This is a genomic window from Brevibacillus sp. MER 51 (assembly GCF_023714195.1).
Taxonomy (GTDB): domain Bacteria; phylum Bacillota; class Bacilli; order Brevibacillales; family Brevibacillaceae; genus Brevibacillus.
Window position 1 is genome coordinate 1 of record NZ_JAMAUS010000017.1, and the last position, 89,201, is coordinate 89,201.

Annotated in this window: 27 protein-coding genes and 2 pseudogenes; 23 read left to right on the plus strand and 6 right to left on the minus strand. The window is 46.7% G+C overall.

Going from position 1 to position 89,201, the window contains the following annotated elements; genetic code table 11:
- The 8 genes and pseudogenes from M3630_RS26015 to M3630_RS26050 form a co-directional block, all read left to right on the plus strand.
- Positions 1-127 (plus strand): annotated as a pseudogene (locus M3630_RS26015) (IS256 family transposase); the annotation flags it as partial.
- A 1,024-nt stretch (positions 128-1,151) separates the two neighbouring features.
- Positions 1,152-1,403 carry a hypothetical protein gene (locus M3630_RS26020; RefSeq protein ID WP_251254007.1) on the plus strand — a complete coding sequence of 84 codons (252 nt, stop codon included), beginning with the start codon at positions 1,152-1,154 and terminating at the stop codon, positions 1,401-1,403.
- Between the two features lie 270 nt (positions 1,404-1,673).
- Positions 1,674-2,090 (plus strand): annotated as a pseudogene (locus tag M3630_RS26025) (DUF4280 domain-containing protein); the annotation flags it as partial.
- A 9-nt stretch (positions 2,091-2,099) separates the two neighbouring features.
- Positions 2,100-2,840: a zincin-like metallopeptidase toxin domain-containing protein gene (locus tag M3630_RS31350; RefSeq protein ID WP_483298477.1), complete on the plus strand. Its 741-nt coding sequence runs from the start codon at positions 2,100-2,102 to the stop codon at positions 2,838-2,840.
- 132 nt (positions 2,841-2,972) lie between these two features.
- Complete coding sequence (locus tag M3630_RS26035) at positions 2,973-3,191, plus strand: hypothetical protein (protein WP_251254008.1); 219 nt, start codon at positions 2,973-2,975, stop codon at positions 3,189-3,191.
- Positions 3,192-3,787: 596 nt separating this feature from the next.
- On the plus strand, positions 3,788-4,444 hold the full coding sequence (locus M3630_RS26040; RefSeq protein WP_251254009.1) for a hypothetical protein: 657 nt from the start codon (positions 3,788-3,790) through the stop codon (positions 4,442-4,444).
- The gene (locus tag M3630_RS26045; protein WP_251254010.1) at positions 4,437-4,973 is read left to right on the plus strand and encodes an accessory gene regulator ArgB-like protein; all 537 of its coding nucleotides are present in this window, start codon (positions 4,437-4,439) and stop codon (positions 4,971-4,973) included. Before M3630_RS26040 ends, M3630_RS26045 begins: the two co-directional genes overlap by 8 nt.
- Positions 4,963-5,097: a cyclic lactone autoinducer peptide gene (locus M3630_RS26050; RefSeq protein WP_173608327.1), complete on the plus strand. Its 135-nt coding sequence runs from the start codon at positions 4,963-4,965 to the stop codon at positions 5,095-5,097. The genes M3630_RS26045 and M3630_RS26050 overlap by 11 nt, the downstream gene beginning before the upstream one ends.
- 306 nt (positions 5,098-5,403) lie before the next feature.
- Here M3630_RS26050 and M3630_RS26055 read toward each other — a convergent pair whose 3' ends face one another.
- From M3630_RS26055 to loaP, 4 genes are all read right to left on the minus strand, one after another.
- On the minus strand, positions 5,404-5,814 hold the full coding sequence (locus tag M3630_RS26055; RefSeq protein ID WP_251254011.1) for a hypothetical protein: 411 nt from the start codon (positions 5,812-5,814) through the stop codon (positions 5,404-5,406).
- Positions 5,815-5,975: 161 nt separating this feature from the next.
- Entirely contained in the window at positions 5,976-6,794 is an 819-nt protein-coding gene (locus M3630_RS26060; protein WP_251254012.1) for a lipase family protein, read from the minus strand.
- 38 nt (positions 6,795-6,832) lie between these two features.
- On the minus strand, positions 6,833-7,663 hold the full coding sequence (locus tag M3630_RS26065) for a lipase family protein (RefSeq protein ID WP_251254013.1): 831 nt from the start codon (positions 7,661-7,663) through the stop codon (positions 6,833-6,835).
- A gap of 229 nt (positions 7,664-7,892) precedes the next feature.
- Entirely contained in the window at positions 7,893-8,426 is a 534-nt protein-coding gene (gene loaP / locus M3630_RS26070; RefSeq protein WP_251254014.1) for an antiterminator LoaP, read from the minus strand.
- A 370-nt stretch (positions 8,427-8,796) separates the two neighbouring features.
- Between loaP and M3630_RS26075 the strand changes: the two genes are divergently transcribed.
- From M3630_RS26075 to M3630_RS26135, 13 genes are all read left to right on the plus strand, one after another.
- Positions 8,797-9,558 (plus strand): 4'-phosphopantetheinyl transferase family protein, encoded by a 762-nt coding sequence (locus M3630_RS26075; RefSeq protein WP_251254015.1) that lies wholly within the window; start codon positions 8,797-8,799, stop codon positions 9,556-9,558.
- A gap of 83 nt (positions 9,559-9,641) precedes the next feature.
- Positions 9,642-12,944 carry an ACP S-malonyltransferase gene (gene fabD / locus M3630_RS26080; protein WP_251254016.1) on the plus strand — a complete coding sequence of 1,101 codons (3,303 nt, stop codon included), beginning with the start codon at positions 9,642-9,644 and terminating at the stop codon, positions 12,942-12,944.
- Between the two features lie 38 nt (positions 12,945-12,982).
- The gene (locus M3630_RS26085) at positions 12,983-13,777 is read left to right on the plus strand and encodes an alpha/beta hydrolase (protein WP_221869037.1); all 795 of its coding nucleotides are present in this window, start codon (positions 12,983-12,985) and stop codon (positions 13,775-13,777) included.
- An 8-nt stretch (positions 13,778-13,785) separates the two neighbouring features.
- The gene (locus M3630_RS26090; protein WP_251254017.1) at positions 13,786-14,601 is read left to right on the plus strand and encodes a methyltransferase domain-containing protein; all 816 of its coding nucleotides are present in this window, start codon (positions 13,786-13,788) and stop codon (positions 14,599-14,601) included.
- Between the two features lie 20 nt (positions 14,602-14,621).
- Entirely contained in the window at positions 14,622-22,835 is an 8,214-nt protein-coding gene (locus tag M3630_RS26095) for an SDR family NAD(P)-dependent oxidoreductase (protein ID WP_251254018.1), read from the plus strand.
- On the plus strand, positions 22,832-34,789 hold the full coding sequence (locus M3630_RS26100; RefSeq protein ID WP_251254019.1) for an SDR family NAD(P)-dependent oxidoreductase: 11,958 nt from the start codon (positions 22,832-22,834) through the stop codon (positions 34,787-34,789). The genes M3630_RS26095 and M3630_RS26100 overlap by 4 nt, the downstream gene beginning before the upstream one ends.
- Positions 34,786-56,286 (plus strand): non-ribosomal peptide synthetase, encoded by a 21,501-nt coding sequence (locus tag M3630_RS26105; RefSeq protein WP_251254020.1) that lies wholly within the window; start codon positions 34,786-34,788, stop codon positions 56,284-56,286. The genes M3630_RS26100 and M3630_RS26105 overlap by 4 nt, the downstream gene beginning before the upstream one ends.
- 2 nt (positions 56,287-56,288) lie before the next feature.
- Positions 56,289-67,634 carry an SDR family NAD(P)-dependent oxidoreductase gene (locus M3630_RS26110; protein WP_251254021.1) on the plus strand — a complete coding sequence of 3,782 codons (11,346 nt, stop codon included), beginning with the start codon at positions 56,289-56,291 and terminating at the stop codon, positions 67,632-67,634.
- A gap of 18 nt (positions 67,635-67,652) precedes the next feature.
- Positions 67,653-74,999 carry a beta-ketoacyl synthase N-terminal-like domain-containing protein gene (locus tag M3630_RS26115; protein ID WP_251254022.1) on the plus strand — a complete coding sequence of 2,449 codons (7,347 nt, stop codon included), beginning with the start codon at positions 67,653-67,655 and terminating at the stop codon, positions 74,997-74,999.
- Between the two features lie 55 nt (positions 75,000-75,054).
- The gene (locus M3630_RS26120) at positions 75,055-81,066 is read left to right on the plus strand and encodes a non-ribosomal peptide synthetase (protein ID WP_251254023.1); all 6,012 of its coding nucleotides are present in this window, start codon (positions 75,055-75,057) and stop codon (positions 81,064-81,066) included.
- A gap of 26 nt (positions 81,067-81,092) precedes the next feature.
- A complete protein-coding gene (asnB, locus tag M3630_RS26125) occupies positions 81,093-82,910 on the plus strand; it encodes an asparagine synthase (glutamine-hydrolyzing) (protein WP_251254024.1) in 1,818 nt (605 codons plus the stop codon).
- Positions 82,911-83,002: 92 nt separating this feature from the next.
- Positions 83,003-84,319 carry a condensation domain-containing protein gene (locus M3630_RS26130; protein WP_251254025.1) on the plus strand — a complete coding sequence of 439 codons (1,317 nt, stop codon included), beginning with the start codon at positions 83,003-83,005 and terminating at the stop codon, positions 84,317-84,319.
- 46 nt (positions 84,320-84,365) lie between these two features.
- On the plus strand, positions 84,366-85,532 hold the full coding sequence (locus tag M3630_RS26135) for a cytochrome P450 (protein WP_251254026.1): 1,167 nt from the start codon (positions 84,366-84,368) through the stop codon (positions 85,530-85,532).
- A gap of 128 nt (positions 85,533-85,660) precedes the next feature.
- On the opposite strand, the gene M3630_RS26140 is transcribed toward M3630_RS26135, so the two are convergent.
- Together M3630_RS26140 and M3630_RS26145 are read right to left on the minus strand one after the other, a co-directional pair.
- Complete coding sequence (locus M3630_RS26140; RefSeq protein ID WP_251254030.1) at positions 85,661-85,822, minus strand: PLDc N-terminal domain-containing protein; 162 nt, start codon at positions 85,820-85,822, stop codon at positions 85,661-85,663.
- Positions 85,823-85,873: 51 nt separating this feature from the next.
- Positions 85,874-86,764 (minus strand): LysR family transcriptional regulator, encoded by an 891-nt coding sequence (locus M3630_RS26145; RefSeq protein ID WP_251254027.1) that lies wholly within the window; start codon positions 86,762-86,764, stop codon positions 85,874-85,876.
- A 110-nt stretch (positions 86,765-86,874) separates the two neighbouring features.
- Between M3630_RS26145 and hutG the strand changes: the two genes are divergently transcribed.
- Positions 86,875-87,843 carry a formimidoylglutamase gene (gene hutG, locus M3630_RS26150; RefSeq protein ID WP_251254028.1) on the plus strand — a complete coding sequence of 323 codons (969 nt, stop codon included), beginning with the start codon at positions 86,875-86,877 and terminating at the stop codon, positions 87,841-87,843.
- Positions 87,844-87,855: 12 nt separating this feature from the next.
- Positions 87,856-89,043 (plus strand): sodium/glutamate symporter, encoded by a 1,188-nt coding sequence (gene gltS / locus M3630_RS26155; protein WP_047068478.1) that lies wholly within the window; start codon positions 87,856-87,858, stop codon positions 89,041-89,043.
- Positions 89,044-89,201 lie beyond the last annotated feature (158 nt).

Here is an 89,201-nt window from a genome sequence, read left to right on the forward strand (position 1 = left end):
TAAAATGTTGTATCTGGTAACGATGGACGTCTTACGAAAATGGACGGGGCGAGTACAGAACTGGGGCCAGATTCTCTTGCAGCTATCCGTTTTCTTCGAGGAACGAGTTCAGCCGTACATCCGCTAATAAAGAAAGGCTCCATCCCCGAAGGGATTCTTCTTTCTCTCCACCAACGGAGTCAAGGGTTCGCTTCGCCTTACGCCCTTGACTCCATTGACCCGAGAAAGATGTCCCAATTAGGGGATGAAACCTTTTCATATAACGGTTGATTGAGTTTACACGAAATTCTTGACAGACCCTTCTCATGTAAAAGAAGTCGCAGGTATGTTGATACAGCAATTCATCTTACCTTCAACGGGGATACATTGTTGCATAAACATGTATTCGATACCGATCTTTGGGGCGACCTTTTATCCCTTGTGAGTCGATTTATCAAATTTAATTTTGCTAGTGTTCAATTCACTAGCACACAGAGTTATTTCTCACTAGTAGATTTTCCGAATAATACAATTCAATATTCAGTTAAAGCGTCTGACTCGGTTTTTGATTTTGAGATAGAAACGATTCTGCCTAAAAAGGAATTTGTCGAATTCATCCTAGTTGAAACCATAAAATTTAGTGAATTGATGATAAAGTCCAGCTTTAACAAAAAATATTATGAAGACAGGATTAAAAAGGCTACTCAGTGGTTGCATTGTGTTGATTTTTTGTAATTAGAAATGATTAGAGTCATTGAATCTAGGTTCACTATTCCACAAAAATGGTGCATGAGTAGATGACCGGATGCCTGTAATACAGCGGCATCAGGATGAAGCAATCTGGCTTGATCAGGGAGAACTTTGAAGCCAATCTTTTGCAGCCACTGCTCGTGCCATTTGACGACCATGATGAGATGGGTTCTGAGGATTCATTTTGATATATTCGGGGACTCTTTTTCCGGTCTATAATCAATAGCATAGAAAGCTAATCACCAGCCGCCTACGGGCGGTATTTTTGCATTTTCAGTCAGGCCTACTTTCGTGAAACGATTCCTGCTAAATGTCAGAATTGAAAATATACATCCCACAGGGGATTGGTTAATGAAACGATTCACAACTGTATTACATGAAGCTCTCATAACTTCTGTACTATTTAGCTTGCAGGGAGTCGCTTGGCACAGGAAAAGAATGGTGAAGCTATGGAAGAACAGCAGGAGATCGGGCTCATCGAAATCGGCATGGCCCAAGTGATTTACTTGGAAACGCCCTCAGGCTACTGGTATGTATTAAAGGAGGGAAAGCATGTCTACCTCGATTATGATAAAGTCTCCTTTCAGTATAAATTGGTGGCAGGATTGTCTAGGGGAACGGATTATCTGTATCAATATGACCAGAACGGAGTTTGCTCAAAACCATCAAAATAATTGTCAAATAAGCAGAGGGATGGCAATATTCGTTTACTTTAATCCATGATGAAGGTATATCGAGCAGGGCAGACTCAGAATCGAATAAGGTGGTTTTTGTACAAAAAGGTGTATTTGTAATTTTATACCTATTGCTCGTAACCATTCTACATCCGATACCTCAAAGTGTGGGTATTATTTCCTTTTTGCAATATAGATTGGATATCCAACATAACGATCACCATGAGTCTTCCATCTGTATGGAAACCTTTACAGAGAGGAGGAGACTGAATGCCCAATATTGAAGGTGTCAACATCCAGCAGTCAAGCACTGAACGCAAGAGCTACGTGGTTGTTGGAGCCATTCTATCATGCAGCAGCGGAAGTAAACAGAGTCGGCTGAAAATGCCGTTCAGCCATGGTGTTTTTGTAAAAGGAAAGCCGCAAATGAACATCATGGATTTTGTTCCCAACGTAAATATCATGCCCTTTGGAAAGTGCAGTAGCTTACAAAATCCCACAGTCGCTTCAGCCACGGCAGCTAACAACGGTGTACTTACGCCAATGCCGTGCATACCTCTGACGACAATGCCATGGATAGATGGGAAAGCGGACAAAATGGTCGGTCGCCATCCGGCATTGCTAAATAAATCAACAAATATGTGTTTCTATTGTGGGCAGATCAAGATTGAAGATGACGGGCAGGATTTGGGTGGTGTGACAATAGGAAATCAGTCGTCACCAAATAGCGGGCCGTCTGCTGCTGATTTTGGACAAGGACCAGCTTGCGAAAAGCCGCAGGAAAAACCTAGCATGTGGGATAGTTTCGTCAAAGGAATCTCGATGCTGGGAGACGTTCCTGCTGCGATGCAAAAAGCGGCAAGTGAGTTGCCAGGGGCTTTGGAGAAAGCTGCTAATGATTTGCCAAAAGGTTTGAAAAAGGCAGCAGAGGATTTACCAAAGGGTATTGAAGTGTTTGTAAAGGAAGCCTTTATTGAGCCAATGCAAGAAGACTTGGATAAGTTGCGAGATGGTAAAGTTGATCTTGCGGATGGAATTGCAATTGGTGGACTTGCCTTGAGTGCACTTACGCTGGGGAGAAGTAAAAACATTAAGGATTTAGTGGATGCGGCAAGGAAAGGAAAGAAGGCAACCGGTAAAATTGATTATGTAGAAGAGACAACTCGCTTTGGTGGAAAACTCTACAGTGAAAAAGATTTGAAGCTTTTAGGCAAATATCTTGAAAAAAGAGGAGTAACATTAAAGGTTGGGGACGAATTTTTACCACCTAATAAGGGAGGAGCGTTCAACGCTAACGACGGTGAACTATATCTAAGAAGTAATCCAACCCAATATGAAGTATGGCATGAACTCTCGCATTATATTCAATATAGAAATATTGGAAAGGAGGCCATATTTGAAATTACCACGTACTCAAGGAAGAGTTCCTTACAATGAGTTGACACAATTTAATGCACCTGAACAATTTGTGTTCGATATGCTGTCTAATTCAAGTAAGCGATGGAATATGTTAAATGAAAGAGAAAAACAACATGCGATTGATTACATTTTGGATTATGGAGGGATTCGATGACAGAGAATGAAGCAAAACGAATAGCATTTGAGTTAGTAGATAAACATCCATCAGAACATTACACGTTAAATTTCATTAGTATTAATAAGTCTCGAGCAAACCCGAATAATTGGGCTGTAGCTTTTGAAGTAAGAACAAAAACAGGTAGTCTATTAGAAGGACCAATGTTTGTAATGGTAGACGATAAAAGTGGCGAAGCTTGGTTCTTCGGTTAATAAAACCAGGTAATTATTACTACCTTGAATAGATTTGCTTTTTAAGGTTTTTTTGTGGGTTACTTAGAGTCCAATGAATATCTTCTTCTCATTCTTACTAACATAACCTTTGCTTTACCTGTATGACAGTTTTCACGAATGAAGATGTTCGTATAGAAAGTCTGAAAAAAGTATACGTATATATGCACCTGAAAAGTTGACATATCTGACATATCTGACGTTATTGACGGTTTTTGAAAGTCAATCGATAAACGCTCTATACTAAGGCTACACACGATGAATAAGCCGCTCGGGTAAATAACCGGGCGGTTTTTGTTTTGGGTTCACTAATGTTTGAAGGAGTTAGAGCTTTAGGAGCAGGTTTATACGTTCTGTTCAGATTTCGAGGAGACAATGCTGTCCCTAAGGTCGTAAAAACGCCAATGTTATCACTTTGATAATTTGTACCTCAAGCACTTCTTTACTTCAAAACTCATACTTCTAAGCTCAATGACACTCGAACGCTCTAAAATGTCAAATCTGGTAAATTAAAGAAGGAATCTGTCGTTTCTAGTAGAATATAACCCTCATATAAGTAATTGAGGTGAAAAAGTTCCATGCTGTTTGTCCTATTTTCAACATTGGAATACCTTGCAATATTTGCTCTTATGACTACGCTATTTAGGTTCGGTTTTTTTGTGCATATCAATCGGATTCTCTTTGTGAGTCTGGTATTAATGCTTTTCTCGTTTGGGCTGCGACAATTTACGCCATATGGAGACTTTGCAACCATAGCTCAAGTCGTCATAATCTTTGGGGCATTAATCCTGGTATGGAATGTGAATTGGGGACATGCTGCCTTAATGACCATTATAACAGCTGGAATCTACTTGGGGATTCAGATGATGGAAGTGTTCTTCCTGACCGTCATAGGAACCTTAGAGACAATTGAATCTTTAGAGGATCGAACCATCAACACGGGGTTCATATTCCAGACAATCTCCGCACTCCTTACCTTTGCATTATGCTATGGACTTAGGAAATTTGGACTGCAATTTACCTTTGTCAGAGACGGAGCGCCTTTCTTTATTTACCATAGAATCAACATGGTGATTTTGTCACTGATCATTGTAACAGGTGTATTGATAACGGTCTTGTTTAAATTAGCAAGTACATATGGAATTGCTTCCTTAGTGTGGATTTTCTTTGGGATGGCAATCGGAATCACGATACTGGCATGGCTGGCTATAAAAAGGGATGGGGAATATGATTGAAACTCTTGCTGAAAGAATAGCCATACAACTAAAGTCGATCAATCCACATGAAACGAAGTCAGTCCCTACCATGAAATTTGGGCTAATCCTCATCATAAACATGCTGCTCATCATTACGATTAGCCTCATCATTTCACTCGTGGTAGGGACCTTTCAGGGAACATTACTCACATTGGCCGGATTTTTAGTACTACGTCAATTTTCAGGAGGATTTCACTATTCATCGTCTGTCTACTGCACCATGACAAGTATAGTGGGAGCTGTATTCATCCCTCTTATTCCTCTTCCTAATGATTTTGTCACCCCGATTATTATCATCACATTAGTCCTGGTAGCACTTTTTGCTCCGCAAGATATGGAAATGCAATCACGACTATTCAAACAAAATCAGATTGTACTCCTCAAGATCATCTCAATTACCATCGTTAGTTCATTATTTTTCATAGAAAGCGAGACACTGGTTAAAACCTTTTTTGTGCAAGCACTGACGCTAATTCCACTGAAAGGAGGTGGAAAAGATGAGAAATAAAGCGATGATGTTCGTAGCGAAGCATGTTTCAGCAATTGCTTCATTCGTTGCAGTACTGGCAGTAACTACAGCATCCTTTGGATTCGTGGGGAAACCTGAAATTCCAGAAGAATTAAAGAAATAAGGAGCAATGAGCGACACAGACCATTTCCCACTCGACTTCATATCGAACGGGGAAAAATGGTTGCCCCATTTGTAAATTTTAACTTTATAAACGGATCATTCATGTATGATTGTAAGGTACTTATAGACTGCTTCTTTCAGAGCGGTACAATTTATCTCACCCCCTTGGTAGGCAAGGGGGTTTCTTGTCTTTGAGCCTATTTCCTTAGCGTCGACAACTTTGTTTTATGAATCAGTAATGAAAGCGGACTGTCTCTTAGTGGAAAAAGCGACTTTTGAGACAGCCCCTTACTATTTTTACATACGCCTAACGCTTAGAAAGTGAGAATTTAGCTGTAAAATTCATTTTCTTCATATAGGAAGAATTCGCTCCAGCTTGAAATTGTACAGAAATATTGCCGTCTTTTTCTGCTTGGAAGACGCGTCCGTATGGTGAATTAGCAGGGTATGTACCAATCACTTGATTATCCGCATCAAAGACTGTATAAGAGATCGGGAATCCTGAATTGTTTACAAATATCGTCAGTTCTTCTCCCTTTTTAAGCAAAAAAGATTCTTTTTGCGTCACTTCGTATGAACTCAGAGAATAGTATTTCGTAACCTCTTGCGTGTCTAAAGCCGTTGTTGCTGCGCTAGCTTTTGAGACTTCTAATCCAGGCAAATATCCACCAGTAAGTACAGCAATACCTAATGCCCCTGCTAAAATAGCTTTTTTCATAATCGTAATGCCTCCTTTTTTGCTCATTCAAGAGCGAAAGTAAATATTTGGAAATTATAACCATTATAGTCTTGTTGAAAATGATTATCAATAATTTTTTTAAGAGATTACTCCCCGGCGTGGATAAACAGGACATAAAAAAAGAGAGTGATTCAATGGAATCAACATCCCCCTAAAAACGGCACACACATCCCTGTATCCGGACAAAAACCCTCATTCTCCACGCACAGCCTCTCCGTAAACCCGGGCTCCTCCTGCGCCAGAAATTTAAAATAACAAACAATTTCATGATTCCTTACAGCTAAACTATTCAACTGAAAATCCAACAAATACTTCCGATCCACATGCTGGTAGTACAATCCTTTTTTCGTAAACGGAGGAGGGTACACCTTGGAAGGCAAAGTCGGAATAATATCATGAACATTCACGATCCGAATACTGTTCGCTACAGTCTCATTAAACCGGGAAGCAAAGACAGGATCTCCGACACGAGGGCTCCCATACGTATACACAAAAGGTCGCGTAAACCTCGTATTCACGGCAATATCCAAGCCAGCAAGTACGGCCAAACCTCCCCCTAAACTGTGCCCCGCAACAAATAGTCTTTTCGATCTAGAGAGCTTGCTCAACTCCCGAATTAATTCATCTCGTGCGGATTGATAAATGCAAGTAAACCCGCGGTGGGTCTTTCCTGCCTTTCTGACAAAACCATAAGGGACTTGATACAAATCTTGATCAGACTCATTGTCGTTAAACGTGCGTGTTCCCCGAAAAGCAACCACGATACTATCTGGTGACTCGGCTACAAAACCAAATACCTCTGGCTCCGGCGTCTCAACCCCAGCCAATGCTCGAATCGTCAAGCGCTGAAGGTACCCTTTTGGCAAGACAAGAGAATCTGCTTCAAAAAGCTGATAGGCCTGATGGACCATGGCCGCAAGTAAAATCGCATCTTTGCTGTTATACATACGATCGATCATTCATGTGTCTCCCTTTCTAGGTTTCAAGGTTGTGAAAGCTAGCATTTCCCTTGAAACGGAATACACGTATCGGTATCGGGACAAAACCCCGGATTTTCCACACAGAGCGTTTGGGCGTAATCAGGGTCAAACTGAGTGAGGCTTTGAAAATAGCAGGCGATACTATCGTTGCGAGGTGTATTATTCAGTTGAAACGAGAGAGGAAACTTGTTTTTTACATGTTGATAGTAGATGCCTTCCTGGGTAAAAGGAGGCGGATACTTTTGATCAGGGAAGGTAGGGAAAGAGTCGTGAACATTGACGATGCGCAGGCTATTTGGAACGACTTTATTGAAGCGAGAAGCGAAGTGGGGGTCACCAATACGCGGACTGCCATAGGTATAAACGATTGGGTGTCTAAACTGCGTGTTTACCGCAATATCTAAAGCTGCCAGTACAGCCAGTGCGCCACCGTAGTTGTGGCCAGTAATAAACAGCTTTTTTGATGTAGAAAACTGATTTATTTTTCTGAGTAACCGATCTCGTGTTGACTGATACAGGCATGTAAATCCACGTGAGGTTTTCCCTGCCTCTGTAACAAAAGGATAGGGAATTTGCAGGATGTCATAGGCTGCCAAAAGGTCTGCCGGATATGCTGCGTACCCTCTGAAGGCAATGATGATTTCATCTTTTGATTCGGCCACAAAACCATACATATGTTCAGTTGGATTCTCTACGTCAGCCGAAGCTCGAATGGTGTATCGGAGTTGAAAACCTTTGGGTAAGACAAGCTCCCCTTCAAAATATAGTAGATAAGTCTGATAGCAGATGGCTGCAAGGAAAATGGCAGCCTGACTAGTAAACATGTTGTCTTCGTCCGAGAAAACCATGTAGACAAATTCCTTTCCAAACAAGTATAAGGAACTAACACTTTTGATGGATCGTACATCGAACGTTTGTCTGCCCCTCCCGATTGAAAGCAGGGCAATCCTATTTGAATGACTCCTACCATGAGCCTATGTTTTTACGATGGAATGCGTGCTTGTATAAGGAAAATATATGACTGCTTGTCGGACAGGAGGAAGAAAAAGGAAAAGGGCGCGTATGCAACGCACCCCATTACAAAGGTTTTGAAAGGATTTCAATTCCCACATCAATTGTTTTCTCTACTCCCATGAAGGTTAAAAATATTTTAGCCCTGTTTTTGTGCTTGTCCACTTTTTTGATAATGCCTTCCAGTCCTTTGAGGGGGCCAGACTCTACGATCACTTTTGAATTTTCTACATAAACTTTTGAATAATCGACAACCTCACCGTTCCCCATGAGTTGGAGTATCGGGGTGATTTCTTTTTCGTCAATGCTCGAATAATAAGCGCCCTGATCTTGCGAATAGTAACTACCGTTATTGACCAAACGCAAGCTTCTAGGAATTTTTTTGATTTTGTGGAACATTTCGTTAGTCATTTCAGTCTTAATAAGTACATATCCAGGAAAAATATTCTTTAGGACATTATACACAATGCCTGACTTTTTCTCAGGAACCAATCTCTTCGGCACAACGGACTTTAAAGACTGCTCATTAAAATAGAGTTTGAGGTACTTTTGAACGACTTCTTCTTTACCGGATTCTACAAAGATGGCATACCATTTCAAGATGAGCAATCCTTTCATTATGAAGTAGATTCGTAAGTATCTGGAGTGCTTACTGCTTTACCAAAAATAGGAATGATTGAGTAGATAAATTATCAAATTTTGTGGTATTATACTAAATATATCCAATTCTTTCGCGTTATGCAATAAATGCGGTTGTTGTAACATTCTGTATAAATAGAAAGAATCAGCTACATAAGCTTCTTTTCGAAAGTAAAATCTCTTAGGGAATTTAATCGATGTTTCGGCACGTTAAAGGAACGAGGGAGGTCATACGGAGAAACGGTAGTGTGTAATTATTTACCCACGAACCGGGGAAGCTCTGCCCTTTGGCATAGTCGTAGAACGAGAGAAGGCGGAGATTGGATTGCATGTGTTCCCACAGATTTTTACGAAAGAATTCGTTATAAAAAGTACAGATAAAGAGTTTCGTACCAGTTTGTGCATGGGCTACTTTTCTGTTCCCGTAGATTTTTTGACAATAGTAAAATTCTTGCACCCCAAAGAATTCGAGTACTATTTTCGTCTGGAATTTGAGCGGAGAGTAAAAAGCTACCTGACAGGGAGATATGTCGCCAAAAGAGCCATTTCGTTTTTGACTGGAGAAGACAGCTTAGATCGCATATGTATTGAACAGGGCATTTTTCATCACCCTGTCGCAAGCCTGCCGAATACAACCAATGTCCAAGTGAGTATCACCCACTGTGATGATTTTGCCGCTGCCATTGCTTTTTCGGAGGAACTACCGATGGGGATTGATATGGAGAGAATTAGCGTTGATAGAAATAAAGTTCTGGAGACGCAAATGACTGTGAAAGAGAGCGGCTTGCTGTCATCCTTGCCTTATTCCTATGAAACGACCCTCACTCTTTTTTGGACGGTCAAGGAAGCGTTATCCAAAGTTTTGAAGACTGGCTTAACAACTTCTTTTCATATCTATGAAATAAGCCAAGTAGAGGTAAGGGATGCGGTTGTGTTTAGTCTTTTTGACAATTTTCCACAATACCGTACTGCCTCCTATATCCTTGGTGACTATGTATGTTCGATCACCTATCCGAAAAAAACGGAGTGGAGTGTTGCTGTAGTAAAGGATCTACTTCAGGAGATAGAACAATCCATGACAAATCGCTTATGAATTCCCCATTAGCGGTCAATTGACCAGGCTGTGGGGAGTTTTCTTTATAAAAACCTTTTATAAAAACAAGGGGTGCATCATACATGGAAAAGCCTGTGGTGTTTATGTTTTCTGGACAGGGGTCTCAGTACTACCAAATGGGAAAAGACCTTTTTGATCAAAATCCGGTATTTCGCAAATGGATGCTTCGGCTAGATGAAAAGGTACATTCCCTGATCGGGGAGTCTGTCCTTGCCCAGTTATATGATGACACGAAACGACGAAATGACCTATTTGATCGCACCCTTTATACGCATCCCGCCATTTTTATGGTGGAATACGCTCTGGCCCAGGTTCTCATGGAAAGCGGAATAAAGCCCGACTATTGTCTGGGGAGCAGCTTGGGGGAGTTTGCGGCGGCGGCTGTGTGTGGGATCATGCCTGTGGAAGAATTGCTGCAACTCGTGGTTGAACAAGCCACCCTTTACGAAACGTATTGTCAGAAAGGGAGTATGCTTGCGATTCTCCACAATCCCGATTTGTATGACCAAGAGCCGCTCTTGCATCGAAATAGCGAGTTGGTAGCGGTAAATTTTCATTCGCATTTTGTCATTGCCGGAAGCAGTCATCAGCTACAACGCATGGACGATTATGTCAAAGGCAAAGGGATTATCTGTCAACGACTACCCGTATCTTACGCTTTTCACTCCTCTTACATCGATCCGGCTGAACCACATTATCGGGAGGTATTGAAACAGAAATCATTTGGAATTCCCCAGCTTCCCTTCGTATCGTGTGTTCATGGTGAAATTATGAAGGAACTGCCAGTTGACTACTTTTGGCAAGTGGTGCGAAAGCCAATGCAGCTTCCAAAAGCTGTCCAAGAGCTGGAGAAACAGCAAAGCTACATCTATTTGGATTTGGGACCAGCAGGAAACTTGAGTAATTTTACAAAGCGAAATCTGCGGCAAGATTCACAGTCAGAATGCTACTCGATTATCACGCCATTTAAAAAGGATAGCGAAAATGTAGAGCGCATCAAGCAGTTATTCTCAAAGAAAAGTTTGAAAACAAATAGAAAGGATGGCAGAAAAATGACCACATATGTTTTCCCAGGGCAGGGCTCCCAAATAAAAGGAATGGGGGACTCTCTTTTTGATGAGTTTCCAGAAATAACGGCCAAAGCTGATCAGATATTAGGTTATTCCATCAAAGAACTATGTCTGCATGATCCGGACAAACAATTAGGTAAAACGCAATTTACCCAGCCTGCTCTGTACGTGGTAAATGCGCTTAGCTATCTGAAAAAAGTGAAGGAAACCGGGAAAAAACCTGACTATGTGGCGGGGCACAGCTTGGGTGAGTACAACGCGCTTTTTGCATCAGGGGTATTTGATTTTGAGACAGGACTGCATTTGGTAAAAAGAAGAGGCGAGTTGATGAGTCAGGCCGTCGGTGGAGGGATGGCGGCTGTGATCGGGTTTACTTTGGAGCAAGTGGAACGCGTATTACATGAAAATAATCTGACCAGCATCGATATTGCCAATCACAATTCTCCCTCCCAATTTGTGATTGCAGGTCGGAAAGAAGATATCGACCGGGCCAACCCCATTTTTCAGGAAGCGGGCGTAAAAGTATACATACCGCTAAAGGTGAGCGGAGCATTCCATTCCCGTTACATGAGTGATGCGAAGCAGAGCTTCGAGAACTATTTGAATCAGTTCGCGTTTTCCAGTATGACCATTCCTGTGATTTCCAATGTTCATGCAAGACCCTATAAGCAGAACGATGTGAAACGGAATTTGGTTGAACAAATTACACACCCAGTGAAGTGGAATGACACCATTCGATATCTCCTGGCCGTGGGAGAAAACGAAATAGAAGAAGTCGGCCCTGGTACTGTGTTGACCAAGTTGGTTACTACGATCCGAAATGAAGCAGAGCCGCTGATCATAGACGTGGAAGAAGAGCAGGAAAACATGGAACCAGAGGCAAAGCCGGTTGCTATCACTGTACAGGCGGAAGAGATATCGAACAACGTGGAGCAGCCAAAAGGGATTACCGCTTCTTCGCTGGGAAATCAGCAATTTAAACAGGACTACAATCTGAAATATCCCTACCTGGCAGGAGCGATGTACAAGGGAATTTCATCGGAAAAGCTGGTCATAAAAATGGGGAAAGCCGGGATGATGGGCTTCTTCGGAAGCGGTGGCTTGCAGCTGGATAGAATCGAGCGAGCCATCCAACAGATTCAACGTGAACTACAGCAAGGGGAGCCATACGGGATGAATTTGTTGCATCATCCAAGTGATCCATCCATGGAAGAAAGAATCGTTGATCTGTATCTTGCCTATCAAGTGAGGGTGATTGAAGCATCTGCGTTTATGGCGATTACCCCTGCGTTGATTATCTATCGGGCTAAGGGATTAAGACGAGGGATGAACGGGCAAGTGGAGGCGGCAAACAAAATTTTTGCCAAGGTATCTCAGCCTGAGGTAGCAGAAGCCTTTTTAAGTCCCGCACCTGAGTATTTGATAGAAAAATTAGTGCAAGAACAAAAGCTTACAAGGGCAGAAGCGAGTCTGTTACGAGAAGTTCCGATGGCGGATGAGTTAACGGTGGAGGCGGATTCAGGAGGAAATACTGATCACGGCGTAGCTTCTGCTTTGATGCCTGCTATGATCAGGCTCCGAGATAACCTCATGCAAAAGTACGGATACCGTAAGCCGATCAGAATCGGGGCAGCAGGTGGGATTGGAACTCCTGAGGCTGCTGCGGTCGCTTTTATGCTTGGGGCCGATTATATTGTCACAGGTTCGATTAACCAGTGCACAGTGGAGGCGGCGACCAGCGAGTCGGTGAAGGATGCATTGCAGTTGGCCAATGTTCAAGACACTGAGTATGCCCCAGCGGGTGAGATGTTTGAAATGGGAGCCAAAATTCAGGTGTTGAAAAAAGGCTTATTTTTTCCAGCGAGAGCGAACAAATTGCACGACCTCTATCGTCAATACAACTCGCTTGATGAAATCGATGAGAAAACCAAGCAGCAGCTCCAGGAAAAGTACTTTAAACGCAGCTTTGAAGAAGTGTATGAACAAATAAAAACGACTTGCCCACCTCAGGAACTGAAAAGAGCGGAACGAACGCCTAAATACAAGATGGCGCTACTTTTCAAATGGTATTTTAACCGCTGTTTTGACTGGGCTTTGGATGGGGCCGAAAGCTATAAAGTAGATTATCAGATTTACTGCGGTCCTGCGTTAGGTTCTTTTAATCAATGGGTGAAGGGAACCGCTGTTGAAAGCTGGAGAGCTCGTCATGTTGATCAAATCGGTGAAATGCTGATCAAGGAGACAGCCAACCTTTTGAATCAGCGTATTTACGCCTTAACAGGTTCGAGCAAGTAAAGAAGGAATGACTCTCAAATAAGAAAGGAACGGCGAAAATGAATTTGGAACTAGTAGAATACCATCCTGAGGGCGTTTCTAGCGAAGCGCCTCTTCTTTTTGTGCATGGAGCATGTCATGGAGCATGGTGTTGGGAAAAAAACTTCCTTCCTTATTTTGCGGACAAAGGCTTTTCTTCCTATGCGCTGAGCTTTCGTGGGCACGGTGAAAGTGACGGCTTTGACCATCTTCATACCTACACCCTACAGGATTACACGGATGATGTTCTTGAAGTGATCGGGCGTCTAAAAAACAAGCCAGTGCTAATCGGACACTCCATGGGCGGAGGAATTGTGCAGAAGATCTTGCACCAGTATCCAGATATAATCTCGGGAACCGTACTCGTTGCCTCGATTCCTCCGCATGGCGGGATGCGTGACTTATTCCGATTGATGTTCAAAAATTTTAAAGAAGCTATGCAATTGTTTACATATAACGAAAAAAGAGATGCCTCGCTGCTTGCCAATGTCTTTTTTTCCAAGGAGCTGCCGATGGAAAAAAAGGACGAGTGGGTGAAGCTCTTGCAGCCAGAATCACTGAAAGCAAGAACTGAGATGAATGGAAAAATTGTTCCAAAAACCATCAGTGCGAAAGCTCCGATGCTGGTTATCGGCTCCAAGCAGGATCGGATGATTTCTGAGAAAACAACGCGCCGAATTGGCAAAGCATACGGAATCGAGCCTGTTCTTTTCCCAAATATCAGTCATGATATGATGCTTGATCCCGAATGGGAAGCTGTTGCGGGCGAGATTTTGGCTTTTTTAAACGAATCGATATCTGAACAGCGGAGGTAGGGAATAACATGGAAGGTTCTTATCAAATCGCAAACATTGCAACGAATGTTGAGGTAGAAATAGAACGCTTGAAATCGCAGGTGGAGCTGTTCTGGGATAAGGAGCTGAAGCATTATATCGAGTTTGGTCTGACAGATGGGATGTCGGTCATAGAGCTGGGCTCGGGCCCGGGATTCGTGATGGAAAAGGTCATGCAGGCGTTTCCGAATGGCAGAGTGACGGGATTGGAGATCGATCCTCTTCTCGTTGATTATTCCCAAAACTATTTGACAAAAACGCAATTGGATCGATTTGAGATTGTCGCGGGATCGATTATGGAAACGGGCTTACCCAGCGATTCCTATGATTTTGCCATTACGCGACTTGTATTGGAGCATTTGCCCGACCCAGTTGGTGCGGTTCGTGAAGTAGCGAGGTTGTTAAAGCCAGGTGGCAAAGCGGTATTCATCGACAATGATTTCGAGATGCATATCATGACCACCCCACATGTACCAGAATTGCGAGAACTATATGATGCCTACTGTGCGGCACGCTATGCGGAAGGTGGCAACCCGAAAATCGGTCGTGAACTGCCAACGGTGCTAAAACAAGGCGGACTCGGAAAAATAGATTTCGAAGTCATTTGCGCTCACAGTGAGCTTCTCGGGTACGAAATGTTTCTAAAGTCGGAGGGTGTAGGCATACCTGTGCAGTTGGTGCGTGACGGTTATTTGTCCAGTAAGGCGCTGGGCAAGCTATCTGTGGCATGGCGAAACATGCTGAATACGGAAGGTCATTCCATTCTCAGACAGCTGTACATGGCTGTTGGTGAGAAAACGGTGTAGAAGAAAGGGGGGAGTCGAGTATGAAGGTACTTTTTCATTCATTACATGATGTGGAAACCATAGTGAAAGAAGTAATGACCGACTTGTTAAAAGATACGACGAATCCCTTGGATTTCGATAAAAGTTTTGTGGAATTGGGTATCAGCTCGGTATTGTCAGTAGAAATGGTAGAGATGATGAATAGGAAGCTAGGCATTGACTTGGGGATTGAGGTCGTTTTTGATCATGAGAATACCAAGCTGCTAGCCGCGCATATTTTCGAAAAATATCAGCCAGCAAGTCGTACCCAGTCCGATAACGGTTCATCAACGATTGCGAGCAAGATAGGTAAAATCATTGCTCACCTATTGGATACACCTGTGGAAGCCTTGAATTTCGATAAAAGCTTCATCGAGCTCGGCATCCATTCTGTATTAGCGGTCGAATTAATAGAAGCAATCAATGCTGACTTGGGGATCAATCTTGGCGTAGAAGCTATTTTTGATTATACAGAGGTGGGTGAACTGGCGGAATATATCTCTCTGCAATTTGCAACGGAGATAGCAGCAGACGAAAGCCAAATCCTGCCTACTATTTTCGCAAACGAAATTCGTCACTCCGATATCGCGATCATCGGTATAGCTGGCAGATTTGCTGGCTCGGATTCGGTTGAAGAGTTTTGGGAGCATCTTGCATCCGGAGACAGTTGTATTGAGGAAATAACGCGCAGTGGCTGGGAAGCAGATCAATATTACGGCGGTCTTCTCAAGGAAATTGATCAATTTGATGCATCCTTTTTCAATATTACCCCTGATGAAGCAAAAAGTATGGACCCTCAACAACGGTTGTTCCTGCAAGAGTCCTATAAAGCTTTTGAAGATAGCGGATACTCGGCTGAACAGTTATCGGGGAGAAAAGTAGGTGTGTTTGTCGGGGGACGCCAATCAGACTACAAAGAAAAATCCATGTTGGCCGAAGGTGTCTCTTCACAAACGATGCTAGGCAATGAAATGTCGATGCTAGGGGCAAGACTCTCCTATTTTTTCAATCTCAAAGGCCCCAGTCTTGCTGTTGATACAGCTTGTTCCTCTGCTTTGGTAGCCATTCATTTGGCTTGCGACAGTCTTCGCAGGGGAGAAACCGAAATGGCTCTTGCAGGCGGCGTGGCGATTCACAGCTCCCCTGAATTTTATGTGATGTCCTCCCAAATGGGGGTGGTCTCACCGGATGGAACATGCAACACCTTTGATAATGCTGCAAATGGCATGGTGTTTGGAGAAGGCGTTGGAGCGGTCGTACTGAAACCAGTTGCGAAAGCAGTGGAAGATGGCGACCATATTTATGCAATCATCAAAGGCTCAACGGTGAATCAGACAGGAAAGTCAAACGGGATTACCGCACCCAGCATGCTTGCCCAAAAAGAATTGATTGTGGATGCCTATGAAAATGCAGGGGTTGATCCGGAGACGATCAGTTATATCGAAACGCATGGGACTGGAACGCAGCTGGGTGACCCTATTGAAGTGAAGGCGTTAATTGAAGCATTTCGTTCTTTTACGGATAAAGCACAGTTTTGCGCGATTGGGTCACATAAGCCCAACATCGGTCATGCCACGATGACATCGGGACTGGCGAGTCTGTTTAAAGTCGTCATGGCGATGAAATATAAAAAGATCGCTCCGACGATCAGCGTCAAAGAAGTCAATAAACATATCAAATTGAGCGGAAGTCCCTTTTTCATCAATACCGAGCTCATGGAATGGAATACCAGTGATGCCACTCCGCGAAGAGCAGGTGTGAGCGCTCTAGGATCGAACGGAACCAATTGTCATCTGATTCTGGAAGAAGCGCCGACGGTACAGCCGCAATCAAGCAATCAGCAAGCAGGAGCTTATTACTTGTTCCCGTTTTCAGCGAAGAGCGAGACAGCTCTCACGCAAAAACTGGATGAAATGTCCCGGTGGTTAGCAAAAGAAGCGGGACGTTTTCACGAACAAGATATTTCCTATACCTTATTAACAGGAAGAAGTCATTTTTCGCACCGTTGCATGTTTATTGCCAAGGACGCAGAGGAATTACGGCAAAAAATCACGGAAGTAAAAGAAACGGGAACAGCTGCTGATTATTTTGTCCAGGATGAAACGGATTCTGTGCGGCTAGATGCGAGCTTGAAAGAGTTCGGAGAAAAATTGATGGCTGAAGTAGCAGAGAACCGTTCGCTAACCAACCAGTCAAGGAAAGAAAAGCTGTCCACGCTTGCCGATTTATTTGTAAAAGGATACAAGCTGGATTGGGGTTCTTTCTATAACAACGGCAAATACACCCGAGTGCCTTTGCCCGCCTATCCCTTTAGAGGGGAACGCTATTGGCTGCCCAAAACAGAGCGACCGAATCGCTTGCCCAATACCCATCCCGAATTGTGGAAGGAGATGGACGAGCTTCTCGCCAAGCTGTTATGGGCGCAAATGCAGTCGATCGGGTGGTTTACTGCCAAGAGTGTGAATGTCGCCGACCTCAAGGCAAAAACAGGCGTCCCTCCGCGTTATGAAAAATGGATGGAAGAAAGTATAGCGACGTTAACTCGTCACAGCTATCTCGATGGCTATGATGGAGAGCAATGCCTGGTGGTCGATCCGACTTTGATCGAGGTAGACGCGGTCTGGGAAGAATGGGATCGACGTAAGGTGGCATGGCGAGAAGATGCCAATCTGGAAGTGCGGATAAGATTGCTGGAAGCTACGATGAAATCTCTCCCGCACATTGTTACAGGCAAGCGACTTGCTACAGATGTCATGTTTCCGGGCTCGTCAATGGAATTGGTTCAACATATTTATAAAAATAACCCGGTGGCAGATCACTACAATGAAGTGCTCGCGGAAACAGTCGCAACCTATGTGGAAGAACGGGTGAAAAAAGAACACTCTGCAAAAATTCGCATCCTAGAGATTGGTGCGGGGACGGGTGGAACGAGCACCTTTGTTTTTGAAAAGCTGAAGCCTTATCAGGAGTTTATCGAAGAATATTGCTATACGGACATCTCCAAAGCATTTTTGATGTTCGCACAAAAGGAATATGGACCGCATGTTCCGTATCTGACCTATCAAATTTTTAATGTGGAAGCGCCTTTTGCGGAGCAAGGAGTACGAGAGGGCTATTACGATCTGGTGATTGCGGCGAATGTGTTGCATGCCACCAAAGATATTCGCAGAACCTTGCGCCATACCAAAGCGGTTTTACGAGAAAACGGACTGGTTCTTTTAAATGAGATTAGCAGTAATTCCTTGTTCCTTCATCTGACCTTTGGACTTTTGGAGGGATGGTGGCTGTCTGAAGATACAGATGTACGTATTCCTGGTTCTCCTGCCTTAACCCCGGCATGTTGGCAAACGGTACTGGAAAAGGAAGGATTTCACACGATCTCTTTTCCAGCTCGGGAAGCGCATGATCTGGGACAACAGATCGTCATTGGAAAAAGCGATGGCGTCCTTCACCCTGGTGTTCGTGTCGGAGCGACTGTTTCGCCTATCGCGCGCGAGACTGAACAGCAGGCAAAACCAGAAGGAAAAGTCTCTTCGCAGCCAGCGCTGCAATACATTCCAAGCGAGTCTGTGGTGACCGAGCAGACGGTGACGGATTATGTGAAGGATATGATTATTGAAAAACTGGTTACCGCATTGGAAGTCGATGTCGATTCGATCGATGTGGACGAGCCTTTCAGAGATTATGGATTGGATTCGATTCTTGGCGTTCGATTGGTGCAAGAGATCAATCAAGCGTTGGTGATTGAAATTGAGACGACGATTCTTTTTGATTACAGTACGGTAAATCAACTTACAGGTTATATTTTGTCAGAGTACAATGAGGTCATTGCTCGAGCGTTAGGGCAGAAGATCAGCCTATCCGAGCAGAGGGAAGAGTCCGTCTCTGCTATTCAGACCGAGCCATTCATTCAAGCAGCTCCAATGCTTTCAGCGGAAACAGGGAGCATGTCAGAAAAAGCTTCGTATCTCACTGAACCCATTGCCATTATTGGGATGAGCGGTACGTTTGCCTCCGCTGGCAACGCTGACGACTTATGGGAGCACTTGGTGAACGGATCGGATTTACTTACGAAAGTGAGACGCTGGGATTTATCGGCGTACGGCCTGGACGACGCGGAAGGCTATCAATACGGCGGACTTGTTGAAAATATTGATTTGTTTGATCCGCTGTTTTTCAACATATCCGGTCTGGAAGCTGACTATATGGACCCGCAGCAACGCTTCTTTTTGGAGGAATCCTGGAAAGCGTTGGAGGATGCTGGCTATGCGGGTCAAGGGGTGCAAGGAATCCAATGCGGCGTCTACGCAGGATGCGCCAAAGGTGATTACGACCGTCTCGTGGGAGAAAACCCTCCTGCCCAAGCCTTTTGGGGTAATATGGAGTCCATTGTGCCTGCTCGGGTTGCTTATCACCTGGACTTGCAGGGACCTGCCGTTACGATTGATACTGCTTGCTCCAGCTCCTTGGTGGCGATTCATATGGCGAGTCAAGCCTTGCGGACAGGTGAGGTCGACATGGCATTGGCAGGTGGTGTCTTCATTCAATCAACGCCAGGATTCTATTTGTCTGCCAAGCGGGCAGGTATGCTGTCACCGACGGGACGCTGCCATACGTTTGATGAGCGGGCTGATGGTTTTGCAACGGGGGAAGGCGCTGGTGTCGTTGTACTGAAACGTCTGTCGGAAGCGATGGCTTGCGGTGACCATATTTACGGTGTCATTCGAGGCTCGGGTATCAATCAGGATGGGACGACGAATGGGATTACTGCGCCGAGTGCGAAATCTCAGGAGCGCTTGGAACGCAAAGTCTACGATACATTTGACATCAATCCTGAGCAAATTACGATGGTCGAGGCTCATGGAACAGGAACCAAGCTGGGAGATCCGATTGAGTATCAAGCGCTCACTCGCGCTTTTCGGGCCTATACGGATAAAGAAGAATTTTGTGCGATTGGATCGATCAAGACGAATATTGGTCATACACAGATCGCAGCAGGCGTTGCAGGGGTCATCAAAATCCTTTTGTCATTGAAACACAAACAAATCGCACCATCCCTGCATTTTGAAACAGGGAACGCAAACATTACGTTTGATGGCAGCCCGTTTTATGTCAATACAAGCCTGAAGGAATGGTCGGTAGAGTCTCAAGCCAAACGTTGTGCGGCGATCAGTTCCTTTGGAGCCAGCGGTACAAATGCGCATATGGTAATCGAAGAGGCGCCTCAAATAGAGCGGATTCATGCGAAAAGGCCGGGCTATTTGCTTGTGCTGTCGGCGCGCACTTTTGAGCAGCTACGCCAGCAGGTTGTCCAATTGCTTTCCTTTTGTGAAAAAGCATCGGAGACGGATTGTGGAAATATCAGCTATACGCTGCTAGTAGGAAGAAAGCATTTCCATCACCGCTTTTCTTGCATTGCTCAAAATACCGCTGAGCTAGTCCAGCTTTTGAAAAAGTGGTTGGAAACAGGAAGAGCATCTCAGGTTTTTGTTTCCGAATTAAATGAAAAAGATCATCGTGAACAAACCGCCTTGAAACGTTATGGAAATCAAAGCATCGAGAATCTGCATGTGGCGAGTCAGGCGAGCGAATATTTGGAGCAGCTATCTGTGATCGCGGAATTGTTTGTGCAGGGATATAGATTAGACTATGACAAGCTGTTTGCGAACGATCAGTATTCTCGTATTCCACTTCCTACGTATCCTTTTGCCAAGGAACGGCATTGGGTACTGGAGAATGAAGCAAAAGCAAATGCAAGGGGAGTGGCAACTACCATCACAGCGTCCGTGATCCATCCCATGCTGCATCAGAACACTTCTACTTTCTCCGAGCAACGGTTTAGCTCCACCTTCACGGGAGAAGAGTTTTTCTTGGCAGATCACGTAGTCAAAGGGCAGCGGGTGTTGCCGGGAGTTGCCTATCTGGAGATGGCAAGAAGCGCGATGGAGCACGCAATAGGAGAAAATATCCATGGGGACACGGCGATTAAACTACACAATGTCGTATGGGCTCGTCCAATCGTTGTAGGCAATCAGCCTGTTCGGGTACATACGGGACTCGTACTCGAAGAAGACGGTGAGGTATCCTACCAAATTTATAGCGAGCCAGAGGGCAGTGATGCCGAGATCGTGGTACACAGTCAAGGAAATGCTGTGCTTGCTCCTCGCTCGGAGTTGCGCCTGCTTGATTTGCCCGTTTTGCAAGAGCAGTGCGGCGAGCAGGTGATTTCATCCGAGGAATTCTATGAGTTCTTCAGAGCGATTCAAATTGATTATGGACGCGGACATAAAGGAATAGACAAGGTATATGTCGGGCGTGGACAAGTCTTGGCAAAGCTGGTTTTACCGTTATCGGTCACCGGGTCAGAGGAGCAGTTTGTTTTGCATCCAAGTTTGATGGATTCAGCTTTGCAGGCGTCTGTAGAGTTGACGCTCTCTTCCCGCCACGTGATGTCGTCCGACAGTATGGCAAAACGCAAGCCAGTGATGCCTTTTGCCCTGGAGGAGATTGAAATCATCAGCCCGTGTACAACCGAGATGTGGGCATACGTGCGCTACAGTGACGGCAGCCAAGCAGGGGATAAGGTAGAAAAATATGATATAGACCTATGTGACGACAGTGGAGCGATTTGTGTACGGATGAAGGGATTCACATCCCGGGTACTGGAAAGAGAGATCCAAACCGATCTTACAGCAATAAAGGCGCCGGTTGAACCCTCCAGCGAATCGCTGATGGGAACCATGCTGCTCAGCCCTGTTTGGGAAGAGGTTGTAGTGAACCGTGGTTCGGAAACGCCATTTGCAACTGATCGTATTCTGATTGTTTGTGCGGATGACGAGAACCGAAGCCTTGTTCAACAACGCTATCCTCAGGCAGCTGTTATGGAGATTACGCCCGCAGAAAGTATAGATGAATTAGCGATAAAGCTGGAGCAGGTTGGTTCGATTGATCATATCATCTGGATTGCTCCATGGATTGATTTGGAGTACCTGGCAGAAGAGGCCCTGATCATCGAGCAGGAGCGCGGTGTATTTCATGTGTTTCGCTTGCTGAAAGCGCTGCTCAAGCTGGGCTACGATACCAAGGAGCTAGGATGGAGTCTCGTAACCTTCCAGACGCAACCGATTCATCAAAACGATGTGGTCAACCCTATTCATGCCAGTCTTTACGGATTAGTCGGTTCGATGGCAAAAGAATACACCAACTGGCGTATTCGACTTGTTGATCTGGAAGCGGATCGTGCTTGGCCAATGGAGGAGGTTTTCACACTTCCGCCAGATGCCGAGGGGAATGGAACGGTTTATCGCGGAGGGAAATGGTATCGTCAGGAATTGATTCCACTACGTCAACCGCAATGGGAACAGGCCTCTTACAGGCAGGGTGGTGTCTATGTTGTGATTGGAGGTGCTGGCGGTATTGGCGAAGTCTGGAGCGAATACATGATCAGCACGTATCAAGCGCAAATCATCTGGATAGGACGCCGAGAAAAGAATGCAGAGATCCAAGCCAAAGTGGATCGACTTGCCAAGCTCGGACCTGCTCCTGTCTATATTGCGGCGGACGCCACGAATCGCAAGTCCTTGTATTTTGCTTATGAAGAGATCAAAAAGCGATATAAACAAGTGAACGGAGTCATTCATTCCGCGATTGTCCTGCTAGATAAAAGCCTCGCAAATATGGACGAAGAGCGCTTCCGTGCCGGACTTTCGGCCAAGGTAGATGTTAGCGTGCGGATTGCTCAAGTATTTGATCGGGAGCCGTTGGATTTTGTGATGTTCTTCTCATCGATCAATTCATTTACCAAGTCGCCTGGACAAAGCAATTATGCGTCAGGTTGTACGTTTAAAGATATATTCGCGCACCAGCTTTCGTTGCATAGCCTCAGTGCAGTGAAGGTGATGAATTGGGGATACTGGGCGAACGTAGGCATTGTTGCCACCAAAGATTATCAGGAGAGGATGGCACAGGCAGGACTAGGCTCTATTGAACCTCGTGAAGCAATGACGGCTTTGGAAAGCCTGCTTGCTGGACCGATGAATCAAGTCGCGTTGGTGAAAATCACGAAATCACAGGCCATGCTTACGATAAATCGGGATAAATCCATTTACATCTATCCAGAAAAACTCGTATCCCACATCGAACGTGTAAAGAATGATATGCCCAAACTGGAGTTTTCGTCTCAACGCAGACAATCTGAAATGGAGGCTTATAAATGAATACAATGGATAAGCTTCTCAGTGAACTACTCTATGGTCAATTACAGTCAATCGGGCTGTTCACGGTAAAAAACCAGACAATAGCAGAATGCAAAACCAAATTGCATGACAGGTACGGCAAATGGCTGGAAGAAAGCATAGCCGTTCTCGTGCAACATAAGTATCTTGCGTACGATGGAGAGTCACTCCTCGCAAACGATACCACCCCTATTCATCTCGATTCAGCATGGAAAAAATGGGAGCAAGAAAAAACAGCATGGCTCAACGATCCGAATAGTAAAGCTCAGGTGATTCTCGTAGAGGCGACCATGCGCGTACTGCCAGAGATTTTGTTAGGAAAGATTCCAGCTACAGAGATCATGTTCCCGAATTCCTCGATGGAACTGGTGGAAGGGATCTATAAACACAATGAAGTGGCGGACTACTTTAACGAAGTGCTCGCCAATACGATTGTTACCTATGTGAAGCAGCGTTTGGAGCAAGATGCTTCCGCCCGGATTCGAATTTTGGAAATCGGGGCAGGTACAGGTGGAACCAGTGCGATCGTACTGCCAAGGCTAAAACCCTTTAAGAAGCATATCGAGGAATATTGTTATACCGATATTTCGCAAGCCTTTTTACTTCACGCCGAAAAAGAATATGGAGCCGAAAATCCATATCTCACATATCGGATTTTTAACGTGGAAAAGCCTGTTGAGGAACAGGGGATCGCTGCGGACTCCTATGATCTGGTGATTGCCACAAACGTATTGCATGCGACGAAAAATATTGGTCAAACCTTGCTACACGCCAAAACAACGTTACAGAAAAATGGCTTGCTGATTCTGAATGAGTTAACGAGCAATACCTTGTTTGCTCACTTGACGTTTGGTTTGCTGGATGGCTGGTGGCGCTATGATGATCCAGAATGGCGTATTCCCGGCTGCCCTCTGTTAACAGTGGAAACATGGCAAAAGGTGTTGAAAAAGGCAGGGTATCGATCTGTTTTCTTGCCAGCAGAAGAGCATCTGGATTTATGCCAGCAGATTATTGTGGCAGAAAGCGATGGGGTGATTCGTCGCAGTAGCCAACCGAGGCAGTCGGCGGGAACAGTTGCGTATTCGCCTGCAAAAAAGCAAGCCTCAAATTTGAAGGCGAAGCCACTCAAAAAACAAGTGCCAGTACGCACAACACCAGCGAAAAAGTCAGGTGGAGTCACGAAGGAATGGCTTCGCGAAAAAAGCACGGCTTATATCAAAAAGTTAATTAGCGAAACGCTCAGAATTCCGACCCAACAGATTAAATCATCGGCACCATTAGAGCAATATGGAATTGATTCGATTCTGGTTGTGCAATTGACCAATTCGCTTCGTAAAGATTTTGCGAATATGAGCAGTACGATATTTTTCGAGTATCAGACGATTGATGCCTTGGTAGAGTATCTCATAGAGACGCAAAAGGAAGCGTTGCTCAAGGTAACAGGAGTAGAAGCACAAGAAGCAATTGACGAAGCTTACCCGAACGAGCTAGAGAATGAGGGTATGACCGACTCTGCTTCAACTGCGTACACCAATCTTCCTGTGAGAAAAACGAGACGCTTTTTATCCGTTCGCGAACAAGCGAGCAAGGAATCCATTACGCATTCATCTGTAGTGCGGGATGTGGCGATCATCGGACTTTCCGGGCGTTATCCCCAGGCGAAAAATGTGGATGAATTCTGGAATCGTTTAAAAGAGGGGAAAAACTGCATTTCTGAAATTCCTAAGGATCGCTGGGATTGGAAGAGCTATTTTGACGAAGAAAAAGGCAAACAGGATTCGATGTATACAAAATGGGGCGGATTTATCGAGGATATGGATAAATTCGATCCCTTATTTTTTCAAATCTCTCCCAAAGAAGCCGAGGAGATGGACCCGCAAGAACGGTTATTTTTACAAGAAGCCTATGCGAGTATTGAAGACGCTGGATATACGCCTGCAACTCTGTGTGAAAGCAGAAAAGTAGGCGTTTTTGTCGGCGTGATGAATGGCAATTATCCGACGGGAGCCACTTATTGGTCGATCGCGAATCGTCTCTCTTATCTATTAAACTTCCAAGGTCCAAGTGTGGCGGTCGATACCGCTTGCTCCGCTTCTCTTACAGCGATTCATTTCGCCTTGGAAAGCTTGTATAGCGGAACAAGCGAGTGTGCAATCGCAGGGGGAGTCAATCTCATTGTCGATCCTGTCCACTATATGAAATTGTCAGCCTTGACGATGCTCTCTCCTTCGAATCAATGCAAGTCCTTCGGCGATCAGGCGGACGGCTTTGTGGATGGAGAGGGTGTGGGCGCAATCGTCTTGAAGCCTTTGGATAAGGCGATTGCCGATGGCGACCATATTTACGGAGTCATCAAAGGAAGCATGATGAATGCCGGTGGGAAAACGAATGGCTATACCGTCCCGAATCCGCAGGCGCAGGCGCAGTTAGTGGCAGATGCCTTGCAACGTGCCAAGGTACATGCAAGAACGGTCAGTTATCTGGAAGCACACGGAACAGGAACGGAGCTGGGTGACCCGATCGAGGTTGCTGGACTTACTCGCGCCTTTGAAAAAGACACCCAGGACAAACAGTTCTGCGCATTGGGATCGGCGAAGTCGAATATCGGACATTGTGAGAGTGCGGCAGGGATTGCTGGCGTAACGAAAATATTGTTGCAGCTAAAGCACGGGCAATTAGTGCCATCCTTGCATTCCAGCACGCTCAATCCGAATATTGATTTCAGCAAGACTCCGTTTGTGGTTCAGCAAGAGTTGGCGGAATGGAAACGACCGATTGTTGAGATCAATGGCACAACCAATGAATATCCGCGAATTGCAGGGATTTCCTCGTTTGGTGCAGGAGGAAGCAATGCCCATGTGATTATTGAAGAATATATTCCGGAAGAGCAACAGCGATCCAGCTTGAAAATCACACCCCAGAACCCGGCTATTTTTGTTTTATCAGCAAAGAATGCGGAAAGGCTGTATGAAAAAGCACAGCAGTTGTTAGCTTTTATCCAGAAACACGGATTAACCGATGCGCACTTAGCCGACATGGCGTACACACTTCAGGTAGGACGTGTAGCCATGGAAGAGCGTATTGCTGTCGTCGCAGGTTCTGTGAAGGAGTTGCAACAAAAACTAACAGCCTATGTAGAAGGGCAAGAGCATATTGGTGATTTGTACCGTGGTCAGATAAACCGAAATCAGGAAATGCTGGATATTTTGACGTCCGATGATGAATTGGAAGAAACGATTGCGAGATGGATGGAACGCGGTAAATACAGCAAGCTTCTCGACCTGTGGGTGAAGGGCTTATCGATCGATTGGAACAAGCTTTATCAGGAAGAGCAACCGAGACGTATCAGTTTGCCGACGTATCCTTTTGCCAAGGAATCTTATTGGATCGAAGCCAAGTCTCCTGGTAACAGCAGCGCAGGGGTGGGGGCGATTCATCCTTTCTTGCACCAGAATACATCGGATTTCATGGAGCAGCGGTTTAGTTCCACGTTTACGGGACAGGAGTTTTTCCTGAGTGACCATGTCATCAAGGGTCAACGTATCTTGCCAAGTGCGGCTTATCTGGAGATGGCACGAGCAGCCATACAGGTGGCGGCGGGAGGTCTTGATTCAGAGCAAAAAAAGGAAGGACTTCGTTTCAAAAATGTGGTCTGGACGCAACCTTTGGCTGTGGGGTCAGAACCCGTTCAGGCACATATCGAACTCTATCCTGAGGCGAATGGTGAGATTGTTTATGAAATTTACAGTGAGAGCAAGGAAGATCAAAATCAAGCGGCAGAGACTGTACACAGTCAGGGAAGTGCCGTGTTGTGTCCCATTCCGGATATTGCTCCATTCGATCTCACCGCATTGCGGGAACAGTGCAGCCTAGGCACACTCAGCGCTGAGCAATGCTATGAGGTTTTCAAAAAGATGGGAGTCGACTATGGGCCTGCACATCGTGGGATCGAGCAAATTTTGATCGGTCAGGATCAGGTGCTGGCGAAGCTGTCTCTGCCTTCTTCCGTGGCGAAAACTCAAGGAGAATTTGGTCTGCATCCGAGTTTGATCGACGCAGCTCTACAGGCGTCGCTTGGCTTGATGATGGCAACCAGTGATTTTTCGCTCATACTTCCCTTTGCTCTTGAGGAATTGGAGATCGTCGGTGCTTGCTCCGCTTCCATGTGGGCACTCATTCGCTACAGGGAGGGCAGTAAAGCTGGAGATAAAGTGGAGAAGTTTGATATCGACTTGTGCGACGAGAACGGGAATGTCCGGGTGCGGATGAAGGGCTTTTCTACGCGCAAGATCGCAAATGAATCTGTTAAATCAGAAGGAGAAGCGCCAAAAGCTTCCGTTTCTTTTGCAGAGGAGAAGGCCGTAGATTCCACCTCACTGATGGAACAGGCAACCCATTATTTTAAAAAGCTGCTTTCCTCCGTCATCAAATTGCCAGTTGCTAAAATGGAAGCAGACGCCTCGTTGGAAAAATACGGTGTCGACTCCATTGTGGCTATGCAGATGACCAAGGAGTTGGAAAAGCAATTTGGTTCGTTACCCAAAACGCTATTTTTTGAATACCAAACGATAAAAGAGTTAACAGGGTACTTCTTTGAAAACTATCGTGAAAGCTTGATGCGCACACTGGGGATCGGGGAGAATGCGGAAGCCCCTCTCACGCTCGCGCAAGAGCCAGAAGCAACAATTGCGGATGAGAGGACAGTACAGCAGCCAGGGCGTAGGAACAAAAAGCGCAAGTCTCAACGGTTTGCGTCCCTTCGTATGGAAACCCAACGACAAAATGGAGTGTTGGACATTGCCATTATTGGTGTTTCTGGACGCTATCCGCAAGCGTCGAATATACATGATTTTTGGAAAAATCTGCGCGATGGCAAGGATTGTATTACCGAAATCCCAAAAGACCGTTGGGATCACAGTCTCTACTTTGATGAGACGAAGGACAAGATCGGTAAATCGTATTCCAAATGGGGCGGCTTCATAGATGGTGTCGATCAGTTTGATCCGCTGTTCTTCCATATTTCCCCACGGGAAGCAGAGCTGATGGACCCACAGGAGCGGTTATTTTTACAGTGTGTCTATGAAACGATAGAGGATGCAGGGTATACGCGCGAAACGCTGGGCAAGCTCGAAGGCTTAGGGGGGAATGTAGGTGTTTACGTAGGCGTTATGTACGAGGAATACCAGCTCTATGCGTCCGCTGAACAGGCGTTGGGCAGAGCGCTTACGATTGCGGGAAGTCCGGCTTCCATCGCGAACCGCGTCTCCTATTTTTGCAATTTCCACGGTCCGAGCATGGCGGTCGATACGATGTGTTCGTCTTCGTTGACGGGGATTCATTTAGCTTGTCACAGTTTACAGCGCGGCGAATGTGAGGTTGCGATCGCAGGTGGTGTGAATGTTTCTATTCATCCAAACAAATATTTGTATTTGTCGCAGGGCAAGTTCGCCTCCAGCAAAGGACGATGCGAAAGCTTTGGAGAAGGTGGCGACGGATATGTACCTGGCGAAGGAGTCGGAGCCGTATTGCTCAAACCACTGGCAAAAGCAATCGCCGATGGAGACCACATCTATGGCGTGATTAAAGGAAGCGCCATTAATCATGGTGGAAAAACAAACGGCTATACGGTTCCCAATCCTCATTCTCAATCAAGGGTGATTCGCCGAGCTTTTGAAGAAGCAGGCATTCATCCGAGAACGGTCAGCTATATTGAGGCACACGGTACAGGGACTTCATTGGGAGACCCCATTGAAATTGCCGGATTGACGAAGACTTTTCAGGAATACACAAAGGAGAATCAGTTCTGCGCGATTGGTTCGGCCAAGTCAAATATCGGGCATGGTGAGAGTGCGGCAGGGATAGCAGGGTTGACCAAGATATTGCTGCAAATGAAATACAAGAAGCTAGTCCCATCCCTCCATTCCAGCACACTTAACCCAAACATTGATTTCAGCAAGACTCCATTTGTGGTGCAGCAAGAGCTGACGGAATGGAAGCGTCCCGTGATTGAAATCAACGGGGTAACGAGAGAATATCCAAGGATTGCGGGGATATCCTCCTTTGGCGCGGGAGGAGCAAATGCTCATCTCGTAATCGAAGAATACAGGGAAGAGGAACAACGCCCACCAATCAGCATCTCGGCAAAAAATCCAGCAGTCATCGTATTGTCAGCGAAAAATAAAGACCGTCTTCGGGAGCAGGTGCAACGGTTGTTGTCTGCTATTCGGGAGCAAGTGCTGACGGACGACCATCTAGCAGAGATTGCCTACACGCTCCAAGTAGGACGTGAAGCGATGGAAGAGCGGCTCGCTGTGATCGTCAAGTCGATCTCCGAGCTTGAAGCGAAGCTAACGTTTTATTTGGAAGACGAGGATGACAGACAAGACCTGTTCACGGGTCAGGTAAAGCGGAATAAAGAAACGATGGATGTTTTTGCCGCAGATGAGGATTTACAACAGGCAATCGATACATGGATCACTAAAGGGAAATATGCAAAGATTTTGCAGATGTGGGTACAGGGACTGATTTTTGACTGGAACAAGCTCTACGGGGATACGAAGCCTCGTCGAATCAGCTTACCTGCTTATCCTTTTGCAAGAGAGCGCTATTGGCTGCCAAAGGTGGAGTCACAAGCCATTGGTTATATCGGGGCAGGAGCACTGGGTACCCTTCATCCCATGCTGCATGAAAATACATCTACACTTTCGGAACAACGGCACAGCTCGACGTTTACAGGGCAGGAGTTTTTCCTTAGAGATCATGTCGTGAAGGGGCAAAAGGTATTGCCAGGGGTAGCTTATCTGGAGATGGCACGAGTGGCTGTGGATTTGGCAACAGGTGTCCGATCTGATAATCAGTCGGCGATTCAATTGAAAAATATCGTGTGGGCGAAACCCGTTATTGTGGAAGATGCACCGATCCAAGTACACACGGGACTATACCCGGAAGAGAATGGTGAAATCGCTTTTGAAATCTACAGCCAGCCAAGAGAAGCCGAGGAGAATCTAGTAGTACATAGCCAGGGAAGAGCAGTACTACGATCAGCTATGGAGGCGCCAGCGCTCGACCTTTCTGCCATTCAAGCACAGTGCACAGAGAGTAGTTACAGCTTTAGCCAATGCTACGAAACATTTCAAGGGATAGGACTGGCATACGGTCCATCACACCAGGGGATTGAGGAGCTGTTTGTCGGGAAAGAACAAGTGCTGGCGAAGCTGGCCTTGCCTTCTTCTGTTACGGATACAGCAGGAAAATTTGTCCTCCATCCGAGTATAATGGACGCCGCATTACAGGCATCGCTTGGTTTCATGATGGGCACTTCCGACCTTCAGCCATCCCTGCCTTTTGCCTTGGAGCAATTGAACATTTACAGTGCTTCTACAACCGCTGTATGGGCGTTGGTTCGCTACAGTGACGGCAATGCAGTTACGCAAAAAGTACAGAAGCTCGACATTGATTTATGTGATGAGCAAGGCAAGGTTTGTGTAAGTATGAAGGGATTCACAACAAGGATGCTCGAAGGTGAAAAAGCTGCCGGAGTTGCAAAAAGCAAAGGTACAGGTGAAGCAGGCAAAATCACAAGTACGCTGATGTTGCAGCCCGCTTGGATCGAAAAAGCCATTCCTAAGGAAGCCAATGCTCCTGAATATGAACAGCATGTGGTGATGCTTTGCGAACCTGGGAAGATTTCTGGAGAAAGCCTTTCATCTCAGATAAACAGTGCAAGAGTCCTCGTGCTGAAATCCGATCAGCAAGGCATAGCGGAAAGATTCCAAGCGTATGCAGTTCAAGCGTTTGAAGAAATAAAAGCCCTTCTTCAAGCAAAACCAAAGGGGAAGGTGCTGATACAGATTGTGGTTCCTCTCCGATCGGAACAACGGTTGTTCGCTGGATTAGCTGGTCTTTTGAAAACGGCACAGATCGAAAACCCAAAAGTAATCGGACAATTGATCGAAATCGATTCGACAGAAGATTCAGCGGGATTGGCGGAGAAGCTGAAAGCAAACAGCCTTTGCCCTGCAGATTGCCAGATTCGCTATCAGTTAGAGAAAAGATTTATTGCGGGATGGAGTGAAGCTGCGGCCGCACAGCATAAAGCAAGCATGCCGTGGAAAGACAACGGGATATATTTGATCACGGGCGGAGCAGGTGGCTTGGGACTTATTTTTGCCGAAGAAATGGCGGAGCAAGCCCGTGGCATCACCTTGATTTTGACGGGACGCTCTGCGCTGACTGCACAGAAGCAAGCAAAGCTGCGCAAGCTGGGGGACAACGGGGCAAGAATCGAATATCGCCAAGTGGATGTATCGCAGAAACAGGCCGTAGAGGATTTGATCCAAAGCATTCAAACAGAGTTTGGCGATCTTCACGGGATCATTCACGGGGCGGGTGTGACTCGAGACAGCTTTATCCTGAAGAAAACGAAAGAAGAGGTACAAGCCGTTCTCGCGCCAAAGGTTGCGGGACTCCTTCATTTAGACGAAGCAACGAAGGGACTGAATCTGGATTTCTTTGTGCTCTTTTCTTCAGCGGCTGGAAGCTTGGGCAATATGGGCCAAGCAGATTACGCGACGGCCAACGCCTTTATGGATAACTTCTCCGCTTACCGCAACGAACAGATCCAGCAAGGAGAACGGCAGGGTCAGACCCTCTCCATCAATTGGCCTCTGTGGAAAGAGGGCGGAATGCAGGTAGACGCAGAGACAGAAAAGAGATTGTGGGACGACCTGGGCATGGTGGCTATGCGGACGGCTTCGGGTATCGACTGCTTGTATCGGGGGTTAGCTTCTGGACAAGATCAGTTGATGGTCATGGAAGGTGACCGTGTACGGATGAAGCAAAGGCTGATGGGAGCAACGGAAACCTCCGTGATCTCAACAGCTCATTCGGACAGCTTGCAAAGCGAGGTCCAAGCGTCTTTGCTGAAAATGGTCGCTGATTTGCTCAAGGTTGAGAAGGAAGATATAGAAATCCACGCTGAGCTCAATGAATACGGCTTTGACCAGATTAAGCTGACCGAATTTACAAACAAGCTGAATCAAGCCTATGAGCTTGAACTGACTCCCTCTGTATTGGTAGAGTACCCGACGCTTTTTGCTATCTCGCAACACTTGATGGATGCCTACACTGATCGGTTTATCCGACAGTTCCAACGAGCAAAGAGTGCGAGCACCTCCGCAAAAACGGAGAAAGAACAGCCTGTTTCCATTGGGCAACAAGATGTGCTTCGGGCAAAAGTAAGGGAGTATCTGAAAAAGGAAATTTCTGCTGTTATCAAGCTCCCCGCATATAAAATCGATGAGGATGCTTCGTTGGAGAAATACGGAATCGATTCGGTTATGGCGATGCAATTGACCAACCAATTGGAAAAAGCATTCGGATCGCTGTCGAAAACATTACTCTATGAATATCAAAACATAGAGGATTTGACAGACTATCTTTTTGCCCAGCATCGCGACAAAATTATTGGAATCATGGGGGCTGGGAAAGCCGCAGAGACAGGTACAGTAGAAAATGCTTCTCATGTACTGCCTGCTGCTGGCTCCATAACAGACCATCACCATCGTTTCTCACGGTTTGTTACGCGTGAGCAGGCAAATAAACAAGCAACATCTGACCGAGACATTGCCATTATTGGTGTTTCGGGTCGCTATCCGAAGGCTTCCCATATACAAGAGTTCTGGAACAATTTGCGGGAAGGCAAGGATTGCATTACAGAAATTCCGCAAGAACGCTGGGACCACAGCTTGTATTTTGACGGAGATAAAAACAGCCCAGGAAAAGCATACAGCAAATGGGGCGGCTTCATTGACGGTGTCGATCAATTTGATCCGCTGTTCTTCCATATTTCTCCGCGGGAAGCGGAAATGATGGACCCTCAAGAACGTCTTTTCCTGGAAACCGTGTGGAATCTGCTCGAAGAGGCAGGACACACACGAGAAGTATTACAACGTCAATATGAGAATCGAGTAGGCGTCTATGTAGGTGCAATGTATCAGCCCTATCACGCATTTGATACGGATATGGAAAAGGGTTCGATCATTTCTCTGTCTTCCTATCATTCGATTGCCAACCGGGTCTCTTACTTCTTTAATCTGCAAGGTCCAAGCATGGCGATTGATACAGCGTGTTCTTCATCTGCCATTGCCATTTATCATGCCTGCGAGAGCTTGATGAAGGGAGAAAGCTCGCTCGCAATCGCGGGTGGCGTGAATGTATCGATCCATCCCAAGAAATACCTGGGCTTAAGTCAGGCACAAATGATCGGAAGCCACGCGGACAGCAGAAGCTTTGGCGATGGAGACGGATATTTGCCAGCAGAAGGCGTAGGCGCTGTACTATTGAAGCCGTTAGCCAAAGCGATAGAAGATGGAGATTCCATCTTAGCCGTCATCAAATCAGTCGCTACTAATCATGGCGGACGTACCAATGGGTTTTCCGTGCCTAATCCCAACGCACAAGCCCAATTGATCGAAGAAAATTTTGCTAGAGCGGGTATCGACCCACGCACGATCAGTTATGTGGAAGCCGCCGCAAATGGCTCGCTGCTGGGAGATCCGATTGAGTTGAAGGCGTTAACGAATGCTTTTTCAAAGCAGACGGACGATGTCCAGTTTTGTGCGATTGGTTCGGTGAAATCAAATATCGGTCACGCCGAGGCAGCTTCTGGGATTTCCCAGCTGACCAAGGTGATTTTGCAGCTACAGCATCAGGAGTTGGTTCCCTCTATAAAAGCGGAGCCGTTGAACCCGCATGTCCATTTTGCAGAAACGCCTTTTTATCTGCAAAAAGATCGACAAAAGTGGGAGCGACCCGTAGTGAGAATCAATGGGGAAGAACGAGAGGTTCCGCGCAGGGCGACAATCAGTTCGTTTGGAGCAGGAGGGTCAAATGCTCATTTGATTCTCGAAGAATATATTCCACCACAGACAGAGATGAAATCCATTTCATCTGCCGCCTCACCTCAGATCGTGGTTTTCTCGGCAAAAAATGCTGACCGATTGCGTGCTGTTGCCAAGCAGATGCTTGCTTTTGCCCAGCAGCAAGCGTTTTCCTTGGCGGACTTTGCCTATACACTCCAAGTGAAACGAGAAGCCATGGAATGCAGGCTGGCTATGGTGGTTCAGGATCAAGATGAACTGATTCATGGATTACAGGCGTATTTGGAAGCGGTCGAACAAGGCAGCGAGCCAACTGCATCGATTCCTATCTATACAGGGGATCTCGAAGAAGACCTTGCAGGAGTGAGAAATCTTCTTTCAGGCAAGGTAGGAGATACGGTGTTGCAGGTTCTTTTAGCAGAAAATAATCTGGACAAGCTTGCCCTTCATTGGACGCAGGGAGGTAAAATTCCTTGGGAATCCTTGAATCCACAAGAGCGTCGCATGCTATCTCTGCCTACCTATCCTTTTGCCAGAGAACGCTATTGGCTATCCACTTCCGAGGGTGAGCAGCAGCAGCTCGGAACTGAAACGATCAATCAGCCTATGGAAAAAGCGACGTTAGCGATTGATATCAACCCGGACAGCCCAACGGAGGAAAACATCCAGCGGGATATGGCACAATTTCTCTCGCGGGAATTACACCTTTCGGAAGGGCAAATCAAGCCAAACAAATATTTCTTGGACTATGGCATGGATTCGATCATGGTTACCAAGCTGATTCGTCATTTAGAGCAGCGCTGGAACATCAAGATCAGAGGGCGGGAAGTGCTGGAGAATCCGACGATGAAGTCCTTGGCTCATCTACTTGCGATAAAAATAAAAGAGTGGAGTCATAAAGAGATTGCTTCCACTACAGATTTCGAAACATCGTCTCAGGATAGCGGTGAACCGATGGAGAATCTCGCAGTCGATATGCTGCTGCAAAAATTCAAAGATGGCCTGCTAAGCTTGGAAGAGATCGAACAGTTAATCGACAAAGGAGGGATGATATGATGCGACGGGAAATCCTCATGGCTTACAAAGAAGGTAAGCTGTCTGCTGCGGAAGTGCAAGAGAAGCTTCTGGAGCTGGAAACCCCATCGTTTACAAGTCCTCTGTCCGTCGGGCAGCAAGGATTGTGGATGTTGCAAAAAATGTCTCCTACAATGAGTGCTTATAATGTTCCGTTATGCTTTTGCATCCGCCAGAAATGGGACGTAGCCTTATTGAAACAGGCTTGCCACCTTGTAAGTAAACAGCATCCGATTTTACAGAGTTCGATTATGGAAAAGCATGGTGTTCCGTATCTGCTTCAACGACCGGAGCAATCGCTAGCCATTGAGCAGGAGGACATCTCCAGCTTAACGTCTCAGGAAGTATTGCCTTATCTCAGGCAAAAAGTAAAAGAACCCTTTTCATTGGAAAAGGGTTCTTTACTCCGCATTCATCTATTGTCGCGTTCGGAAGAAGAGCATTATGTCCTGATTACAGTCCATCATATGATCTTTGACGGGCATTCCTCCTTGCTATTCCTACAAGATTTGGTCCAAACCTATATCGAGCTGGTTGAAGGAAAACAGTTGAAAGTAACACAAAATTCAACCGTCTACGCTGACTTCGTAAAATGGGAGCAGGACATGATGACAAGCGAGGAGGGTGGGGAACATCGTTCTTACTGGCTGGAGCAATTGTCAGGGACGCTTCCGCAGCTGGAACTCCCTGCCGATCGCCCGCGTTCTTCTGCACCAAGCTTTGAGGGGCAGGTTTTTACGCATGTATTTTCACGAGAATGGAGTCAGGAGGTGAAGCAGCTCTCCAAGCATTACCGTATGAACCCATCTGTTCTCTTGTTAGGGATTTTTAAAGCCTTATTGTATCGCTATACAGGTCAAACAGATGTGATTGTCGGCATGCCGACGATGGGACGTCCAGAAGAGAGATTCGATTCTTTGATCGGTTATTTTGTCAATATGATCCCCATTCGCAGTCAGGTAACGGGGGATAAGTCTTTTTCCCAGTTCATTCGGGAATTGCAGCTTACGCTGATTGACGGGATGGATCACGCTGTCTATCCTTTTCCAGCGATGGTTCGCGAGGCAAATATTCCTCGACTTCATGGAAGTTCACCCGTTTTCGATATCATCTTTACGTACCAAAATTTTCTGCAATCGCAAAACCTGCAGCGATTTTATGATAAATGTCAAAACAAGCTTGCCATCGAATTGATTGAGGGTGTTCATCAAGAAGGGGAGTATGAATTTGAGTTAGAAGTGTTTGAGCAGGAAGCAGAGTTTGTGTTGAATCTGAAATACAATCCGCATGTATTTGATCAAGCAACGATTCAACGGATGGCAGGCCATTATCAGAATATCGCAAACGAAGTCATCAAAAATCCTGACATCGCTTTGGATGAGATATCACTTATCTCTGCTGAAGAACGAAACAAGCTGCTCGTTGAGTGGAATGAGACTGACGCGGCATTCCCACAGGCTTTATGCATCCATGATTTGTTCGAGAAGCGAGTTCAGCAAACGCCAAATGCCGTGGCTGTTGTTTATGAGAACCAGTCATTGACCTACCGTGAACTGGATGAGCGGGTAACCAAGCTGGCGATCTATTTGCAGGCCGAGGGCGCAGGTCCTGAAGCAACAGTGGGAATTTGTGTCGAACGTTCTTTGGAAATGGTCATCGGCATTTTAGGCATTCTGAAAGCTGGCGCAGCTTATGTTCCATTGGACCCAACTTATTCCACAGAGCGGTTGGCATACATGCTGGAAGATAGCAAGAGCATTTTGTTGCTTACCCAGGCTCGCCTTCTGGAACAGTTATCTTCAGCCGCAGGAGAAAATACGAAATGCATCGTGTTAGACAGAGATTGGGAAGAAGTTGAGCAGACAGCCCAGCGACAAAAAACGCTTAACCGGGTAGTAAACCCAACCAATCTCGCTTATGTGATTTATACATCTGGAAGCACAGGGAAACCCAAAGGGGTCATGGTGAGTCATGAAAGTATTATCAACACCCTCTTTTTCCTTGAATCCCGTTATCCGGTTATGGAGAACGATGTTTATCTGCTGAAAACCAACTATGTGTTTGATGTTTCGTTGTCCGAGCTGTTTGGTTGGTTCATCGGTAGAGGGCATCTGGTCATTCTCCCGCCACATGGGGAGAAGTCTCCAGAGATGTTAGCGGAATCGATCATGAAGCATCGGGTGACTCATGTCAATTTTGTTCCAGCGATGCTGAATGTCTTCGTCAACGGTGTTGCAGCGAATCAGCCATTCCTGCAGCATTGTCCGCTAAAATATGTGATGGTTGCAGGCGAGGCCTTTCCAAAAGAGCTGGTGAAAAGGACGGTTGCCACTTTTCAAAAGGCGAAGATCGAAAATATTTACGGACCAACGGAAGCCTCTATTTATGCGGCATGGTTCTCCTGCTCTGAAAATGAACTGGTCAGCAGCAATACACCGATTGGTAGACCTGTCGCAAATACGCAACTCTACATCGTAGATCGCCATATGAATCCCGTGCCGGTCGGTGTATCAGGAGAGCTTTGTATTGCAGGAAAAGGTTTGGCTCGCGGGTATTTGAATCGCCCAGAGCTGACCGCAGAGAAGTTTGTAGATAACCCGTTTACACCGGGAACCAAGTTGTACAAAACAGGTGATTTAACACGTTGGCTCCCTGATGGAACGATTGAGTATTTAGGCCGAATCGATCATCAAGTAAAAATTAGAGGCTTTCGAATTGAATTGGGTGAGATCGAGAGCCAATTAATGGCTCATCCACAGATCCAAAGCGTTGTCGTGTTGGTGAAAGAAGAGGGCGATCACAAACGGTTGGTTGCTTATTATGTTCCGAAAGCAGGTGCCAACCATGAACAGCTTGAGCCCTCAAAATTACGGGAGTATTTGAGAACGAATTTGCCAGAGTATATGCTTCCGGCATTTTTTGTTTCCATGGATAAAATCCCGTTAACTGCTAATGGAAAAGTGGATCGCACAGAGCTGCTGAGTCAAAAGCTGGTAGTTACACAGGCGAAGAAGCAGGGTCTCCCGCAATCTGATATTGAACAAAGGACTTTGAAAATTTGGCAGGATGTCCTGAATGTTGAGGGGATCAGTACAGAAGATGGCTTTTTCGATGTGGGCGGAGACTCGATTCTCGCTACCATGGTTGTTGCCAAAATGACAGAAGAGTTTCAGTGCGATCTAAATGTGACCACTCTGTTTAAGTACGTCAATATTCGAGAGATTAGCGAATATATCGCAGCAAAGAAAGAGAAGGAATTAGATGAGCAAACGGATTTTGTCAATCCGAACCAGGAAACGGCGCATAGCGTAGCACAGGTGGAGGAGACTTATCCTGAATACTATGAGGATAGCATCGCGATTATTGGAATCTCCTGCCACTTCCCGGGAGCGAAAAATCATAGGGAGTTCTGGGAGAATTTACGAAACGGCGTAGAAAGTGTACGTTTCTTTTCTGATGAGGAGATCGATCAATTACATCTGCCTGATGAATACTTACAGAACCCGAACTTTATCCCGGTACAGTCCACCATAGAAGGAAAGGATCATTTCGATCCAGGATTTTTTCACCTATCAGCCAGAGACGCAGAATTTATGGACCCGCAATTTCGACTGTTATTGACCCATTCATGGAAAGCGTTGGAGGATGCAGGGTATACACCGAAGCAGGTACCGCAGACGGGTGTATTTATGTCGGCGAGCAATAGTTATTATCAAGCGCTCTTGCCGCATTTCACCAAGGAATCACCGAATGTCATGAAAGACCCCAATGAATATGTCTCGTGGGTTTTGGCGCAAGGTGGAACGATTCCCACGATGATTTCTCATAAAATGGGGCTAAAGGGGCCGAGCTTTGCCGTCCATTCCAATTGTTCCTCCTCATTGGTTGGCTTGCATCTGGCTTATCGCAGCCTGCAATCGGGAGAATCAAAAGTGGCTTTGGTAGGCGGCGCAACTATTTTCCCTACGACTTATACAGGGTATGTCTATCAAGCTGGATTGAACTTTTCCAGTGATGGTCACTGCAAGACGTTCGACGCGTCGGCAGACGGCATGATCGGTGGAGAAGGAGTCGGCGTGGTTGTTCTCAAAAAAGCTTCCGATGCGATCAAGGACGGCGATCACATATATGCCCTCATGAGAGGAATTCGCATTAACAATGACGGGGCAGATAAAGTCGGCTTTTATGCGCCAAGTATAAAAGGTCAGGCTGAGGTGATTCAGCAAGTATTAGATGACACCAAGGTTCATCCTGAAACGATTAGCTATATCGAAGCGCATGGGACGGGCACTTATTTAGGCGATCCGATAGAATTCGCGGCGCTCAATGAAGTGTATACCCAATACACATCCAATAAACAGTACTGCGGACTTGGCTCGGTGAAAACCAATATTGGCCATCTGGATACAGCCGCAGGGTTAGCAGGCTGCATTAAAGTAGCGCTGAGCTTATACCATAATGAAATTCCTCCGTCGTTAAACTATGAAAAGCCGAATCCGAATATCAATTTGGATCAATCGCCGTTTTATGTCGTTGACACGCTCAAAAAGTGGGAGGATGCGCCTGTTCCCCACAGAGCGGCGTTAAGTTCATTTGGTCTTGGCGGGACGAATGCTCATGCGATTTTTGAACAATGGAAGGTTGAGACAGAAGCTAAGCGTGTCAGCGTGAGTGATGATAACAACCATCGCGTTTATTTCGTGCCATTATCAGCCAAAAACGATGATCGTGTTCAGGCGTATGCCCAGCAGCTCGTTGATTTTCTTAGAGGGAATCAGGAGCGAGTCCATCTAGCAGATTTGGCCTATACTCTCCAAGTAGGAAGAGAAGCAATGGAGAGCAGGGCTATTTTTATTGTCAAAAATACAGCGGAACTCATTCAAAAGCTGAGTGACTTTTTGCATGGAGAGGAACAAATAGCGGGTAGCTTTAGAGGGAACGTAAAACAAGCAAGCCATGAAGTCTCCCGATTGAAAAAGAATGGGACGAATCGTGAGCTGATTACCAAGCTGTTTGCAGAAGGCAAAGGAGAAAAAGCAGCCGAGCTGTGGAGCAAGGGTCTGGATATCGAGTGGGAAGTCCTGTACAACGATGCAAAGCCGCGTCGCATCAGCCTTCCAACCTATCCATTCGCTGAGGAGTCCTATGGGGTTCCTGAGAATGTGTTCAAAGTGTCGGGAGTGGCTAGTGTCCAGATTTCGCCGATCCCTTCAACAACTCCAAAGACAGAAACACTTCTTCTCCAACCGTGCTGGAACGAACAGGAGATCAGTCAAAAAGCTGGTTCACCTGCTTTTGCAGAGCATCTTGTGATCCTTTGTGAATGGGCAGAGGAATTCCAACAGCGTATCGAATCCGAAATGAACGGAGTGCGTTGCCTGGTCTTACAACCACAATCACAGCAGGAAAGTATCGCAGAACGGTTCCAAACCTACACCGTCCACGTATTCACGGAAATCCAGCGAATCCTTGCCAATAAACCAAAGGGAAAAGTCCTGATTCAGCTTGTTGTGCCTGCCAAAGAGGATCAGCAATGCTTCTCCGGTCTCTCTGGTTTGCTGAAAACGGCGCACTTGGAGAATCCCAAGCTGATTGGACAGCTCATTGAAGTGCAAGCAGAGGACAAACCAGCAGAACTGGTCCATAAGCTCCAACAAAACAGCAACGATGAGAAAAGTAAGCACATTCGTTATCAGGATGGCAAGCGATGGGTGAGCGGCTGGACAGAAATGAAAGCTTCTGGGCAAGCGGAGCATGTATGGAAAGATGATGGGGTTTATCTGATTACGGGCGGTGCGGGCGGATTAGGCTTGATTTTTGCCAAGGAAATCACCCAGCAAACGAAGGGAGCGACAGTAATTATCACGGGTCGTTCTTCTTTGGATGAAGAAAACACAGCCTTATGCAATGAATGGAAGGCATTGGGAGCCAATATTCAATATCGTCGGGCTGATATCACACAAAAGCAGGCGGTAGAAGACTTATTCCAAGCCATCAAGCAAGAGTTTGGCAGTCTCACAGGCATTATTCATAGTGCGGGAGTCATTCGCGACAGTTTTATCATGAGAAAAACAGCGGATGAACTGGAACAAGTGTTGGCGCCAAAAGTTACTGGACTGATGCATCTCGATGAGGCAAGCAAGGATATGGCACTTGACTTCTTTATTCTCTTCTCCTCTGGCGTGGGATGCTTTGGTAATGCGGGGCAAGCTGATTACGCTGCTGCCAATGCCTTTATGGATCAATACGCCAAGTATCGTCATGGTTTGGTGAAAGCAGGCGAACGACAAGGTCAAACACTCTGCATCAACTGGCCGCTGTGGAAAGAGGGCGGTATGCGTGTTGATGAAGCGACAGAGAAGATCATGGAGGGTAGGGGCATGATCGCGATGCCGACTGCAAGCGGCATACAGGCGCTGTATCAAGGGGTGGCTTCCGGCACTGTGCAGATGCTGGTTATCGAAGGCAATCTGCCAACACTCAAGGATCAGTTGCTTGGTACTTCTGTCGTGTCACAGCTCGATTCCACACCGGTGCACGATGCGAAGCTGTCAGTCGATGCAGGCGTGTTAAAAGAGAAAACGCTCTATCAGCTAAAGGTGATGTTCGGACAAGAGACCAGACTGGGAGCAGGTAAAATCGCTGTCGATGAACCGTTCGAGACATACGGAATCGATTCGATTATGGTGATCCAGCTGAATAAAAAGCTGGGGGATGTTTTTAGCGAATTGTCCAAGACCATCTTGTATGAATATCAGACTCTTGACACCCTTGCAGATTATCTCGTCGCTGATCATAGGCAGGAATGCATGAAGTGGACGGGGCTTGATCGTCAGGGGGCGGCCAATCGCGGAACTTCAACACCACTGGTGCTTAACGACCGTGATACAGTCAGCCATGTTCCGACTCGCAGTGCAGCCGTGCAATCAGGAGAGAAAACAGCGCGGGAGCCGATTGCCATTATCGGCATGAGCGGACGTTATCCAAAAGCGCGATCGCTGAACGAGTATTGGGAGAATCTGAAGTCTGGAAAGGATTGCATTACAGAAATTCCGGAAGAGCGCTGGTCACTGGATGGCTTTTTCGAGCCTGATCCAGACAAAGCTGTGGCAGAAGGAAAAAGCTACGGCAAATGGGGCGGCTTTGTAGACGGATTCGCTGAATTCGACCCGCTCTTTTTCAATATGTCTCCGTGGGAAGCGATGCATTTCGATCCGCAGGAACGGATGTTTATGGAGTCTTGCTGGGAAGTGCTGGAGGATGCTGGCTATACGAGACAACAGCTTGCGGAAAAGTACAATCGACGGGTTGGAGTGTTTGGAGGGATCACCAAAACAGGGTTCAGCTTGTATGGACCTGATTTATGGAAGCAGGGTGAATTGATTTACCCGCACACATCGTTTAGCTCACTGACGAATCGTGTTTCCTATTTCCTCAACCTCCAAGGTCCGAGTATGCCGATTGATACGATGTGCTCCGCTTCGCTTACGGCGATTCATGAAGCATGCGAGCATCTGTATAACGGGGATTGTGAACTGGCGATTGCCGGCGGAGTCAACCTGTATCTGCATCCTTCCAGCTATGTCTTTTTGTCAGCGCTGCATATGCTTTCCGTAGATGGACAATGCAAAAGCTTTGGGCAAGGTGGAAACGGTTTTGTACCGGGAGAAGGAGTAGGTACAGTACTGCTCAAACCACTGTCAAAAGCAATTGCGGATGGCGACCATATCTACGGATTGATTCGTGGTACCAGCGTGAATCACGGCGGAAAAACCAATGGCTATACCGTACCGAATCCAACTGCTCAAGGAGAGCTGATTCGCCAGGCGCTGGATAAGGCAGGTGTTCATGCCAAAACCGTTAGCTATATCGAAGCGCACGGAACAGGCACGGAGCTGGGTGATCCGATTGAAATTACGGGTCTCATCCAGGCCTTCCGCAAGGATACACAGGATACAGGATTTTGTGCGATTGGCTCCGTTAAATCCAATATTGGTCACTTGGAAGCGGCGGCTGGAATCGCAGGAGTAGCAAAAATTTTGCTGCAAATGAAGCATCAACAGCTAGTCCCAAGCCTGCATGCGCAAGAGTTGAATCCGAATATTCCGTTTTCCAAAACACCTTTTGTCGTTCAGCAGGACTTGGCTGAATGGAAGCGACCGCTTATTGAAGTGAACGGCGAAAAGAGAGAATTCCCGCGAATTGCCGGGATTTCTTCCTTTGGTGCAGGGGGGGCCAATGCACATGTTGTGATTGAGGAATATGTTCCTGCGGTCAAGGAACGCCCGATGATCACGGTCAGTCCGCAAAATCCGGCGATCATCGTCCTGTCAGCGAAGAATAAGGAGCGTCTCATTGAACAAGTGCAGAGACTGTTAGCGTCGATTGAGGAGCAAGCATTTACAGATGTGGACCTTGCTGATATTGCGTATACGCTCCAAGTGGGACGCGAGGCGATGGAAGAACGCCTGGCCCTGATGGCGAGTTCGCTTTCAGAGATGGTAGAGAAGTTGCAGAGCTTTCTTGCAGGTGATGACAGCATTGCCGACCTCTATCGTGGTCAGGTAAAGCGCAGCAGAGAAACAACAGACGTCTTCGCAGGCGATGAGGAATTGCAAGAAGCAATTGAGAAATGGATGCAACGCAAAAAATTCTCCAAGCTTCTCGATTTCTGGGTAAAGGGCTTGAATATGGACTGGAATAAGCTCTATGACGAAATCAAGCCTCGTCGAATCAGCTTGCCTGCCTATCCTTTTGCCAGAGAGAATTACTGGCTGCCCAAACCGAAGACACAGCCGTCCACTCACATAAAAGGTGCGCCTGGTCTGACAGCTTCCCTGCATCCTTTGCTGCATCAAAATACTTCAGATCTACGTGAGCAAAGATTCAGTTCTACTTTTGATGGTCAGGAATTCTTTTTATCGGATCATGTTGTAAAAGGAAAGAGAATCCTGCCTGGGGTTGCTTATCTTGAGATGGCTCGAGCTGCTGCGGATCTAGCAGCAGGAGCGTTGGAAGACGAGCAATACGTGATGGAGCTGAAAAATGTAGTATGGGCGCAACCGATTGTGGTGGAAGATACGCCTGTTGAGGTACACATCGGCATCTATCCTGAGGATAACGGCGACCTTCGCTATGTAATATACAGCGAACCGCAGGACGAACAGGCCGAATCGGTGATACACAGTCAAGGGGGTGTGGTGTTTGCAGGGATCACTGCTGCACCCACGCATAATCTCGATGCGATCAAAGCCCAATGCAGTTATCGCACGCTTCATGCAAGTGAGTGTTATGACGCCTTTCAAACAATGGGACTTGTCTATGGGCCAGCTCAGCAAGGAATTGAGCATGTGTACGTGGGAGAGGGGCAAGTATTGGCCAAGCTAGCCATGCCTTCCAAAGTTGCCGAGACGCAAGGAGAATTCGTCTTGCATCCGAGCATGCTGGATTCGGCCTTACAATCCTCTATCGGATTATTGCTTGGCACAGGCGATACAGCGAATCTGAAGCCAATCCTGCCTTTTGCACTGGAGAAGCTGAGCATTTTTAGCCAGACTTCCTCCCGGATGTGGGTATGGATTCGACAGGCTAGCGGCAATAGCTCGGGAGACAAGGTACAGAAAGTGGATATTGATTTGTGTGACGATCAAGGAACGGTTTGCGTGCGTATGCAGGGCTTCTCGGCACGAGTGCTGGAAGGCGAAGTAGCGACGATGGATTCCAAAGGCAAGCTCGGAGCACTGCTGGTTCATCCAGAGTGGAAGGAACAAGCGGTTGCGAGCAAGGCCGAAGCCCCTGACTATACACAGCGAGTCGTGATGATGGTAGAACCGGATCACGATTCTTGGAACAATCTCCAGGCCAGCTTGAATGGCGTTCATTGCATTCCTTTGCGATCCACGCAAGAAGGCATTGCCGAGCGTTTCATTGATTATACGGCGCAGGTAGTAGAGGAAATTCAAGGGATTTTCAAGCAAAAAGTACGCGGCAAGGTATTGGTTCAGATTGTCGTTCCCTTGCAAGCGGAGCTGCCGTCTTTCACCGCTTTCTCTGGTTTGCTGAAAACGGCAAACTTGGAGAATCCCAGCCTGATTGGACAGGTAATCGAGATAGAATCGGGCGACGACGAATTCGGGATCGCTGAAAAAATAAAGGAGAATGTATGCTGCCCATTGGATGTTCAGATTCGATATCAATCTGGAAAGCGATATGTAGCTGAGTGGGTAGAACTCGATGCTCCACAAGAGACGAGCATTCCGTGGAAACACGGTGGGGTTTATCTCATCACTGGCGGGGCAGGCGGACTGGGTTATATTTTTGCCAACGAAATTGTACAGAAGGTTCAACAGGCGAATTTGATTCTGACAGGACGTTCCCCATTGGATCAAGAGAAGCAAGGCAAACTCCAGGAATTGAAAGAATCGGGAGCAAGTGTTGAATACCGCCAAGTTGATGTGACGCAGAAACAGGAAATGGCAGAGTTGATCCGCACGATTCAACAGGACTATGGTCGACTACATGGCATTATTCATAGTGCTGGCGTGCTTCGTGACAGCTATATCCTCAGGAAAAACAGGGAGGAGGTCCAAACGGTTCTCCATCCGAAGGTTACGGGTCTCATCAATCTGGATGAAGCCAGCAAAGATGTAGAACTGGATTTCCTGGTGCTGTTTTCCTCGGTGGCTGGCAGCTTGGGGAATATCGGTCAAGCTGACTATGCGTGCGCCAACGCCTTTATGGACGGATTTGCCCACTATCGTAATGGTTTGGTTGCGTTACAGCAACGTCACGGACAGACATTGTCCATGAATTGGCCATTGTGGAAAGAGGGCGGAATGCAGGCTGGCGCAGAGGCCGGTGACATGCTGGAGCATAGCAGGGGAGTAGTCGCTATGCAGACTTCGACGGGTATTGGAGCTATGTACCAAGGCTTAGCCTCTGGAAAAGCTCAGGTCATGGTGATGGAAGGCGATCTGGCGAAGCTCAAGCAAACACTGGTTTTGCAAACACCAGTCAACCGTTCTCAATCGAAGCATGCTCCTGTCCGATTGGAAGCTTCGGAAACAGCGGATACGAGCAATCTGTTGCAAAAAGTGGAACTTGCTTTGATGCAAACCGTGTCGGATCTGCTACAGGTTCCTACCACGGACATTGATGTCAGAGTGGAGCTGTCTGAACTCGGATTTAATCAGGTTCTACTGACTGAATTCGCCAACAAGCTTAATCAGCAATATCACATTGGGCTGATTCCTAATGTATTCGTGGAGTGTCCGACGCTACAGCAGCTTGCGTCCTATTTACTAGAAGAATTTGAAGAGATGCTGGTAAAACAGATGCAGCCAGTGGCATCGATCACAGCAACCAGGGAAGAGAAAAAAGAAAAACAAGCGACCGCTACTGTAGAACAAAATGTGCTCCGTGAGAAAGCGACTCATTTTGTGAAAAAGGAATTTGCCGAGGTGCTGCAACTTCCCGTGAATCGAATCGAAGAAGATGCCTCGATGGAGACATACGGAATTGATTCAATTCTATCCATGAAATTAACCAACCAATTAGAGAAAAGCTTTGGCTCGCTGCCGAAAACGTTATTTTTTGAGTATCAAACGATTCACGAATTAATTGGTTATTTCTTGGACTCCTATCGAGACAAATTCATTGAAATCTTGGGCCTTACAGAACAGCAGGAAACAGTTGTTACCCGAGAAACAGCATCCGTGACAAAAGAAGAGAACACGTCGAAAAGGCAAAGGAACAGCCATCGCGGAACCAGTCGCAAAGGCTCGCGGTTCATTTCGACACAGAAGGAAACGCAACCAGCCAAAGGAGCTTTGGATGTTGCGATCATTGGGGTTTCTGGACGTTATCCGAAAGCGCGGAATACGCAAGAGTTTTGGAACAATTTGCGCGATGGCAAGGATTGCATTACGGAGATCCCCAAAGACCGCTGGAACCACAGTTTGTATTTTGATGAGGATAAGAACAAACGGGGGAAAACCTACAGCAAATGGGGCGGATTCATCGATGGTGTTGATCAATTCGATCCGCTGTTCTTCAACATTTCGCCTCTGGAAGCAGAAATCATGGACCCGCAGGAACGTTTATTCCTGGAGTGTGTGTATGAAACCTTAGAGGATGCAGGCTATACCCGCGAATCTCTCGGATCGTCTAAAGGGTTCGGACTTGGCGGTAATGTCGGTGTTTATGTGGGCATCATGTATGAAGAGTATCAACTGTATGGTGCACAAGAAACCTTGATGGGCAGACCAATGGCCCTTGGTGGAAGCTTCTCATCTGTAGCGAACCGTGTTTCTTATTTCTTTAATTTCCATGGTCCTAGCGTAGCTGTTGATACCATGTGTTCCTCCTCGCTAACGGGCATCCATTTTGCCTGCCAAAGCTTGCTACGCGGTGAATGCGAGGTTGCAATTGCGGGTGGTGTCAATGTTTCCATTCACCCGAATAAATATTTGATGCTCGGACAGGGAAAATTTGCTTCCAGCAAGGGACGATGCGAAAGCTTTGGACTTGGCGGCGACGGCTATGTGCCTGGAGAAGGTGTCGGAGCGGTACTGCTTAAGCCTTTGGCGAAAGCAATTGCCGACGGAGATCAAATTTACGGTGTGATAAAAGGAAGCGCCATTAACCATGGCGGCAAAACAAATGGTTATACCGTACCTAATCCGAATGCACAAGCGAGTGTAATTGGGCGTGCCTTGAAGGAGGCAGGAATTGATCCACGGACGATTAGTTATTTGGAAGCGCACGGTACAGGTACTTCTTTGGGAGATCCAATAGAGATCGCAGGTTTGACCAAAGCCTTCCAGGCGTACACAACTGACAAGCAGTTTTGCTCCATCGGATCAGCGAAATCCAATATCGGGCATTGTGAGAGTGCAGCCGGAATTGCCGGGATCACGAAGATCCTGCTGCAGCTCAAACACGGACAACTAGCACCATCCTTGCATGCCGAGGTGCTAAACCCGAATATTGATTTCAGCGCAACTCCGTTTGTCGTCCAGCAAGAGCTGGCGGAATGGAAACGTCCTGTCATTGACGGTCAGGAGTTTCCAAGACGCTCCGGTGTGAGCAGCTTTGGTGCGGGTGGCTCGAATGCTCATATCGTTTTGGAAGAATACATTCCAGACCATGAGAAACGTCCAGCGATCCATGTAAGTCAAGCAAATCCAGCGATCATTCTCCTGTCAGCAAAGAACGAAAGCCAGCTCCACGAACAGGCACTGCGTTTATTAGCTGCGATCAAGGATCAGTCCATTTCTGACCTGGATTTAGCAGATATTGCTTACACGCTTCAAATTGGGCGAGAAGCCATGGAAGAACGCCTGGCTGTGATGGCCGGCTCCGTTCAAGAGCTTCAGGAAAAGCTGACGCAATTTGTAGATGGACAGGAAAGCATCACAGATGTATTCCGAGGACAGGTGAAAGGTAACAAAAAGACAATCGCCGTGTTTGAAGCGGATGAAGATTTGCAAAAGGCAATTGATGCTTGGATAAGCAAAAGAAAATACGCCAAGCTGCTTGATCTGTGGGTCAGCGGAGGCGTGGTTGATTGGCACAAGCTCTACGGTGAGAAGAAACCTCGTCGCATTAGCTTGCCTACGTATCCGTTTGCAAGAGAACGTTATTGGATTCCACAGATGGATACGCAATTTGCGCGCGAAGTGGCAGCCACATCAGAAGGGACGCTCTTCCTTCACCCATTGCTCCAGAAAAACACGTCTGAATTGTTGGAACAGCGGTATAGTTCTACCTTCCGTGGACAGGAATTTTTCTTGGCAGATCATGTAGTGAATGGACAGCAGCTCTTACCGAGTGTTGCTTATCTCGAAATGGCACGCGCGGCAATCGATCAGTCAGCGGGAGCCCTAAAAGCGGGACAGAATGGCTTGACGCTCAAAAATATGGTGTGGGCCAAGCCAATTGCTGTCGATGATCAGCCTGTCGATGTTCACATTGGTCTTCAACTGGAAGACAGTGGAGAGATTGGCTATCGCATCTATAGTGAGCATACAGGAAATGAAGCAGAAGAGATTGTGCACAGTCAGGGAAGTGCCGTATTCCATACGGTTGCCGAGACGCCCACGCTTGATCTCGCTATGCTACAAGACGCGTGTAGCCATAGCATTTTGAGTGGCAGCCAATGCTATGAATTTTATAAAGCAATGGGAATGCAGTATGGTCCAGCGCTGCAAGGAATTGTGGAAGTGCACAAAGGCACGGATCGGGTGTTGGCAAAGCTGTCTTTACCTTTCGCTGTTTTGGGGACAGAAGAACAGTTTGTGCTGCACCCAAGTATGATGGATTCGGCTTTGCAGGCGGCGATTGGCTTATTTATAGGGGCTGATGACAAGAGTCTCGCTAACAATTTCGATACGCTCAAGCCAATCTTGCCTTTTGCGCTGGATGAGCTGGAAATCTTCAGTCCATGCGCGCGACAGATGTGGGCGTATATTCGCTACAGCGATGGCAGCAACGCTTCTGATCATGTACAGAAGCTGGATATTGACTTATGTGACGAGCAGGGAAATGTTCTTGTCAGAATGAAGCGATTTTCGTCTCGCAAGCTGGATGGTAAAGCGGCAGACTTCGAAGCTACAGAGGGCCAAGGAATGTTGATGGTGCATCCTTGCTGGAAGGAACAAGCAGTTGTTCAGGAAACGGAGACTCCTGCCTATGCACAGCATATCGTGATGATGGTGGAAGGTTTTGAAGCGTCGCTTGCAAGTATTTCAGCACAGATGAACGAAGTGCGCTTGATTCCTTTGCAATCCCAACAGGAGGACATTGCCGACAGATTCGAGGCCTATGCTTCTCAAGTATTTTTGGAAATCCAAAGCCTCTTCCAACAAAAGATACTTGGCAAAGTGTTAGTGCAGGTCGTCGTTCCGGACAAAGCAGAACAATCATACGTAAGTGGACTTTCTGGCTTGCTGAAAACAGCGCAGCAGGAGAATCCTAATCTAATCGGCCAATTCATTGAAATAAACCCAGGTGAACGTGCGGCAGAAATCGCAAGCAAGCTGCAAGAGAATGCGTGCCATCCTATGGATGACCGAATTCACTATCAAGAGGGTAAACGTTATGTACTGGGCTGGTGTGAAACCAAGCCATTGCATGATGAGGTCACTATTCCGTGGAAAGATCAAGGAACCTATTTGATTACGGGTGGAGCAGGCGGTTTAGGGTTGATTTTTGCAAGGGAAATCGCGAATCAAGCGAAACGGGCAACCTTAATTCTCACAGGACGTTCTCCTCTGCGTGAAGATAAACAAGCGATGCTTCATGAATGGGAAAAATCAGGTGCAAGGGTTGTCTACCGTCAAGTTGATGTGACGGACAAGCAGGAAGTAATCCAGCTCATCCAAAGTATTCAACAGGAATTCGGAGGTCTTCACGGCATCATTCATAGCGCGGGTGTCGTTCGAGACAACTTCATCCTCAAGAAAACGACAGAAGAATGGGACCAAGTGGTAGCGCCAAAAGTGGCCGGTCTTACGAATTTGGATGAGGCAAGTAAAGATCAGCCTCTCGATTTCTTCGTCCTCTTTTCTTCGATAGCAGGAAGTGCAGGAAATAGTGGTCAGGCAGACTATGCTTGCGCGAATGCCTTTATGGACGGCTATGCGAAAGATCGGAATGAACGGGTGCAGGCAAAGCAACGTCAGGGTCAAACAGTCTCTATCAACTGGCCGCTCTGGAAAGAGGGCGGGATGCAAGTAGATGAAGCAGTTGAGGAGATGGTGAAACAAAGGCTTGGAATGATCGCCTTGCACACCGCGACGGGCATTCGCGCTTTTTATGAAGCCGTAGCTTCTCGAAAAGATCAGGTGATGGTCATGGAAGGAGATTTACAACGCCTCCACGCAGCAGTGGTGGGAAGACCGAAGACAACAGAACAAGAAGTCAAAGCTTCGACCGTCATACAACCAGCGAGTCATCATTTGCCAAAGGAAAAAGCGATCTATTACTTCAAAAAGCTGGTCTCTTCCGTGATCAAGCTGCCAATAGACCGCATCGAAGCAGATGCCTTGTTGGAAAAGTACGGAATTGACTCGATTATGGTCATGCAATTAACAAACGAATTAGAAAAAACGTTTGGTTCGTTGTCGAAAACACTCTTTTTCGAATATCAAACCATCGAAGAAATTGCAAAATACTTCCTGGCAGCGCACGGGGATCAAATGATGAGTATCCTTGGGATGGATGAGAAAGAAACACCGACGGCATCCCCTGTGAAAAAGTCGAGCGTTGCTCAGACGATGGTTGCTGCAACGGCAAAACCGATCATCCACAATCGCAGGAGCAGGGGAAACGTATTGAAGGAAACGACGAGTGAAACCAAACCAGCAAATGACGCCTTAGATATTGCGATTATTGGGGTCTCCGGTCGTTATCCGAAAGCTAGAAATATGAGCGAGTTCTGGCGTAACCTGCGCGATGGCAAGGATTGTGTCACAGAAATTCCCGAAGAGCGCTGGGATCACAGCCTGTTCTTTGATGCAGATAAGAAAAAGCAAGGAAAAACCTACAGCAAGTGGGGAGGCTTCCTGGACGGTGTTCATCAATTTGACCCGTTATTTTTCAATATCACACCAAGAGAGGCTGAAATCATGGACCCCCAAGAGCGTTTGTTCCTGGAGTGCGTCTATGAAACGTTAGAGGATGCAGGGTATACGCGTGAATCGCTCGGCTCGACACCTGGCATGGGTTTAGGCGGTAATGTCGGGGTTTACGTCGGAGTCATGTACGAAGAATACCAGCTCTATGGAGCGCAAGAAACGATGCTCGGTAGACCGATGGCGCTGGCAGGAAGTCCAGCCTCCATTGCGAATCGGGTTTCTTATTTCTGCAACTTCCATGGACCTAGCATGGCGGTCGATACGATGTGTTCCTCTTCCCTGACAACCATTCATTTGGCTTGCCAAAGTCTACAGCAAGGGGAATGTGAGGCTGCTATCGCAGGTGGTGTCAACATTTCCATTCACCCCAACAAATACTTGATGCTTGGACAAGGCAAATTCGCATCCAGCAAGGGACGATGCGAAAGCTTTGGAATCGGCGGCGACGGGTATGTACCTGGCGAGGGGGTGGGAGCAGTCCTGCTTAAACCTCTGGCGAAAGCGATTGCCGATGGAGATCAAATTTATGGTGTGATAAAAGGAACTGCGGTTAACCATGGAGGAAAAACGAATGGATACAATGTACCCAGCCCGAATGCCCAAGCTCGGGTTATTGGACGTGCTTTCCAAAAAGCCGGAATCGATCCACGGACGATCAGCTATCTGGAAGCACATGGTACGGGGACCTCTTTAGGTGATCCAATTGAAATTACGGGCCTAACGAAGGCTTTCCAAGTGTACACAAATGACAAACAGTTTTGTGCCATTGGATCGGCGAAGTCCAACATCGGGCATTGTGAGAGTGCGGCGGGAATCGCTGGGGTGACGAAGGTCTTATTGCAACTTAAGCATGGACAATTAGCACCATCCCTGCATGCTGAAGTACTCAACCCGAATATAGATTTCAGCGTGACGCCGTTTGTTGTTCAACAAGAGCTGACGGAGTGGAAACGCCCTGTCATTGACGGACGGGAAGCTCCACGCCGCGCTGGTGTGAGCAGTTTTGGTGCGGGCGGATCGAATGCCCATGTCGTGATTGAAGAATACATTCCAAAAATGCAAGAGCAGGCTACCATAATGGCAAGTCCGCAAAATCCTGCCTTGATTCTCCTGTCGGCCAAGAATGAAGATCAGCTTCAGCGACGGGTACAACGACTGCTCGAATACATTGCAGAGCAGGGATTGTCTGATGCGGATTTAGCTGAAATGGCCTATACCCTTCAAGTGGGACGAGAACCGATGGAGGAACGTTTAGCTGTGATTGCGGGCTCGATGATGGAACTTGAAGAGAAATTAAAGCAATTCATAAGAAGACAGAAGGACATTGAAGACCTGTATCACGGACAGGTAAAACGTCATAAAGACACCTTGGCAATCTTTGCAGCCGATGATGATATGCCGCAAATGATTGATTCCTGGATGAACAAAGGAAAATACAGCAAATTGCTGGACGTTTGGGTGAAAGGGCTAAACATTGACTGGAGCAGCTTGTATGGGGAGAGAAAGCCTCGGCGGATTAGTCTTCCAACCTATCCGTTTAGCCGAGAAGCTTATTGGGTGCCTGGTGGACATACGTCTTTTACAAGTGCAGCATCCCTATCCACATATGAGAAGCATCCCGTTCAGCCAGACATGCGCATTTTGAAAAAGCAATGGAAGGCCTGCCCAGCGATGCCAACCAAAGCAGCTCATCGAACGATTGGTATTTTCACAACGGATGAAACGAAGCATTTGGCGATTCAACTGTCCAACCATTTCGCCAAGTGTGAAATTCTGGAACTGAACGAGCTCGAGTCACGATTCCACCAGGATGAGACGGAGTGGAAAAACTATGATGGCATTATCGATTTGATCGGTTGTGGGCGTCAGTATCCCGATTCGCTGGCTTGGATTCCATGGCTGCAACAACTCATTGAGAATGGTCATAAGGAAGGCTTGACGCTATTGGGTGTGACAAAAGGCTTGGAATCCTTCCAGAATGACTCTGTCAATTTGACGGGGGCCTCACGTGTTGGGTTATACCGCATGCTGCAAAGTGAATACAAGCATCTGCAATCACGTCATGTGGATTTGGAGCCATTGGCTGATGGAGAAGAACTTGCGCAACAGATTGCAGCAGAGTTTCTTGTCGATGCTCAGGAAACAGAGGTTTGCTATCGAGCGGGTGAGCGTTATAGCGCTTATCTTCAGGAAGAGAGGGTAGCAGACAGTCAGGAGCCAGCGTTTGTTTTCCCTGAGAACCATGTTCTGTTGATCACAGGCGGCACCCGAGGGCTTGGATATCTATGCGCCAAACATTTTGTAGAGCGTCATGGTGTCAAAAAACTGGTGCTCACAGGGAGAGAAAGTCTCCCGCCACGCGAGCAATGGGGAGCCTATGAGACGCAAAGCACTTCTTCAGCAAAGAAAATTCGGGCGGTACAAGCTTTGGAAAAGCAAGGCGTACAGGTTGAAGTCCTCTCTGTATCCTTAACCGATGAAGAGGCTTGGCAACAGCATTTGCGCGAGTTGAAACAGACGATGGGGCCGATTGGCGGGGTGATTCATTGCGCTGGTTTTAGCGATGATCAAAATCCTGCGTTTATTCGGAAATCGACGGATGGAATTCAGCAGGTATTACAACCGAAAGTTGCTGGACTGCATACGCTATACGAACTCTGCAAGGATGAGCCTTTACAGTTCTTCGTTCTCTTTTCATCTGCTTCGGCAATCATTCCATCCTTGGCAGCGGGGCAGAGTGATTACGCGTTAGCCAATGCCTATATGGATTATTTTGCAACGGCACATGCGGATTTTTGCCCGATCGTCAGCATTCAGTGGCCGAGCTGGAAGGAAACCGGGATCGGTGCAGTTACGACCAAAGCCTATCAACAAACAGGACTCGTACACATCACTGACGAGCAAGGACTGCGATTACTGGATCATATTCTTTTGAAAAAAATTGGTCCTGTAGTGTTCCCTGCAGCCATTGACGAGGAACTGTGGGAACACCAGCAATTGATGCAACACAAAAAGCAAGAAGCTCCTGTTGTGAACCTGTCGCCTCATCGTCCACCAGCAGGCAAGCCGACGCAAAGCTCAGTGGGTCTTGAGAAGACAGCACAAACAAGACTGATTGAGCTGTTTGCGAAGGAGCTGAAAATAGATCCTGCCAGATTGGAAATAGACAAAGAGTTTCCAGATTACGGGATCGATTCGGTGTTACTGGCTCAAGTGATGAATGAGATCAGTAAATGGTTGGGCAAGGACTTGGACCCGACGATTTTATATGAATATCCCACCATCGAAACACTTGCAGAATGGCTAACCAGCAATCACGGCGATTCCATTTCTGACGAACTGACGCTGACTTCTCCTGAAATGAGCGACCATCCGAAGAGTCAGCCTATCCGCAGGGAAACTAAGAAAAGCCAGATGGTGAGTAGTCAGGCTCCCCCATATAATCAGGCAAATCCGTCTGACATCGCAGTAGTGGGGCTCTCTTGCCGTTTTCCGGGTGCTCGTAACGTGGATGAATATTGGAAGTTGTTAGCGGAGGGCCGTTCAGCCATTGGGGCTGTGCCAAAGGAACGCTGGGGGTATGAAAATTCCTATCATGCAGGACTTCTGGACAACATAACTGCTTTTGATCCTTCTTACTTCCTGATTGCAAAAGAAGATGCCAAGGCCATGGACCCGCAAGCCTTATTGGTAATGGAGGAAAGTCTTCACCTATGGCATCAGGCAGGATACACAGCGAAAGACATCAAGGGAAGGGCGGTAGGCGTCTACATCGGGGCAAGAAGTAATCACCGCCCAAGTGAAGATCGTCTTCATCAAACACAAAATCCGATTATGACCGTGGGACAAAACTATTTGGCCACAAATATTTCCCAGTACTTCGATCTTAGAGGACCGAGTATGGTCATCGATACCGCATGCTCTTCGGCGCTGGTCGGGATGAATATGGCGATTCATTCCCTTCGCAGTGGAGAGATTGAGGCTGCTATTGTCGGCGGGGTAAACGTATTAAACGGTGATGAAGCGCATCGGATGTTCCACCAAAGAGGGATTTTAAGCGAAGAGCCAGCCTTCCATATTTTTGATAGGCGTGCGGACGGCCTCGTATTGGGAGAAGGCGTAGGAATGGTTCTATTGAAGACCGTGGAACAAGCACTGGCTGATGGTGATGAAATACATGCCGTCATCAAGGGAGTAGCGGTCAACAATGATGGACGAACGGCAGGTCCTGCCACCCCCAATTTGCAAGCCCAAAAAGAAGTTATGCAGACGGCACTGGCGAAAGCTGGCGTGAATCCGGAACAAATCAGCTATATAGAAGCGAATGGTTCTGGTTCAGAGGTTACAGATTTACTTGAACTCAAAGCCATTCAGTCTGTCTATCGCTCATCTCATATGACCGCTTGCGGATTAGGATCGATCAAGCCAAACATCGGTCATCCATTATGTGCAGAAGGGATTGCCAGCTTGATAAAAGTCGTGCTGATGCTCAAACACCAACAGTTGGTTCCGTTCTTGTCAGGGCAAGAGCCGATGACCCATTTCCATATGGAGTCAACGCCGTTTTATTTTCAACGACAGCTTTCTGAATGGAACGATTCGCCCAGAATAGCAGCGATTAATTGTTTTGCAGATGGGGGAACGAACGCCAACGTCGTTTTACAATCCTGGGAGGAGGCAGTCTCACGTCCGAACAAACGACATTCGATTGCACCTCCGACGTTAAACCGATTTGACGTTTACCGTGAAGAGGCAGGGCGTCCAACAAAAACACTGACATATGTGAGTCAGAAACCCAACCATACGACCAGTATTTGGAAGCGACAAATAGTGGAGGGATAAACGTGCATGATCAGTTTCTCTTAACGATCAACCATCCAATCCTCAAAAATCATAAAGCGCACGGTCAGGAACTGTTGCCCGGATTAGCCCATATTGATCTGTTGTATCAAATGTTTCGGGAAAATGGTCATGATTACCGCGAGCTTGAGCTTCGCAATCTAACGATCTATCATCCGATCATGGTGGGACAGGATTATGATGTCATGCTGAGCATTCAGTGCACGCAAGGCAAAGCAGGGCAGTGGCAGATTCGGATGGAGGGTCAGACACAGCGTAACGGCATTTTAGACTTGGAGAAAAAGCTGTATGTCACTGCTGAAATGCATCAAAGTGCCTCTGCGCAGTTCGATGAGACGCTGGATCTTCCCATGCTAGAGCAAGCGGCAAACAAAAAGATCAATCTTCATGACGTATATGAGCAATGCCGTCGTCAGGAATTGGTCCATACAGGTTTTATGAAGGCAGAAGGAACGATTTACGAAACAGATTCTACGGCGGTAATGGATATTTCACTCGGTAAACATGCCCTTCCCAGTGCGGAAGGGTTCATGTTTCACCCGACCTTGATCGATGGGTCTGCGATCGGCTCGATGGTATTGTTCACTTCGGTTATACAAGGAGAGCAACGGCTATTTTTGCCGCTTTTTTATGAATCTTTTCGTGCCTCCGCCCTATTGCAGCAGCATTGCTTTGCCAGAGTACAAACTTCATCCATCCAAAGAAAAAATGAACTGATGTATATGACGATGGAGTTCTTTGATCGTTCAGGCAAAAAAATTGCGCATTTGCAAAATTTTGCAGGCAAGCTCGTTCGTGATCCTGGACTGATCCATTCCAATAAAAACGAAGTACCTCCGCTTCGAGCCGATTTCCAACCATCGAAGCAACCGGTGTCTCTTTCGAAAGGACCCGTTCATGAGGCGAATGAATCGCAATCTGCCGTCGTAAGTAAAGCACAAACTTTTTTACAACAACTGCTGGCCGAGCGATTACAAGTTCCGGCTGCGTTGATTGATACGCAGATTGGTTACTATGAAATGGGGTTGAACTCACCAGGCTTGTTGGAAGTGGTGAAGGCTGTCGAAGCGAAAGTAGGAGTGTCTTTGGCTCCTACTTTATTGTTTGAGTATACGAATATCGCTGAGTTGGCCGCCTATCTGGCCGAGAATCATGCTTCCGTATTCAGTGGGCTTGATTTGACGAAACAGGAAGATAGACAAGAGTTGCCACAACCTGCCAAAGTCGGAGCCTCATCAGCAACCTCTGAGAATCACGCAGCGATTCCCAATGAAGAAATTGCGATCATCGGGATGGCAGGTCGCTATCCAGAGGCAAGAAATCTCCATGAATTCTGGACAAATTTAAAAGAAGGCAAAGACTGCATCAAAGAAGTCCCGAAATCTCGCTGGGATTGGCAGCAGTTTGGAGAACTCAAATCCCCTTCAGGGAAGCAAATGTCCAAATGGGGAGGGTTTATTGAAGACCCCGATTGCTTTGATTCTCCCTTTTTCAGAATATCGCCGCGGGAAGCAGAAACGATGGACCCCCAGGAGCGTTTGTTTTTGGAAACATGCTGGGAAGCGATGGAAGATGCAGGCTATACGCCGAAGACGATTGTTCCGCCTCGGGGGAGCAGTAACAGGCGGCAGGTTGGTGTCTTTGTTGGCGTGATGCACAAGGATTATTCCCTCATCGGAGCGGAAGCGATGTCTCGGGGCGAAATGTTCCCGTTATCCTTGAACTATGCACCGATTGCCAATCGCGTTTCTTATTTCTGTAATTTTCATGGTCCGAGTATGGCAATTGACACCGTTTGCTCCTCCTCGCTGACGGCTGTGCATTTGGCGCTGGAGAGCATCAAGCGCGGAGAATGTGAGGTAGCATTGGCGGGAGGGGTCAATTTATCCTTGCATCCCGGCAAATACTTGTCATACGGCATGATGGATATGCATTCGAGTGATGGTTATTGTCATACCTTTGGCAAGGATGGCGACGGGTATGTTTCTGGAGAAGGCGTCGGTACGGTCGTATTAAAGCCATTGCGCAAAGCGATTGAGGATGGCGATCATATTTATGCCGTGGTAAAAGGAAGCAGTGTAAACCACGTCGGATCGGTGAGCGGGCCTTCGGTGCCAAGCCCTGTTGCTCAGGCAGAGGTCATTACAGCATGCCTGGAAAAGAGCAGCGTAGACGCGAGAACGATCAGTTATGTGGAAGCGCACGGGACCGGAACCTCTTTAGGCGATCCGATTGAAATTCAAGGATTGGTGAAAGCGTTTCGTCAATATACAGAGGATCAGCAGTTTTGTTCCATAGGCTCAGTAAAGTCAAATATCGGACACGCTGAATCTGCCGCAGGTATCAGCGGTTTGCAAAAAGCTGTTCTTCAGCTCTACCATAAAACGCTCGTTGCTTCCTTACATGCCAAGGAAGTGAATCCGTTTATTGATTTTGCGCAATCTCCTTTTTATGTACAGCAGCGGACAGAAGAATGGAAATCAGTGATCATGGAAAAAGGTCGAGAAGTGTCCGTTCCGAGACGTGCAGGGGTAAGCTCGTTTGGCGCTTCGGGGTCCAATGCCCATATAATTTTGGAAGAGTACATCCCAGTTGAAACAAAGCCGAAAGTGCAAGCCATTGCCCGTAAAAATCACCCAGTGATGATTCCGCTATCTGCCAAGAATAAGGAACGATTGCTAGTCTATGCGCAAAAAGTAGCGGACTTTCTAAAAAGGGCATCATCTGGCAATCACCCTCAACCAAGTGAGGAAGAGAAGCAAAAACAGCTTCAAGAAATGCTGGAGAAGAAGCTTCGCAGAATGTTATCCACTATTATTCATGTGGCAGAAAGCAGCATTGAGCTCGAACAAGAGTGGCATGAATACGGAGTAGACCTCGTTCAAATCACACAGCTCAAGCAAAAACTGCAAGAGGAGCTGCATATTCAGCTTGATTTCAAGGAATTCGATCAAGGCAACTCCATTGCTTCTGTCATCGCTTCTCTCATGGATAGCCATCGAGACGAGATAGAAGTGGAAGCTCAGTCTTTTGCTGATCGAGAAACACGAATCGATCTGGAAAATGTGGCGTATACCTTGCAGGTTGGACGAGAAGCGATGAAAGAACGAGTTGCCTTTGTCGTCGAGGATATACCCGAGCTGATCGGAAAATTGGAAGCTTTTTCGCGAGGCGAGAATGCGATCGATCATTGCTGGATAGGGAGCTTGAAGCCGAACAACGACCAAGACTCTCAACAGCTTATCCAAAGCTGGATTGCAGAAGGCGACATCAGAAAAATAGCGGAATGTTGGGTGACAGGCTATGAAATGGACTGGGAACAGCTATACCAGAATAACAAACCTAGACGTGTGCCCTTGCCGACGTACCCATTTGCGAAGAATCGTTATTGGATTCCAGAGAGCAAAAGTAAATCGGTGAGCCGCAAGACAGCAGCTCCATTTATGAGCGAAACTGCCATTCATCCACTTTTGCAGCGGAATACTTCTGATTTTTCTGAACAAAGGTTCAGTTCCACCTTTACAGGTCAGGAGTTTTTCTTATCAGATCATGTCGTGAAGAATCAGAGAATTTTGCCGGGAGTCGCCTATCTGGAAATGGCGATAGCAGCAGCAGAGCAAGCAACGGCTGCCTTGACTGAAGAACCAGCCCAGATTCAACTCAAAAACGTGGTTTGGACACGGCCAATTGTTGTGGGTGACCAACCTGCACAGATACATATCGGTCTTGTTCCCGAAGAGAATGGTGAGATTACTTTTGAAATCTATAGCGAGTTGGAGGCGATGGATGCAGAACCCGTCGTACACAGTCAGGGCAGCGTCATGCTTCATGCTGTTGCTAAGAAACATGCCTTGAATTTGCCATCCTTACAAGCAGAGTGCAATCAACGAGCGTTTTCATCCGAACAATGCTACAGCATTTTTCATGCAATAGGGATGGATTATGGTTCGGCTCATCAAGGAATTGACACCTTGTATGTAGGGGAGGGTCAAGTTTTAGCCAAGTTATCCTTGCCAGCCACCGTCTCCGAGATGGAAAACCCTTTTGTCCTGCATCCAAGCTTAATGGATTCGGCTTTGCAGGCATCGATCGGGCTCATGATGGTTGGGGAAGAGACCCCATCAGCGGATGGTCATACGAGCCGAAAGCCGTCCTTGCCTTTTGCCATGGAGAAAGTGGAAATCTACGGCAAGTGCACATCCTCGATGTGGGCGTACGTTCGTTACAGTGCCACCAGCAGCGCAGACGACAAAGTGCAGAAGCTGGATATTGATTTATGCGATGACCAAGGAACGGTTTGTGTACGAATAAAGGGGTATTCCATGCGAGTGCTGGAGGACGGGAAGCAAGCGAGCCATGTTTCTTCGAAAAGCGCTACTTCCGCAACTTCTCTGGAGCCTCCTGTGGGGAATCTCATGCTGTCTGCTGTGTGGGATGTGACTCCTGTTGAGAAGGGACAGCTTTTCCCCACTGCTGATGAGCAGGTTGTCATTGTGGGCGGAAATGAAGAGAATAGGATCGCCATTCAACAATACTATCCACGAGCAAAAGTATTGTCCATTCAGGCTGAGAATACGATGGAGGAAATCGTATACCGACTGGAAGAGCTTGGTTCCATCGATCATCTGGTGTGGATCGCTCCTTTTGATGCGATAGACTCCTTGGCGGATCATCGATTAATCGCGGGGCAAGATCAGGGAGTGATTCTATGCTTCCGAACGATTAAAGCCTTGCTTCACTTGGGATATGGAAGTAAGGAGTTGGGGTGGAGTGTCATCACGGTTCAAGCCCAGCCTATATGCCATACAGATGTTGTGAATCCTTGCCACGCCAGTATTCATGGATTAATTGGTTCGATGGCGAAGGAATATCCAAACTGGAAGATTCGACTCATGGATGTAGAGGCCGAATCTGAATGGCCGCTGGATGATATGTTGAGGCTGCCAAGAGATCGTCAGGGTCGTCCGTGGGTTTATCGTCAGGGTGAATGGTATCGTCAGCAGTTGCTTACCGTCGATCATCCTCCGATTGATCAGACACGAATGAAGCAGAGTGGTATTTATGTGGTGATTGGCGGTGCTGGTGGCATCGGCGAAGCGTGGACCGAATATATGATACGTACCTATCAAGCTCAGATTATATGGATTGGTCGCCGTCCAAAAAATGAAGAGATTCAAGCCAAGATAGATAGACTTGCCGCTTTTGGACCAGCACCAGACTATATAGCAGCGGATGCAACGCAGCAGAACGCTTTGCAACAAGCTTATGAACAGATCAAGCAAACGTATCAACGGATTGACGGAGTTGTTCATTCTGCCATGGTCTTGGTGGAGGAAAGCTTGGAAAACATGCAAGAGGAAGGTTTCCGAGCAGTGCTTTCGTCTAAGGTGGATGTGAGTGTGAACATCGCTTTGGTGTTTGAGAAGGAGCCGTTGGATTTTGTCTTGTTCTTTTCATCACTCATGGCAGTTACGAAAGCTCCGAAGCAAAGCAACTACGCGGCTGGTTGTACCTTTAAAGATGCCTATGCTCATCAATTGACTCAAGCATGGCCATGTGCGGTGAAACTGATCAATTGGGGATATTGGAGCAGTGGGCAAGTGGAAGATACTCATCAGGAGATGGTAGAAACCTATCGTCGTTTGGAGCAAATCGGCATTGGGCTGATTCAGCCGCAAGAAGCAATGCAAGCCATAGAGACACTTCTCGCAGGAGCCATGGATCAAATTGCTTTCATGAAGATCACGAAGCCTGTTGTCATTGAAGGGATGAAGGTAGAGGAATGGGTGGATATTCACTCTGCAATATACCCGTCCACGCTACAGCTGTCTGCCCATGAAAATGAAGGGCTTGCTGATGTAGTGGCTGCCCTTATCAAGGAGAGATTGAAGCATGACCAATCAGCGGGAATACGGATTCTCGAACTTGGAGCAGGTACAGAATCCACCAGTTCCTTGCTTTCACAAAAATTACATGCCTATCAATCTTTTGTGAGCTTCGAAGCTTTTGATCCAGAAGCGGCGTTAAGTGAACAAGGATTGGATGCTGGTGAGTACGACCTGATTATCACAGCGAATAACCTGCACACCGCTCAACAAATTCGCCAAACCCTGCGTAACTGCAAGAATCTCTTAAAAAGGAATGGTCTGCTTCTAGTAAAAGAGATGATGGAGGAAAACGTACGTAAAGACCTCACAGAAGGTCTTACACTACCTCTGGAAGGTTGGCAGAAAGGATTGAGAGATGAGGGCTACCGAGTTGTCTCCTATCCACAGTTGATAATTGCTGAAAGTGACGGCGTTGTCCGCAAGTCCAAACAACAGCAGAAATCAATGGGGACCTCAGCCTCTTCTCTACCAACTCCTTCAAATGCAGACAGAGGAACAAGCACGGAGGCTATGCTTCGGGAGAAAAGCATAACCTATTTCAAGCAATTGGTCGGAGAAACACTGAAAATTCCATTTGACCAGATCGATTCTTCTGCCGCCCTGGAGGAGTATGGCATTGATTCGATTATGATTGTGCAAATGACAAATGTCCTACGGAAAAAAATGCATCAGATCAGCACGACCCTCTTTTTTGAATATCAAACGATTGATGCGCTGGTCGAGCATTTCATGACAACAAAAGCGGATGAATTACTAGCATTAGTAGGAATGGATGAACAAGAACCTGTTCAAATGCAACTAACCAACTCAGCAGCTTCTGGAAAGACAACCCAAGAGCAAGCTGGCTCGACATTTCGAAAGGCAAAGTCTCGCCGATTCCTGCATGTTTCTGATCCAGAAGCGGAAAAAACAACAGCGCCGTCCAGACAGGATGTGGCGATCATTGGTCTTGCAGGACGTTATCCACAAGCGGGGGATGTCTGGGAGTTTTGGACTCGGCTGAAAGAAGGGAAGAATTGCATCACGGAAGTGCCGAAGGATCGTTGGAATTGGCAAGAATTTTTCAGCGAAGAAAAAGGGAAAAGAGGATACATGTACACCAAATGGGGCGGTTTCATCGAGGATATCGATAAATTCGACCCGCTCTTTTTCCAAATTTCGCCTAACGAAGCAGAGCAGATGGACCCGCAGGAGCGCCTATTTTTACAAACGGCCTACGCCAGTATGGAAGATGCGGGCTACACTCCTGCCACTTTGGGAGAAAGCAGAAAAATTGGTGTGTTTGTTGGTGTCATGAATGGAAATTACCCAGCAGGAACGAGCTACTGGTCGATTGCGAATCGAGTTTCCTACCTGTTCAATTTCCAAGGACCGAGTCTAGCAGTGGATACGGCGTGCTCCTCTTCTTTGACGGCGATTCATTTGGCATTGGAAAGCTTGTACAGTGGTACAAGTGAATGTGCCATCGCTGGCGGGGTCAATTTAATTGTCGATCCGTTTCACTATATTCGACTGTCTGGAGCGACGATGCTTTCTGCTGGTGACCGCTGCAAGTCGTTTGGCGATCAAGCGGACGGTTTTGTAGATGGAGAAGGTGTGGGAGCTATCGTATTGAAGCCTCTGCAAAAGGCGATTGCCGACGGAGACCACATATACGGCGTCATCAAGGGAAGCATGCTCAATGCAGGCGGCAAAACGAATGGATACACCGTTCCCAACCCCATCGCACAGTCGCAGGTAATCCACGAGGCATTACAGCGAGCGGGAGTGGATGCTCGTGCCGTCAGCTACATCGAAGCGCACGGTACAGGTACCGCTTTGGGCGACCCAATCGAGATTGCGGGACTGACTCGTGCATTCGGACAACACACGAAAGACAAGCAATTCTGCGCGATTGGCTCGGCCAAGTCGAACATCGGACATACGGAGAGTGCGGCAGGAATTGCGGGATTGACCAAAATATTGCTTCAAATGAAGTACGGTCAAATCGCACCATCCTTGCACGCTGAGGTCATGAATCCAAACATTGATTTCAGTGATACACCATTTGCGGTTCAGCAAAAGCTGGCAGAGTGGCAAAGACCAATCATTGAAATCAACGGAGTAACCAAGGAATATCCGAGAATCGCTGGGCTATCGTCGTTTGGGGCGGGAGGAGCCAATGTCCATATTGTCATCGAAGAGTATCGCGAAAAAGATAGACAGCCAGAGAATAGTATGCAGCCACAGCATCCAAAAGTGATCGTGCTCTCAGCGAAGAATGAAGAGAGACTGTTGGCTCAAGTGAATCGATTATTGAAGGCGATCAAGGAAGAATCATTCACTGATGCCCATTTGGCTGATATCGCTTTTACGCTTCAGGTAGGACGGGAAGCGCTGGAGGAACGCTTGGCTGTCCTCGTCAGATCAGTTGATGAGCTTGCGGAAAAACTAACGCATTTTGCAGAAGGTGAAGAGAACATTGCCGAGCTGTATCGTGGGCGAGTGAAACGCAACCATGACACGGTAGCCCTTTTTGCTGATGAAGATATGAAACAAACAGTAGAGACATGGATTGCCAAAGGGAAATTCGCAAAACTGATGAACCTTTGGGTCAAGGGCGTCTCTTTTGATTGGAATAAGCTATATAGCCAAGATAAACCGCGGCGCGTCAGCTTGCCTACTTATCCTTTTGCCAGGGAGCGTTATTGGATAGACGTTGAGAAGCCAAAGGCAGCAGGTATGAACGAATCATCTTCGGTTAGAGGGGATATCCTCCATCCATTGCTTCACAAGAACACTTCTGACCTCTATGAGCTGAGATATAGTTCCATCTTCACAGGGCAGGAGCCGTTCTTGGCTGACCAACTTGGAAACGGGCAGCGCTTCTTTCCACTCACTGCTTATCTGGAAATGGCACGGGCGGCAGTGAAGCAGGCAGCGGGAGATAGAGAGGGGACTTTATCTGGAATCCGAATGTCTCATGTTGTCACAGATCAACCGCTATTGGTGGGCGAGGATTTGGTTCAGGTACACCTGGGGATCCATCCAGAGGATACTGGAGAGCTTTCCTATGAAATCTACAGCAAATCGAATGAAGATGATACCGAGTCTGTGGTACACAGCCAAGGTATGGTCGAATTCACTTCGTTCGTTGAAGCACCAATTTTGGATCTACCTGCCTTGCAAGCCGAGAGCAGTGAGATGCTTACTGCCCGACAATGCTGCGAGCTGTTAAAAGAACGTGGAATGGCTGATCATCCGAGTTTTGAAGGGATTGAAGAGGTATACAGGGCGCGGGAACAAGTTCTGGTAAAACTCTCCTTGCCCTCGATTGCCATGGAAACAGCAGGACAATTCGTTCTCCATCCTAGCCTGCTGGAGTCTCTATTGCAGTCATCTCGTTATCTCGCTACGGAGGCTACAACATCTGGCAGCATCAGCTTCATCCGACCGGATGGTTCTTTTGTCCTTGAAGAGCTGGAGATTTACGAGAATCATCCTGCTGTGCTGTATGCTCTCATTCGATACAGTGATGATGCCAAAGTGGAGAATAAAAAAATAGATATCGATCTATGTGATGAGGCAGGCAGAATAGGCGTGAGGATGAGAGGCTTTTCAATGGGGAGTGAAAAACGAGGTGCGACGGTGAGGGAGACTCAGGAAACAGTGACTTCCGCTCCCGCACTGATGGGAACCACGATGCTCACTCCAGTATGGAACGCCGCGTCTGTAGAAAAAGGGGAAGTCATTCCATCAACGAGTAATCAAGTAGTCATCGTTTGCGCCGAAGAAAAGGACAGAAGTCTCCTTCAACGTCATTACCCTCAAGCTACTGTTTTACCGCTTCAGTCAGATGATTCTATTGAGGTCATCGCAAGTAAGCTGGAAGAGCAGGGTGTGGTCGATCACATCATGTGGGTTGCTCCCGATAGCTGTGTGAAATCCGTAAAAGAGGAGTCCGTGATGAACGAGCAGGAGCGGGGCGTTATTCAAGTTTTCCGCTTGATCAAGGCTTTGCTTGCGCTGGGGTATCAGACGAAAGACTTGGGCTGGACGATCATTACTGTCCAGGCACAGGCTATCTACCAAAGAGAGAAAGTCCATCCAACGCATGCCAGCATCCACGGATTGATCGGGTCGATGGCGAAGGAATATCCGAACTGGAAGGTAAGACTCGTCGATTTGGAGGCGCATGCCGAGTGGCCGCTCCATGATATTTTTACTTTGCCTGCCGATGCTCAAGGAAACGCTTGGGCATACCGTGGACACGCGTGGTATCGCCAACAGTTGATGCCGGTGCAGAGACCTTTCACGAAGCAAACCGTCTACCGGCAACATGGCGTCTATGTTGTGATTGGAGGCGCGGGCGGTATTGGACAGGCGTGGAGCGAATACATGATCCGCACCTATCAAGCCCAGGTGATTTGGATTGGTCGTCGCATGAAAGATGAGTCCATTCAGAACAAAATAAATCAACTTGCTGCCCTGGGACCTGCACCACTCTACATCGAAGCTGATGCTACGGATCGCGAGTCGCTGCAATCTGCTTATGAGGAGATCCAAAAGCAACATGGCAAGATTAACGGGGTGATTCATTCCGCCATTGTCCTCCTGGATAGAAGTCTGGCGAATATGGACGAGACGACCTTCCGAGCCGGACTGGTACCAAAAGTAGAGGTAAGTGTGCGGATGAGCCAAGTGTTTGGCGAGGAGCCATTGGATTTCGTCCTGTTTTTCTCCTCGATTAACTCGTTTACGAAATCGCCTGGACAAAGCAATTATGCTGCCGGCTGCGCCTTCAAAGATGCTTTCGCTCATCAGCTTGCCAAGGAATGGACATGCGCGGTGAAAGTAATGAACTGGGGATACTGGGGCAGTGTTGGAATCGTTGCGTCCAAGGGCTATCAGGAACGAATGGAACAGATCGGCATTGGCTCGATTGAACCTTCAGAAGGGATGGAAGCATTGGAAGCCTTGCTAACAGGTCCCATGAATCAATTGGCGCTGATGAAAACGACCAAGCCACTCGAGATGGAAGGAATCAATACACAGGAATCGGTTGCAGTCGTTTCAACCAAAATTTCCTCCAGCATGGCAAGCATTAAAAACAAGTTAAAAGTAAAAGAGATGCCCAAAGCAGCCTATTTTGCATTAGAAGCAGGTACGGGCACGGACAGCTTGTTTGAGAACGTACAAGCAACGATCATTCAGCTCGCCTCTCAAATCCTGAAGGTAGAGAGCGAAGAAATCGATACGGATAGTGAACTAAAAGAATACGGATTCGACCCAGTCAAGCTCACCGAGTTTTCTACCAAAATCAATCAGACGTACAAGCTTGAACTGACACCTGCTGCGATGATGGACTATCCAACGCTTAAACACATTACTGAATTTCTAGTCAATGCCACTCAGAAATCTCAACCAGCAAGAGAACAGGACAAACCGGTTCTATACGTGTAAGCCGAAGGAGTGCCTAGTATGAACAAAATGGACGAGCTTCTCTTAAAGTTACTGTGGGGTCAAATGCAGTCGCTCGGCTGCTTTGCAGAAAAGAATCAGACGCTCAGCGATCTCAAAAGAAAAAGCGGCCTGCTTGACTTATATGACATGTGGCTCGAAGAAACGGCTTCTGTTTTAGCCCGGAATGATTATCTCGTTTACGATAGCGAAACATCTACCGTGATCGATACTGCGCTCATTTCCAGTACGGCTGTCTGGCAGGAATGGGAACAAGAAAAAGGAGTCTGGCTAAAAAATCCGGATACGCATGCGCAAGTCAAGCTAATCGAAGCAACCCTGCGTGTTTTACCGCAAATTCTCACTGGAAAAGTGAGGGCTACAGAGGTCATCTTTCCCAATTCATCGATGGAATTAGTCGAAAAGGTATACAAAAATAACAGAGTTTCCGACTACTTCAATGAAGTGCTCGCGGATACAGTGGTTGCTTTTGTAGAGGAACGGCTCAATCAGGATTCTGCGGCACGAATTCGCATTCTTGAGATTGGTGCAGGTACGGGAGGAACGAGTGCCGTCGTTTTCCAAAAGTTAAAGGCGTATGAAAAGCATATCCAGGAATATTGCTATACAGACCTCTCCAAAGCCTTTTTCATGCATGCAGAAAAAGCGTATGGCCCAAGCAATCCGTATTTGACCTATCGGATTTTTAACGTAGAAGAGCCTGTGACGGGACAAGGAATTGATTTGGGCGGATATGATATCGTCATTGCCGCAAATGTCCTGCACGCCACCAAAAACATTCGCCAAACCGTGCGTAACGCGAAAGCCGTTCTAAAGAAGAACGGCTTGCTTTTGCTAAATGAAATGAGTAAAAACACCCTCTTCCTCCACCTTACCTTTGGTTTGCTGGAGGGCTGGTGGCTGTACGAAGACCCAGAGCTGCGCCTTTCAGGCTGCCCTGGGTTATCTTCGGCAACGTGGCAGAGAGTATTGGAGGAAGAAGGATTTCAGTCGGTCTTTTTCCCAACAGAAGAGGCGCACGCGATGGGACAGCAGATTATTGTGACCGAAAGTGACGGCGTGATCCGCCAACAGCAAATAAAACAACCGCCTAAACCTAAGGCGAGCGTAAATGCTGAACAGCCAAAAGCCAAGAGAGTGGAAATACCTTTCGCTCCTGAAGGAAGGGCAAGCAAAGATGTCCTGCGCGAAAAAAGTACGGAATACATCAAACATCTGATCGCTGAAACACTGAAGATGCCGAGTAACCGAATGGATGCTTCTGAGCCTTTAGAGGCGTACGGTATGGATTCCATTTTATCTGTTCAACTGATCAATCAATTTCGGAAAATTTTCGGCGAAACCATCAGCGGTACTTTGTTTTTTGAATATCAGACAGTAGATGACTTAGTCGAGCATTTACTCGAGACACAAAGAGAAGCGCTGATTTCGCTCACAGAATTAAATGATTACAAGCAGGAGCCAAATCAAACGGAAGATCAGGTTGAGCTTGCCCCATTGCCGAAAACCGGAGAGAAACGAAACCCTAGAAAAACAAGATCCTTTGCGCCAGCTGTTCGTTCGCAAAGGACGGCGTCCAAGCCTGCGTCCTCCGGTAAAATAGCGATTATCGGCATGAGTGGGCGTTTTGCTCAAGCTAACAACCTGGAAGAGTTTTGGGAGAACTTAATTCAGGGTAAAAAGTCTATCTCAGAAATTCCAGCTAAGCGTTGGGATTGGACAACGTATTATCATCCAAATCGGGAGGATGCCATTTCCCAAGGAAAAAGCTATAGCAAATGGGGTGCCTTCTTAGAGGAATTTGATCAGTTCGATCCGTTATTTTTTCATATGACTCCGCGAGAAGCAGAAAATATAGACCCCCAGGAGCGCCTTTATTTAGAAGAGTGTTGGAAGGCATTAGAAGATGCAGGCTATGCCTCGTCGAAGATGTCTGCGGAGCTGCGGAAGCGAACAGGGGTTTTTGGTGGCATTACGAAACAAGGATTTCATTTGTATAGCACGGAAACCACCCAGCACTTTCCGACAACCTCGTATTCGTCGATGGTAAATCGGGTTTCGTACTACCTAAACTTACAGGGGCCGAGTATGCCGATCGATACGATGTGCTCCTCAGCTCTCGTAGCGATTCATGAAGCATGTGAATACATCCGAAACGGGAAGGGAAGCATGGCGATTGCTGGTGGAGTGAATCTGTACACCCATCCGCTTACTTATTTCGGTCTGACTGTGGGACAGCTCATTTCGCATACTTCTGACAGTGCTGCCTTTGGGAAAGGTGGAATAGGTTTTGTGCCAGGCGAGGGAGTAGGTGCTGTTGTTCTCAAGGATTACGATCAGGCTGTGCGGGACCTGGACCATATTTATGCCGTGATACGCGGAACCGCTGTCAACCATAAGGGCAAAGCCAATAGCTATATGACACCAAGCCCCAATCCTATTGCAGATGTGATGGAAGAGGCGTTGGAAGAAAGCGGACTGGACCCTCGATCCATTAGTTATCTGGAAGCTTCCGCCTATGGCTCAGACATAGTCGATGCCGTCGAAATGACAGCAGTGACGAAAGCTTTTCACAACCGTCAAGGAGCAGAAGGGGACTATCGACTCGGTTCGGTCAAGCCGAATATCGGGCATTGTGAATCGGCTTCCGGCATGTCGCAGCTAATGAAAGTGATTTTGTCCTTGCAGCATCAGACGCTGGTTCCAACACTGATTCCTGACGAATTGAATCCGAATATTCATTTTGATCAACTCCCCTTTCAATTGCAGCGAGAGGTTTCAGAATGGAAGCAGATCACAGTAGATGGGCAAACAGTCCCCCGACGAGCAGGCATTACCAGCTTTGGCGGTGGTGGAGTGAATGCCCATCTTATCGTGGAGGAATACAACCACACTCCATCATCAAGGAGAGTAAACGATTCAGAAACTGAGCTGTTTGTCTTTTCGGCCAAGAATAAAGAGAGATTGCAAGCTTACATTCATCGCTGGATTGCTTATCTGCATAAGAACAGGCATATGGATGTTGCGAATACAGCCTACACTCTTCAAATCGGAAGAGAAGAAATGCCTTGCCGTTTGGCAGTTATCACCGATAGTCAAACAGAGCTTTTAAAGCAACTGGAACGCTGGTTGGAACACCAAGAAGAGACGGAACATTGCTTTTTTGGCGATCTCAAGGAAAACAAAGAATTGATGGCAGACCGGGTTACGCTGGCAATCGAATCAAAAGATGTAGGGGAACTGGCAAAATTATGGGTTCTAGGCAATCCCATCCCTTGGCAGAAGCTGCATGAAGGGAAGGCGTTATCCCGAGTAGCTAAGCTCCCAACCTATCCATTTAAGAGGAGAACGTGCTGGATAGAACGCAATCAAACGAATCGCACTAGGAGGGAGACGAGCATGACATCCGCTCATCCAGAATTCGAAAACAAAGCCGTTGAAATTTACACATATAGCGCCAACAGCAGCGAAGCGGAGTTTTCGGAGGATTACCTGACCGTATGTCCATTTGAAAGGAAGATTCCAGGCTTTTCAATGAGCCGTGTCATTTTGAACCCGGAAAAATACCCGTTGGAAAGAGAAATGGTGAGAGAGAAGCAAGTAGAGATGCGCCAGGTACTTTTTTGCAAAGAAAATTTCTCTCGTGTGAAAAAAGTATTGGACTTCGGATGCGGTCACGGGACAGATGTAATTCAAATAGCAGAGCTTTATCCACATATCGAAACCCACGGATTTACGATTACCAAGGCGCAAGCAGAGCTTGGCAATCAACGAATCGCGCAGAAGAATCTGGGGGCTCGTGCGAAAATTTTCAACAAAGACAGCTCCAAGGATGCCTTTCCCGACCTTTACGATATTATCGTCGGGATTGAAGTGAGCTTCCATATTCGAAATAAACAGGGACTATTTCACAATATCTCTTCTGCACTCAACGAAGAGGGAACCGTTCTGTTGATCGATTACATAGCCAATACGCGAGGAGCAATCGTAGACCAGAACGTAGAAGTCAGCATTCCCACCGTGCAGGAATGGATTGAGCTTTTGGCGGAGCATCAGTTAGTGATCGATGAAATCATCGACGTATCACCGCAGATTGCTAACGCCTTGCATGATCCTGACGTGGAACAGTACATCAAGCATCTGCCTAAAGCCGTTCAAGATTTGTATATCAACACAGTAAATCAATCCATCTCTCTCGAACGAGGGTGGATCAGTTATTGTTTGTTTAAGTTGAAAAAAGCTCCGCATCTTGCGTACACGAAGCGTTGTGAATGGAATGCCAGCAAAATATCGAAGAAAAGACCGTATCCAGAAGCATTAGCGGAAATGGTAAACAGCGGTTATATTCCTTATCCGAAACAGCAAATGAGAACTCTCCCGAATCCCAATCAGCATGATCACAGCTTTCCTTGGAATCGAGAAACCATCAAAGAATCCTTGGTGGAGGCTTTTTCCACCGTTTTAGGTCTTCAACCAGAAGAATTGGGCGAGGTAGAGACCTTGAAGGATATGGGAATTGGCTCTCTTAACGCCGTTGCCTTATCCGAAATGATTAATAGCAAATTTAATCTGAAATTACCAACCAGCGTTGTGTTTGAACACGATACATTAGATTCATTGGCAGGCTATATTGCTAGTCATTTACAGCAAGGCGAGCCTAGCCAGATCCGTTCAAGTAAACCATTCGAGTCGGATGCTCAAAATCACTCAGTTACACCTGAATATTCTGAACAAAAACGCGATATGTCGGCAGATCAGTCTATTCCAGATCGGACAAAAATCAAGGCGGGCCTGAATGAGGCTTTTTCTGCCGTTTTAGGCTTGAGACAAGAAGAGCTGGAAGAAGTGGAAACTCTAAAGGATTTGGGGATCGGCTCTCTCAATGCCGTTCAATTATCCGAAGCTATCAATAGCCAGTTTCATCTGAAACTACCGACCAGTGTTGTGTTTGAACATAATACTCTGGAAGCATTGGCGAGCTACATCGCGACGCATTTACCAGGGCACCAATCAGCGCAGACAATCAGACAATTTGAAGAGAAGCCTGTATATACAGAGAGAATCCCAACCCGAGATATTGCCTCCGAGGCGGCTAAAGCAGCTTCCGATGATATCGCGATCATTGGGATTTCCTGCCGCACAGCAGGCGCTCAGGGGCAAGATGAGTTCTGGGAGCTGGTTAGTCACGGCAAAGATTGCATCAAAGAAGTGACCAACCCAGACTGGCGCGCCTTTTTCAAAGAAAATGGGCTCGTTGATATTCCAATTAAATACGGGGCGATGGAGGATATTGAATATTTTGATCCGGCGTTTTTCAAAATTTCTCCTACCGAAGCCCAATCAATGGATGTTACGCAGCGCATCCTTTTGCAAGAAAGCTATAAAGCGTTAGAGGACGCAGGTTACACCCCGTCCATGCTGAGAGGACAACCTGTTGGAACTATCATTGGCGCGATGGCGGGAATGACAGTAGAACAAGATTTCTCACATTTTGGCATGCTCGGATCGGATACGAGTATACTTGCTTCGCGCATCGCCTATTTCCTTGACCTAAAAGGACCTGCTTTGGCTGTGAATACTGCTTGCTCATCCTCTTTGGTTGCGATCGATATTGCTTGCCAAAAGCTGAAGACGGAAGAAGTCAATCTGGCTATCGCAGGGGGAATTACGATTTACTCCCACCCTGCTCCGTTTATCTCGATGAGTAACGCGAGGATGCTTTCTCCCACAGGGGAGTGCCGCCCGTTTGACAATGGTGCGAATGGGATTGTCGTTGGGGATGGCGTTGGCATTGTGATCTTAAAAAGATTGCAAGATGCATTACGGGATAACGACAGCATCTATGGTGTCATCCGTGGCAGTGGAACCAATCAGGATGGACGGACATTGGGGATTACCGTACCTAGCTTCCAAGCGCAAAGCGACCTGCAAAAATCCATTTACGCGAAAAAACAGATTGATGTGGAAGACATTCAATATATCGAGGCACACGGAACGGCGACAAAATTAGGGGACCCTGTAGAGATTCATGCACTGAGTGAATCATTCCGCCACTTCACGCCGAAGAAACGATTCTGCGCAATCGGTTCTTTAAAAGCCAATATCGGTCATACCACAGCGGCGGCTGGGGTGTTGAGTGTCATCAAGGTTTTACTCAGCATGAAAAACAGGAAGATGGCTCCTTCGATTCATTTTGTCAAAGAGAATGAACACATTGATTTTGAAAACAGCCCTGTTTATGTGAATACCAAGCTGCAAGACTGGCAGACCAATTCCAAAGGCTCTCGATTGGCTGCGGTCAGCTCTTTTGGCTTCAGCGGCACCAATGCTCATCTGGTAATTGAAGAGTTTGATCGATCAAAGGTAAGATCCGTTGCTCCTGTTGAAGGTCAAGAGATAGCGACGGGAGTCTTCGTGCTGTCAGCTGAATCACGTGAGCAATTAGTGGCCTATGCCAAGAAAACAAAGGCATTTGTAGAGAAACATCCTGAGGTGAAACTGGCTGATTTTCTTTATACCTATCAGACTGCAAGGGAATCCATGGCACATCGAGTAGCAATCGTAGTTCACAGCAAAGATCAGCTCATTGCGCTGCTGGAGCAATTCATACAAGGGAATGGGACAAAAACGGCTGATCTGTTTATCGGAGAAATAAACAAAACGGGTGGAATCAAGATCGGCGATACAGAAGAGGGAAGGGATTTTATCCGCAATCTTGCTCTGAACAAGAAAATCAAAAAGCTGGCGGAGCTATGGGTTCATGGTAATGAAATAGAGTGGGAAGCGCTCTATCCAAAAGGAATGGTGAGCCGTCTATCAGGTCTTCCGAGCTATCCTTTTGCCAAGGAACGCTATCGTTTACCCAAAGTTGTCGTAGGAAATCGAACCCATCAAGAAGCTGCTGCCACCTCCGAACTGACAGCAGAAAAACACGAACACAGAGAAGCAGACATAGCCAACTCAACTGAGGTAACTCGTGTTCAAGCGGAAGAAGCTGATGGGAGGGAGGCAGAAATCCAAAACTCGGGTATCCATCATGATGTCATACATGCTGAAGATGACGATACACCACGTAACGAACTTGTGAGAAAAATTGCTGCAGCTTGGGAAGAGGTACTTGGCGTGAAAAAGGTTGACATCCACAAAAACTTCCAAGACCTCGGCGGCGATTCAATCATGGCTACTCAGATTATTTCCAGATTGAAAAATAGCTTCCCGGTTGATTTGAATCTGGACAATCTCTTTTCGGCGCCAACTGTTGCAGGAATGGCGGAGCTAATTGAAGAGGAACTGATTGCTGTTATTGATGAACTTCCAGAAGAGGCAATTTTGGAGCTATTAAGCTGATGAATTCATCTCGTAAGTACGGCAGCAGAATCAACAGGTAGGAAGGAGCAATCCGATGATTAATGATAAGGAATCAGCTAAATCAAGAGATGAGATACTTGCCGAGAGCAGGTCAAAGCTTTCCGAGAAGAAACTGGCCTTGCTGGAAAAGCTGAAAGGCTCAAAACTGGAGACGAAAAAGACGGGAATTCCGCGCCGTTCAAGAGAGGGCTTCGTGCCCCTCTCTTTTGCCCAGCAGAGACTATGGTTTTTAGACCAGTTGGTACCAAACAGTCCTGCCTATAATGTGGTTGCGGCCTTCCATCTGTCGGGTGAGCTTCACACAGACATCATGGAGCGGTGCGTTAATGAGATTGTTAAGCGCCATGAAGCACTGCGAACCACCTTTCAAGTCGCAAACGGAGAGCCGTATCAGCTCATTGCTCCTGCCTTGCAAATTCCTTTTCCCCTTGTCGATCTTACTGGATATCCCGAGGCGGAGAGAGAAGATGAGTTTCGCCGACTCGCGAAAGAGGAAAGCATGTATGTTTTCGATCTAACCAAAGGACCCTTGCTGCGTGTTACTTTATTCAAACTCGGCAAGGATTTGAATATCCTACTTTTGAACGTTCACCATATCATCATAGACGGATGGTCAGTCGGGGTTTTCTTCAGAGAGATGGTTTTGCTTTATCAGGCATATCTCGCGGGCAAGCCTTCCCCATTGCCTGAGCTTCCGATCCAGTATGCGGATTTTTCCATCTGGCAACGGGAATGGCTTCAAGGAGAAGTGCTGGAGAAACAGCTTTCTTACTGGAGAGAAACCCTTGGAAAAGAAAGCAACGCGTTAGAGCTGCCAGTAGACCGTACACGACCTCCTATCCAAACGTTTCAAGGAGGAAGCCTAAAACTACAGATTCCCTCTTCCCTTTCCCATGCCATAAAAGCGCTGAGCGAGCAAGAAAATGCCACGCTGTATATGGTCATGATCACCGCGTTAAAGATATTGTTGCACCGTTACAGCGGGCAAAATGATATCCGGGTGGGAGTGCCCGTAGCGAACCGTAACCGAGTGGAAATAGAGAATTTGGTCGGCTTTTTTGTAAATACGTTGGTTCTCAAAACGGATGTTTCCGGCAATCAAAGCTTTAGAGAACTGCTGTCAAGTGTGAGAGATACGGCGAACAGCGCATACAGACATCAAGATGTACCGTTTGAACGATTGGTGGATGAATTGCAGCCTGAGCGTAATATGAGTCAAAATCCACTATTTGAAGTCTGCTTTGTGTTGCAGAACTTTCCTATGCCGAAAAAATCGGACATGTCTGCATTAGGCTTTTCCTTGGTCAAATTTGAAGAGTTCCGTAACAACACTTCCAAGTTTGATCTCTGGATTCAAGTTGTAGAAAAAGGAGATATCCTTGACCTCGACGTTGAGTTCAATTCCGATATTTTTAATGAATCGACAATTAGTCGTCTACTGGAGAGCTTTACAATCGTACTGGCAGGTATTGTCGCGAATCCGAACCAGCCGATTGCTGATCTGCCGATTTTGACCGCGGCTGAAGAGCAAAAGTTATTGGTTGAATGGAACGATACGAAGACGTACTACCCAGAGCAACATATGTGTCTTCATGAAATAATCGAAGCGCAGGCTGTCAAAACTCCAGATGCGCCAGCCGTTATTTTTGAAGAGGAGCAACTCACTTACCGTGAATTGGATCAACGGGCGAATCAACTGGCGAACTATCTCCAGAAACAGGGTGTACGAGCGGAAACGCTTGTGGGCATTTATATGGAGCGCTCCTTTGAAATGGTTATTGGGCTGTTAGGTATCCTCAAAGCAGGCGGTGCCTACGTTCCCCTAGATCCGAGCTATCCGCAAGATCGGGTGGCTTTTATGATCACGGATGCGAATCCTTCCTTCCTCTTGACCGCGGAAGGACTGAAGAACACGCTTCCTGAATACAGTGGACAACTCATTTGCCTCGATTCAGATTGGGAGACAATCAACCTGGAAAGCCGTGTGGCGCCCGCAATCGGTGTCAACAGCGACAATTTGGCGTACATGATTTACACCTCAGGCTCTACAGGCAAGCCAAAAGGTGCGATGAACACTCATCGCGGTATCGTCAACCGACTTTTGTGGATGCAGGAACAATATCAGCTAAATGAAACCGATCGGGTCATGCAAAAGACGCCTTTCAGCTTTGATGTGTCGGTATGGGAATTTTTCTGGCCGTTAATGACGGGCGCCTGCATGGTAGTAGCTCGTCCAGAAGGTCACAAAGATACGACCTACCTGGCACGACTGATCAAAAAAGAGAAAATTACCACCATGCACTTTGTCCCTTCGATGCTGCAAGTGTTCCTTGAGGAGTCGGAAATTAGCGGCTGCGAAACGCTACGACGAGTCATTTGCAGTGGGGAAGCCTTATCTTATTCAACGCAGGAACGCTTTTTCGAATGTCTCGATGCGGAGTTGCACAACCTGTATGGTCCTACAGAAGCGGCGATTGACGTCACGTACTGGGCGTGTCAAAAAGGAAGCAAGCTTAGATCGGTGCCGATTGGACGCCCTGTGGCAAACACCCAAATCTATCTGTTAGACGAGCACCTGAATCCTGTTCCCGTCGGTGTTGCCGGTGAGCTGCACATTGGTGGCGTGCAGCTGGCTCGCGGATACTATAACCGCCCTGAGCTGACAGAAGAGAAATTCATCCCTGATCCGTTCAGCAACATAGAGGGAGCGCGCCTTTATAAAACAGGTGACTTGGCCCGTTACATGCCGGATGGAACGATCGAGTATCTGGGCCGCATTGATTTTATGGTCAAACTAAGAGGGTTCCGTATCGAGCTGGGTGAGATTGAAGCTGTACTAGATGAACATCCACATGTACAAAAAGCGGCAGTGATCGTTCATGAATCCGAGCAGCGACCAGGGCATAAGCAGTTGGTATCTTATATCGTGCCAGATTCTCAATCCAAGGAAAAACTGAAAGTGGCAACAGAAGAAGCACTTCCTGCGGAACAGGTATCTGAATGGCAGGATGTCTTTGATAAAGCCTATGATGATGAAAATAAATATGAAGCCGATTTCAACATTACCAGCTGGAACAGCAGTTATACGGGTCAACCCCTTTTAGCGGAAGAAATGCGTGAATGGGTCCATTCTACGGTGGATCGTATCCTTGCCTTGCAACCGAAAAAGGTACTCGAGATCGGGTGCGGTACAGGGCTGTTGCTATCTCGAATTGCGCCTCATTGTGAACAGTATTGGGGAACGGATTTTTCTTCGATGGCCTTGGATTATATTACTGCGAATCTGATCAACCAAAGAGAGGATTTATCCAATGTCACACTGCGTAAGAGCTATGCGGATGATTTTAGTGGACTAAAGGGACAGAAGTTCGATTTGATCGTGCTCAACTCTGTGGTGCAGTATTTCCCGGATGCGAATTACCTGTTGGATGTGCTGAAAAAGGCCATACATGCCATGAATGACAAAGGAGCAATCTTTGTCGGTGATGTTCGTAATCTTTCATTACTGCAAACCTTCCTCACTGAGGTTGAGATGGAAAAGTCACCGGCGACATTGACTACCGATCAATTGAAACGCCGCGTGCAAAAGCGAATGAGACAAGAGCAGGAGCTGGTTATCGATCCTGCCTTTTTCTATGCGCTTCAAGATCAGTTACATCAAATCAGCCATGTAGAAATCAAGCTGAAGCGCGGAAGTCATCATAACGAATTAACTCGCTATCGCTATGATGTGATTCTTCATCTCGGCAAAAAAGTGCAGACAATCGAAGACTTTGCATGGCTGGATTGGCATGAGGAGGGATTCCGAAATATTGATGGACTTCGTCAAATCATGACCAAATATAAACCGCAAATCTTAGGACTTACGAAAATCCCGAATTCGCGGTTGGACAGGGCGAATCGATACCAGTCATTGCTTGCTGACGAAAATGCTCTCAAAACGGTGGAAGAGCTGAGAACAGATCAGAACCATCCTAGCACTGGAATAGACCCGGAGGAGCTTTGGAGGTTGGGCGCTGAGCTTCGATACCATGTAGATATCGCTTGGATGGGCGATTGCGGGGATGGCAGCTATGAAGCTGTGCTCCGACCTGAGCATTTACTAGAAAAAAGACAGCGTAACACAGTGGTCACCGCGTGGCATCGTCCAGCGAGAAACTATCAACCGATCGAAACGTATGCGAACGATCCTTTGACTGACAGAGTTGCTCGCCAGTTCATTCCAGAGCTGCGCAGTTATTTACGGGATAAGCTGCCAGATTACATGGTTCCGTCTATCTTTGAGTTTATCAAGGAAATGCCCGTGAACATGAATGGTAAATTGGACCGCAAAGCGCTTCCTGCGCCGCTTATGGAAGTGCCAGAAATGGAAGGAGATTTTGAGCCGCCAACGACGGAGACGGAAAAAATTCTTGCCGATGTCTGGGCTGAAATATTGGGCTTGGATAAGGTTGGCATACATAATAACTTCTTCGGATTGGGCGGGGACTCCATTCATACCATTCGAGTGGTTGCGAGAGCAAAACAACTCGGTTTGGAAATGACTCCACAGCAGATTTTCCAATTCCAAACCATAGCTGAACTGGCAGAGGTTGTAGGTGGGGGTTCCACTCAAAGTGCGAAGCGAACGGCAACAGCAGTAGAGTTACCCACTCTTGATAAGCATCAGTTGGATCGGATAAAAGCAGACAACCCATACATGGAGGATGTTTATCCGCTGACGATCATGCAAGAAAATATGCTCTATCGATACAAACATCATCCAGAACCCGGTTTGAATGTGGTTCATCATGCTTTTCGCATAGAGGGCGGCCCTTTCCATGTAGCTGCTTTCGAGCATGCATGGCAGCATCTCATCCAACAATTCCCTGCCTTGCGAACCTCCTTCATCTGGGAAGAGCTGGATGAACCGATGCAGATCGTTCATGAGAAAGTGGATATCCACATCAAGCAGGAAGATTGGCGGGACATTCCGGAAGAGAATCAACACGAAAAATTGCAATCCTATATTCAAAAGCTAAGACAACAAGGATTTGAGATGAGCAAAGCACCACATGCGCATCTTGCTCTTATTCAAGTAGGAGAGGATGTCTACTACTTTATTTATGTCTTCAATCTGATGTTGCAGGATGGTTGGAGCTATACGTTGATCGTTAAAAGACTATTCGAATATTATCAAGCGTTTTCCCAAGGGAAGGCGATTGATATTGTGCCTGTATATCCGTATCGGGATTATGTTGCGCTACAAAAACAGCAGGACTTAACGGATGCGGAGCTGTTTTGGAAGAAGAATCTGAAAGGAATGACCAGCTCCACGCTTGAATGGGCACAAGCGAGCAAGAAGAATATGTCTGCTGAGGAGCCTCCCTATTCTCAAGAAAGGTTCATTGTATCGCCAGAAGTCTCCTCGGCGCTGTTATCCTTGTCCAAGAAGTATCATCTGACGCCATATACATTGGTACAGGGGGCTTGGGCATTGCTGCTCCATCATTACAGCGGCAAGGAAGACGTTGTATTTGGTACGATCTTCTCCGGCCGCAGCATAGCGATGATGGAGGTCGAACATTCTGTCGGGCTTTTCTTCAATATTCTGCCCATTCGCGTGAGCGTTGAGCAAAACACGAGGTTCTTGTCTTGGCTCCAAAACATGCAGTCGAAAGTAGTAGAGACGAGTCAATACGAATACACGCCGCTGAAAAAAATATACGAGTGGTGCGATATTCCACGAGATCGGCTTTTATTTGACAGCTATCTAGTAAGCGAACAGCTCCCTGATTTCTCTTCTGTCTTTAGAGGATTTAATGATGTCCTCGGCGCTACCATCTATGATTCGATTGCGCAGACGGAGCATCCATTACGAGTGGAAATCCTTTTCTATGAACAAGTTTTGGTCCTGCATATCAACTACTATCGACGTTTCTTCAACGATAAGGAAATTAGCAGGATGCTGCAGCACTTGAATGCTCTTTTAGAAGGATTGGTAGCAAACCCAGAGCAAAAGGTAAACGAGTTAGTTAATGCGATAACGCATCATCCCCAACACTAAATTTGCGAACAAGAGGAGAGGTTACTATGTGTGGAATTGTGGGATGGCTTGATTGGGATGACGATTTGACATCCCAGCATGCTATTTTGCACAAAATGGCTCAAGCGATCCAACATCGTGGGCCAGATGAAGAGGGGTATTGGTTGTCTCCTCGGGCAGCGATTGCGCATCGGCGCCTGATCGTGATCGACCCGGAAGGCGGCAAGCAACCCATGATCTACCGAGAAGGAGATCAGACGTGTGTCTTATCGTTTAATGGCGAAATCTATAATTACTTGGACCTGCGCCGCCAGTTAGAGCTGCTTGGGCACTCCTTTCAAACCAATTCTGACACGGAAGTATTACTGCACGCTTTTTTGGAATGGAGAGAGGAATGTGTCCGTCATCTCAATGGAATTTTTGCATTCGCCATTTGGGACGAAAAAAATCATCGCTTGTTTTTAGCGCGTGACCACTTGGGTGTAAAACCATTATTTTATTGTCAACGTGGGAGCTCGTTCTTGTTCGGTTCTGAACTGAAAGCCTTGCTCGCCCATCCAAAAGTAAAGCCTGAGGTAGAAGCGGATGGGTTAGCGGATATTATCGGACTCGGTCCGGCGAGAACGCCTGGATTTGGCATTTTCCGCAATGTAAGTGAGGTGCGAGCTGGACATTGTGTAACAGTCACGAAGGATCAAATCAGAACAAGGCCATACTGGAAACTGGAGAGCAAGGTGCATACCGATGATATGGAGACAACGACAGAAACGATACGCGGTCTGTTACAAGACACGGTCCAACGTCAGTTAATCTCTGACCTGCCATTGGTTAGTATGCTGTCTGGGGGCTTGGACTCTAGTGGCTTGGTGGCTTTAGCCGCTGAGGAGCTCCGTAAAAAAGGGAAAACGTTGCAAACCTATTCGGTAGATTTTGTTGACAATGATCAGCATTTTGAAGAAGGTTTGCTGCACATTAGTTTGGATGCGCCATGGGCAAAATCAGTCTCAGAGCATGTACAAACCAAGCATCAAGAGATTACCTTCAACGCCCAAGATCTGATTACTCATTTTCATATGCCGTTGAGAGCGCGTGATCTCCCAGGATTAGGGGAGACGGATACCTCGCTCTATTTGTTCTGCCGGGAAATGAAGAAAAAAGCGACCGTCTCGCTATCAGGTGAATCGGCAGACGAAGTATTTAACGGGTACCCTTGGTTTCAGAAGGAGAAATTCTTGAACTCAGGGAAATTCCCTTGGATGGAGCATGACGGGTGGAGCTCATTTTTAAATGAAGAAGCCATCGAAAAGATTCGCCCACAAGAATATCTTCGCAGGCGGTATGAAGAAGGGATTGCAGAGGTACACCCTTTGGAAGGGGAGACAGCTTTGGAAGCTCAACAGCGCAAAATGTCGTACCTCTTTATCACGCGTTTTCTTCCGTTGCTATTGGATCGCAAGGATCGAATGAGCATGTATACGGGGTTTGAAGTACGTGTTCCCTATTGTGATTACCGTCTGGTTGAATATTTGTGGAATGTCCCATGGAAAGTAAAAAATATTGATCAAATAGAAAAAGGCTTGCTTCGCAGAGCGTACAAAGGATATTTGCCGCAGGAAGTATTGTATCGCAACAAAAGCGCATATCCGATGACCTATCATCCGGAGTATTACCATGCGATTCTGGACTATATGAAACAAATTCTAGCCAATCCTAATTCGCCTCTATTACCTTTAATTAATAAGTCTGTAATCCAATTTGTACTGGATGGAAAAGCACCTATGAATCTCGCTCAATCAACGAAGCTGATCGAATATCTCGTCCAGATAAACATGTGGTTAGAGGAATACAAGGTATCAATTCGATAGAATCTCTGGGATTTGCTGATAAAAAGGACAGTCAGGATATACTTCCTGACTGTTTTTCTTTCAAAAATTGTAGGTAAAGGGGTGTTTCGTAAATGAATGTCAGTGAGGTAAATCAGAACATGGCAATCCCAAACCGACTGCCTGCAAACGGAAGTGACAGGTTTAATTACATGGTCAGCTATCTTTCCGATTGCCAGCTTCAAATGGTGTTGGAAATGGACGGACAGGTGAATCAACAGCGATTGCTTCAAGCGATGGAGGCAAGCACCATTGCGGAACCTATCATTGGTTGCCGCTTTATAAAAGATTCAGTCCGCCCCTATTGGGAGCGACGCAGCGATTTGGCGTCAAGCGGTTGGTGTTCCTTGCAACTTCTCGGTGAGTCCGATTCCGCAGAGAAAGCCATACAGGAGTGGTTGTCGAGCCGAATAGACATTGATGCTGATGCGATGGTCAAAATTCGCATTCTGCGGACCTCTACCAAAGATATCGTTTGCATCAAACTGAATCATCTATGCAGTGATGGTGCAGGGTTGATCGAGTATGTTCACTTGTTAGCTTCGCTTTATAGTGAGCTAGCCAAAGACCCGCGCTACGTTCCCAAGCCAAACCCTGAGGGCAGGGATCAGAGCCGTTTGTTCAAGGAAATGGGTATCCCAAATGGCGGTACGCCGCAAGCTCCCGAACCGCAGGGGCCAACACTTCCTTTTACGCCTGGAGAACCAGCGAAAAGGAGACAAGCCATTCGCAGAATACCGCGCGAAGAGTGGCTGGAGCTGGCGCAAGGATTTAAACAAAAAGGGTTCACGGTAAATGATGTGGTACTGGCTGCCTACATGCGAGCTTTATATCAACAGATGGAAAATGTTCCGGCCGAGCAGGTCAAAGTCATGGTGACTGTAAATGTAAGAAAATTCTTACCCAAGGGCAAAGCAGACGCTATTTACAACTTGTCTGGCGTTGTTCATGCCACAATGAATCAAGCAACAGGGACATTTGCAGATAAGGTAGAAGAAGTGGCGGAATTCATGAAGAGTCAGCGTGATAATAAAGACATTCTGCTCGATGCGGTAAACACGTTTGCCTTTGTGGAAAATTTAGAGTTCCATCACACCTTGAAGATCATACAGGATGTAAGAAAACAACTTGTAGCAGATGGTAATAGCACACCAATATTATCAAATTTCGGTATGATTAGTATGAGTCAGCTATCATTCGATGATGTGAAAGTCGCAGGTGCTTATATCGTATCACCAGCCTATTACGCACCGGGACTGATGCTTGGAGTCAGTACCTATCAAGATTGCATAACCCTCAACATTTCCTTCTTTGAATCGAACACAGACGTTGGGCTAATAGAAAAACTCCTCGATACCATGATAGAGGATATCAAATCATACAGACAGTAGCCAGCTTGCTGCACATACCCATCCATATAAATAAGGAGTGAATGAAATGAATAAAGTAGTATTCCCCAATGAAATATCAGGTGCGGAGAATCTGCAACAACAGTTTGAACCCTATGGCTGGTATGCAGAAATGAGAAAAAATAGCCCGGTACATTACGATGAAAAGCAACAGGTTTGGAACGTATTTCTGTATGCGGATGTCGAGCGCGTGCTGACCGATTATCACCTCTTTTCAAGCGATACAGGCAAACGAATTGCTGGTTCCCTCGCATTGAAAGAAAAGGGCATCACAGAGATGGACCCGCCTGATCATGGAAAAAGGAGAGCTCTCTATACAAAAGCCTTTTCAACCCGAACACTTCAGGAGTGGGAGCCGCGTATTCAAGAAATTTCACGTCATCTATTAGAGGAAGTAAAAGAAAAGCAAAGCATCAGAATTTTAGGTGATCTCGCAACCCCGATGCCAGTGATTGTCATTGCCGATTTGCTCGGTGTACCGTCTAGCGATTGGATGCTGTTCAAACAATGGTCAGATGTTCTCATCGCTTCCGGGACACGTGAAACGTATGAGGATATTAACCTCAAAAAGGAAGAAATCATGAAGGAAATGGCTGTTTATCTCTCTCCGATCATTCAAGAAAAAAGAGAGAACCCGACAAAAGATTTCCTTTCCGACTTAACGCAAACAGAATATAAAGGCCAAAAGCTATCTGACCCTGAGATTATTGATATTGCAATCAGTTTGCTGCTTGCCGGAAATGTAACGACAAGTACGCTCTTGTTCAGTGTTTTCTACTGCTTTTTACTGGATAGACCAGGCGTTTATCGTGAATTAAGAGAGAATCCGCAACTGGTAGATCAAGCGATCGAGGAAGTATTGCGCTTCCGTCCGCCAGCACAGGTTTTGATGCGCAAGGTTCAAGAAGACACGGATATGTTTGGAAGTCTGATGAAAAAAGGCGAGATCGTCATGGCATGGCTCGGTTCTGCCAATCGTGATGAACATACCTTTGCACAGGGAGATCAATTCGATATCCATCGACCTAATAGCAACAAGCACTTAACCTTCGGAAAAGGCTGCCATTTCTGCTTGGGAGCACCACTATCCAGACTGGAAGCAAAGGTGATGCTAACAGAAATGATCAGGTGCTATTCTGACATCTCAATCGGTGGATTTGAGAACGATCTGATCCTCAATGTGACGAGAGGCTAATCATATTTTCTGATCAAGCAGTTGAGCAGGAAGGTTATTCCTGTTTGACTGCTTTTTTTATTTCGGGAAATGAGAGAGGTTATACGAAGAAAAAATAAAAAAGTAAGGAAAAGAGAATTCCTAACTTTTCAAAACTTATCTTTCCGAATCACCAAATAAACGATCAACCCGATAATGGGAAAAAACAATAATGCAATCAGCACGATGATGGAGAACTCCTTGCTATTCCCGCGTCTCCTCGCATCACGGTATGCCCAAATACTGATGACGATATTAATCCCTCTATATATCCAAGGACAAGATGGAGCAGAAGCTGTATGGAAGCGAGGAGAGAGTATTCGCTATGCTTTGGAAGGAAACTTTCCCCGAACCTCCTCCAGAAAAGCCTGCACAGCCGGGGCCAAATAACGATTTTTCAAGTACGCCAAATAAACCGTCCGCTCCAACGCAGGCGAATCAATCGTTTTCCGAACGAGTGAAGCATCTGTTGATCCAGACAAATAGTTCTCAGGAATAATCGTAACCCCCAAATTCTCCCTCACTAACGTCAACGCAGTTTCAAAGCGCTCAATCTCAAATTTGATTTGCGGGTCGACTTGTTCAAACGAAAAGGCCGTTAAAATATCCTCCCTTGTCTGAAATCCCTCTGTACTAATGATGAATGGCTCACTAGCCAAGTCTTTTAATCGAACGGATTCCTTTTCTGCCAGCGCATGATCCTTGTGCAGCACCAGCATTAAGCGCTCATCATACAGAGGAATGGATTCAATATCTTCTTCATTGATGAATTGGTTGGTTATGAGCAAATGCGTATGATACTTCCGCAGTGATTCCTTTACAGCTTTCCCGCTCAGAACCTCGATTAGCTTGATGTTAATCGAGGGAAAACGCCCCTGATATCCGCGAATGACTTTTGGAATCCAATGCTTTACGGACTCTATGATGCCGATGATAAGATCGCCGCTCCCGGTCAGCTTTACTTCTTCCATCTCTTTTTTTAGCATGTTCATTTGGGAAAGAAGCAGCAATGCTTTCTGGTACAAGATTTTACCAGCATCCGTCAATTCCATTTTTCTCGTGTTTCTCTCGAGCAGTGGAGAGCCGACTTCTTGCTCCAGATTTTTGATCGCGTTACTTAAGGAAGGCTGTGAAATATGCAGTTTTTGTGCGGCTTTGGAGTAGCTCAACTGATCACAAACTGTCACAAAATAGTGCAAATGTTTGATATCCAACTGGGGCACCTACCCTTATTTATAGCTTAAAGCTATCAATTTATTTGAATTATATATTAGAAATAATAAGTTTGTCATTATATAATCAATAAACAAAAGGTTCAGAAAGGATGAATAGCTTGCCAATGAATGTATCAGCAGATTTGTGGACCGGCCGGACTGACCATACGGAGAGAAGAAGCAGTTTTCGCTACCATCAGATTGTAGAAATAACGGACTTGGATACATTGCAAGCTGCCGAGGATCGCACAGTCGCTATCATTGGGTTTGAATGTGAAGAGGGAGTGAGGCGCAATCAAGGAAGATTAGGTGCAGCCAAGGCTCCGAACGCAATTCGGCAAGCGCTTGCAAGCCTTCCTTGGAAGGTGGAGGAAGGGAAACGTATTGTAGATGTGGGGAATGTTGTTTGTCCAAACGAAGAGCTGGAAGCAGCTCAGGAAGAATTGGGGAACGCCGTCTCTGCAATCTTTTCCAAAGCCATGACGCCCATTATTTTAGGCGGAGGCCATGAGACATTGTATGGACATTACGTCGGTGTCCGCAAGCATATTGGAAAAGAGGCTTCCCTGGGCATTATCAATATTGACGCTCATTTCGATTTGCGTTCCTATGAAGTTCAGCCTTCATCTGGGACGATGTTTCGGCAAATACTGGAGCATGACAAAAATAGCAGCTATTTTGTGTTGGGGATTCAGCGCTTCGGCAATACGCAAGAGCTATTGGATAAAGCAGATGAGCTCGGTGTGAGCTATGTGTATGAAGAAGAGATGACAGACGCGCGAATGGATGAAATTAGTTTATCTGTAAGCGAATTCATTGAAAAACACGATTATGTCATGCTGACGCTTTGTACAGATGTTTTAAACGCAGCCTTTGCACCGGGAGTGAGTGCGCCATCTCCTTTCGGCTTAACACCAATGGTTGTTCGCACTTTGATCCGTGCCGTTACCACTCATAAGAAAACGCTTTCTTTTGATATTTGTGAAGTGAATCCGGTTTTAGATGAAAACGGAAGAACCGTAAAGTTAGGTGCTTACTTGACGAATGAAGCCATCATGGGATTACTAGAGAACAACTAAGGGGAGACAACTATGACGTTAGCACTTAATCAAGTAACGACGATTTTTCTCGCAGTAGCACTTCTCGTATTAGGTACTTTCCTCGTAAAAAAGGCTAGTTTCTTGCAAAAGTTTTGCATCCCGGCACCAGTGGTTGGGGGCTTGTTGTTCGCTATTATTGCAACAGCTTTGAAAGCGACCGGAATTTTACAAATTACATTGGATACTTCCTTGCAAAGCTTGTTCATGCTTACGTTTTTTACTACTGTTGGATTGGGAGCGAGCTTTAAGCTGATCAAGCTTGGCGGGAAGCTGCTCGTTATTTACTGGATCGCCTGTGGATTTCTGGCTCTGGCACAAAACGTAATCGGTGTGTCACTAGCTTCCGTGTTCGGTATTCATCCATTGATCGGGATGATGGCAGGAGCTGTCTCCATGGAAGGTGGACATGGAGCAGCTGGTGCTTTTGGACAAACGCTTGAGGACATGGGCATTCAATCTGCGTTGGCGATTGGGATCGCAGCAGCTACCTTTGGTCTCGTAGCAGGGGGCTTGGTTGGCGGACCGACTGTGAAATATTTAATTGCCAAATACGATCTGAAGCCGACGGAAACGGAAGAAGTAGTAGAGACAGTAGAAGAAAAAGGACAACCGATTCACTCGAATACCTTCTTCATCCAAGTCCTGCTGATTACATTCTGTATGGCATTGGGAACGTATTTGGGAGAGCTGTTCTCGACTGCAACCGGATTTGTTCTGCCGGGTTATGTGGGAGCGATGTTTGTAGCGGTGATTGTCCGTAACATCGTAGACAAGCTCAATCCAAAAGCAATCGACATGAAGAGCATCAACCTGATCAGTGATGTGACGCTCGGAATCTTCCTGTCCATGGCACTGATGAGCATCAAGCTGTGGGAAGTTGCCGACCTAGCGCTTCCAATGCTCGTGATCGTATTTGTTCAAGTAGTATTCATCGTTTTGTTCGGGATTTTCGTCCTATTCCGTTTGCTTGGCAAAAACTACGATGCCGCAGTTATGGTCGCAGGCTTTACAGGCCATGGTCTGGGCGCTACTCCAAACGCAATGGCGAATATGGCGGCCGTAACGGGAAGATTTGGTCCTTCGCGAAAAGCATACTTGGTCGTTCCGATCGTTGGTGCCTTCCTGATTGATGTGTTCGCGATGCCGATCATTATTACCACGATTAATTTGTTTAAATAAAGACGATTTAAAATCCCTTCATGCTGAGATATGAAGTGACCCAGTAAATTGAGACAAGGAAAAAGCACCTCCTGAATCGTATTCCAAATATGATTCTAAGGAGGTGCTTCTTTAATGGGCACAAGAGTGCATTACCCAGAAGAAGTAAAATGGCAAGT

What these genes read in the sequence shown, in the direction of transcription:
- M3630_RS26035 (WP_251254008.1), top strand. Translation starts at nt 2,973, where the DNA reads ATGACAGAGAATGAAGCAAAACGAATAGCATTTGAGTTAGTAGATAAA.
- M3630_RS26040 (WP_251254009.1), top strand. Translation starts at nt 3,788, where the DNA reads ATGCTGTTTGTCCTATTTTCAACATTGGAATACCTTGCAATATTTGCT.
- M3630_RS26045 (WP_251254010.1), top strand. Translation starts at nt 4,437, where the DNA reads ATGATTGAAACTCTTGCTGAAAGAATAGCCATACAACTAAAGTCGATC.
- M3630_RS26050 (WP_173608327.1), top strand. Translation starts at nt 4,963, where the DNA reads ATGAGAAATAAAGCGATGATGTTCGTAGCGAAGCATGTTTCAGCAATT.
- M3630_RS26055 (WP_251254011.1), bottom strand. Translation starts at nt 5,814, where the DNA reads ATGAAAAAAGCTATTTTAGCAGGGGCATTAGGTATTGCTGTACTTACT.
- M3630_RS26060 (WP_251254012.1), bottom strand. Translation starts at nt 6,794, where the DNA reads ATGATCGATCGTATGTATAACAGCAAAGATGCGATTTTACTTGCGGCC.
- M3630_RS26065 (WP_251254013.1), bottom strand. Translation starts at nt 7,663, where the DNA reads ATGGTTTTCTCGGACGAAGACAACATGTTTACTAGTCAGGCTGCCATT.
- fabD (WP_251254016.1), top strand. Translation starts at nt 9,642, where the DNA reads ATGGAAAAGCCTGTGGTGTTTATGTTTTCTGGACAGGGGTCTCAGTAC.
- M3630_RS26085 (WP_221869037.1), top strand. Translation starts at nt 12,983, where the DNA reads ATGAATTTGGAACTAGTAGAATACCATCCTGAGGGCGTTTCTAGCGAA.
- M3630_RS26090 (WP_251254017.1), top strand. Translation starts at nt 13,786, where the DNA reads ATGGAAGGTTCTTATCAAATCGCAAACATTGCAACGAATGTTGAGGTA.
- M3630_RS26095 (WP_251254018.1), top strand. Translation starts at nt 14,622, where the DNA reads ATGAAGGTACTTTTTCATTCATTACATGATGTGGAAACCATAGTGAAA.
- M3630_RS26100 (WP_251254019.1), top strand. Translation starts at nt 22,832, where the DNA reads ATGAATACAATGGATAAGCTTCTCAGTGAACTACTCTATGGTCAATTA.
- M3630_RS26105 (WP_251254020.1), top strand. Translation starts at nt 34,786, where the DNA reads ATGATGCGACGGGAAATCCTCATGGCTTACAAAGAAGGTAAGCTGTCT.
- M3630_RS26115 (WP_251254022.1), top strand. Translation starts at nt 67,653, where the DNA reads ATGAACAAAATGGACGAGCTTCTCTTAAAGTTACTGTGGGGTCAAATG.
- M3630_RS26120 (WP_251254023.1), top strand. Translation starts at nt 75,055, where the DNA reads ATGATTAATGATAAGGAATCAGCTAAATCAAGAGATGAGATACTTGCC.
- asnB (WP_251254024.1), top strand. Translation starts at nt 81,093, where the DNA reads ATGTGTGGAATTGTGGGATGGCTTGATTGGGATGACGATTTGACATCC.
- M3630_RS26130 (WP_251254025.1), top strand. Translation starts at nt 83,003, where the DNA reads ATGAATGTCAGTGAGGTAAATCAGAACATGGCAATCCCAAACCGACTG.
- M3630_RS26135 (WP_251254026.1), top strand. Translation starts at nt 84,366, where the DNA reads ATGAATAAAGTAGTATTCCCCAATGAAATATCAGGTGCGGAGAATCTG.
- hutG (WP_251254028.1), top strand. Translation starts at nt 86,875, where the DNA reads ATGAATAGCTTGCCAATGAATGTATCAGCAGATTTGTGGACCGGCCGG.
- gltS (WP_047068478.1), top strand. Translation starts at nt 87,856, where the DNA reads ATGACGTTAGCACTTAATCAAGTAACGACGATTTTTCTCGCAGTAGCA.